Origin of the sequence: Streptomyces sp. NPDC094143, assembly GCF_040303825.1 — a bacterium.
GTDB lineage: Bacteria > Actinomycetota > Actinomycetes > Streptomycetales > Streptomycetaceae > Streptomyces.
Map to the genome: position 1 here is coordinate 1 of NZ_JBEOTZ010000008.1, position 112,738 is coordinate 112,738.

The window sequence follows — 112,738 nt, forward strand, 5'->3', positions numbered from 1 at the left end:
GATCGAGCGGACCATCTCCTGGCTGTCCGGCTACCGCCGACTCAGCCCTCGCTATGAACGCAATCCACGCAACTACCTGGCCTTTCTCGGCCTCGCCGCAGCCCTCTGCTGCTACAAGCGGTACGTCCGCCTCACCACATAGGACACCGTCTAAAGCCGTGGAGCCGACCGCCCCAGCCGCGACGTGCCCCTTCTCTGACATCAGGCGGCTGCTTGCTGTGCGCGCGGCACGGGCGCCGGCCGGGCTGGAGCGGGGCGGAGACAGGAGCGCAGGCCCGGCCGGGGGCCGGGCCGCGCGCGGTGAGCGGAGCGAGCCGCCTTGAAACCAGTAGAGAAAGTTGTAACTCAGTCTGCGCGGTGGGGCTTGAAGCTGTGTGCGCATGCTGGGAGTTCAGTGTCCTGCCGGTGTGCGAGGGGCAGGAAGAGCACTGGTCGGATCGTCCAGGTGATGCGGACGTCGGCATGGGTGATGGTCACCGTGCAGGGCTCGGAGCGCATCAGGGCTCTGCGGGTTTCGGCGCGCTCTTCGTACAGCCACGTCCAGGCTTCGTCCGACGCGTCGGAGTCGAGTGCCGGTGAGATGGTGCGGAGAGCGATGGCGACCCATCGGTCTGCTTGAGGCGCCGAGTATGCGTCGAACGATGCCAGGCGCGCCGGCCCTCCCGTGCCGGTGACTTGCTCGGTCCAGCATTCGCACCAGTAGCCGCGGGTGGGCCCGTTCATGGGGTCGCTCCTGCCGGGTAGGCCAGCAGTACGTAGCGGGTGCTCTCGTCGTAGAGGGTGAGTTGGTACCCCGTGCCGCCGGTCAGGTAGGCGAGGGCTCGTTCGTCTTCGGCCTCGTCCGTCAGCCAGTGCAGGCCCGGCTGTGCGTATGCGGCGTCGAGTTGGTCGGTGATGTGCTGCGTGCGTTCGCGTAACCAGCGCAGTGCCAGGCGTGGGCTTGTGGCGTCGTGTGATCCCAGGGGGATGGATCGGATTTCGTTCAACGGGTAGGCGGCGGCTCGGCATTGGTAGGGGAGGGGCCGGCTGCCTGTGCTCGGCGCTGTGGGAGGAGCGGATGTCAGCACGGGTGCCCTCCTGCCGGGCCGGCGTTGGTGAAGAGTTCCGCGGTGACCGTGTGGCCGCCGTGGCTGCCGTGGACGACGACCCGGTGAGCGAGTGCGCTGACCATGCCCAGGCCCCGGCCGTGCTCCGCGTCCTGGTCCTGGTGCTCGACCTTCGGTGCGGTGCCGGTGCCTCCGTCGTCCGTGACGGACAGGGCGATCACCTGCGGGGAGACCGCGAGGGCCAGGTGGAAGCTGCCAGATGTCCGGCCGCTGGCCGTGTGGAGGATCGCGTTCGCGCTCAGCCCGCTGACGATCAGCTCGGCGTCCTCCGCCAACGGCGATCCCCGCAGGATGTCGCGGGTCCAGCGGCGGGCCCTGCTGACCTCTTCCGGAAAACCTGGGCAACTGAGCCCCCAGACCCGGGCGCTACTCGTATACTCGTGCATACAAGTTCCTTCATGCTGGTAGGCCGCCATGTGCAGCGGGTTCGGACTAGACGAGTTTCACGCCGTCGTGGGCGCGGACGGCCGGCGGGGACGCCGCGTCGAGTGCATCGAGGACGCGGATCGCGTATGCCTCGTCGGCGAGTTCGACGACTTCTTCGCGGGTGGCCCAGCGCAGTGCGCGGGTCTCGTCCCCCGTAGTGGGGGTGCCGTCGGCCGCCTGGCAGCGGAAGACGAGGGAGACGATCAGGCCCGTCATGTTCTTGTAGACGCCGGTCAGGGTCGCGGGAAGCTCGATCTTGATGCCGGTTTCTTCGAGGACTTCGCGCTGAAGGGCTTCGGGGATGGTCTCCTCGCGTTCGAGGACTCCACCCGGCGGTTCCCAGTGGCCGTTGTCGCGGCGCTTGATCAGGAGGGCCCGGCCTTGGTCATCGACGATGACCCCGGCGACGCTCACGGAGCGCGGGCGTTCTGTGCTCACGTTCCTCGGCCCTCTCGGCTGGCTAGGCTCTCCACCGTAGCAACAAGACTCGCCCACTCGTCTAGATACCTAAAGGAGTACGCGTGACGTCTCTACCGAGCATTCTCGGCGGCCTCGACCCGACCAGTGATCGTGCCGTCTTCCGGCAGATCGCCGACCAGCTGCGCGAGGCCATCGACCGTGGGCGATTCAAGGAGGGAGAGAAGCTGCCCTCTGAAGCTGAGCTGGTCGAGCACTACGGGGTGTCCCGGATGACGGTCCGGAACTCCTTCTCGATCCTCCAGGGTGAGGGCCTGGTGCACGCCGAGCACGGCAAGGGCGTGTTCGTCCGGCCCCGGCCGCCGGTCCGGCGCCTCGCCTCCGACCGGTTCGCCAGGCGCCACCGTGAGCAGGGGAAGTCCGCGTTCATCGTGGAGGCCGACGCCGCCGGTAGTCACCCCACCGTGGACAGCCTGGAGGTGAAGGAGGAGAAGGCCGGCCAGGACATCTCCACCCGGCTCGGTTCCGTGCGGCGCGTGCTCGCCCGGCGTCGCCGGTACCTGCTCGACGGACGGCCGGTCGAGTTCGCCACGTCCTACCTCCCGCTCGACATCGCCCGCGGAACGCAGATCGCGGAGCCCAACCCGGGCCCCGGCGGCATCTACGCCCGGCTTGAGGAGTTGGGCCACCAGCTCGACCACTTCGAGGAGGAGATCCGGGCCCGGATGCCTTCGCCGTCCGAGGTGAAGACGCTGCAACTGGCCTCCGGTGTGCCCGTGATCCACCTCATCCGTACGGCCTTCGACACCGCGGGGCGGGCTGTGGAGGTCTGCGACACGGTGATGGCGGCCGACGCGTACGTCCTCTCCTACCAGCTCCCGGCGACCTGATCGGCGGTGCGCGAGGCCACTTCCCCGGACTCGTACACCTCCTCACGCATACTCGTATAGACGAGTGGGCAAGTTGTGTGGCAAGGTGGTCCCGTTCCCGGCGTCGTCGGGTTCGAAGGATGCATCTTGTCTAGACGAGTAGATGGGAAGAAGCCTTGCGCACCATCCGTGTGGAGACCTCGGCCGCGACGATCCTGCTGACCGAGGCGCCCGAGCCCAAGGTCCGCGACCGGCAGTCGGGCGAGATTGCGAAGGACGCCGTCAGCGGTGAGGCGCTGATGACCATCGGCGTCGTGTACATCGAGGAGGGGGAGTCGTCCCTGATCAAGGTGACCGTTCCGGAGAGCGGGGTGGCGGAAGGGCTCGCCCTCGGCGCCCCGGTCTCGCTGCCGGGCCTGGTCGCGCGGCCGTGGGAGAGCGTGTTCAACGGCCAGCAGCGGCACGGCATCGCCTTCCGGGCCGCCGCCGTCACCCCGGCCGCCTTCCCGGCCGCCATGGGGGCCACGGCCTGATGACCGATCTGACAACCCTTCTGGAGGTGGGTGGTCCCGTCGCCGCACTCGGCGGTGGGGCCGCCTACGCCCGGGCGCGACACCCCCGGCGTCTACTGGTCCACGGTCGGCTTACCGGTGTCCACGGTCCGGCTGCTCAGCTCCTACGGCTCCGTCATGGAGGCGTGCGGGCTGACCGTGGCCCCCTCCCGGCTGCGGGTCCTGGCGGTCAAGGCCACCACTCGCCGTGAGGTCCGGCCCGTACCGCCGCGCCGGGGGATCATCCGGCCGACCACGACGGGGCTGCGGGTCCGCCTGCGGCTCGCCCCGGGGCAGGAACCCGCCGACGTGGCCGCCTCCGCCGAACGACTGCGGCACGCCTGGGGCGTCCACGCCGTCTACGTGACCACGGTCAAACCGGGCGTGGTCGAACTACGGCTCGTCGGCTTCGACGTGCTGCGGCGGGTGCGCATGCCGCGCAAGCTCCGCCCGGACCTGCTCCGGGTGCCGGTCGCGCTGCGCGAGGACGCCACTCCGTTCGTACGCGACTACCGAACCGTTCCGCACCAACTCACCCTCGGCGCCACGCTGTCCGGCAAATCCATGTACCTGCGTCACCTCATAGCGGGTCTCGCCCGTCAGCCCGTCGCCCTGGTCGGCATCGACTGCAAGCGGGGCGTGGAACTGGCGCCCTTCACTCCGCGCCTGTCGGCGCTCGCCACCGACCCGGAGCAGGCCGCCGAACTGCTGCCCGTGCTCATCAAGGACATGGAGAACCGGTACGACCTGATCAAGGCCCGGCAGGGCATCGCGCCGAACACGCCGGACGAGGAGATCACCTCCGACATCTGGGGCCTGCCCGAGCAGGAACGCCCGGTACCCGTCGTGCTGTTCGTCGACGAGGTGGCCGAACTCTTCCTCGTCGCCACGAGGAAGGACGAGGAACGCCGGGACGAAATGGTCACCCAACTCATCCGGCTCGCCCAGCTCGGCCGGGCCGCCGGCATCTACCTGGAGGTCTGCGGACAGCGCTTCGGCGCCGAACTCGGCAAGGGCGCGACCATGCTGCGGGCCCAGTTGACCGGCCGCGTCTGCCACCGCGTCAACGACGAAGCCTCCGCCAAGATGGCACTCGGCGACATCGCCCCCGAGGCAGTCTCCGCCGCCTGTGCCATCGCCCCCGAACGGCCCGGCCTCGCCGTGGCCGGTGACACCTCCGGCGGCTGGTCCCGCATCCGCACGCCGTACCTCTCCCTCGGCGCCGCCGCCGAGACCTGCCGCGAGTCGGTCCACCTGGTCCCCGACCTGCCCGCGCTCAAGCCCTTCCGGCCCGACGCGCCCCTACAGCCTGCTGAGACACCGAGCCCGGTCGTGCGGCCTCGACCGGTGACCGACTGACCCGCGTCCCCGCTCATCCCCGGTCGGCGTGACCGCCTCACGCCATGTCCCTACCCCTCCCATGCCCGAATCCGGAAGGAGCCGCAGCATGCGTGCCTACCTGGCCCGTGTCGACGCGGTGCTCGTCCAAGCGGTCATCGCCGCCGCGTTGTCCTTCGCCCACCTGCACGACGTCGCCTCGGCGGCCGGACAGGACGGGTGGAAGGCGTGGGCCTATCCCGTCTCGGTCGACCTGCTGCTCGTCGCCGCCTGGCGCCGTCTGCGGTCCGGCGAGGCGAAAGCGGCCGGGTGGTGCTGGTTGCTGATCGCCCTCGCCGCGTCGCTGGGCGCGAACGTCGCCACCGCCGGGCTGCTCGACCTGGACCACGTGCCGGCCTGGCTCCGCATCCTCGTCGCGGGCTGGCCCGCGGTCGCCTTCCTCGGCGGAACCCTCCTCGTCCACTCGTCGCCGACCACGCACGACGAGACCAGTGACGCCGCGGGCCAGGAGGCGCCCGAGGTCATCCAGGACCAGGAGGACGCGCCCGATGCCGCGCCGGAACCTCCAGCGCCTCCGGCGGTCGAGTCGGCACCGACCCCGGTTCCGGCCCCGCCGCCGGTCGCCGTCCCGGCCGCCCTGGTCGAGCACGCCCGCAAAGTCGCCGCCGAGCACCACGCTCGCACCGGAACGGCCATCGACACCCCGACCCTGCGCACCCGCCTCGGCGTCCCGCCGCCCATGGCCGACGTCATCGCCGCCCACCTCTAAAAGCAGACCAGCGTGAGCGCCAACCGCCGCTTCCGCTCCGTCACCCGCACCGGCCCCGTCCAGGTCGGCACGCACTACGACGGCCGCGGCCGGGAGAAGCACACCGCTGCCTGCACGGCCCCGCGCTGCGGCTTCTCCGCCGACTACGACAGCCGTGCCGCCGCCGAACTGGCCGCCCGTACCCACCGCTGCCCCGTCCGCTGAAAGGACCCGCACACCGTGACCGTCAGCCTGCCGCTCGTCGTCCTCCTCGGCTTCTTCGCCTGGGGAGCGGTCAAGTTCCTCGGTGTCCGCACGTGGATCGTCGTCCTGATCGCCCTCTTCGGCTTCTGGCTCTCGGACACCTTCATGGCCCCCGCCATCGAGTCCGGCACGCGCTCCGGCGTGGACATCGTCAACGGCTCACATGACTAGACGAGTAGGTAAGGAGAGCTTCGCTGTGTTCCTGCCCAAGTACCCCGACAACCCGACACCGCCGCCCGCGCACACCCACACCGTGGCCGCCCAAGCGCCGGTGCGGCGGCCGGTCCCTCAGATATCCGTCAGTACCGGAGCGGTCGCGGCCGTCCTCGTCGGCGGCGTCGTGCTGACCGCGCTCCTGGCCGCCGTCGCCGTCACGGCCGTCTCCGTGGCCGTCGCCGCCGTGGTCCTGCGGTCGATGCTCCGCGACCAGCACCGCCGCTGACGCACCGCACCACCCCCGGGGCGGCCTCGATACCGCCAAGCATCCGCCGCCCCGGGGGCTCTCTCCCTCCAGCCGAACCAGAAGGAGAAAGCCATCATCACCCGCGCCACTCCGCCTCCGCTCCACGAACTCGGCGAACTGGCCGCACTCGGCACCATGCCCGCGCTCCTGCGCCAGCTCGCCGGACTCGGAGGCTGCACGCACCCGATCCGCCTCGACGGCCACCGCACCGAGTACGCCGTCGACACCCGCACCGGCGAGATCGGCACCGTCCTCCACCACCTCGACTCCGCCGGCCTCCCGGCCGGTCACCTCCTGGTCCGCTGCAACAACCGCCGCACGACCCGCTGTGCGGCCTGCGCCGAGGTGTACCGCCGCGACACCTTCCACCTGATCACCTCCGGCCTGCGCGGCGGCAAGGGCGTCCCCGAACGCGTCGCCGCCCACCCGCGCGTCTTCGCCACCTTCACCGCTCCCAGCTTCGGCCCCGTCCACAACCGCCCCACCAGCCCGGCCGGATCGGCCCGCCGCTGCCGCTGCGGCGCGCTCCACGACCAGGACGACCCCGCACTCGGCACCCCGCTCGACCCGGACACCTACGACTACGAAGCCGCCGTGCTCTGGAACGCGCACGCCGGTCCGCTGTGGCGACGCTTCTCCATCTACCTGCGCCGGGAGGTCGCCAAGCGCGCTGGACTCACCCAGCGGGCCTTCCGCGAGTACGCCCGGGTGTCCTTCGCCAAGGTCGCCGAGTACCAGAAGCGCGGCGCTGTCCACTTCCACGCCGTCATCCGCATCGACGGCCCCGAGGGCGGCGACACCCCGCCTCCCGCCTGGGCCACCGCCGAACTGCTCACCGATGCCATCCGCGCTGCCGCCACCGCCGCCCGCGTGGACGGCCCAGTCATCGACGGCCGGCCAGACACCTTCGCCTTCGGCCGCCAACTCGACGTCCGCACCATCCGCTCCGCCGACTTCGACGGCGGCCAGGAACTGACCGAACGGGCCGTCGCCGCGTACATCGCCAAGTACGCCACCAAGGGCGCCGAAACGGCGACGGGAGCCCTGGACCGGCCGCTGAGGTTCCTCGCCGAACTCGCCCAGCTCGACATCAGCGACCACGCCCGCAGACTCATCCGCACCGCCTGGACCCTCGGCACGCGTAAGGACCTCGAACACCTCCGCCTGCGGGCCTGGGCCCACATGCTCGGCTTCCGCGGCCACTTCTCCACCAAGTCCCGCCGCTACTCCACCACTCTCGGCGCCCTCCGCGACGCCCGCGCCGAATGGCGCCGCGCACAGGCCCTGGACGCGGCCGAGACCGACCCGAACACGACCCTCGTCCTGGCGCACTGGGTCTACGCCGGCACCGGCCTCACCGACGCCGAAGCCTGGCTCGCCGAAACCCTCGAACCCGCTCTCGGAACGGAAGGAGAGCCCACCCGTGGCTGAGCGTTATCTCTCCGTCGACCAAGTCGCCGAACTGCTCGGCACCACGGTCCGCTTTCCTCGACGGCTGATCGAGGAGCGACGCATCCGCTACGTCAAGGTCGGTCGGCACGTACGCATCCCGGAGAGTGCCCTTGCCGACTTCATCTCGTCTCACACGGTCGAGCCGATCAGGCGGCCCCGTGCTCGATACGGAAGGGCTGCCTGATGGCCAACAACAGGGGCAGGCGCCGCCGCTTCGGAGCGATCAGACGGCTGCCTTCCGGTCGGTACCAGGCGCGTTATCCCGGCCCGGACGGCGTGATGCGCCCAGCTCCCTTCACCTTCGAGACGACGGCCGACGCGGACGACTGGCTCGCCGAGAAGCAGACGGAGATCCGCCGGGGTGAGTGGAGGGACCCGGAGGCCGGCGCGGTGGGCTTCCGGGCCTACGCCGACAAGTGGGTGGAGGAGCGCGAGTTGGCTCCACTGACCCGGGATCTCTACCGCTACCTCCTCGACAAGCACCTGACCGCCTTCGCGGACCTCGACCTCGACGAAATCACCGCACCCCGCGTACGCGAGTGGCGTGCCGAACGGCTCCGGACCACGAACGCCAAGACGATGACTGCAAAGGCGTACCGCCTCCTGAAAGCCATCATGGAGACGGCCGTCGACGACGAGCTGATCCAGCGCAACCCGTGCCGGATCAAGGGTGCCGGTAAGGAGAAGGCGACTGAGCGGCGCATCGCCACTGTTGCCCAGGTCGATGCCCTCGCCAATGCGGTGGGGATGCGGTGGCGGCTGATGGTGTACCTCGGTGCCTACGGCCCGATGCGGCCGGAGGAACTGGCCGGCCTCCGCCGCCGGGACGTCGACGTCGACAACCTGCGCGTCCGGATCCGCCTCGCCGAGCCGGAGCGGATGAACGGCCGACGGGTCCAGGGCGACACCAAGTCGGAGGCCGGGACCCGGACTGTGATTCTTCCCGCGTTCCTCCGCCGGGAGCTCCGGTGGCATCTGGAGTCGTACGCCGAGCCGGGGCCGGACGGGTTGGTCTTCGTGGGGGAGAAGGGGGCTCCGTTCCGGCGCAGCACCTTCGGGCGGAAGTGGCGGCGGGCGCGGGAGGTCGTCGGTATGCCCGAGGGCTTCCGGTTCTACGACCTCCGGCACACCGGGCACACGCTCTCCACCCGTTCCGGTGCCACGCTGAAGGACACGATGGTGCGCGCCGGACAGTCGTCCGAGAAGGCCGCGCTGATCTACCAGCACTCCGACGAGGAGCGACAGGAAGAGGTCGCCGCCGGCCTCGACGCCACCGTCCGGAAGGCTCGGGAGGAGGCTGCCCGGAAGACGGCCGAGACACCTTCTGGCACGGATCTGGCACGCGGCCAGTGATCACCCCGGGCAGCAAAACGGCCCAGGTCTCTGACCTGGGCCTTCTTCATGGAGCGGGTGACGAGAATCGAACTCGCGCTCTCAGCTTGGGAAGCTGATGTTCTACCATTAAACTACACCCGCGTAAGACGCCGACCGGAGTCGGTGTCCGAATGCTCGCCCACTCTACAACATGCCAGGCCCCCGGTGTCCGCGCCGTGGGGCCTGATGGTCTTTCAGGGATGAGATGCGGCTGCGGGGGAACGGAGTTGGGGCGTACCGTGTGGGCGTCGACGAGGGGCCGGGCGGGAGCGGAGTGCCGCCTGGAGGGCCGTCCCTTTGATCCCGTACTGTGGCTTTTGTCGTCAGGCGAGCAGCAGCCGGACGCGGCTCTTGGGGAAGGGACTCTTGGACTTGATGGAGCGCACCGTCGTCCGTTGTGCCGATGGGCACGTGTTCACCACCGCTTCGTTCCCGATGCAGCAGGCCGAGCGGCTCGGCCCCGGGCGCCTGCTTCGGTGTCCGCGATGTGCGCGGCTCCGAAGCGTGGTTCCCGTCAGCCTTCAGAAGCAGTAGCGGGCACAGCGGGCAGCAGCACTCAGCAGCAGCGCAGGCGCGCGGTGGTGTCCGGTTGCGGACGCTCCGCGCGCCTTGCGTATCCTCGGGGCGTGCTTCTCTCAGACAAGGACATCCGGGCCGAGATCGACGCCGGACGGGTACGCATCGATCCGTATGACGACGCGATGGTGCAGCCGTCGAGCATCGACGTGCGTCTCGACCGCTACTTCCGGGTGTTCGAGAATCACCGGTACCCCCACATCGACCCCGCCATCGAGCAGGCCGACCTGACCCGGCTCGTGGAGCCGGAGGGGGACGAGCCGTTCATCCTGCATCCCGGGGAGTTCGTCCTCGCCAGCACGTACGAGGTCATCACGCTGCCCGACGACCTCGCCTCCCGGCTGGAGGGCAAGAGCTCGCTGGGGCGGCTGGGGCTGGTGACGCACTCCACGGCCGGGTTCATCGACCCGGGCTTCAGCGGGCATGTGACCCTTGAGCTGTCGAACCTCGCCACCCTGCCCATCAAGCTCTGGCCGGGGATGAAGATCGGGCAGCTGTGCATGTTCCGGCTCAGCTCGCCCGCCGACTTCCCGTACGGCAGCGAGCGGTACGGATCGCGGTACCAGGGCCAGCGGGGGCCGACCGCCTCCCGGTCCTTCCTCAACTTCCATCGGACCCAGGTGTGAGCGGCGCGGACAGGGGCGGCACGGACATGAGCGGTGTGCGGGAGAACCTGACCTACGAGCGGTTCGGCGTCGCCGTGCGCGAGCTCGCGCAGACGATCGCCGACGACGGCTACGAGCCCGACATCGTGCTCAGCATCGCCCGCGGCGGCGTCTTCGTGGCCGGCGGCCTCGCCTACGCCCTGGACTGCAAGAACATCCACCTGGTGAACGTCGAGTTCTACACCGGTGTGGGGACCACCCTCGAGATGCCCGTCATGCTCGCGCCCGTCCCCAACGTGATCGACTTCTCCGAGAAGAAGGTGCTGATCACCGACGACGTCGCCGACACCGGCAAGACGCTCAAGCTGGTGCGCGACTTCTGCCTCGACACCGTCGCGGAGGTGCGCAGCGCCGTCGTGTACGAGAAGTCGCACTCGCTCGTGAAGTGCGAGTACGTGTGGAAGCGGACCGACGAGTGGATCAACTTCCCGTGGAGTGTCGAACCGCCCGTGGTGCGGCGGGCCGGGCAGGTCCTCGACGCCTGAGAGCGGCAGAAAGAAGGGGCTCCCCTGCCGGGGAGCCCCTTCTTCGTGCGTGCGGTGGGTCAGACCGTGCCCAGCTTCACGATCGACAGCAGCGCGATCAGCTGGATCGCCGAGGCGCCCAGCGCCTTCGGCCAGGGCAGGTCGTGGGAGCGGCCGACCATCAGGGTCAGCAGCACGCCGCCCGCGACCCAGGTGGCCCAGCCCAGCAGCTGGACGAACATCGCGTCGCCGCCGGCGAACATCGCGAAGACCAGGCGGGGCGCGTCCGTGAGCGACATGATCAGCATGGACAGGCCGACCGTGGGCTGCCAGGCGCCGTCACCGCCGAGCTGGCGGGCCAGGGTGTGGGTGACCACGCCCAGGACGAACGCGCTCAGCACCATCGCGACGGCCGTCGTCAGGACGATCGGCACCGCGTTGGACAGTGTGGCGTTAATCGCATCCGCGCGGGCGCCGTCGAAGCCGAAGACGGCGAGCAGGCCGTAGAGGAACGTGACGATCAGGGCCGGGCCCCACATCGTGTAGTCCCGCATCTGGAGGAACGTCTGGTTCGGGGCGAGGACGATCCCCCTCAGCAGGGCCTTCCAGGGCAGGCGCGGGCCGATCGGACCGGGCGGCGGGGCGGCCGAGCCGGCGCGGTAGGTGTCGCCCTGGGTGTAGGGGTCCTCGCCCACCGAGAAGGCCTGGGTGTGGCCCGGGTTGTTCGCCGCGTACGGGTCGTGCGGGCCCTGGGGGCCGGGCGGGTACGCACCGTCGCCGAAGTACTCCGGCTCGCCCTGGCCACCGTAACCGCCGCCGGGGCCGGCGTTCGACTGCGGCCAGGTGGGGCCGCCGCCGTTGCCGTACGGCTGCTGCTGCGGGTACGGCTGCGGCGCCGGCGGGTAGCCGTAGGACGGCCCCTGCGGCGTCTGCTGCCCGTACGGAGGGTTTTGCGGTCGCGTCTGAGGAGCGCCGTTGTTCCGGCCGCGTCCGATCCTGAATCCAGCCACGTCTTCGAACGTACCTGGTCCCGGGCGGTGGCGTGCCGGGCCCGGGCATCCGGGCCCGGCTTTGCGGCCGAGCTGTGACATCCCTTAGGGGGCACGGCCTTTGGGTGTCCGTGAGTCGTCAGGGTTCGGCCGTACGGGTCCCGTCGGCACCTCGCCGGGGCGGCTGGAACATGTCCTGGCCAAGTCGCAGGTAGCCGGTGGCCGACACGCCGAGGGAGCCGGGGCCGAAGCTGACCGTGTTCTCCGGGTTCTTCGTGGTGAGGACCGTGACGTCGCCGGCGATGTCCGCGGTGCCGACGTCCTCGTGGATCGTGCCGACGGCCAGGTCGCCGTAGCCGTCGCCGCCGACGTCCTCGCCGACGCTGCCGACAACTAGGTCGCCGTACCCGTCGGCGTTCACGTCGCCGGAGGTGAGGGCCTTGCCGAAGCGGTCGCCCTCCTCGGCGGTGCCGGGGATGCCGGCGCTGTCCTGGGTGAGGACGGTGCGGCGGGCGGCGGCGAGGTCGCGGTAGCCGTCGCCGTTGAAGTCGTCGGCGTGCCTGGCCGGGGCGGCCGGCACCGGGGCCGCGAGGGTGAGCGGGGTGAGACCGGCGGTGAGCAGGGCGGCGGCGAGAGCGGCCGGGGTCTGCCTGCGCATGGAGGAACCTCCCGGTGGGTGCGGGGACGGCCCGCGAGGACGTCGTGCGAGGGCCGGCGATCAGGGGGTGAGAGCGGTGCCGTAGCCCGGCGTCCCCGCTGTGGAGACGCCTGTGGTGCCCGGGCCGAAGCTCGTCGCGCCGGACGTCGTCAGGCCGGTGGCCGTGGCGCGCAGGGACCACAGCGCGCCGTCGCCCGCGTTCTCGCCCGGCGCGGAGACCGCCAGGTCGGCGCGGCGGTCGCCGGTGGTGTCGGTGAGGGTGACGCGCTCGCCGAACCGGTCGCCGCTCTCCGAACCGCCGGGCACGCCCGCCGTGTTCTGGGTGTACGACACCGCGCCCTTGGTGCTCAGGCCGGACGCCGAGCCGTAGAGCACGGTCACGGCGCCGGCGGCGGCGTTCTCGCCCGCGGTGCCGATCGCCAGGTCGGCGTACCCGTCGCCGTTGACGTCGCCGAGCGCGACGCCGCTGCCGAAGCGGTCGCCCTTCTCGGCGGCGCCGGGCACCCCGGCGGTGTCCTGGGTGAGGACGAGCGGGGCGCGGCCCAAGTCGATGCCCGCGGGGCCGCCGTAGACGACGGAGACCCTGCCGCCGAGGGCGCCCCCGGGGTCGGCGGAGGCCTCCCGGTCGTTGCCGACGGCGATGTCGGCGTGGCCGTCGCCGTCGATGTCCCCGACGGCCGAGACGAACCCGCCGGGCAGGTCCTGCAGCCAGTCGTTGTAGTTGCCGATCGTCATGTCGGCCAGGGCGGTGGTGGCGGTGCCGTTGTGCGCGGCGCGGCCGTGCAGGACGGCGCGGGGGTGGCCGTCGCCGGTGATGTCGCCGGAGGAGAGGTGGGTGACGCCGGTGGTGGCCGACCACCAGTCGTTGCGGGAGCCCGAGGCGCCGTTCGGTGAACTCGTCCTGGTGACCGGGCCGTTGACGAGGGTGAGGGTGACCGGGCCGGTGGAGCCGACCGCCACGTCGGGGTCGCCGTCGCTGTCGAAGTCGCCGGCGGCGAGGGTCTGGCCGTAGCGGTCGTAGTCCCGGTCGAAGGGGCTGTGGAGGGAACGGGCGCCGCTCAGGCCGGTCGCCGAGCCCCACACCAGGGTGACGGTGCCGTTGTTGGTGTCGTACGCGTCCTCGCCGGGCACGCCGATCAGCAGGTCGGCGTAGCCGTCCCTGTCGAGGTCGGCGGAGGCCAGGGCGGAGCCGAAGGCGTCGTCGGCCTCGGCGGCACCGGGCAGGCCGGCCGTCTCCTGGGTGAGGAGCGTGCGCGTGGAGGTCTTCGGGCCGCTGGTGCTGCCGTAGACGACGGTGACCGCGCCCGCCCTCGCCTTGCCGGAGACGGTGGCGCCGGGTGCGCCGATCGCGAGGTCGGTGCGGCCGTCGCCGTTGAAGTCCCAGGGGGCGGCGGCGGTGGCGGCGTGGGCCGACACGGTCAGGGTGAGCGGGGTCAGGGCGGCCGCCGCGAGCAGGACGGCGGTGATACGGGTCCGCATCGGGGTGGGTGCCTCGCTGAGGAGTCGTCGACGGGTCACTGGGCGATGGCCCAGGCGAAGGCGGCGCCGCCCTCGAGGGAGACGTCACGGGCCGACAGGAACAGCGACCCGGAGGTGGTGAGGCCGGAGGCGGAGCCGCGCAGGACGGTGACCGCGCCGTAGCCGTTCTCGTAGCCGGCGCCGGTGACCAGGTCGGCCTTGCCGTTCCTGTCGAGGTCGACCAGGCGCACGGTCATGCCGAAGGCGTCCATGGTCTCGTTGCTGCCGGGGACGCCCGCGGTGTCCTGCGACCAGGACTTGGCGCCGGTGCCGGTGAGGCCCTTGGCCGAGCCGAACAGCAGGGTGACCGAGCCGGCGTCCTCCACCGAGCCGATGTCCTCGGACCAGGCGCCGACCGCGATGTCGGCGTAGCCGTCGCCGTTGACGTCCCCGGCGCCGAGCGCCGAGCCGAACAGGTCGCCGGTCTCGCCGGCGCCGGGCACGCCCGTGGTGTCCTGGTGGATCACGGTCGGCTTCTGCGCCGGGTCGGGGCCGGCCGGGCCGCCGTACCAGACGGTGATCTGGCCGCCCTTGTGGCCGCCGGGCTTCTCGGGCCGGGGGTCCTGGTAGTCGCCGAGGACGAGGTCGCCGTAGCCGTCGCCGTTGACGTCGGCGATGGTGCCCTGTTCGCCGTCGGCGTCCGGCAGGTCGGTGGCGGCGTACTTGGTGCCGGTCCAGCCGTGGTAGCCGATCTCGCCGCCCGGGTCACCGGTGACCAGGAACGGGTAGACGCGCTCGGCGTCCCCGTCCCGGTTCAGGTCGCCCGCGAACACCTCGTACGTGGAGCCGAACGTGCCGAGGCTGGTGTGGCTCGCGGGGCCGCTCGTGCGGGTGAAGGGGCCCTTGTAGAGGCGGGTGCGGGACTGGCCGGTGATCGTCACGTCGGTCGCGCCGTCCCCGTCGAAGTCGCCGGTGGCGACGCCGGAGGAGAAACCGCCCCACTCGGTGAGGTCGGACGGCTGGGGCAGGCCCCTGCCGCCGGACAGACCGGACTTGCCGCCCCAGATGACGGTCGCCGAGCCGACGCCGTCCCGGTCGCCGATGTCCTCGTACTGGGCGCCGACGACCAGGTCGGAGTAGCCGTCGCGGTCGAGGTCGCCGGCGGCGAGGCTGTAGCCGAAACGGTCGTCTTCCTCGGCGGCGCCCGGGACACCGGCGGAGTCCTGCGTGATGACGGTCCTGCGGGCCGCGGACACGCCGGACGACGAGCCGTACAGCACGACGACGGCGCCGGCGCCGTGCACCGAGCCGACGTCGGCGGCGAACGCGCCGATGGCGACGTCGCGGTAACCGTCGCCGTTGAAGTCGCCGGACAGGCCGGAGGGCGCGGCCGTGGCGGCGGGGGCGGTGGAGAGCAGGCCGGTGGTGAGGGCGACGGCCAGGAAGAGGGTGCGCTTGCGCAAGACGGGACTCCGGGTCGGGGGTGGGGCGGGAGGGCTCAGACGGCGGCGGGGGTGCCGGGGCCGGCCTGGGGCGTGGGTGCGGAGTCCCGGTGCGGTGCGCTGCTGCGCGGTGTCGCGTGCGGTGCGCCGCGCGGTCTGCCGTGCTGTCGGGGCGGCTGGTTCATACGGGGTCTCCTGCGGCGTGCGGGGTGCCTGGCGGGCATCCACGGTCGATGAGGTGCCGGGGTCGTCCCCGTTCGCCGGGAGTTGTCCGGGCGTTCATGGGCGGTCGGCGATCAGGAGACCTGTGTGAGGACGTAAGGGTTGTACGTGAGTTCGGTCGATTTCGGGGCGGGTTCCGGGGGTGTGGGGCAGCCAGGGTCACGGCCGGGGTTCCCGAGGGCCTTGGGGCCCGGCGGGCCGGTGCGCGGCGGTGGGAAACCCGAAGGACCGTTGTCATAACCCTGCGGTAGAAAAGGCGTTCGGCCGTACCCGACCTGGCGGGACGGCTTCCGACACGTTGCTGTGGGGGGATCTTGTTCACAACCCGGACGGCCTGGGCCGCCATCGGTACGGCCGCCGCGCTCCTGCTGACCGGTGTGCCGGCGGCGTACGCGGCGGAGGGGGCGGAGACCGCGGAGGGGCAGGCACCGGACGTCCGCTGGGCGGACAGCGTCTCGGACGACCTCGGCACCCTGGAGGTCGGCATCCGCTCCGACAGCGCCATCACGGGCATCACGGCCCACATCGTCTCCCCGGCCACCGGGCAGGAGGTCGCCGTCGTGGAGACCGACGCGTTCACCCTGGCCTCCGGTACGGCGGACGACGGCGTGTGGAACACGAAGCAGCCGCTGGACCTGCCCGACCTCGGCAGCTACGACGTCCGCGTCGAGGCCACGGACGCCGACGGCGACCGCACCGTCGACAACGCGGCGGGCTCGCTCGCCTATTACGTCGTGGCCGTCTTCGAGAACATGCGCACCGACCGCACGGAGGTCGACACCGGCCACCGCGAGGTGCGGGTCGACGGCGACCTGAAGGGACGCTGGCCCGGGACCCGCGAGCTGAAGCCGCTGGCCGACCACCGGGTGGACCTCGACGTGGACTACTGGACGGAGGACACCGTCCGCACCGACGCGGAGGGACACTTCTCCGGCACGGTCACCGTGAACGAGGCGGACCCGGTCCAGGCCGTGTACCGGCATGACGGCGCGCACCCCCACGTCCTCTACGGCGAGTCCTCGCCGATCCCGATCGGCGTCCGGCAGGTGGCCACACGCTGGACGATCGAGGCCCCGGCGGCGGCCCGGACGATCGACTTCGGCCAGGAGGTCACGATCACGGCGACACTGGAGCGCGAGACGCCCGAGGGCTGGGTGCCGTTCGAGGGGCAGAGCGGCGGGGTACTGTTCGAGCCGTCCTCCGGCGGGCAGTTCGCCAGTGTCGGCTACTTCACCACCGGGGCGGACGGCCGGATCAGCTTCACGCACACCCCGTGGGAGACCGGCACCTTCCGGGTGTCGTCCCGCAGCGACGACCCGTTCACCGCCCCGGCCTCCGAGAACAGCGCGGAGATCAGGGTCCTGCGCGCCTCGGTCTTCACATCGTTCTCGGCCGGCCGTGCGGAGGGGGGCGGGGTGCACGTCGAGGGCGCGGTGGACTTCCCCGACGGCTGGACGCCGGGCACCGTGCCGGTGCACATCGAGTACTCCCGGGACGGCAAGCGCTGGAAGGACCTGCGCACGGTGGAGGCCGTCTGGTCCGGTGAGGGACACGCCTTCTCGGCGGACCTGGCGGACGCGGGGCGCGGCTCCTACCGGGCGCGCTTCGCGGAGACGGCATCGTTCCGCGGTGTCACGTCCCAGGTGGTCCGGGTGGGGCGCTGAGGGGTGCGGCGGAGGCCGGCTAGCCGTCCATGAAGCCCAGGGCCGTGTCCGGCCGGCACTGCGGGCAGGCCTTGACGCCCTCGGCGAGGGCACGCCGGGCGTGATCACGGTCGACGCCCCGGCTGCGCTGCCCGGCGTTCCAGCAGCCGCCGGCGTGCACGTACACGGCCTCCTGCCCGGACAGCCCGCGCTCGATCAGCCAGTCGGGCGCGGGCGGCCGGGCCAGCAGCCCGCGCCGCCGCTCCGCCTGGCGGCGCTCCTCGTCCGCGATCCACCGGCGGGTGCGCGCCAGGTCGCGCTCCTGCACGCGCTCCAGAAAACGGAGCAGCGCGAGCCGCGACTCTGGATCGTTCATGCGTTCGATTCTAGTTTCCCGGCCGGACGGCGGGGTGGCGAGCCCCCTCCACGCTGTCCTGCCGTCGAACGGAACCGCGGGTGCGGTTGTTGCCCCGTCCGGGCCTCGGCATGATGGGGGCCGCCGGCCGCGTCGCGTGTCGACGGTCGCCCCGATCAGGACGGAGGCAGGACGAAAGCATGCCGGGAGAGATCTCGCCCACCGGGAAGCAGTACGGTCCCGGCTCCACGCCCGAACTGCGCGCCTCCCACGCCGACCGGGACCGGGTGGTGGACGTGCTGCGCATCGCGGCGGGGGACGGTCTGCTGACCGCGGACGAGCTGGACGAGCGCCTGGAGACGGCCCTGTCGGCGCGGACCCTGAAGGAACTCGCGTCCCTCACGGCCGACCTCCCACCCACCCTGGCGGCGGCTGGCGCGGAGACCGGGGACGTCGTCCGGATCGAGCAGGTCCACAGCGGCCCGGTCGTGCGTGCGGGGCGCTGGGTGGTGCCGCGGAGGCTGGAGCTCGCGGTGACGTACTGCAAGGTGACGCTCGACTTCACCGAAGCGGTGCTCCTGCACGACACGCTGCGGATCGACGTGGCGATGACGGGGAAGACGCTGACCCTGGTCACGAGGCCGGGCGTCGTGGTCGACACCGACGGCTTGCAACTGGTGCACAGCAGGATCAAGTACCGGCCGTCTCCGACGGGCTCCGATACGCCGGTCACGCTGCGCGTGGAGCTGGTCGGCCACAAGGAACACGGCCGCGTGGTGATCGGCCCCACCCGCCGGACCCTCGGCCAGTGGCTGCGGGGCGGGCCGGGGTCTGCTTCCGGGAGGGCTTGACCCGCGCCTGTGAACCGCTGGAGCCGGACGACTACATCATGCTCCGCGTCGCCGAGAGCAGGGGGCGGAGGACCGGCGAGGCGTGGTCCGGCCCGCTATCGCGTCGCCGGACCAACGGCCGCTCCGCGCTGTGGTGGCCGCACCACGCCGAAGCCCCCCGCCCGAGTCATCGGGCGGGGGGCTTCGAGATCGACGAAGCAGGCGTCGTGGACGGCTACTTCACCGGCTCCGGCTCCGGGGCGTTCTGCGAGTCCGCCGTGCCCGCCGGGGGCTCGTCGTCGCCGTCGGTGTCCTCGCTCTCCGCCGGGACCGGCGTCTTCACCGAGTCCAGCAGGAGCTGGGCGACGTCCACGACCGTGATGGACTCCTTCGCCTTGCCCTCGTTCTTCTTGCCGTTCACGGAGTCCGTGAGCATGACCAGGCAGAACGGGCAGGCCGTCGAGACGATGTCGGGGTTGACCGACAGGGCCTCGTCCACGCGCTCGTTGTTGATGCGCTTGCCGATGCGCTCTTCCATCCACATGCGCGCGCCACCCGCGCCGCAGCAGAAGCCCCGCTCCTTGTGGCGGTGCATCTCCTCGTTGCGGACGCCGGGGACGGCGGCGATGATCTCGCGCGGCGGCGTGTAGATCTTGTTGTGGCGGCCCAGGTAGCACGGGTCGTGGTACGTGATGATGCCCTCGACCGGCGTGACCGGGATCAGCTTGCCCTCGTCCACCAGGTGCTGCAGCAGCTGCGTGTGGTGGATGACCTCGTAGTCGCCGCCGAGCTGCGGGTACTCGTTGCCGAGCGTGTTCAGGCAGTGCGGGCAGGTGGCGACGATCTTCTTCGCGGACTTCGGCTTCGCCGACTCGGGCGTCACCTTGCCCTCGTCGTCCATCTCCTCGCCGAACGCCATGTTCAGCGCCATGACGTTCTCCATGCCGAGCTCCTGGAACAGGGGCTCGTTGCCCAGGCGGCGGGCGGAGTCACCGGTGCACTTCTCGTCGCCGCCCATGATCGCGAACTTCACGCCCGCGATGTGCAGCAGCTCTGCGAAGGCCTTCGTGGTCTTCTTCGCGCGGTCCTCCAGGGCGCCGGCGCAGCCGACCCAGTACAGGTACTCGACCTCGGACAGGTCCTCGATGTCCTTGCCGACGACCGGGACCTCGAAGTCGACCTCCTTGAGCCACTCCAGGCGCTGCTTCTTCGCCAGGCCCCAGGGGTTGCCCTTCTTCTCCAGGTTCTTGAGCATCGTGCCCGCCTCGGACGGGAACGCCGACTCGATCATCACCTGGTAGCGGCGCATGTCGACGATGTGGTCGACGTGCTCGATGTCCACCGGGCACTGCTCCACGCAGGCACCGCAGGTGGTGCAGGACCACAGGACGTCCGGGTCGATGACGCCGTTGTCCTCCAGCGTGCCGACCAGGGGGCGCTCGGCCTCCGCCAGCGCGGACGCCGGGACGTCCTCGAGGGCCTCGGCGGACGCCTTCTCCTCGCCCTCCATCGTCTTGCCGCCGCCGGCCAGCAGGTACGGCGCCTTGGCGTGCGCGTGGTCGCGCAGCGACATGATCAGCAGCTTCGGGGAGAGCGGCTTGCCGGTGTTCCACGCGGGGCACTGCGACTGGCAGCGGCCGCACTCGGTGCACGTGGAGAAGTCCAGCAGGCCCTTCCAGGAGAACTGCTCGACCTGGGAGACGCCGAAGACGTCGTCGTCGCCGGGGTCGGTGAAGTCGATCGGCTTGCCGCCCGAGGTCATCGGCTGCAGCGCGCCGAGCGCCGTCCCGCCGGCCGCCTCGCGCTTGAACCAGATGTTCGGGAACGCCAGGAAGCGGTGCCAGGCCACACCCATGTTGGTGTTCAGGCTGACCGTGATCATCCAGATCATGGTCGTGCCCAGCTTGATCATCGCGAAGAAGTAGACGAGGTTCTGCAGCGCCGCGACGCTCAGGCCCTTGAAGGCCAGGACCAGCGGGTACGAGGCGAAGTACGCGGCCTCGTAGTGGTCCACGTGGTGCAGCGCGCCCTCCAGGCCCCGCAGCACGTAGATGGCCAGGCCGATGGTGAGGATGACGTACTCGACGAAGTACGCCTGGCCCATCTTCGAGCCGGCGAAGCGGGACTTGCGGCCCGGGCGCGACGGCAGGTTCAGCAGGCGGATCACCATCAGCGTGGCGATGCCGAGGGTCGTCATGGCCGCGATGAACTCGATGTAGAGCTCGTACGGGAGGAAGCCGCCGAGCACCGGCAGCGTCCAGTCGGCCTGGAACAGCTGGCCGTACGCGGTGATGATCGTCGGCGGCAGCGTCAGGAAGCCGATCGCGACGAACCAGTGGGCGATACCGACGATGCCCCACCGGTTCATGCGCGTGTGGCCGAGGAACTCCTTCACCAACGTCACGCTGCGCTGGTAGGGGTTGTCGGTCCGGGTACCGGCGGGCACGGGCTGGCCCAGCCTGAAGTACCGGACGAACTGGCCGATCGCGCGTGCGAGCAGCGCGACGCCGACCACGGTCAGTACCAGCGACACGATGATCGCGGCGAGTTGCATGGGGGCTCCTCGGGCCTGCGAGGGTTTCGTCGGGGTGACCTGTCGCGATGGAGGGTTCCCCGAAATTACTAAGCGGTAACTTATGCAGTCCGTCTGAGACTACCCCTATCTTCCGCCGCACTGTAGCCGGGTGGGCAGTGATCTGAATCGCTGAGGGTCGCCTCAGAAGCGGCGCGGAATCCGGCCGCGATCTCGTCGTGTTATTCGTACCGAATTGTCATAGTGACGCCTAACTTATATCCGTGCTCTACGGGATCGCTGCCGCCGCCACCGCCCTCCTGCTCACCGCCCTGCTCGCGGCCGCCCTGCGGATCCCCGTCCTGCGGCTGCGGCTGGTCGAGCGGCGGCGGCAGCGGCAGGTGCCGTTGTCCGGCGGAGTGGCCGTCGTGGTGGTCACCGGGGCCGTGGTCTGCGTCAAGGAGTGGGGTGCGGCCGGCAGCGGGACCGGCGGGCTGCTCGTCGCCGGCGGCGCCGTCGCCCTGCTCGGGCTCGTCGACGACGTGTGGCGGCTGCGCCGGCGGGTGCTGGCCGCCGGTACGGCCGTGGCCGCCGCGTGCGTCGTGCCGTACGGGGAGACGGGTGTGGGGCCCGGGCTGCTCGCCGCCGTCTGGGCCGTCGGGGTGACCTTCGCCTTCCGGGGACTGGACCACGCCGACGGGCTCGCGGGGACGGCCGGGGTGGTCACCGCCTTCGGGGTGGCGGCCTGCGCGGCGGTGGACGTCATGGACGGGGTCGCCGGGCTGATGAGCGTGCTGGCAGCGGCGCTGACCGGGTTCCTGCTGCACAACTGGCACCCCGCGCGCGTGGGCCTGGGCAGCTGCGGGTCCATGTCGGCGGGGTTCGTGATCGCCCTCGGCCTGGTGCACGTCCGGGCCGGGTTCGGGCTCGGGGAGAGCGCGGGGGTGCTCTTCGCGCTGACGGCCCTGGCGAGCGCGGACGCCGTCCTGGTGCTGCTGGCGCGGCGGCTGGACGGGCGGCCCGTCGTCCGCAGCGGGCCCGGCCACCTCGGACACCGGCTGCGGCGGCTCGGGCTGACCGTGCCGGGCGTCACCCTGCTGCTGGGCTTCGCGGCGTTGTCCGGAGTGCTCGTCGGGGTACTCGCGCACGCCGAGCGGGTGGGCGGCGGCGCCCTGTGGTGGGTGGCGGGCGGGGCGCTGGTGGTGGTGTTGGCCCTCTCCCGTGTTCCTGTGTACGCCGGTCGACGCTCAGTATCGCCGCAGGTCGGAGCCTCGTTGCGCGTAAGGAACGGATAAGAGTTGAGCCCGCTCGACTCAGCTCTGTTGACCGGGTGGGTGCCGTCGTGCACACTTGAGTCCGTTCCACTCAAGTCAGCTGGAGGAATCAACCATGGCACGTGCGGTCGGCATCGACCTGGGCACGACTAACTCCGTCGTCAGCGTTCTGGAGGGCGGCGAGCCCACCGTTATCACCAACGCCGAGGGCGCCAGGACCACGCCGTCCGTCGTCGCCTTCGCGAAGAACGGTGAGGTGCTCGTCGGCGAGGTCGCCAAGCGCCAGGCGGTCACGAACGTGGACCGGACCATCCGCTCCGTCAAGCGCCACATGGGCACGGACTGGAAGATCGAGCTCGACGGGAAGCCCTTCAACCCGCAGCAGATCAGCGCCTTCGTGCTGCAGAAGCTGAAGCGGGACGCCGAGGCCTACCTGGGCGAGAAGGTGACCGACGCGGTCATCACCGTCCCGGCGTACTTCAACGACTCCGAGCGCCAGGCCACGAAGGAGGCCGGCGAGATCGCCGGTCTGAACGTGCTGCGCATCGTCAACGAGCCGACCGCCGCCGCGCTGGCATACGGCCTCGACAAGGACGACCAGACCATCCTGGTCTTCGACCTCGGTGGCGGTACGTTCGACGTCTCGCTGCTGGAGATCGGCGACGGCGTCGTCGAGGTGAAGGCCACCAACGGTGACAACCACCTCGGTGGTGACGACTGGGACCAGCGCATCGTCGACTACCTGGTCCAGCAGTTCCAGTCCGGCCACGGCGTGGACCTGGGCAAGGACAAGATGGCCCTGCAGCGTCTGCGCGAGGCCGCCGAGAAGGCGAAGATCGAGCTGTCCTCGTCCACCGAGACCTCGATCAACCTGCCCTACATCACCGCCTCCGCCGAGGGCCCCCTGCACCTCGACGAGAAGCTCACCCGCGCCCAGTTCCAGCAGCTGACCGCGGACCTGCTGGAGCGCTGCAAGACGCCGTTCCACAACGTCATCAAGGACGCCGGCATCTCCATCAGCGAGATCGACCACGTCGTCCTGGTCGGCGGCTCGACCCGCATGCCCGCCGTCGCCGAGCTCGTCAAGGAGCTGACCGGCGGCAAGGACGCCAACAAGGGCGTCAACCCGGACGAGGTCGTCGCCATCGGCGCCGCCCTGCAGGCCGGTGTCCTCAAGGGCGAGGTCAAGGACGTCCTGCTCCTCGACGTCACCCCGCTGTCCCTCGGCATCGAGACCAAGGGCGGCATCATGACCAAGCTCATCGAGCGGAACACGACGATCCCGACCAAGCGGTCCGAGATCTTCACCACCGCCGAGGACAACCAGCCGTCCGTGCAGATCCAGGTCTACCAGGGCGAGCGGGAGATCGCGGCGTACAACAAGAAGCTCGGGATGTTCGAGCTGACCGGTCTGCCCCCGGCGCCCCGCGGCGTCCCGCAGATCGAGGTGTCCTTCGACATCGACGCCAACGGCATCATGCACGTGACCGCCAAGGACCTGGGCACGGGCAAGGAGCAGAAGATGACCGTCACCGGCGGCTCCTCGCTGCCGAAGGACGAGGTCGACCGCATGCGCGAGGAGGCCGAGCGCTACGCGGAGGAGGACCACAAGCGCCGCGAGGCCGCCGAGACCCGCAACCAGGGCGAGCAGCTCGTCTACCAGACCGAGAAGTTCCTCAAGGACAACGAGGACAAGGTCCCCGGCGAGATCAAGACCGAGGTCGAGGAGGCCGTCGCCGAGCTGAAGGAGAAGCTCAAGGGCGAGGACACGGCCGAGATCCGCACCGCCACGGAGAAGGTCGCGGCCGTCTCCCAGAAGCTGGGTCAGGCCATGTACGCCGACGCCCAGGGTGCCCAGGCCGCCGGCGGTGCCTCCGCCGGAGCCGGCGCGGACGCCGGTGACGCCAAGGCCGACGACGACGTCGTCGACGCCGAGATCGTCGACGAGGACCGGAAGGACGGTGCCGCGTGACGGAGGAGACCCCGGGCTTCGACGAGCAGCAGCCCGACGTCCCTTCCGGCGCCACCTCCGACGACGCCGAGCCGAAGGCCGCCTCCTCCTCCCCGGAGGAGGAGGCGGCCCCGGCCGGGGACACGGGCCAGGACCCCGGTCTGGTGGCCCAGCTGGACCAGGTGCGCACCGCCCTCGGTGAGCGCACCGCGGACCTGCAGAGGCTCCAGGCCGAGTACCAGAACTACCGCCGCCGGGTCGAGCGCGACCGGATCGCGGTCAAGGAGATCGCCATCGCGAACCTCCTGACCGAGCTCCTGCCCGTGCTCGACGACATCGGCCGCGCACGCGAACACGGCGAACTGGTGGGCGGCTTCAAGTCCGTCGCCGAGTCGCTGGAGAGCACCGCGGCGAAGATGGGCCTGCAGCAGTTCGGCAAGGAGGGCGAGCCCTTCGACCCGACGATCCACGAAGCCCTGATGCACAGCTACGCGCCGGACGTCACCGAGACGACCTGCGTGGCGATTCTGCAGCCCGGGTACCGGATCGGCGAGCGCACCATCCGCCCCGCGCGGGTGGCGGTGGCCGAGCCCCAGCCGGGGGCACAGACGGTCAAGGCGGAGGAGTCCGCCGAAGCCGACGACAAGGAGAGCGGTGGCCCGGACGAGGGCTGACGTGGACGAAGGGAAGGAGGGGCGTCGAGGATGAGCACCAAGGACTTCATCGAGAAGGACTACTACAAGGTCCTCGGCGTCCCCAAGGACGCCACCGAGGCCGAGATCAAGAAGGCGTACCGGAAGCTCGCCCGCGAGTTCCACCCGGACGCCAACAAGGGAAACGTCAAGGCCGAGGAGCGCTTCAAGGAGATCTCCGAGGCCAACGACATCCTCGGTGACCCCAAGAAGCGCAAGGAGTACGACGAGGCGCGCGCCCTCTTCGGCAACGGCGGCTTCCGTCCGGGGCCCGGCGGCGCGGGCGGCTCCTTCAACTTCGACCTGGGCGACCTCTTCGGGGGCGGTCAGGGGGGCCAGGGCGCCGGCGGCTTCGGCGGCGGACTCGGTGACGTCTTCGGGGGCCTGTTCAACCGCGGCGGCGCCGGCCCGGGGACGCGTACGCAGCCCCGGCGCGGCCAGGACATCGAGTCCGAGGTGACGCTCAGCTTCACCGAGGCCATCGAGGGCGCGACCGTCCCGCTGCGGATGTCCTCGCAGTCGCCCTGCAAGGCCTGTTCGGGCACCGGCGACAAGAACGGCACGCCGCGCGTGTGCCCGACCTGCGTCGGCACCGGGCAGGTCGCCCGGGGCAGCGGCGGCGGCTTCTCCCTCACCGACCCCTGCCCGGACTGCAAGGGCCGCGGCCTGATCGCCGAGACCCCCTGCGACGTCTGCAAGGGCAGTGGCCGGGCCAAGTCCTCGCGGACCATGCAGGTGCGCATCCCGGCGGGCGTCAGCGACGGCCAGCGGATCCGGCTGCGCGGCAAGGGCGCGCCGGGCGAGCGCGGCGGCCCGGCGGGCGACCTGTACGTGGTCGTGCACGTCGACTCCCACCCGGTGTTCGGCCGCAAGGACGACAACCTCACCGTCACCGTCCCGGTCACCTTCACGGAGGCGGCCCTCGGCGGCGAGGTCCGGGTGCCGACGCTGGGCGGCCCGCCCGTCACGCTGAAGCTGCCCCCCGGCACGCCGAACGGCCGTACGATGCGCGCCCGGGGCAAGGGCGCGGTCCGCAAGGACGGCACCCGCGGCGACCTCCTGGTCACCGTCGAGGTGAGTGTCCCGAAGGACGTGACGGGGAAGGCTCGTGACGCACTCGAGGCGTATCGCGAGGCGACCGCGGGTGAGGATCCGCGGGCGGAGCTGTTCCAGGCCGCGAAGGGAGCATGAGTCAGATGGACGGTCGTCGACGCAACCCGTATGAACTGACCGAGGAGACCCCGGTCTACGTCATCTCGGTGGCGGCCCAGCTGTCCGGCCTGCACCCGCAGACCCTGCGCCAGTACGACCGTCTGGGCCTGGTGTCCCCGGACCGCACCGCCGGCCGGGGCCGCCGCTACTCGGCCCGCGACATCGAACTGCTCCGGCAGGTGCAGCAGTTGTCGCAGGACGAGGGCATCAACCTGGCCGGAATCAAGCGCATCATCGAACTGGAGAACCAGGTCGCGGCCCTCCAGTCCCGGGTGGCCGAGCTGGAGGACGCGCTCGACGGCGCCGCGGCGGCCATGCGCCAGCGCGAGGCGGCGGTGCACGCGTCGTACCGCCGGGACCTGGTGCCGTACCAGGAGGTCCAGCAGACCAGCGCGCTGGTGGTGTGGCGGCCGAAACGGCAGCAGCAGTCCGACTGACGCGGCAGCACCCGCGAAATCACGGGGAGGGACCGGGAGTTGACTCCCGGTCCCTTTCGCGTGCCTTGTGGCGTTTTCTCCGGCCTCCCGCCGATGCCCCTGTGGTGCAGGGCACTTGAAGATGATTCCGCAGAGTCTTCACAACTGCTGCGGAGCGTGGTGTTGCCATCTCGTTAAGTGGTTCCGCTTGACGCTGGGGGGCGCGTCCGCGTTGTCTTTTCAGACACATGGGCCGTAATGCTGTGCCCACGTCCGAATCACACGCGAAGTGAGCCCCGCATGCGTCGTCGTATCGCCATATCCGTGGCCGCCGCCACGATCTCCCTCCCGCTCGCCGGCTGCGGCGTGCTCAACGCGACCGGGAGCAGTGACGACGCGAGCCCGACCAAGGGCAACGACATCACCGTGGGCCTGCTGCTGCCGGAGAAGGCCAACACGCGCTACGAGAACTTCGACTACCCGATCATCAAGCGGAAGGTCGAGTCCCTCACCAACGACAAGGGCCGCGTCGAGTACGCCAACGCCGAGGCCAGCGCCGACAAGCAGGCCGCCCAGATGCAGCAGATGATCGACGACCGGGTCGACGTGATCCTGCTGGACGCGGTCGACTCGCACGCCATCGCGGACAGCGTGAAGAAGGCCAAGCAGGCCGGCATCCCGGTCATCGCCTACGACCGGCTGGCCGAGGGCCCGATCGAGGCGTACATCTCCTTCGACAACGAACTGGTCGGCGAGGTCCAGGGGCGCACCCTGCTGGAGGCCATCGGCGAGAACGCGAGCCTGTCCGACAAGATCGTCATGATGAACGGCTCGCCGACGGACCCCAACGCCAAGCAGTTCAAGGCCGGGGCGATGTCCGAACTCAACGGCAAGGTGACGATCGCGCAGTCCTTCGACACCAAGGACTGGAAGCCGGAGAACGCCCAGGCCAACATGGCCGGGGCGATCGCGAAGATCGGCAAGGACAACATCGCCGCCGTCTACTCGGCCAACGACGGCATGGCCGGCGGCATCGTCAAGGCCCTGCAGGCCGCGGGCGTGACCGACCTGCCGCCGATCACCGGCCAGGACGCGGAACTCGCGGCCGTGCAGCGGATCCTCGCCGGCGAGCAGTACATGAGCGTCTACAAGTCGTACCCGCAGGAGGCGGAGAGCGCCGCGGAGATGGCCGTCGCCAAGGTCCAGGGCCGCGACATCCAGTTCGCCGCCCTCACCCGCGACAAGGTCGACAGCCCCACCCACAAGGGCATCCCGGCCCAGCTCGTGCCGGTGGTCGCGCTGACCAAGAAGAACATCGCGGACACCGTCGTGGCCGACGACATCTACAAGGTGTCGGACATCTGCACGGCCAAGTACAAGGCGGCGTGCGAGGCGGCCGGCCTCAACTAGCCGGTTCCGGCGTCCGCGGGGCGCGGGGGCGTCCCGGGCGTCCCGGGCGTCCCGCCAGGGTGATCGCCCGGAGCAGCCACTCGGCGGGCCCGTGCCGGAAGCGCCGCAGCCACGCCGTGCTCAGGGCCAGCTGGAGCGCGTACACGGCGAGGGCGAGCAGCAGCACGGCGGCCGCTCCCAGGCGCCCGTACAGGGACAGGCCGTACGCCGTCGCCACCCACATGACGACCAGGGACTGCCCGAGGTAGTTCGTCAGCGCGAGGCGGCCCGCCGGGGCGAAGAGCCGCCGCACGCGGTCTCCCCGCGGGGAGTCCAGCAGGAGCAGCAGCAGGCACGCGTACGCGGCCGACAGGGCCGGCGCCGTCAGGGTGCCCACGCCGACGCCCAGGAGGTGCCAGCGGTCGTCCAGCGGCCCCTGGGCGGCGCAGGCGAAGAAGACCGCCCCCGGGACTCCGACGGCCAGTCCCGCGGCGGCGGTCCGCCGCAGCCGGGCGCGGCCCACCCCGCCGGGAGCGAGCAGGCGCCGCTTGCCCGCCGCCAGACCGAGGAAGAAGGCCGCGAGCACGCCCGGAGCCATGAGCAGCGCGGCGACGAGGGTGAGCGGCAGCCGGTCCAGGTTCTCCCGCACGACCGTGCCGGCGGTGCCGCGGTAGGCCGCCACGGCCTCGGCGATCGCCCCGTGCGGCACCGGCTCCTGCGCGTCCACCGCCGTGGTGAGCGCCCCCAGTGCGACGAGGAGGGCGCCGAACACGCCGTAGATCCAGGCGGCGGCCCTCACGGCCGTGGCCGGTGCGGTCCGCCGCGCCCACAACAGCACCAGGCCCAGCAGGCCGTAGGTCAGGAGGATGTCGCCGGTGTACAGCAGGACGGCGTGCGCCAGGCCGAGGAGCACCAGGCCCAGGGAACGGCGCAGGAAGCGCGCGGTGATGCTTGCGCCGTCCCGCTCGGCGGAGACGGCCTGCAGTGTGAAGCTGTAGCCGAACAGGAACGAGAACAGCAGGTAGAACTTGCTCGACGCCAGCGCCGTCACCAGCCAGACGGCCAGGTGGTCCACGGGCGCCGCGCCGGGGTCGCGGAACCCCTCCGCCTCCCAGGGGCTCATCATCTGCGCGCTGTTGACCACCAGGATGCCCAGCAGGGCGAAGCCCCGCAGCGTGTCGACGGCGGGCAGGCGCCGAAGGCCGGCCGCTTCCCCCGGGTCGTTCATCTCTCCCCCTCGCCGGGCGGACGGGCCCGTCCCGTGATCACAAAAGGTCGCACACCGGCCGCGGGCACGGCACCCCCCGCGTGCGGCGACCGCTCGGGTGGCAGCGAGCGGATTCACGGACCGACCGGCGCAAAAAGGAACTCGGGCCCGGGGGAGCCGTGTTGCGGAGCAGGTCCCGGCCGCGCATAGTTGCGCTGCGGAAGCTGCGGAAGACGGCGCGACCGGGGGTGGGATGGGCGATGGCCGGGCACGGGACGGAAGAGCATCCTCACGGTGCCGACCGACTGTGCGAGGCCGGGGATCGCGTGTATTCCCGGGCCGTACGGCGGGGCCGGGTCGCGCGCCGTGACGCGGAGCCGGTGCCCTGCCTGCTGGAGCTCGCCCTGCTGCACCCGGACCCGGACGACATGGACTGGCTGGTGCCGACCGCTCCGCAGGAGGTGATGACCCGGCTGCTGCGCGGGATGTACGACGAGGTCAGCGCGAGCCAGCGGCGGGTGGGCTCGGCCGTGGCCGCGTTCGAGTGGTACGCCGGGCTGGGCCGCCAGGTGCAGCCGGCCGCGGCGGCCGCGGAGGGCCCGGCGATCCGCGTCCTCGACGGACTCGCCCGGATCCAGGCCGCGATGGACGAGGCGACGCAGGCGTGCACGACCGAGGTGCTCACGGTGCAGCCGGGCGGCATCCGCCGCGAGGCGGAGCTGTCCGAGGGGCTGCACCGGGCGCTGGCGCTGCGGGGCCGCGGGGTGCGGATGCGGGATCTGTACACCCATGTCGCCCGGCACGGGCAGGGGTTGCTCACGTACCTGGAGCTGATGGGCGACGCGGTCGAGGCGCGCACGCTGGACGAGGTCATCGACCGGCTGATCCTGTTCGACCGGACGGTGGCGTTCATCCCCGCCAACGCCGACCGCACGATGGCGCTGGAGCTGCGCCATCCCGCGCTGATCGAGTACCTGGTCACGGTCTTCGAGCGACTGTGGCGCCTCGCGATCCCGTTGACGGCCCCGCTCCCCGACACGGGCATCGAGGGCATTTCCCACCGGGAGCAGTCGATCGCGGCGCTGCTCGCGGAGGGCCACCAGGACGCGGTGATCGCGGAGCGCCTGGGGATCAGCGTCCGTACCTGCCGGGCGCACATCGCGCGGCTGTCGGAGACGCTGGGGGCGGCGAGCCGTACGCAACTGGGCGTGCGCATCGCCCAGGCGGGCCTGGACGGACCCCCGCCCTCGGCGGCCGCCCGGCCGATCGGTGTTCCGGGTCGAGGATCGCGGACCGCCCGATGAGACACCCGAGTCGAGCCCGGCTGGGCTTCCCCCTGTTCAGTGGTCCTGCTGCAGGATCCCCGACTGGGCGATGAGATAGCCGAGCTGGGCCCGGCTGCCGCTGCCCAGGGCCGACGCCAGCTTGGCTATGTGGGCCCGGCAGGTGCGGACGTTCATGCCGAGGCGGCGGGCGATGGCCTCGTCCACGTGGCCCTCCACCAGGAGCTTGGCGATGGAGTGCTGGATCTGGGTGAGGCCGTCGGACGCCGCCTCGTAGGGCGCGCCGGTGCTCATGGGCACCGCACGGTCCCAGAGGTACTCGAAGACCTTGATGAGGTAGCGCACGAGCCCGGGGTGGCGCAGCTCCAGGGCGACCTGCTGGTCGTCGCGCGCGGGGATGAAGGCGACCGCCTCGTCGCAGATGATCAGGCGCTCGACCAGTTCGTCGATGGTGCGGTACTCCACCTTCCCCTCGGAGAGCCGGGCCACATAGGCCAGTTTCTCGGGGTTGTACCGTGCGGTGTGCTGGTACAGACTCCGGACCTTGACGCCGCGCTCGATCAGGGGCTTGTCCCGTTCGAGGCTTCGCAGCAGGCTGCGTTCGGAGACACGATCACTGGGCTGGACCGTCAGGAGCTCCGCCTGGCACTGCGCGGTGGCCAGGTTGAGCGCGGCGTTGATCCGTTCACCGCCCTCGAGCACCGTGATGGAGTCACTGGACGCCGTGTGGGTACCCATGGCCATGAACGGCTGGAAGGTCTCCGCCAGGTTCACGGCCTGGCGCCTGCGCTCGGCGATCTCGCTCTCCAGCGGGCCGAGTTGCCGGGACAGGGCGATGACCGGCGGCACCGGACGCAGCCAGTCGGGGTCGTCCGGATCGGGGTGGAGCAGGTCGAATTCCACCAGGCAGGGCGCCGACGCCACTTCCGCTCGTGCGATACGTCCGGTACGCAGAGCGGCGGCATACAGACGGCCGCCCTCCTCGCACCACTGGGTCATCGCATGGGGATGTGTCTCTCTTGTCGGATTCGTTGCCAAATCTCCACCCCCCAGGGTCCTGAACATGCAGGAACATGATGCATCGATTGTGTGGCCATGACGTGCCCGAATGAGCCATCGTCGTACTCGACGGGGGAAAAGGGGACCTTCAAGTGAGGACGAAGCCGACTATGCGTAACAAAATGCTTCGCTCGGTGCTTGTCGCCGCCTTCTCCGCCGTCGCAGCGCTCGTTGCACTGAGCGGCTTCTCCGATGAGGAGAGCGGAACTCGGGCGAACACGCAGTGGCCGGCGGTGGCGGTGAACGCGGCAGTCGCTGACAACACCCAGTGGCCGAACCCCGGGGTCGACCGGGCGGGGAGCCGACCGTGACCACTCCACCCGACGACCGCTCCTTCCGCCGTGAAATGGCCACCGCCTACCGCTCCGGCTGGCACTTCATCGACCTGGTCACCGCCATCCCCCACAGCGGTGACTCGCTGATGGTGACCGTGTTCGGTGAGCCGGTCGTCGTCACGCGGGACGAGGACGGAGACGTACGGGCGTACCGGTGTCTGCGGCGGCCTCGGGGGGCGCCGCAGCCAGTGCGATGTGCCGTGCGGTACGGAATGATCTTTGTGAACCTGGACCAGCGGGACCATCAGCAGGTGGAGGCCGACTCCCCTGTCCCGCGGACCATCTCTGCCACCCCCCGCAGTGCCTGACGCGATTCCCCCGTCGTAACAGATCGCTCAGGTGCTTCCCCCCGCAGCGGCGTCACCGTGACCTGAACACGGTGACGCCGCTGCAGTTTGTGGGGGCATTTCCCGGTATCGGCCCGTCCCGCGAGTGGCCGGAACCAGTCGATCACCGGTGTGGATGTTCACTCCGCTCGACCGCGTCCCAGTGCGCGCGTCAGCTCGATCTCGATGACCACGCGCGACGGATTCGGTGACGGGGTCCGTCCGTAGCGCTCCGCGTAGCGGCGCTCCGCCTCCGCCACCCGCTCCGGGTCCGCGCGGACGAACGCCCGGCCCTCCAGTGTCGCCCAGCGCCGGCCCTCCAGCTGGCAGACCGCGACCGCCGCCCCCTCGTCCCCGGCGGCCAGCACGTGCCGCACCTTCGCGCTGGTCCGGTTGGTGATCACCCGGGCGAGCCGGGCGGCGGGATCGTAGGTGACCCCGACGGGTACCACGTGCGGAGTGCCGTCCGGGCGGAGCGTCGTCAGGGTGCACAGGTGCCGTTCCCGCCAGAAGCCGAGATACGACGGGTCCGGGGCACCCGGATCGACGGAGTACTTGGTCGCCATGGCCCGGAACTTAACCCCCGCACCCTCCCCGGGATGTCCTTGAGTGCCGTAGACTCAACTTTGTGTAAGTCGTTCGGGTCAGTGCAAGGAGGAGAACGCGAACGTGGACGCCGAGCTGACCAACCGGAGCCGGGACGCGATCAACGCTGCCAGCAACCGGGCCGTGACCGAGGGCCACCCCGACCTCACGCCCGCCCACCTGCTCCTCGCACTGCTCCAGGGGCAGGACAACGAGAACATCACCGACCTGCTCGCCGCGGTCGACGCCGACCAGGCCGCCGTGCGCTCCGGCGCCGAGCGCGTGCTCGCCGGGCTGCCGAGCGTGACCGGGTCGACCGTCGCGCCACCCCAGCCCAACCGCGAGATGCTCGCCGTCGTCGCCGACGCGCAGTCCCGCGCCAAGGACCTGGGGGACGAGTACCTCTCCACCGAGCACCTGCTCATCGGTATCGCCGCCAAGGGCGGCGCGGCCGGCGAGGTGCTGTCCCGGCAGGGGGCCGACGCCAGGAAGCTCCAGGCCGCCTTCCAGAAGACCCGGGGCCAGCGCCGGGTGACCACGGCCGACCCCGAGGGCCAGTACAAGGCCCTGGAGAAGTTCGGGACCGACTTCACCGCCGCCGCGCGCGAGGGCAAGCTCGACCCGGTCATCGGCCGGGACCAGGAGATCCGCCGCGTGGTGCAGGTGCTGTCGCGCCGGACCAAGAACAACCCCGTGCTGATCGGTGAGCCCGGCGTCGGCAAGACCGCCGTCGTCGAGGGGCTCGCCCAGCGGATCGTCAAGGGCGACGTGCCCGAGTCGCTGAAGGACAAGCGGCTCGTCGCGCTCGACCTGGGCGCGATGGTCGCGGGCGCCAAGTACCGGGGCGAGTTCGAGGAGCGCCTGAAGACCGTCCTGGCCGAGATCAAGGACTCCGACGGGCAGATCATCACCTTCATCGACGAGCTGCACACCGTCGTCGGAGCCGGTGCCGGCGGCGACTCCGCCATGGACGCCGGCAACATGCTCAAGCCCATGCTGGCCCGCGGCGAGCTGCGCATGGTCGGCGCGACCACGCTGGACGAGTACCGCGAGCGGATCGAGAAGGACCCGGCGCTGGAGCGCCGCTTCCAGCAGGTCCTGGTGGCGGAACCGTCCGTCGAGGACTCCATCGCCATCCTGCGCGGGCTCAAGGGCCGCTACGAGGCCCACCACAAGGTGCAGATCGCCGACAGCGCGCTGGTCGCCGCCGCCACCCTCTCCGACCGGTACATCACCTCCCGCTTCCTGCCCGACAAGGCCATCGACCTCGTCGACGAGGCCGCTTCCCGGCTGCGCATGGAGATCGACTCCTCGCCCGTCGAGATCGACGAACTCCAGCGCGCCGTCGACCGGCTGAAGATGGAGGAGCTGGCGATCGGCAAGGAGACCGACGCCGCCTCCCGCGAGCGCCTGGAGAAGCTGCGCCGCGACCTCGCCGACAAGGAGGAGGAGCTGCGCGGCCTCACCGCCCGCTGGGAGAAGGAGAAGCAGTCCCTCAACCGCGTCGGTGAGCTGAAGGAACGCCTCGACGAACTGCGCGGCCAGGCCGAGCGCGCCCAGCGCGACGGCGACTTCGACACCGCCTCCAAGCTGCTCTACGGCGAGATCCCCGCGCTGGAACGCGACCTGGAGGCCGCCTCCGAGGCGGAGGAGGAGGTCGCCAGGGACACCATGGTCAAGGAGGAGGTCGGCGCCGACGACATCGCCGACGTCGTCGCCTCCTGGACCGGCATCCCCGCCGGGCGGCTGCTGGAGGGCGAGACGCAGAAGCTGCTGCGCATGGAGGACGAGCTGGGCAAGCGGCTCATCGGCCAGAGCGAGGCCGTGCGCGCGGTGTCCGACGCCGTACGCCGCTCCCGCGCCGGGATCGCCGACCCCGACCGCCCCACCGGGTCCTTCCTCTTCCTCGGCCCCACCGGCGTCGGCAAGACCGAACTCGCCAAGGCCCTCGCCGACTTCCTCTTCGACGACGAGCGGGCGATGGTCCGCGTCGACATGTCGGAGTACAGCGAGAAGCACAGCGTGGCCCGGCTGGTCGGCGCCCCGCCCGGATACGTGGGCTACGAGGAGGGCGGTCAGCTCACCGAGGCGGTGCGCAGGCGGCCGTACTCGGTCGTGTTGCTGGACGAGGTCGAGAAGGCCCACCCCGAGGTCTTCGACATCCTGCTCCAGGTGCTGGACGACGGGCGCCTCACCGACGGGCAGGGCCGCACGGTCGACTTCCGCAACACGATCCTGGTGCTCACGTCGAACCTGGGCAGTCAGTTCCTGGTCGACCCGATCACCAGCGAGGCGGAGAAGAAGGAACAGGTGCTGGAGGTGGTGCGCAGCTCCTTCAAGCCGGAGTTCCTCAACCGCCTGGACGACCTGGTCGTCTTCGCCGCGCTGACCAAGCCGGAGCTGGAGCGCATCGCCAGGCTCCAGATCGACCGCCTGGCCAAGCGCCTCGCCGAACGGCGTCTGACCCTCGACATCACGCCGGAGGCCCTGGCCTGGCTCGCCGAGGAGGGCCTGGACCCGGCCTACGGGGCCCGGCCGCTGCGGCGGCTCGTCCAGTCGGCCATCGGCGACCGCCTCGCCAAGGAGATCCTCTCCGGGGAGATCAAGGACGGCGACACGGTCCGCGTGGACCGCTTCGAGGAGGGTCTCCTGGTGGGCCCGGCCACGGGCAAGACGCTGTAGGGCGTCAGGGCGTCACATCGTGAACGCCGAGAAGCGCACCTGCGCCCTCCCGGCGTTCGAGTACTCCACCCGCACCTGGACGACGTGTGCCCCGGCGGTGCCCGGCAGGCCCTCCCCGTGGGTCACGTCGAGGCACAGCGCCCCGCAGGAGCCGCCCGTGCGCGGTGCCGGGGCGTCCGGGTATGTCGTGTGCAGCCAGCCGCGCACGTCCTCGCGGGGCATCAGCAGCACCGCCGTGTACGCGGTGTCGATGCCCCGCTGCACCGTGCAGCCCCGCACCTCGGCGCTCGCAGGGCGCCCGGCGCCGCCGAAGGCCAGGGCCTCGGCGCAGGGGACCGTGGCCGCCCGGCCGGCACGGTCGTCCCCGTTCTCGTCCGGCCGGGCCCACATGAAAAGGCCGATGACGAGGAACCCGAGTACGAGCACCGGCACTGCCAGGAACGGCAGGATCAACCCCCACCGGGTACGCCCTCGGTCCGTCGCCGCCATGGCCATCGCCCCTCCGTCCACCACTGGGGGAGACGGGCCGCGGCACCCGGAGGTTGCGGTTGACCGGATCCTGTCAGCCATCGGCTGACACGGTCAGCCGGGGCTTGCCACCCCCCTCCCCGCATGGGGGAGGATGGCGGAATCCGTACGAAGGGAAATTCACGGTGACCATCGACCCGTCCTCGATTCCGAACTTCGGGGGCCAGCCCGAGCCGCAGCCCCAAGGACCGGCGGGCCCCGTCGTCCCGGATCAGGACCTCGTGAAGCAGCTCCTCGACCAGATGGAGCTCAAGTACGTCGTCGACGACGAGGGAGACCTCGCGGCGCCGTGGGAGCAGTTCCGCACCTACTTCATGTTCCGTGGAGAGGGAGACCAGCAGGTCTTCTCCGTGCGGACGTTCTACGACCGGCCCCACGAGATCGAGGCCAAGCCGCAGATCCTCGAGTCCATCGACGACTGGAACCGCCGCACCCTGTGGCCCAAGGTCTACAGCCACACCCACGACGACGGCACGGTCCGCCTCATCGGCGAGGCCCAGATGCTGATCGGCATGGGCGTGAGCCTGGAGCACTTCGTCTCCTCGACGGTCAGCTGGGTGCGTGCCGCGATCGAGTTCGACAAGTGGCTCGTCGAGCAGCTCGGCCTGGAGCAGGAGATCAACGAGGCGGAGAAGCCCGAGGACGACGAGTAACCCCGCGCAAGCGGCCTCGCACGGCGCGTCGGCGCGCACGCACACGGTGCGCGCTGTACGCGCCGTCTGCCTTTTCGGGCCTTCCCCGGCCGCCTCGCGCTCAGCCGCCCGCGACGCCCTTGAGCCGCCGCACCGCCTCCTTAAAGCACCCCCGTGCGCTTGCACAACGCGAAGCGGACGAACGGGGCGCCCTGGTCGCGGTGGTCGTAGAGGACCGCGTTGGGGATGGCGACGACGCCCGCGCGTTCGGGCAGGGCACGGCAGAAGGCGGCCAGCAGGTCGTCGCGGAAGTCCGGGAAGTACGACTCGGGCAGCGCCGGGGCCGCCGTCACCCGGCCGACTCCACGTTCGCACACCTATTCCCGGGGCGCGCGGCGACCTGTGCGGACCGGGCGCACAGCCGCGGCGCCGGGCTCGGGACAGGGCGCTGTCCGCCGTATCCTGACCACACGGGAAGGAGCCGTCCATGAGCGTCGACGCGATCGTGCACACCGAGTTCCCCAAGGGATACACGGTCCTGTTCGGGGCCGACGCAAAGGTGATCATGACTCCGCAGAGCGAAGAGCACTCAAGCACCATCAGGTCGATGCAGATCGACTCCGCTCTCGCCCTCGGCCGTCACGCGAAGGTCACCTCCGACGTCTTCATCGACCTCCTCCGCGCGCACTGACTATGACGACTGCACTGCCAAGTACGGACGCTACGGCATCCCGATCTACCTGGTCGTCGACCCGTACGCCCAGGAAGTCGTTCTCCACACCCAGCGACCGGCACCGGTTACATCGCGGCACACACGCACAAGTACGGCACGGGCAAGCTTCCCATCCCCCTGGTTGACGGCCGCACCTTCACCCTCGATCTGGACGAACTCCCGCGCCCGGAGCCCGAGGCAGACGCCCGCTGACGAAGGACTCCCGGCGACCCGCGCTGTTTGACGCTGGTCAGCGAATGAACGCCTCGCGGAGCCGTTCCGTCGCGTCTGCCAGCACCTCGGTGCGCTTGCAGAACGCGAAGCGGACGAACGGGGCGCCCTGGTCGCGATGGTCGTAGAAGACCGCGTTGGGGATGGCGACGACGCCCGCGCGTTCGGGCAGGGCACGGCAGAAGGCGGTGCCGTCCGTCTCGCCGAGGGGGCGGATGTCGGTGGTGACGAAGTACGTGCCCGAGGGGCGGAACACCCGGAACCCGGCCTCCTCCAGGCCCGCCGCCAGCAGGTTCCGCTTGGCCAGCAGGTCGTCGCGGAAGTCCGTGAAGTACGACTCGGGCAGCGCCAGCGCCTCGGCGACCGCGTACTGGAACGGGCCCGCCGAGACGTACGTCAGGTACTGCTTCGCCGAGCGGACGGCCGTGACCAGCTCCGGAGCCGCCGTCACCCAGCCGACCTTCCAGCCCGTGAACGAGAACGTCTTGCCCGCGGACGAGATCGTCACCGTGCGCTCGCGCATCCCCGGGAACGCCGCCAGCGGCACGTGCTCGGCGTCGTCGAAGACCAGGTGCTCGTACACCTCGTCCGTCACCACCAGCAGGTCCCGCTCCACCGCCAGCTCGGCGATCGCGGCCAGCTCCGCGCGGGTGAGGACCGTGCCGGTCGGGTTGTGCGGGGTGTTGACCAGCAGCAGCCGGGTGCGGTCGGTGACGGCGGCCCGCAGCTCGTCGAGATCGAGCCGGAAACGGCCCTCCGCCACGTCCGCGCGCAGGGTCACCGGCACCCGGCGCCCGCCCGCCATCGCGACGCACGCCGCGTAGGAGTCGTAGTACGGCTCCAGGGCGACCACCTCGTCGCCGGGCTCCACCAGCGCCAGCAGGGCGGCGGCGATGGCCTCGGTGGCGCCCGCGGTGACCAGGACCTCGGTGTCCGGGTCGAAGGTCAGGCCGTAGCGGCGCTGCTGGTGGGCGGCGATCGCGGTGCGCAGCTCGGGCACGCCGGGGCCCGGCGGGTACTGGTTGCCGCGGCCGTCCCGCAGCGCCCGCACGGCCGCCTCCCTGACCTCCTCGGGGCCGTCGGTGTCGGGGAAGCCCTGCCCGAGGTTGATGGCCCCGGTGCTCAGGGCCAGGGCCGACATCTCGGCGAAGATCGTCGTCCCGAACTCGGCGAGCCGGCGGTTGAGGAGGGGGCGCGCGCTGGAGGTCATGCCGGTCATCCTGCGCCGAAGCTCTGGAGTTCCTCAACTCTGCTTTGGCGCGCGTGGCGGGAGGGCATCTCCCGGTCACGCAAGAGCGAGGCGCCCACGGGGGGCCGCTTCGGGGGAAACGGAAGGAGGGTGGCGCCATGATCGTCGGCATCATCCTGACGGTGATCGGAGTCCTCTTCGTGGGGGCGCTGGTGTCTCTCGCCCGCAGGGGCGGTTCACGCCGTCCGGCGCGGACGGCCGGCCGCGGGACGGCGGCGTATACCGGCTCGCGTCACGACAGCGGCAGCAGCGGCAGCTGGTGGGCCGGGGGAGACTCCGGCTCGTCCGGCGGCGACGGCCACCACGGGGGAAGCTCCTGCGGCGGCGGGTCGTCCTGCGGCGGGGGCGGTGGCGGTGGCTGCGGCGGAGGAGGCAGCTGACTGAGGTCGGCCGCCTGCCCGACGGGGAAGCCGCAACCACCGAGCGCGGGGTCCGCACCTGGGGCGGGCCCCGCGCTCTCGTGTCCGGGCTCCCCGGAAGGTGGAACCGCCGCACACCCGTCGGGCGATATCGGGTGGATCCCGGCACGTTCTCCTGCCTGTAGGACAAGACGGCCCGGACGGCGGTCCCCCGCGGCCGTGGCTGCGGCAACTGTGCGCGTCACCAGGCGACTTCGGGAGCCGGCCGCGCGCCCCGACGGCGGTCCGGTCCGGCTCCGGGCGCGAGCCACGGCGCACCGGCGCACGCCTCCCCGGCAGCGGCGCACGCCGTTGTTGAACAGTTGAGCTGTGGAGCCCTCTGAGGGATGGAAACCCTACGAACTTGGGTAAAAACGCTGTTGCGGCGCCACAGTTCATGATTCCCTCTAATCCACCAACGCAGCCTCTCGGACGTCTTGCGGACACCTTCCTGAAACCGGCCGACCGGGCTGACCCGGGCCGAATCACCCGGTGCGACCGGGGCGCAGCGGACCCACCTCCCTCTCCTTGTGTGCTTGCGGAGCCGATCCATGCTCACGACCCTGAACACCTCCTACACCGACACGCGCGCGGCCGATCTCGCCTGGGCCCTGGGGCGCGAGCCGCTTCCCGCACTGGCCACACTCGACCTCGAACTGACGGGGGCCAAACTGCAGTTGCGCCTCCTCGGCGCGTCGCACCAGGTCCTGCTGGAGGAGAAGGGGGGCATCTGCTCGGAGACGGTGGCGTGCATCCCGGGCAGCAGCACTCCGCTCCCGCTCGGCGTCGCCAAGCGGGTGGGTGACTGGGAGTACGAGTTCGCGGCCCGGGTCGAGGTCCTCTCGCCGGGCTCCTTCGAGGGCCGCGCCCAGGAGTTGCTGGCCCTCGTCTCCGACCATCCGCACGGACTCGCCGGTGTCTTCCCCGGCAGCCCGCACGCCTTCACGGCCCTGCTCGCCCAGCACCATGAAGGGCAGGTGCACTGGCGGACCTGGCACGCGTACCCGCAGGACGGGCAGTTGGTGGCGACCCGGACGAGGGTGGGCGTGCGCCTCCCGGCGACGGTCCCGGTCGGCTGAACCGGCCCCGGTGAGCGGCCGCGGTGCCGAATCCGATCTCGTACCGGCATCGGTCCTCTGTAGACAAGCACCACACGTGTGGGTGACGAACCGCGGTCGAGACGTGACGTAACGTCGCAGCGTGATCGAGCCGCACGCGCCCGCCCCGCCCGGTTCCCCGCCGCACTGGAGCGCCCGGGGCGGCCCTGGTGGCCCGGCGCGGCTGCCCGTCCGGCCGGGCATCGGACGGTTCCTGGTCCTCGCGGGCGTGTTCGTCTGCGCGGCCTGCGGACTCGTGTACGAGCTGGAACTGGTGGCGCTCGCCACCTACTTGATGGGCGACTCGGTCACCCAGGCGTCCGTCGTGCTGTCCGTCATGGTCTTCGCGATGGGCCTGGGCTCCCTCGCCGCGAAACGGCTGCGCCCACGCGCGGCGGCCGGCTTCGGCGCCGTCGAGGCCACTCTCGCCCTGGTCGGCGGGTGCAGCGCGATGGCCCTGTACGCCGTCTTCGCCTGGACCGGCGACTGGGGCGGGGTGTGGGCCAGCGGGCCGCGCTGCCTCCTGGTCGCCTTCTCCCTCGCCACCGGGCTGCTCATCGGGGCCGAGGTCCCGCTGCTGATGGAGCTGATCCAGCGCATCCGCCGCCAGGACGCCGGCGGCGCCGTGGCCGACCTGTTCGCCGCGGACTACGTGGGCGCGCTGGTCGGCGGGCTCGCCTTTCCCTTCCTGCTGCTGCCGTTCTTCGGGCAGTTGACGGGCGCGCTGCTCACCGGCGCGGTCAACGCGGTCGTCGGCGGCGCGCTGGTGCTCGGGCTGTTCCGCCGGGACCTCAGCCGGCGGGCGCGGTGGCTGCTGGTGCTGGGCAACGCGTTCGTGCTGGCGGTCCTCGCCTCGGCCACCGTGCTCGTCGACGACTTCGAACGGGCCGCGCGGCACGCCCTGTACGGCGGGGACGTGCGCGTGGCGCTGCGGAGCGGAGTGCAGGAGGTCGTCCTCAAGGGGGGCACGGGAGGCCGGCCCCTGGACCTGTTCCTGGACGGGCGGCTGCGGGTCAGCGAGCGGGACGAACGGCGCTATCACGAGACCCTGGTCCACCCCGCCATGGCCGGGCCGCACGCACGCGTGCTGATCCTCGGCGGCGGGGACGGGCTGGCGGCCCGCGAGGTGCTGCGCCATCCCGGGGTGGACCGCGTCGACGTCGTGGAAGTCGACGCGGAGGTCGTCCGGCTGGCCCGCACCGACCCGGGCCTGTCCGCGCTGAACCAGCACGCGTTCGGCGACCCGCGCGTGCGCGTGACGACCGGCGACGCCTTCGGCCGGCTGCGCGGCGCGCCCCCGGCGGCGTACGACGTGGTCGTCTCGGATCTGCCCGACCCGGGCATCACGGCGAGCGCGAAGCTGTACTCGCAGGAGTTCTACGGCCTCGCGCGGCGCGTGCTGGCCCCGGGCGGCCGCATCGTGGTGCACGCCGGACCGGTGCGGTCCAGCCCGCGCGTGTACTGGACGGTGGAGTCGACCCTGCGAGCGGCCGGCCTCGCGACCGCCCCCTACCGGGCGGGCGGGTACGCCGGGTTCGCGGTCGGGCCCGACCACACGCCCGCCGACCGCTCCCACGCGCCCCGGGACTGGGGTTTCGTCCTGGCCGCCGGCACGCGGCCGCGGCCGCGGCTCGATCCGGACGGGCCGCGCCCCCTCGTCCTCACCGACGCGTCCCTCGCGGCGGGCGAACGGGCGGCGCGCGTCACGCGGATCTCGGGGCTGCCGGTGTCGACGCTGGTGCATCCGCGGTACTGAGGCGGGCCGGCGGGGCGAGGGCCGGGGCCGGAGAGGGGTGCCGGGGCCGGAGAGTACGCCCGGTGGGGCGGATCGGGGGCGAATTCATCGGGCGCGGGTGCGATGCGGCCCCGGCTGGGTAGAGTCCGTCGACATGGAGCACGAGGTGTTCGTTCCGGTTCCCACCGAGCGGCTCAGGGAGGTGCTGGACGACCCCGCGCGGGTCGCCCGGGCGGTGCCCGGGCTCCAGCAGGACGCCGGCGCCGAGCCCGTCGCGGGGCGGCTGAAGATCCGGGTCGGCAGCCACTCCGTCACCTACCGGGGTGCCGTACGGGTGTCCCGGCGGGGCGCCGACGCGTACGGCCTGGAAGGGTCGGCGGAGGAGTCGCGCGGCAGCGGCTCGGTCACGCTCGCGCTGCGGATCGCGCTGCGGGAGGCGGAGGACGGCTGCACCGTGCTCTTCCACGGGACGGCCACGGCCGACGGCCGGATCAGGGACCTCCCCGGGGACGCGGTGGAGGGCGCCGTCATCCGGCTGCTCAACCGTTTCGCGGAACACCTCGCGGAGACGTCCCCGGAGCCGGCGGCACCGGCTGCCCCGCAGGACGACGAGGGAGCCCGGGCACGGAGGGCCGGTGACGGGGGGAAGGGCGGGGCTGAGGAGGGTGACGCCGCCGGGGGCGAGCAGGCAGCCACGGCCGGTGGAAGCGCCGGGGGCGAGCAGGCGGCCACGGCCGGTGGAAGTGTTGGGGGCGAGCAGGCAGCCACGGCCGGTCGAAGTGCCGGGAGTGACGAGGCGGCCACTGCCGGTGGAAGTGCCGGGGGCGACGAGGCGGCCACGGCCGGTGGAAAGGGCGGAGCCTCCGGCCTCGGGGCCGACGAGACCTCCGGCCCCGGGCCCGATGACACCCCCGCCCCCGGACCCGATGAGACCCCCGGCCCCGGGCCCGACGACACTCCCGGCCCTGGGCCCGACGACACTCCCGCCCCCGGACCCGACGACGAAACCTCCGGCCACGCAGCCGGCGGCGACGCTCCCGGCCCGGGCCCCGGGCGGGTCGGCAGCTCCTCCGGCTCCGAGTCCGACCTCTCCGGCGATGCCTCCGGCTCCGGGTCGCCCGGTGACGCCTCCGGCTCCGGTCCCGGGCGGGTCGGCGGCTCCTCCGGCTCCGAGTCCGACCTCTCCGGCGATGCCTCCGGCTCCGGGTCGCCCGGTGACGCCTCCGGCTCCGGTCCGGCCGGGGACGCTGCCGAGTCCGGTCTGACGGAAGGGGCCCGCCCCGGATTCGGGGCGGGGGGTCCGTCCTCCCCGCTCGGTCCCCTGGACGAGGACGGTGAGGACGACGAGGACGTCGCCGAGGCGGCGCACGCGCGGCGGACCATGATCGGGCGCAGCGCCGAAGAGGTCGACCACGCCCCGCCCCGCGGCCGCTACGCCCCCGTGCCCGCACCCCAGACCGTCGCACCCCCGGCCCCGCTGCGCTGGGCGGCACCCGCCGCCGCCCTCGCCCTGGCCTCGGCGATCGTCGCGGTCCGGGCCCTGCGCCGACGCCGCTGAGCCCGCACGCCGCGGCCGTCGAAGGAGCCGAGGACCGTGGGCCCTCTTGATCACCCCAGTAGGGTCGTCCCGTGAGTGACGAAGACATCACGCTGACCGCGGGTGACGCGGAGGTGACCGTGCAGCCGGGCAACGGCGGCCGGGTCGGAGGGCTGCGGATCGGCGGCGTGGAGCTGCTGCGGCAGGGCGAGCGGTTCGGCTGCTTCCCCATGGTGCCGTGGTGCGGACGGATCAGGGACGGCCGGTTCCTGGACGGCGCCGTCGTACGGCAGATGCCGCTGAACGCCCCGCCCCACGCCATCCACGGCACCGTCCGCGACCACGCCTGGCGCACCGCCCGCACGACCACCGACGAGGCCGTCCTCACCTACGAGCTCGTCGACCCCTGGCCGTACCCGGGCCGTGTCACCCAGGTCGTCGCCCTCGGCGCGGACAGCCTGACGCTGACCATGTCCGTGGAGACGTACGAGTCGTCCTTCCCGGCGCAGATCGGCTGGCACCCCTGGTTCAACCGGAACCTCGGCGGCGAGGACGTCACCCTCGCCTTCGACCCCGCCTGGCAGGAGGAGCGCGGCGACGACCACCTGCCCACCGGCAACCGCCTCGACCCCGGGCCCGGCCCCTGGGACGACTGCTTCGGCATGCCCGGCGGCGTCGACGTGACCCTCACCTGGCCCGGGCAGCTGGAGCTGAGGGTGACCAGCCGCGAGGAGTGGGTGGTCGTCTACGACGAGCAGGCCGAGGCCGTGTGCGTGGAGCCGCAGACCGGCCCGCCCAACGGCCTCAACACCATGCCGCGCCTGGTCACGCCCCTGGAGCCGCTGGAGGCCACCACCACCTGGAGCTGGCGCCGCCTCTAAGCTGGGCGCCATGACGGACACGCGCGGCGCGCTGCTGCAGCAGATCAAGGACAAGGCCGTGGTGCACGGCAAGGTGACCCTGTCGTCGGGCCTGGAGGCCGACTACTACGTCGACCTGAGGCGCATCACCCTCGACGGGGAGGCCGCCCCGCTGGTCGGGCAGGTGCTCCTCGACCTGACCGCGAAGCTGGAGTTCGACGCCGTCGGCGGCCTCACCATGGGCGCCGACCCGGTCGCCGCCGCGATGCTGCACGCGGCCGCCGCCCGCGGCAGGCGCCTGGACGCCTTCGTCGTGCGCAAGGCCGCCAAGGCGCACGGGCTGCAGCGGCGCGTCGAGGGCCCGGACATCGCGGGCCGCCGTGTGCTGGTCGTCGAGGACACCTCCACCACCGGCGGCTCCCCGCTCACCGCCGTCGAGGCCGTGCGCGAGGCCGGGGCCGAGGTCGTCGCCGTCGCGACCATCGTCGACCGGGCGACCGGTGCCGCCGAGAAGATCCAGGAGGGCGCCGGGGTGCCGTACCTGTTCGCCTTCTCCAAGGACGAGCTGGGTCTCGACTGACCAGGGCGTGGACAGCGATCTGGACCTTCCGGCCGAGTCTGGAAAGATGGGGCCGACGATGACGTCGCACCCCAAGGTCTAGGTCAGGGCCGTAGACAGCAGTACGTCAACCCGCAGATACAAGGAGCGGACGCATGCCCATCGCAACTCCCGAGGTCTACAACGAGATGCTGGACCGGGCGAAGGCAGGAAAGTTCGCCTACCCGGCCATCAACGTGACCTCCACCCAGACCCTGCACGCGGCCCTGCGCGGTTTCGCTGAGGCGGAGAGCGACGGCATCGTCCAGATCTCCACGGGTGGCGCCGAGTTCCTGGGCGGCCAGTACAGCAAGGACATGGTGACCGGCGCGGTCGCCCTGGCCGAGTTCGCGCACATCGTCGCCGAGAAGTACCCGGTGAACATCGCGCTGCACACGGACCACTGCCCCAAGGACAAGCTCGACGGGTACGTACGTCCGCTGCTGGCGCTGTCGAAGAAGCGCGTGGACGCCGGTCTGAGCCCGCTGTTCCAGTCGCACATGTGGGACGGCTCCGCCGAGACCCTCGCCGACAACCTCTCCATCGCGCAGGAACTGCTGGAGCAGGCCCGCGCCGCGAAGATCATCCTCGAGGTGGAGATCACCCCGACCGGTGGCGAGGAGGACGGTGTCTCCCACGAGATCAACGACTCCCTCTACACCACGGTCGACGACGCGATCCGCACCGCCGAGGCCCTCGGTCTGGGCGAGAAGGGCCGCTACCTGCTCGCCGCGTCCTTCGGCAACGTGCACGGCGTGTACAAGCCGGGCAACGTGGTGCTCCGCCCCGAGCTGCTGAAGGAGCTGAACGAGGGCGTCGCCGCCAAGTTCGGCAAGGGCTCCCCGTTCGACTTCGTCTTCCACGGCGGCTCCGGCTCCACGGAGGAGGAGATCCGCACGGCGCTGGAGAACGGCGTCGTGAAGATGAACATCGACACGGACACGCAGTACGCCTTCACGCGCCCGGTCGCGGACCACATGTTCCGCAACTACGACGGTGTCCTGAAGGTCGACGGCGAGGTCGGCAACAAGAAGACCTACGACCCGCGCACCTGGGGCAAGCTCGCCGAGGCCTCCATGGCCGCGCGCGTCGTCGAGGCCTGCGGCCACCTGCGCTCGACCGGCACGAAGATCAAGTAAGTCCCGGTTCCCCTGCGCGTCGAGCCCGGCACCTGCCCAGGTGCCGGGCTCTTCCGTATGCTCCCCGCATGTCCGATGTCCGGCTGGCCTCACCGCGGGGCAGGTGGATCCTGCTCACCACCGTCCTCGGCTCCTCCATGGCGCTGCTGGACTCGACCGTCGTCAACGTCGCCCTGCCGCGCATCGGCCGCGACCTCGACGCGGACCTGGCCGTCCTGCAGTGGACGGTCAACGCGTACATGGTCACGCTGGCCGGGCTGATCCTGCTGGGCGGGGCGCTGGGGGACCGGTTCGGGCGGCGGAAGGTGTTCGTCGTCGGGGTGGTGTGGTTCGCGGTGGCGTCCCTGCTGTGCGGGCTGGCGCCGAACGCGCAGGTGCTGATCGCCGCGCGGGCCCTGCAGGGGGTGGGCGGTGCGCTGCTGACGCCCGGGTCGCTGGCGCTGATCCAGGCGTCCTTCCACCCCGACGACCGGGGGCGGGCCGTGGGCCTGTGGTCCGGCTTCGGCGGGATCGGGGCGGCGGTCGGGCCGTTCGTCGGCGGCTGGCTGGTGGACGGGCCGGGGTGGCGGTGGGTGTTCCTGCTGAACGTGCCGCTGGCGGCGTTGTGCGTGCCGGTCGCGCTGCGGCACGTGCCCGAGTCCGGGGACGGCAGGGCGCACGGGCGGTTCGACGTGCTCGGGGCGGTCCTCGGGGCGCTGGCGCTCGCGCTGGTGACGTACGCGCTGATCGAGGCCGGCCAGGGCGGTGCCGCAGCGGTGGTCTCGGCGGTGGCCGGGGTGGCGGCGGCCGTCGCGTTCGTGGTCGTCGAGCGGCGGCGGGCCGAGCCGATGATGCCGCCGGACATCTTCGCCTCCCGGCAGTTCACGGCCGTCAACCTCGTCACGCTGTGCGTGTACGCGGCCCTCGGCGGGTTCTTCTTCCTCGCCGCGCTGCAGTTGCAGGTGGTCGTGGGCTACTCGGCCCTCGCGGCCGGTACGGCGCTGCTGCCCACGACCGTGCTGATGCTGCTGCTGTCGGCGCGCTCCGGGGAACTGGCCGACCGGGTCGGGCCGCGGCTGCCGCTGACGGTGGGACCGCTGCTGTGCGCGGCGGGGATGCTGCTGATGCTGCGGGTCGGGCCCGGCGCGTCCTACCCGGGCGATGTGCTGCCGGCGCTTGTGGTGCTGGGGCTGGGCATGGTGACCCTGGTGGCGCCACTGACGGCGACCGTGCTCGGGTCCGTCGAGGTGGCCCGGGCCGGGCTGGCCAGCGGGATCAACAACGCGGCGGCCCGGGCGGCGGGGCTGGTGGCCGTGGCGGCGCTGCCGTTGCTGGTGGGGATGGGGGAGGAGGCGTACCGGGAGCCCGCGGCCTTCGACGCGGCGTTCGGCCGGGCCATGGTGTGGTGCGCGGGGGCGCTGGTCGTGGGGGCGGTGGTGGCGGCCGCGGTGGTGCGCAGGCCGCCGCCGGGCTGCAAGCGGCCGGAGTGCCTGCGGCACGGGGGTGTGACGGCACCGCCGCTGGAGGGGGAGCCGCTCCGCAAGCGGCTGCCCTGAGACGTCCTGCGGTGGACGGCTCCCCCTGCGGTGCCGGGTTACGCCGTCCTGCGGTGGACCGCTCCCCCTGCGGTGCCGGGTTACGCCGGTCCTTAGGCAGGCGGCGCCCTCCCCCCCCCCGCGGCGCAGGGTGGCGCCGTCCTGCGGAGGGCGGCGGCTCCCGGTGGCGCAGGTCGCGCCGTCCTGAGGCGGGCGGCGGCTCGGTGGTGCCGGGTCGTGTTGTCCCGAGGCGGGCAGTGCTCGCCTGTGCAGGGTCGCCCCGTGCTGTGGCGGGCGGCCCCATGCGGCGCCGGGTCGCGCGTCCCGAGGTGGACGACCCTCCGCGGCGCCGGGTCGCGCCCGTCCTGAGGTGGACGACCCTCTGCGGTGCCGGGATGCGCCGTCCTGCTGCGGACGGCTCCCCCTGGTGGCGCAGGGTGGCGCCGTCCGGAGCCGGGCGGTATCCGGCTCCCCCGGGGGGCGCAGGGTGGCGCCGTCCTGAGGTGGGCGGTGCCCCCGCGGTGCCGGGTCGCGTACCCGCCCGGCCCTCTGCACCCCGGGGGTCGCGATGGCGCAGACTTGGGGCATGTCCATTCACGAGAACCTTCTCGGGGGCCCGCCCCCGACCCACCTCCCCGACGACCCCGGGCCCCGGGAGATGCTCGCCTCGGGCGCGGCGCCCGCCGAGGTCGCCGCCGCGCATCCCACCTCCTCGCTCGCCTGGGCGCAGCTCGCCGACGAGGCGTTCGAGCGCGGCGCGGCCGTGGAGTCGTACGCGTACGCCCGTACGGGCTACCACCGCGGTCTGGACGCGCTGCGCCGCAACGGCTGGAAGGGCCACGGCCCGGTGCCGTGGGAGCACGAACCGAACCGCGGCTTCCTGCGCGCCCTGCACGCCCTCGCCCGCGCCGCGCAGGCGATCGGCGAGCAGGAGGAGTACGAGCGCTGCTCCCAGTTCCTGAAGGACTCCTCGCCCACGGCGGCGCAGGTCCTCGGCTGACGGCCGTCCGCGCACGTGAGGCCCGTCCCGTCCGGAGGGCGGGCCTTGCGGTCGGGGCGGTGAGCCCGCAGGATGCGGATGGGGACCGGGGCCCCCGTGCCGGCATCGGCAGGGGCGGACCGCTACCCGGAGTTATCTGCAGGAGACAGCGATGTCCCACGAGGCTCACGAGCCCGAGACCCCGCATCTCGACTTCCACGGCACGACGCCGTACGAGGACTACGTCAAGGCGGACGTGCTCACGCACCTCCAGCACACCCTCTCCGACGACCCCGGAGAGATGGTCTTCCTGGTGACGACCCAGGTGATGGAGCTGTGGTTCACCGTCATCGTCCACGAGTGGGAGACGGCGGCCCGCGCGCTGCGGGGCGACGACGTCCCCACCGCCATCGCCGCGCTGAAGAGGTCCGTACGGGAGCTGGAGGCGCTCAACGCCTCCTGGAAGCCGCTCGGCCAGCTCACGCCGGCCCAGTTCAACTCGTACCGCGGCGCCCTCGGCGAGGGCTCCGGCTTCCAGTCGGCGATGTACCGTCGGATGGAGTTCCTGCTCGGCGACAAGTCCGCGTCGATGCTCGTCCCGCACCGCGGCTCCCCGCGCGTGCACGCCGAGCTGGAGAAGGCGCTGCACGAGCCGAGCCTGTACGACGAGGTCGTGCGGCTGCTCGCGCGGCGCGGGTACGACATCCCCGAGTCGGTGCTGCGGCGCGACGTCGCCCGGCGCTACGAGCCCTCGCCGGAGGTGGAGGCCGCCTGGACGGCCGTCTACTCGGGTGACGAGCAGCACGAGATCGCCCGCCTCGGCGAGGCGCTGAGCGATGTCGCCGAGCTGGTGTGGCGCTGGCGCAACGACCACCTCGTCGCCACCCGCCGCGCGATGGGAGCCAAGACCGGCACGGGCGGCTCCGCCGGGGTGGCCTGGCTGGAGAAGCGCGCCCGGAAGAACGTGTTCCCCGAGCTGTGGACGGCGCGGTCGTATGTCTGAGCTGAGCGTGCGCGCGGAGAAGCTGGACGCCGCCGACGAACTGGCCGCCAAGCGGGCGGAGTTCGTCACCGACGACATCGTCTACCTCGACGGCAACTCCCTCGGCGCGCTGCCGGCCGTCGTCCCCGGGCGGGTCGAGGACGTCGTCCGCCGTCAGTGGGGCGAACTGCGCATCCGGTCCTGGGAGGAGAGCGGCTGGTGGACCGCGCCCGAGCGGATCGGCGACCGGATCGCCCCGCTGGTCGGGGCCGCGTCCGGGCAGGTCGTGGTCGGGGACTCCACCAGCGTCAACGTCTTCAAGGCACTGGTGGGCGCGGTGCGCATGGCCGGGGAGGGGCGCGACGAGATCCTCGTCGACGCCACGACCTTCCCGACCGACGGGTACATCGCCGAGTCCGCCGCCCGGATGACCGGCCGCACGCTGCGGCCCGTGGCCCCGGCGGACGTGCCGGGCGCGCTGGGCCCCCGCACCGCAGCCGTCCTGCTCAACCACGTGGACTACCGCACCGGCCGGCTGCACGACCTGCCGGGCCTGACGGACGCGGTGCACGCGGCGGGGGCGTACGCCGTCTGGGACCTGTGCCACAGCGCGGGCGCGCTGCCGGTGGGGCTGGACGAGCACGGGGTGGACCTGGCGGTCGGCTGCACCTACAAGTACCTGAACGGCGGACCGGGTTCGCCCGCGTACCTGTACGTTCGGCGGGAACTGCAGGACCGCTTCGACTCGCCGCTGCCCGGGTGGAACTCCCACGCCGAGCCGTTCGGGATGCGCCCCGGCTACGAACCGGCCCCCGGTGCCCTGCGCGGCCGGGTCGGCACACCCGACATCCTCTCCATGCTCGCCCTGGAGGCGGCGCTCGAGGTGTGGGACGGGGTGTCGGTGGCGGCCGTGCGGGCCAAGTCCCTCGCGCTGACGGACTTCTTCCTGGAGTGCGTCGCGCAGTACGTGCCCGAGGGGCGGGTCGAGTGCCTGACGCCGGTGGCGCACGCGGAGCGCGGCAGCCAGGTCGCGCTGCGCTGCGACGACGCCGGCGAGGTGATGAAGCGGCTCATCGAGCAGGGCGTCGTCGGGGACTTCCGGGCGCCGGACGTGCTCCGCTTCGGATTCACGCCGCTGTACGTGGGCTTCGCCGACGTGGAGCGGGCCGCGCGGGTGCTGGCCGCGACGCTGGTCTGAGCGGCGGCGGGCCGGGACGCCCCCGGGCGGTCCCGGCCCGCCACCACCGCCGCGACGAGGGAACCTGCGGGTCTCACCCAGCGTGACATCCCCGTGTCCCCGCATGTCACGGGCCTGGTACCGTCCCGGCCAACGGCTGCACCCCCAACTGGTCCGCCGCGCACGCCACATCGCTGAGAGGTTGGAGCATGACGGACGACGTCGCAGCAGCACGGGCCGCTGCCGAGGAGAAGTCCGTCTTCTCCCACGCGCCCGTCGACCCCGACGCCACCGCGGCCTACGGCGACCACCCCGACCAGGTGATCGACTTCTACGCGCCCCGCGCACAGGGCGGCCCGGGCGGTCCCGCCCCGGTGGTGGCCGTGCTGCACGGCGGTGCCTGGCGGGCACCGTACGACCGGCGCCACGTCAGTCCCTTCGCCGGTTTCCTGGCCCGGCGCGGATTCGCCGTGGCCAACGTCGAGTACCGGCGCGGTGACGACGGCGCCTCCCTCGCGGGGCGCTGGCCGCACACGTTCGACGACGTCGCGGCCGCGCTGGACGCCCTCCCGGCGCTCGTGGGGGAGTTGCTGCCCCAGGCGGACCCCCGCCGCACGGTCCTCACCGGTCACTCGGCGGGCGGGCACCTCGCGCTGTGGGGTGCGGCCCGGCACGTCCTGCCGGCCGGCTCGCCCTGGCGCGGCGGTGGCTCGGCGACCCTGCGCGGCGTGGTCGCCCTGGCCCCGATCGCGGACTTCGCAATCGCCGACAAGCTGGACGTGTGCGGCGGTGCGGTACGCCAACTGCTGGGCGGCGACGAGCACTTCGCAGAGCGGCAGCCGCACGCGGACCCGGCGCTGCTGCTGCCGACCGGCATCGCCACCACGCTCGTCCAGGGGCGCGCGGACCGCGAGGTGCCGCAGATCGTCGCCGAGTCGTACGCGGACGCGGCGGCGAAGGCCGGCGAGATGGTCGGGGTGACGCTGCTGGAGGACGTCGGGCACTTCGCGCTCATCGACCCGACGGCGGACGCGTGCGCGGTGGTGGCGGAGGAGATCGCCCAACTGGCCTGGTGAGCGGGTCTGCCGCGGCCCGTGGTGGCCGGGCCCCGGTCATACCCCTAGTACCTGAGAGCTACGCGGGAGATGAGCTCCGCGGTGGGACGCGGACGACGAGTACCGCTCCGTAACTTCCCTTCCACGCAGACCCGATCTCCGGGTGCGGTGGAGGGGGAGAACCGTGGGGTTCGCAGCGAGGGACCACGGCGACGCCGGGGTGGCTCGGCCACGGGCCGGGCGCGAGGGCGGAGTGCCGTGGTCGCGTACCGGGCTTGACGGTGGTGGGTCAGGGGCGCGCGCCGGGCTTGACGGTGGTGGGTCAAGGGCGCGCGCCGGGCTTGACGGTGGTGGGTCAGGGGCGCGCGCCGGGCTTGGAACCGTGCTGCCACGGTCGGGTGTCAGGCCTGACGGTGGGGTGGGCCTGTCCGATGCCGTCGGTGACGCCGGGGTGGGGCACTCAGCTGCCGGGCGTGAGCCCGGCGTGGGCTGCCCGTCGGGAGCCGGGCGTGGTGACGGGGTGCGCTGGTCGCCGGTCAGGCGGTGGTGGCGGGCCGCGCTCGCCGGTCTCGTCATGGGCGCCGTGGTGCTCCCGCTGTCCGCCGCCGTGCGACCGGAGGTCCCCGCCCCCGCCCCCGCCGCCCTGGCCCCGCTCGACGCGTCGACACTCGACGAGGCGTACGCGGCCAACCGGGGCAACGCCGCCGAGGCGGCCCGCACGGCCGCCGCCCACCACGACCGGGACCGGGCCGCCGCGGACCGCCGACTGGCCTCAGCCGACCGGCAGTTGCTCGCTTTCGACGGCCGCGGCTCCGGCCGCGTGACGGAGGTCCTGGGCGACCTCGCCCGGGCCGACCACGTCGCCGTCCTGGTCCCCGGCTCCGACACGAGCATCGACACCTACGGCCGGTTCCACACGGCGGCCACCGCCCTGCACGGACAGCTCGCGCGGCACGCCCCGGCGGGCACGCGCACCGCGGTCGTGGCCTGGCTGGGCTACGAGACGCCGGGCACGGTCAGCACGACGGTCACCACGACCGGCAGAGCGGACCAGGCCGCCCCCCACCTGCGGGAGCTCGTGGCCGGACTGCGGGCCGTCACCGGCCGCGGAACGCGCCTGTCGCTGCTGTGCCACTCCTACGGCTCGGTCGTCTGCGCACGGGCCGCCGCCGGGCTCGCCGTCGACGACATCGCGCTCGTCGGCAGCCCCGGAACCGGCGCCGGCTCCGCCGCCGCCCTGCACACCCGGGCCCGCGTCTGGGCGGCCCGCGGCGGCGGCGACTGGGTGGAGAACGTCCCGCACCTCAGCGCGGACCTGTTCGGCACCACCGTCGGCTTCGGCACCGACCCCGTCTCCCCGGCCTTCGGCGCCCGCGTCTTCGCGGCCGGCGACGGCGGCCACAGCGACTACTTCAGACCCGGCTCGACCTCCCTGACCAACCTGGCCCGGATCGTCCTGGGCGAGACCAAGGCGGTGACCCATGACTGACCTCGGCGTACGAGGCATCCGCGACGGACTGCGGCGCGGCGCGCAACAGGCCGGCGCGGCCACCCCGCCCGGCCGCGACCGGGCGGTGGACGCCCTGCGGGCCGCCGCCGTCCTCGGGGTCGTCCTCGGGCACTGGCTGGTCACGGCCCTGGTCGCCGACAGCGGCACCCTGCGCACGGCCAGCCCCCTGCAGCACATGCCCTGGCTCGCGCCCATCTCCTGGCTGTTCCAGACACTCGCCGTGTTCTTCCTGGTCGGAGGCCATGTCGCCACCCGGAGCCACGCCTCGGCCCGCGCCCGGGGCGTCCCGTACCACAGCTGGCTGACGGGCCGTCTGACCCGGCTGGGCCGACCGGTCCTGGCCGTTCTCGGCCTGTGGACGGTCGCCGCGTCGGCGCTGCTGCTGTCGGGCGCGGAGTCCGGGACGGTCCGCACGCTGGTGAAACTGGCCCTGTCGCCGCTGTGGTTCCTCGTGGTGTTCGCCGTCCTGACGGCGGCGACCCCGCTGCTGGCCCGGCTCAACCCGCTGTGGCCGCTGGCCGTCGTCCTCCACGTGGACCTGCTGCGCTTCGGCCTCGGCGGCCCCGCCTGGCCGGGCTGGGTGAACGTGGTCGCCGGCTGGCTCGTGCCGTACACCCTGGGCGCCGCCTGGACCCGGGGCGAACTGGAGCGCCCGCGCGCGGGCTGGATCCTGCTCGGGGCGGGGGCGGCGGCGACCGTGGGCCTCGTCGCGTGGGCGGGCTACCCGGCGTCGATGGTGGGCGTCCCGGGCGAGGGCGTGTCCAACCTGGACCCGCCGACGCTGGCCGCCGTCACCTTCGGCCTGGCCCAGTGCGGGCTCGCCCTGCTGCTGCGTGAGCCGCTCCGGCGGGCGATGCGCCGGCCCGTGACCTGGGCGGCGGTGGCGCTCGTCAACGCCTCGGCGATGACCGTCTTCCTCTGGCACCAGACGGCCCTGATGGCCACGACCGCCACCGGCCTCCTCGCGGGCCGGCTCCCGGGGCTGCACACCCCGCCCGACGGTCTCGGCTGGGTCGGCGCCCGGCTGCTGTGGCTGCCCGTGTTCACCGTGGCCCTGGCCGTCTGCTGGGGCGCCTTCCGTTCCTTCGAGCGGGGCCGAGGCCGCCGGTCGCGGGTGGTGCGCGCGCACCACCCGTCCGACCGGGGGACGGCGGCGAAGGCGCGTCATGTCTAGGCTGGGCCGGGTGAGGGACACGGGGGTGGGCCGCGCGCTGCGAGCGCGCGTCACGAGATGGCTGCGCGTGCTGCGCGAGGACCTGTGGACCCTCCGGGTGGATCCGCTGCCGCCCTCGACCTGGCTGCGCTGGCTGCCGCACGGCGTGGTGTGCCTGGCGGCCTTCGGCGTGACGGTCGGCGGCACCGGCGACATGACCGACAACGGCCACCTGAGCACCGGCCTGGCCCTGCTGATCGCCGGCGGGCAGGGCGGCGCGATGGTCCTGGGGCTGTGGCGGCCGGTGCCCGCGTGGTGGCTGTCCCTGAGCGCCTTCCTCGTGGGCGCCGTGGCGGCGCGCGGCCGGCTCGGCTTCGACCCGGACACCTACACCTGGCCCTGGACCGCGGCCGGCATCATCGCCGAGATGTTCGTGCTGCTGCTGCTCGCCCTGCGGGTGCCCACCCGCGCGGCGACGGCGGCCCTGACCGTGACCGCGCTGTTCACCTACGTCCTGGAGGGCCTGCCGGGCGCCGGGCGCTACGACACCACCGGCGTGCTCGCCCTCTGCCTGTTCACCGTGGTCGTGATAGTCGGTACCGCGCTGCGCGGCCGCCGCGAGGCCCGGGCCCAGCTCGTCGAGCAGACCACGCTCACCGCCGAGGAGCGCACCCGCCGCACCCTGCTGGAGGAGCGCAGCCGCATCGCCCGGGAGCTGCACGACGTGGTGGCCCACCACATGTCGGTCATCTCCATCCAGGCACAGGTCGCCCCCCACCTCGTGCAGAACCCGCCCGACGAGCTCAAGGAGAACCTCGCCGGCATCCGGCAGAACGCGCTGGAGGCGCTGACCGAGCTGCGCCGCGTCCTGGGCGTGCTGCGCTCGGAGCACCCCGGGCCGGGCGAGTCCGCCGACCCGGGCGACACGACCGGCGCGCACACCCCGCAGCCCACGCTCGACCGGCTCGACGCGCTGGTGGAGAACACCCGGGCCGCCGGCCGCGAGGTCCTCACCGAGATCAACGGCGAGCGGCGTCCCCTGCCGCCCGGGGTGGAGCTGTCGGCGTACCGGATCGTGCAGGAGGCACTGAGCAACGCCCTGCGGCACGCGCCCGGCGCGCGCATCACCGTCCGGCTCACCTACGAGCCGGACGGCCTGGAAGTGGAGATCGTCAACGGCCGCCCGACCGCGCCCCCGCCGCCGTCGACCGGGGCGGGGCACGGGCTGCTCGGGATGCGGGAGCGTGTGGCGATGCTCGGCGGCACCATGACGGCCCACCCGTGGCACTGGGACGGCTTCAAGGTCACCGCCTTCCTCCCGGACACCCCGCCCGCCGACGCCCCGGGCACCGACCGCACCACCGGCCGCATCACGGACCGCACCACCGGCCGCATCACGGACCGCACCAGTGGCCGCACCACCGGCCGCATCACCGACCGCGAGGGAAGGACCCCATGACGAGCGGCACCGGCGACCCCATCCGGGTCCTCATCGTCGACGACCAGGGCATGGTCCGGCAGGGCTTCACCGTGCTGCTCGGCACCCAGCCCGACATAGAGGTCGTCGGCGAGGCCCGGGACGGCGAGGAGGCCGTCGCCAAGGCCGCCGAGACCGCCCCGGACGTCGTCCTGATGGACATCCGCATGCCCGGCGTCGGCGGCATCGAGGCCACCGAGCGCATCACCGCCGCGCACCCGCACATCCGCGTGCTGGTGCTGACCACCTTCGACCTCGACGAGTACGTGTACGACGCGCTGCGCGCCGGGGCCTCGGGGTTCCTGCTGAAGGACGCCTCCTCGGAGCAGCTGGCCGAGGCGGTCCGGGTGGTGGCGGCCGGGGACGCCCTGCTCGCCCCGGGCATCACGCGCAAGCTCATCGCCGAGTTCTCCCGGCTGGACGGCAGGCCCCGCGCCCCGCTGAAGGAGCGCGTCGGCGACCTCACCGAGCGGGAGACGGAGGTGCTCGCCCTGATCGCGCAGGGTCTGTCCAACGCGGAGATCGCCCGGCACCTGTTCGTGGCGGAGCAGACGGTGAAGACACACGTGGGCCGGATCCTGGTGAAGCTGGGCCTGCGGGACCGGACGCAGGCGGCGGTGTTCGCGTACGAGTCGGGACTGGTGCGGCCGTCGGGATACTGACGTGCCGCCACCCCGTGGTACCTCCCCGTAGTACCTGAGAGGGACGCCCGGGAACCCCTCTCACTGGGGACGACCGCGACCCGGTGCGGCGCCTACCGTTCTGTACGTGACCGAGACGACTCACCTGCAGACCACACCGCCGGGGGGCGGGGCCAAGCCGCGCAGCCCGGAGTTCCGGCTGGCCGCGGACGCCCTGCGCGGACTGCGGCAGGACCTGATACACGACGCGTTCGCCTACCGCCTGCTGCCGCGCATGCGCGTCGACGGCCCCGTGACCAGGCGGCTGCCCGGGCGCCTGCGGGAGTACGCGGCCTGGACACCGCACGCGGTGATCTGCACTACGGCGCTGCTCACCCTGGCCATCGCCACGGTCGACCGGGGAGTGGCCCTGGCGCTCGGGCTGCTCGCCGCGGTCCCCGTCCTGCTGACCATGGTCCGGCCGATCGGGGCGTTCTGGCTCTCCCTGGCGGCCACCCCGCTCGCCCTTCCGTTCGGCGACCCGTGGGGCGACTGGCCGTGGCTGCCCGGCAGCTTCGCCTGCCACCTGACGGTGCTGACCATCGTGGCGATCCGCACCAGGCCGCGCACGGCCGCGTGGATGTGGGTGCTGACCGCGCTCTACGGCATCCTCGCCGAGACGCTCTTCGGCTCGGCGGGCCGCTACGGCACCAACACCGGCCCCATGCTGGTCGTCTCCGCGTTCGTCCTGCTCGCGGTCACCGTCTGGCACGTCCGGCGCGACGCCGTGCAGGAGGTCACCGCCCAGCAGACGGTCACCGCGCACGAGCGGTCCCGGCGGACGCTGCTGGAGGAGCGCACGACGATCGCCCGCGAGCTGCACGACGTGGTCGCGCACCACATGTCGGTGGTCGCCATCCAGGCGGAGGCCGCGCCCTACCGGGTGGAGAACCCGCCGCCGGAGCTGGAGAAGGCGTTCGCCACGATCCGGGAGAACGCGGTTGCGGCGCTGACCGAGCTGCGCCGCGTCCTGGGCGTCGTCCGCGCCGAGGACTACGAGGCCCCGGACGCACCGCAGCCCACCCTCGCCGACCTGGAGGGCCTGCTGGCCAATGTGCGCGATGCCGGGCTGAGCGTGGAGAAGGTCGTGACCGGGGCGGTGCGGGAGCTGCCGCAGGGCGTGGAGCTGTCGGCGTACCGGATCGTGCAGGAGGCGCTGAGCAACACCCTGCGGCACGCCCCGGGCGCGACCGCCCGGGTGGAGATCGGGTACGTGCTCGGCGGCCTGGGCCTGCGCATAGTCAACGGCCCGCCGCCGAACCCGGGCCTGATCAAACGCTCCCCCGGCGCCGGCCACGGCATCACCGGCATGCGGGAGCGCGTGGCGATGCTGAACGGCGGGATGACGGCGGGCGGCACGGACGACGGAGGCTACGAGGTGACGGTGTTCCTGCCGGTCGCCCTGCCGGACGAGGGTGCCGCATGACCATCCGCGTACTGATCGCGGACGACCAGATGATGGTGCGCGAGGGCTTCTCGGTCCTGCTGAACGCGATGCCGGACATCGAGGTCGTCGGCGAGGCGGTGAACGGCCGGGAGGCTGTCGCCAAGGTCCGCGAGCTCGCCCCGGACGTCGTGCTCATGGACATCCGCATGCCCGAGCTGAACGGCATCGAGGCGACCCGCGAGATCGTCGCCGCCGACGGCGCGGCGAAGGTGCTGGTGCTCACGACGTTCGACCTGGACGAGTACGTGTACCAGGCGCTGCGCGCGGGCGCCTCCGGCTTCCTCCTCAAAGACGCCTCGGCCCGCCAGCTCGCGGACGGGGTGCGGGTGGTGGCGTCCGGGGAGGCGTTGCTGGCGCCCTCGGTGACCAGGCGCCTGATCACCGAGTTCTCCAAGCTCTCCGAGAAGCCGCGCCTGCTGCCCTCCGCGCAGGCGGCCTACGGCGATCTCACCGAGCGGGAGACGGAGGTGCTCGTCCTGATCGCGCAGGGGCTGTCGAACTCGGAGATCGCGGAGCGGCTGGTGGTGGCCGAGTCGACGATCAAGACGCACGTCAGCCGGATCCTGGTGAAGCTGGGCCTCAGGGACCGCACGCAGGCGGCGGTGTTCGCCTACGAGGCCCGTCTGGTGACACCGGGCTGACGGGACGGCGCCGCCCCTGGTCACCGGGGGGTGTGCCGGGCTAGCGTCCGTCCATGGCAGCTGTTTCCGACCTCGGGTTCGACCCGTGGGACCCGGCGTTCCTCGCCGACCCGTACGCCGTCTACGCCGAGCTGCGTGCCCGGGGCCGTGTGCACCGGTTCGAGCCCACGGACCAGTGGCTGGTCCCGCACCACGCGGACGTCTCGGCGCTGCTGCGCGACCGGCGCCTGGGCCGGACGTACCAGCACCGCTTCACGCACGAGGAGTTCGGCCGCACCCCGCCCCCGCCGGAGCACGAGCCGTTCCACACGCTCAACGACCACGGGATGCTCGACCTGGAGCCGCCGGACCACACACGGATCCGCCGCCTGGTGTCGAAGGCGTTCACCCCGCGCACGGTGGAGCGGCTGAAGCCGTACGTGCGGGGACTGGCCGACGAGCTCGCCGCCGCCCTGGTCGAGAAGGGCGGCGGGGACCTGCTGAAGGACGTCGCCGAGCCCCTCCCGGTCGCGGTGATCGCCGAGATGCTCGGCATCCCCGAGTCCGACCGGGCTCCGCTGCGCCCCTGGTCGGCGGACATCTGCGGGATGTACGAGCTGGCTCCGTCCCAGGAGACGGCGGCGCGGGCGGTCCGGGCGTCGGCCGAGTTCTCCGACTACCTGCGCGGGCTGATCGCGGCCCGTCGCAAGGAGCCGGGCGAGGACCTCGTCTCGGGACTGATCGCGGCCCACGACGAGGGCGACCGGCTCACCGAGCAGGAGATGATCTCCACCTGCGTCCTCCTCCTCAACGCCGGTCACGAGGCGACGGTGAACGCCACGGTCAACGGCTGGTACGCCCTCTTCCGCAACCCGGCGCAGCTGGAGCTGCTGCGCGCCGACCACTCGCTCGTCCCCTCCGCGATCGAGGAGCTGATGCGCTACGACACGCCGCTGCAGTTGTTCGAACGCTGGGTGCTGGACGAGATCGAGATCGCCGGCACGACGATCCCGCGCGGCGCGGAGATCGCCATGCTCTTCGGCTCGGCCAACCACGACCCGGAGGTCTTCGCCGACCCGGGCCGCCTCGACCTGACCCGCGCCGACAACCCGCACATCTCCTTCAGCGCCGGCATCCACTACTGCATCGGCGCGCCCCTGGCCCGGATCGAGCTGGCCGCGTCGATGGAGGCGCTGCTGGAGAAGGCCCCGACCCTGCGGCTCGCCGCCGAGCCGGAGAGAAAACCGAACTTCGTGATCAGGGGCCTGGAAGGACTCAGCGTGGAGGTGGGCTGAGCGGGGCGACGTGCTGAGCGGGCCGACGCGCTGAGCGGCGGTCGGCCGGCCCGCCCCTCACGTCGACAGATCCCTTCTGCGCAGCCCGGTCAGTCCCGCGGCCACCAGGGCCACCGCCAGCGCCGTCAGCACCACCAGGGGACCCCACCGCAGCTCCCCGCCCGGCAGCTTCGGCAGGTGACCGAACGGCGAGACGTCCAGCACCGCCTGCGGCACGTCCAGCGCGGGACCCACCCAGCCGATCAGCAGCACCGCTCCGGCGATGCCCCAGGCCGCCATCGCCGCCCGGGGCAGCACGCCGTGCAGCAGGACCGCCACCCCGCCGATCACCCACACCGCCGGGAGCTGCGCCAGGCACGCCACCAGGATCGCCCCGACCTGCTTCCCGTAGCCGACGGCGAAGCCCAGGCCGGCCAGGAGCATGATCAGGGCGGCTCCGCCGAAGGCGATGACCAGGTGCCCGGCGGCCCAGCGCAGGCGGCTCACGGCGTTCGCCAGCACCGGCTCCGCCCGGGCCGAGGTCTCCTCGCCGTGCAGGCGGAGGACGGCGGCGACGATGTACAGGGCCGCGACCAGCCCGAGCATGCCGACCATCGAGGCGAGGAACGCGTCCGTCAGCCCGGAGTGGCCGCCCATTCGCTCGAAGACGCGGCGGGCGCCGGCGTTGTCGCCGACCAGGTCGGCCGCGCCCTCGGTCATGCCGCCGTAGACGACGCCGGCGAGGAGGAAACCGATGCCCCAGCCGAGCACGGCGCCCCGCTGCAGCCGCCAGGCCAGCGCGCCAGCGCTGCCCAGCCGCCCCGTGGCCGGGCCGGGCCGGGTCGGCAGGAAGCTCATGCCGAGGTCGCGACGGCCGGCCAGGACGTACGCCACCGTCCCCTGGAGCAGCACGGCCGCGGCCGGCAGGGCCAGCACCCACCAGCGTTCGCCGGCGTAGGGGCGCAGGTTCTCCAGCCAGCCCAGCGGCGACAGCCAGGTGAGCACCGAGGAGCCGTCGTCGGTCGCCGAGTCGCCCGCCGCGCGCAGCACGAACGCGGCGCCCAGCACCGCGGCCGTCAGGCCCCGGGCCAGCCGCGCGCTCTCGGTCAGCTGCGCGACGATCGCCGCCGTCGTGGCGAAGACCATGCCGACGCCCGCGATGCCGGCGCCCAGAGCCAGCGCGCCGGCCACGCCCTGTCCGGCCAGACCGGCCGTCAGCAGCAGCGCCAGGGTCCCGTTCGCGACCGCCGCCGCCAGCAGCGCGGCGGTCAGGGCGGCCCGGCGGCCCACCATCCCGGACGCCACCAGCTCCTGCCGGCCGCTCTCCTCCTCGTCCCGGGTGTGCCGTACGACGACGAGCAGGCTCAGGACGGCGGCGAGGGCGCCGGCGTAGACGCCGGTCCGCCAGGCCGTCAGGGCGCCCAGGGAGTCGCCGAAGACCGGGCCGACCATCGCGCGCAGCGAGGAGTTGGTCTCCATCTGGCGGATCAGGCCGGCGCGTTCGGCCGGGGTGCCGTAGAGGCCCTCCAGGGTGCCCGGCATGGAGAGGACCATGACCGCGTTCACCGCGATCCACACGGGGATCAGCAGCCGGTCGCGGCGCAGCGCGAACCGCAGCAGCGTGCCCGTCCCGGCCAGGGGGCCGGTGCCGCCGGACCGTACCGCCAGGGCCGTCATCGGGCGGCCGCCTCGTCCTGGTAGTGGCGCAGGAACAGCTCCTCCAGGGTGGGCGGCGTCGACGTCAGCGACCGCACTCCCGACGCGGTCAGCGACCGCAGGACGCCGTCCAGCCGGTCGGTGTCCACCTGGAGCCGGACGTGGCGCCCCCGCACGTCGAGGTCGTGCACGCCGGGCAGGCCGGCCAGCCCGTCCGGCGGGCCGGCGAGCTCGGCGGCGACGCTGGTGCGGGTCAGATGGCGCAGGTCGGCCAGGGACCCGCTCTCGACCGTACGGCCCTTGCGGACGATGCTCACCCGGTCGCACAGCTCCTCCACCTCGCTGAGGATGTGGGAGGAGAGCAGGACGGTGCGGCCCCGCTCGCGCTCCTCGGTGACGCACCGCCGGAACACCTCCTCCATCAGCGGGTCGAGGCCCGAGGTCGGCTCGTCCAGGATCAGCAGATCCACGTCCGAGGCGAACGCGGCGACCAGGGCGACCTTCTGCCGGTTGCCCTTGGAGTAGGTGCGGCCCTTCTTGGTGGGGTCGAGCTCGAACCGCTCGGTCAGCTCCGCCCGGCGGCGGGGATCCAGGCCCCCGCGCAGCCGGCCGTAGAGGTCGATGACCTCGCCGCCGGAGAGGTTGCGCCACAGCGTCACGTCACCGGGGACGTAGGCGATGCGGCGGTGCACCTCCACCGCGTCCGCCCACGGGTCGCGGCCCAGCACCCGTGCCGCACCGGAGTCGGCGCGCAGCAGGCCGAGCAGGACGCGGATGGTGGTGGACTTCCCGGCGCCGTTGGGGCCGAGGAAGCCGTGGACCTCGCCGGAGGCGACCTCCAGGTCGAGCCCGTCGAGCGCGTGCGTCCGTCCGAAGGACTTGTGCAGTCCGGAGACGGTGATGGCCTTCGTCATGCTTCAGAAACTACGGTCCCTTCAGAAACTTGTGAAGTTAAAGAAGCGTATGAATCCCGGATAGGATGAGCCGCATGACGGAATCAGCCGGAGGCGGCCGGGACGCCAAGGCCGTGTCGAGGTTCGTCGAGTCCTTCGCGGCGCAGCTCGTCGAAGCCGGGATGGCGCGGATGCCCGCCCGGGTCTTCGCCGCGCTCCTCGCCTCCGACGAGGGCGTGATGACCGCCGCGGAACTGGGGGAGCAGCTGCGCATCAGCCCCGCGGCGGTGTCCGGGGCGGTGCGCTACCTGGCCCAGCAGCACATGGTCTCGCGCGAACGGGAGCCGGGTTCCCGCCGGGAGCGCTACCGGGTGCACGGCGACCAGTGGTACGAGGCCCTGACCAACCGGGAAGCCGTCATCAAGCGCTGGGAGGGCGCCCTGCGCGAGGGCGTCAGCAGCCTCGGCGCGGACACCCCGGCCGGCCGCCGGATGGCGGAGACGCTGGCGTTCTTCGAGTTCGTCGAGGTGGAGATCGTCGAGATGATGGAGCGCTGGCGCGCCCACCGGGAGAAGACGTTCGGACGGGGCTGAGACCCGGCAGGAGCTGGCAGGACCCGGCCTCACGGGCCCTCAGGCCCCCGCCGGCAAGGTCAGCCCCCACGCCCCCTCCCTCACCACCCACGTGCGGGTCCGCACCGGCCCCGAGACCATCGCGTCCGCCCGGTAGCGGAAGTGCGCCCCCGACACGGTCACCGTCCGGCCCCGCGCGAGCAGCGGCGAGGCCTCCGCTCCCACCGACACGGGTCTGACCTCCACCGACGCGGTCCCGGCGGCGCCCGGTGACACCGACACCGCCTCCACCGGCTGGTTCAGGTCGACGAGGGTCCGGCCGTCCACCTCGACCCGCAGCCGGGACGGTCCGGGCTCGGGCGCGGCGGCGGGCCGGGACGGGCGGGCGGCCGGCACCAGCGTGCGCACCAGGGACTGGCAGGTGCGCAGCCAGGGGCGGCCCGCCTCGGCGGCCTCGGACTCCGCCTCCTGCGGCGCGGCCGTCACCGGCGGTATGCGCAGCGCGCCGAGCACCACCCCGTCGCTGTCGTCCACCAGCAGGTCCATCCGGCGCTCCACCCCGTCCAGCACGGCCCGGGCCGCCGCCACCGTCCCCGTCGGCACCCCCAGCGACCGGGCCAGGGACAGCGCGCCGCCGACGGGCACCACCGACAGTGCGCATCCGGCCAGCTCCCGATGCCGGTGCAGCAGCGCCACCGTGCGGACCAGGGCCCGGTCGTCGCCCACCACCACCGGGCGCCGCGAGCCCCGGCGGCGCAGCGCCCGCGCGAACTCCTCGGGGCCGTCCGGCAGGCACAGCTTCATCGCCGCACCCGCTCCGAGCACGTCTTTCGCGATCCGTACGGACTCGCCGTCCCACCGACGGGCGACCGGGTCGACCACCACCAGCAGCTGCTCGGACCTCGCGGAAGTCGCCACCTCGGCCATGCCTCGCTTCCTCGGGTAGCATCTTTGTGCAAGAGCCCCTTGCGCTATTGCGCCAGGGGCTTCGTCTATTCCGGGGCATCCGGTCCGACGGTTGGCGGCCAACGGCGGTCGCGGTGCACGCGGCTGCAGACGCTCCGCGTTCGCCCTCGACCATGGACATGCCCCGCCCGGAAGGGGTGTACGCGCGTGCCCGCACTTGTGCTGCTCGGTGCTCAGTGGGGTGACGAAGGCAAGGGAAAGGCGACGGACCTGCTAGGCGGATCCGTCGACTACGTGGTGCGTTACCAGGGTGGTAACAACGCAGGCCACACGGTGGTCGTGGGCGACCAGAAGTACGCCCTGCACCTGCTCCCTTCCGGAATCCTGTCCCCCGGCTGCACGCCGGTCATCGGTAACGGCGTCGTCGTCGACCCGTCGGTCCTGCTCTCCGAGCTGAGCGGGCTGAACGAGCGTGGCGTCGACACGTCCAAGCTCCTCATCAGCGGAAACGCGCACATCATCACGCCGTACAACGTGACGGTGGACAAGGTGACCGAGCGCTTCCTCGGCAAGCGGAAGATCGGCACCACCGGGCGCGGCATCGGCCCGACCTACGCCGACAAGATCAACCGCGTCGGCATCCGCGTGCAGGACCTCTACGACGAGTCGATCCTCACCCAGAAGGTCGAGGCGGCCCTCGACGTCAAGAACCAGATCCTCACCAAGCTGTACAACCGGCGCGCGATCGCCGTGGACCAGGTGGTCGAGGAGCTGCTGGGCTACGCCGACAAGCTCGCCCCGTACGTCGCCGACACCGTCCTGGTCCTCAACCAGGCGCTGGAGGAGGACAAGGTCGTCCTGTTCGAGGGCGGCCAGGGCACGCTGCTCGACATCGACCACGGCACGTACCCCTTCGTCACCTCGTCCAACCCGACCGCGGGCGGCGCCTGCACGGGCGCGGGCGTGGGCCCGACGAAGATCAGCCGGGTCATCGGCATCCTCAAGGCGTACACGACCCGGGTCGGGGCCGGCCCGTTCCCGACGGAGCTGTTCGACGAGGACGGCGAGGCGCTGCGGCGCATCGGCGGCGAGCGCGGTGTCACCACCGGCCGGGACCGCCGCTGCGGCTGGTTCGACGCGGTCATCGCCCGCTACGCGACCCGCGTGAACGGTCTGACCGACTTCTTCCTCACCAAGCTCGACGTGCTCACCGGCTGGGAGCAGATCCCGGTCTGCGTCGCGTACGAGATCGACGGCAGGCGCGTCGAGGAGCTGCCCTACTCCCAGACCGACTTCCACCACGCCAAGCCGGTCTACGAGATGCTCCCGGGCTGGAACGAGGACATCTCCAAGGCGAAGACCTTCGCCGACCTGCCGAAGAACGCCCAGGCGTACGTCAAGGCGCTGGAGGAGATGTCCGGCGCCCCGATCTCCGCGATCGGCGTCGGCCCGGGCCGCGACGAGACGATCGAGATCAACTCCTTCATCTGACGCGTCCTCACGTCCGCCGGCCGCTCCCCGTCCCCGGGGGGCGGCCGGCGCCGTCTCGCCGGGAGAGTTGCCGGGAACGGGCATAGGCTGAGAACCACACCCCGCGTGTCGACGCAGAAGAAGGTGAGTGCGATGCGCGTACTGCTCAAGGCCCGCATGGACACGGAGAGGGCCAACGAGGCCATCCGCAACGGCACCATGGGCAAGCTGCTCCAGGAGTCGCTGGAGCAGATCAAGCCGGAAGCGGCCTACTTCACCTCCGACCAGGGCAAGCGGACCGCCTACCTGGTCTTCGACATGCAGGACAGCTCGCAGATGCCGGTGCTCAGCGAGCCCTTCTTCCTCCACCTGGGCGCGGAGATCACCTACACGCCGGTGATGAACGTCGAGGACGTGCAGAAGGGCCTGGCCCAGCTGGGCCGCTGAACCACCGGCTCAGCTGAAGACGATCATCGAGCCCTGGGCCAGGCTGCGGGTCACGGCGGCGTGCAGGCCGAGCCAGACGTGCCGTTCCCGGGCGAAGGGGCTCGGATCGTACGGGGCCGGAACGGCGGGTTCCTCCAGCTCCGTCGGGGCGAGCGGCGGCTGGGGGGCCGCCGGCGGGTTGGCCGGGTCGATGCCGATCACGGGGGCGACCACCTCCAGTTCCCGCAGCAGGGCGTGCGAGGAGCCCAGCGGGCCGCCGCCGGCGAGCAGCTCGTCGTCGGCGAGCGGGCTGGGGAAGTCGACGGGGACGTACGCGCCCGCGTGGTCGTAGTGCCAGACCAGGTGGGACTGCTGGGCCGTCGACTCGAACATCTCCAGCAACTGCTCGTAGTCGCCGCCCAGTTCGTCCACCGGCGTCACCGGCAGCCCGCACACCTGGAGCAGGTAGGCGCGGCGCAGGAAGTGCAGCGCGTCGTAGTCGAAGCCCGCGACCGGGGCGACGTCGCCCGACAGCCCCGGCATGTACTGGTACACCGGCACCGGCGGCAGCCCGGCCTCGGCGAGCACCTTGTTGTATTGCGCGAGTTCCTCGGCGAAGGGGTTGTCCGGCGTGTGGCACAACACGTCGACGAGCGGTACCAGCCACAGATCACAGGCCAAAGAAGGCTCCTCGCTCAGCGCGGTGGTCGGGTAGCACGGTGGTCGGGTAGCACGGTGGTCAGGGAAGAGTAGCGGTGCGGCGCGGTCGCGGCTCCTGCCGTGCATGTCCCATACCCACACGAACGGATGCGACGCGGCTCAACCGGAGGCAAGACGCTCGATCAGGGCGAGCGAGTGGGTGTCGTAGCCGGCGATGATCGCCCGGGCGGTGTCGGTGTCGCGGGCACCCAGGGCGTCGACCAGTTCGGTGTGGCCCGCCCATAGCTCGCCCCGCAGGTCGCCGAGCCGGCGCAGGTACTGCACCGCGCACACCCAGGTCCGCACGCGCAGCCGGTGCAGGAAGTCGGCGAGGTAGGGGTTGCCGAAGACCGCGGCGAGCTCGCGCCAGAAGCGCAGGTCGTAGCCGATGAGCACGGTCAGGTCCCCGGCCGCGGCGGCCCGCTGGGCCTCCTCGCCGCGCCGCCGGACCCCGGCGAGGGTCGCCGCCACACGGGGATCGTCGGTCCGTATGGCGGCGCGCTGCCCGGTGAGCAGGGCGTGGAACATCCCCTCGATGACCAGGTCGCGGGCCTCGATCATGCCGCGGAAGTCCTCGACCGAGTACTCGTGGACCCGGAAGCCGCGGTGCTGGTCCGCCTCCAGCAGCCCCTGGGCGGAGAGGTCGACCAGCGCCTCCCGCACCGGCGTCGCGGAGACGCCGTACTGCTCGGCGATCTCCTTGACCGTGAACTCCTGCCCCGGCTGGAGCCGCCCGGCCAGCACCTCGTCACGAAGGGCGTCGGCGATCTGCTGGCGCAGGGTGCTGCGCATCACGGCGCCGGTGCCGGTGCTGCCGGGCATGGTCAGGGCGTCTCCCTCGTCGCGTTCGGGTGGCGTGCGCGTATATGTCTACGAGCACGCCACCTTACGCGTTCGAACGAGACCCGAGAATGTCGGTTACTGACGGGTTTACAGCTGCTTACGCCGTGTACTCGTCGGCCACCGACAGTGCCGAGTCGAGCACGGCCAGGCCTTCCTTCAGTTCCGCCTCGGTGACGGTGCAGGGCGGCACCACGTGCGTCCGGTTCATGTTCACGAACGGCCACAGCCCGCCCGCCTTCGCGGCGGCGGCGAAGGCGGCCATCGGCGCGTTCGCCTCCCCGGCCGCGTTGTACGGCACCAGCGGCTCGCGCGTCTCGCGGTCGCGCACCAGCTCCAGCGCCCAGAACATGCCCACGCCGCGCACCTCGCCGACGCTCGGGTGCCGCTCGGCGAGCGCCCGCAGCTCCGGTTCGACGACGGACGCCCCCAGGCGGGCCGCGTTCTCGACCACGCCCTCCTCCGCCATGACACCGATCGTCGCGACGGCGGCGGCGCACGCCAGCGGGTGACCCGAGTACGTCAGACCGCCCGGGTAGGGCCGCTTCCCGAACGTCTCCGCGATCGCGCCGGAGATCGCCACCCCGCCCAGCGGCACATAGCCGCTGTTCACGCCCTTGGCGAAGGTCAGCAGGTCGGGTGTGACGCCGAACAGGTCCGCGGCGAACCACTCACCGGTCCGCCCGAACCCGGCCATGACCTCGTCCAGGACGAAGACGATCCCGTGCTGGTCGCACAGCTCGCGCACCCCGGCCAGATAGCCGGGCGGCGGGACCATGATCCCGGCCGTGCCCGGGATGGTCTCCAGGATGATCGCCGCGATCGTCGAGGGACCCTCGAAGGCGATCGTCGTCTCCAGGTGCTCCAGCGCCCGGGCGCACTCCTGCTCCTCGGTCTCGGCGTAGAAGCGGGAGCGGTAGAGGTAGGGAGCCCAGAAGTGCACGACCCCGGCCGTGCCGCTGTCGGAGGCCCAGCGGCGCGGGTCGCCGGTGACGTTCACGGCCTGCTGGGTGCCGCCGTGGTAGGAGCGGTACGCCGAGAGCACCTTCGGCCGGCCGGTGTGCAGCCGGGCCATCCGGATCGCGTGCTCGACGGCGTCGGCGCCGCCGTTGGTGAAGAAGATCTTGTCCAGGTCGCCCGGGGTCCGCTCGGCGATCAGCCGGGCCGCCTCCGACCGCGCCTCGACGGCGAAGGCGGGCGCGAAGGTCGCCAGCCGTCCCGCCTGCTCCTGGATCGCGGCGACGACCCTCGGGTGCTGGTAGCCGATGTTCGTGTAGACGAGCCCGCTGGAGAAGTCGAGGTAGCGCTTGCCGTCGTAGTCCCAGAAGTACGACCCCTCGGCACCGGCGACGGCGAGCGGGTCGATGAGCTCCTGGGCGGACCAGGAGTGGAACACGTGGGCACGGTCGGCGGCCTTCACGGCGGCGCCGGCTTCGGGGTTCGGCTGAGGGGTCATGCGGGCGAGCGTAGGCGCGCAGGAGCGGGCGGTGGTATCGGCGGCCTGTCTGGCGTGCGCCGCATTCCGCGACACGTTGTCCATGCGGGCCCCGATCAATTGACAGGGTGCTGTCGAGATGTCAACATACTGTCATATGGCACAGGCTCCGAGGAGGAACCATGAACGCCACCGCAGGCCGCAAGCCCGTCCATCTCGCCGTCTACGACACCTTCGCCGACTGGGAGACCGGCCACACCACGGCCCACCTCGCCCGCGCCGGCCACGAGATCCGCACGGTCGGCCCGTCCACCGCCCCGGTCACCAGCATCGGCGGCCTGCGCATCCAGCCCGGCCTGGCCCTGGAGGACGTACGGCCCGAGGACAGCTCCCTGCTGATCCTCCCGGGCGCCGACCTCTGGGACACATCAGGCGACCTGGCCCCCTTCGCCCGCACGGCCCGCGCCTTCCTGGCGGCGGGCGTCCCGGTCGCCGCGATCTGCGGGGCCACCGCCGGACTGGCCCGGGAAGGCCTGCTCGACGACCGGACTCACACCAGCGCGGTCTCCTTCTACCTGGCCGCGACCGGCTACGCGGGCGGCGAGCGCTACGTCGAGGCCGACGCCGTCACCGACCGGGGCCTGGTCACCGCCGGCCCGACCGAGCCCGTCGCCTTCGCCCGGGAGGTCCTGCGGCTGCTCGGGGTGTACGAGGGTGAGGTGCTGGACGCCTGGTACCGGCTCTTCCACGACTCCGACGCGACGGCGTACGCGGTGCTGGAGAAGGCCGGGGCGCTGTGAGCCGGGAGCGTCAGGAGCTGCTCAGCCGCAGCGCCCTCGGGGTGTTCCGGCTCAACGGCCAGTTCCTCGCCGTCGCGGAGGAACTGGCCCGGCCGGCCGGGCTCACCGCCGCCTGGTGGCAGGTGCTCGGCGCGGTCCTGGGCGAGCCGCTGCCCGTCTCGGGCATCGCCCGCGCCATGGGCATCACCCGGCAGAGCGTGCAGCGCGTCGCCGACCTGCTGGTGGAGCGGGGGCTCGCGGAGTACCGGCCGAACCCGGCGCACCGCCGGGCCAAGCTCCTCGCCCCGACCGGGGAGGGCCGCGCGGCCGTCGCCCGCATCGACCCCGGGCACGCGGCCTTCGCCGACCGGCTGGCCGAGGCGTTCGGGGAGGCGGAACTGGCGGAGGCGGTGCGGATGCTGGAGCGGCTGTCGCAGGTGCTCGACGGGGCGGGGCCGCCTGTTACGGAACCGTAGACGTCTCCCAGGTCGCCCGGCCCCCGCCCCGCACTATTCTCGATCCGTTGCTCGCGTGTGGGGGAAGGCGGCTGAGCGATGGAGACGTTGGGACCGGGGGATCCGCAGCACATCGGTGCGTACCGGTTGCTGGCGCGGCTCGGTGCGGGAGGCATGGGACACGTGTACCTGGCCCGCTCGGAGCGGGGCCGCACCGTCGCCGTGAAGCTGGTCCGCGAGGAACTGGCCGCGCAGGAGGAGTTCCGCGAGCGGTTCCGGCAGGAGGTGCGGGCCGCGCGGCAGGTCGGCGGGTACTGGACGGCGCCGGTGCTGGACGCGGACACCGAGGCCGCCGTGCCGTGGGTCGCCACCGGGTACGTCGCCGGGCCGAGCCTGCAGCAGGTCGTCGGGCACGACCACGGGGCCCTGCCGGAGCGGACCGTGCGCATCCTCGCGGCCGGGCTCGCGCACGCGCTCCAGGACATCCACGCGGCCGGCATCGTCCACCGCGACCTCAAGCCGTCCAACGTGCTCGTCACCATCGACGGCCCGCGCGTCATCGACTTCGGCATCGCGCGTGCCCTGGAGACGGTGACCGACGGCGGGCTCACGCGCACCGGCGCGCTCGTCGGATCGCCGGGCTTCATGGCGCCCGAGCAGGTGCGGGGCGACCGCATCACCCCGGCGTGCGACGTCTTCTGCCTCGGCTCGGTCCTCGCCTACGCCGCCACCGGCAAGCTGCCGTTCGGCACCGCCAACAGCGGCGTGCACGCCCTGATGTTCCGCATCGCCCAGGAGGAACCGGACCTGGAGGGCGTGCCGGAGGGCATCGCCGACCTGGTCCGCGACTGCCTGCGCAAGGACCCGGCCGCCCGGCCGTCCCTCGACCACGTCCTGCGGCGCACGGGCGCGGACGACACCGTCGCCGACGGCCGCGCCCTCGACCCGTGGCTCCCGAGCGCACTGGTGGCCCAACTGGGGCGGCACGCGGTGCGGTTGCTGGACGCGGAGAACCCGGAGGGCGAACCGGCACCGGGCCCCGGGCCGGGATCCCGGGCCGGGGCGGACGCGGCGGGCGGCGCCGGTGGGGAAAGCGGGTCGCCTGCACCCGGCTCTCAGGGCCCGGATCCCGCGGACCGACCCGGCCCGGGTCCGGCGGGCCGACCCGGCTCCGGTCCGGCGGACCAATACGCCTCGGGTCCGGCGGGCCTACCTGCCTCCGGTCCGGCGGACCAATCTGCCTCCGGTCCGGCGGGCCTACCTGCCTACGGTCCGGCGGGCCTACCTGCCTACGGTCCGGCGGACCAATCTGCCTACGGTCCGGCGGACCAACCTGCCTCGGGTCCGGCGGGTCCTTCCGGTCCTGCGAGGCCCTCGGGTCCGGCGGGCTCTTCCGGCTCCGCCGGTGCCGGTGGTGTCGGCGGTGCCGCTTCCGCCGGTGCCGTCGGGCCGTCCGGCCCCGGCTCCGCCCCCGCCGGGCGCCCCGCACACCCCGGTCACGGCCCCGAGCACGCCCCGACCGGCGGCCCCGGCGCCACCCCGGAACACGCCCACGTAGCCGACGCGTCCGGTCCCGGCCCCGTGCCGCCGGTGCCCGGTCCGCCTCCGCCGGGTGCGCCGGGCTCGGGGACGCCGGGTGTCCCGGGCTCGGGGGCGCCGCTGAATCACCTGCCCACCATGGTCGCGGGCCAGGGCCGGCCCACCCCCGCACCCCCCGGCCCGGGCATCCCGCCGCATGCCCGGACGCCTCCGCCCCCGTACCCGGCCTACGGCTACCCGCAGCAGCACCCCCAGCCCGGCTCCCCGGGCGGTGCCGCACCGGCGTACCCCGGCTACGGCGGACTCGGTTCCACCCCGCCCTACGGGCCGCCGCCCTACGGCCCGACCCCGCCGTACGGTCCCGGGCAGGAGCCGCCCCGGCGCGACGGCCGGTCCACCGCGCTGCTCGTCGTGATCGCCCTGGTCGTGGCGCTGGCGGCGGGCGGGACGGTGTACGCCCTGATGCAGGGCGGCGGCGGGGACGGGACCGGCGACCACGCGCAGCCCTCCCCGACGCACAGCACCGGCGCGCCCCCGACCACCCAGGGCCCGTCGCCGACGGCCTCCCCCTCCCCGGCGGACGGCACGATCCCGACGGCGTACCTCGGCACCTGGACCACCACCATCGACAACGCCGACGGACAGCACACCCGCCGGCTCACCCTCCAGCAGGGCGAGCCGGGCGACACGGTCCTGTCCCTCGTGGCGGACGGCCCGACCAAGGGCGGCGGCACCTACCACTGCGTGTTCGAGGGCGAACTGACCGCCGCGCCCGGCGCCGACGGCCCGCTGAGGATCGGCCCGTCCACCGTGACCGTCGGCCAGCCGCGCACCGCCTGCACCCCGGGCGCGGCCACCGAGATCACCGTCCTGCCGGACGGCACGCTCCAGCGCACCAACACGAGCAGCGGCGAACGGCTGACGTACACGAGGCAGTGACGAACTCTCCTGCTGCGGCGCATGCCTGAGGGGTCGGCGCCCCCGGCCCCGGGAGGACGACGGAACTGGTGCGGACCGGGGTCCCGACTCCGGCCTCGCGGGCTACGAGGTGGTCTGGCGGGAGACGACGTCGCCGGAGTGGACCCACGTGATCCCGGTGGGCGACGTGACGGCCCACGGGGTGGACCTGTCGAAGACAACGTGTTCTTCGGCGCGCGGGCGGCCGGCAGGCCGGGCCTGCGCAGCCCGGTCGCGTTCCCCGACCCGGCGTGACGCCGGGCCGCTCCGGCCGCCTGCGCCGCTCCGGCCGTCCGAGCCGCTCAGGCCGCTCCGGGCTGCTCCGGCTGCCTGCGCCGCTCCGGCCGTCCGAGCCGCTCAGGCCGCTCCGGGCTGCCTGCGCCGCCCCGGCCGCCTAGGCCGTCCAGGCCGTCCGGGCCACTCCGGCCGTCCGGGCCGCCTGGGCTGCCCCGGCCGTCCAGGTAGTCCGGGTCGTCCAGGCTGCCTGCGCCGCTCCGGCTGCCTGCGCCGCTCCGGCCGTCCGGGCTACCTGGGCCGCTCCGGCCGTCCAGGTCGTCTGGGCCGCTCCGGCCGTCCGGGCCGCTCCGGCCCCATCCGGGCTGTCTGGGCCGCCTGGGCCGTCCCGGTCGTCTGCGCCGCTCCGGCCGTCCGGGCTGACCGGGCTGCCCGGGTCCTCACCTCGGCTCCGGCGGGCGCTGGCGGGGCATGTTCGGACGGGGCCCGCCGTGCGGCGGCACGGGGAACCTGCCGTTCACGCCTCCCGCCTCCGCCGACCGGCCCCCGCCCGGGAACACCACCGCCTGCACGCCCACCGGCGCGCCCCCGCCCCGGAACTCCCCCATCCAGTCGGCCGTCTCCACGCGCACCAGCTCGGTGACGTCCTCGGAGAACCTCCGCAGCACCCCCAGGCACCGCTCGGCCGCATCCCCGGCCGTGCCCTCCGTCGGCCCCAGCACCTCGCGCACGCTCTCGGCCGCCCAGTCGAACTGCAGCGCCTGCAACCGCCGCTGCACGGCCTGCGCGGTCGCCACGTCCCGCATCCACCCGGACGTCAGCCCGAAGTACCGGTCGACGGCCACGCACGCCACGCCCAGCAGCAGCGCCAGACACCCCCAGGGCGCGATCCCGCCCACCACCCCGGTCAGGTCCAGCAGCGGCAGGGCGACCCCGGTCACCGCCCCCACCGCGGCCCCGCAGCGCAGGCTCCGCGCGCACCGCCGCTTCCACACCCGGTCCGCCAGGTACCAGGCCGCCGTGCACAGCGCCCCGCGCTCCACCCACCGGTACAGCTCGTCCAGCCGGGCCGCCGGCTCGCCCCAGTCCCCGAGCGGAAGGGGCCGCCCGGTCAGATCGCCCGGCCGCGGCCGGGCCGCCTGCTCGCCACGCCCGTCCTGAGGCGGCCCCTCGGGCTGCATCTCCGGCTGACCCACCCGGCACTCCCTACTGAGCACGAACGACCACGCACGGTGCGCTCACCGATCACGCTGCGCGACCCACCGACGCGACCCACCGACACGACGACCCGACCCACGTGACACACCCGACACGCATGACACGTGAGGTCCGCGTCCGGAACGCGCCGGACCCTTCCTACCCCCCTGTGGGTGGCGAAGGCGTGGCTTTCGCCGCTTTTCCGCCCGGAAGTATTCCTTGATCGGTTATGGGGCGCGAGGGGGACTCACTCGAAAGAGTGCCGGGGCGACGGCAGGCGCGACCACGTAGGCTCGTGCCGAACGGGAAAACCCGTACCGAGCAAGGAGCTGATCGTGATCCCCGGTGGTGGCCAGCCCAACATGCAGCAGCTGCTTCAGCAGGCCCAGAAGATGCAGCAGGACCTGGCGCGGGCGCAGGAGGAACTGGCGCAGACGGAGGTCGACGGGCAGGCGGGCGGCGGCCTGGTGAAGGCCACCGTCACCGGCGCCGGCGAGCTGCGGGCCCTGAAGATCGACCCGAAGGCGGTGGACCCGGAGGACACCGAGACCCTCGCCGACCTCGTCGTGGCGGCCGTGCAGGCGGCCAACGAGAACGCGCAGGCGCTCCAGCAGCAGAAGCTGGGCCCGCTCGCGCAGGGCCTGGGCGGCGGCGGCATCCCCGGCCTGCCGTTCTGACCCCGCGTACCGCCTTCCTCGGACAGGCGGCTGACAACTACGGTACGTACGGGAGGTCGCGTACCGGCCTCGAAGATCCCAGAAGGGCAGTCCGTTGTACGAAGGCGTGGTCCAGGACCTGATCGACGAGCTGGGGCGGCTGCCCGGCGTCGGTCCCAAGAGCGCCCAGCGGATCGCCTTCCACATCCTCCAGGCGGAGCCGACGGACGTACGGCGTCTCGCGCAGGCCCTGATGGAGGTCAAGGCGAAGGTCCGCTTCTGCGCGACCTGCGGCAACGTCGCGCAGGAGGAGCTGTGCAACATCTGCCGCGACACCCGCCGCGACCGGGCCGTCATCTGCGTGGTCGAGGAGCCCAAGGACGTCGTGGCGATCGAGCGCACGCGCGAGTTCCGGGGCCGGTACCACGTCCTGGGCGGCGCGATCAGCCCGATCGACGGGGTGGGCCCGGACGACCTGCGCATCAGGGAGCTCCTGGCCCGTCTCGCCGACGGCACCGTCACCGAGCTCATCCTCGCCACGGACCCGAACCTGGAGGGCGAGGCGACGGCGACGTACCTCGCCCGCATGATCAAACCGATGGGCCTGAAGGTCACCCGCCTGGCCAGCGGCCTCCCGGTGGGCGGCGACCTGGAATACGCGGACGAGGTCACGCTCGGCCGCGCCTTCGAGGGGAGACGACTCCTAGATGTCTGACGCCACGCTGCACGCGACCGACCAGAATCCGGACGACTTCGCGGTCCAGATCGCGGACCAGATCGAGAGCTTCCTGGTCGCCGTCACGGAGGTCGCCAAGGGCGACGAGCCGGAATCGGCCGTGCCCTTCCTCCTCCTGGAGGTCTCCCAGCTCCTCCTGGCCGGCGGCCGGCTCGGCGCGCACGAGGACATCGTGCCCGACGAGCGCTACGAGCCCGACACGGGCCCGGACGCGGACGTCGACGAGCTGCGCGAGAACCTGGCCCGCCTGCTGGACCCCGTCGACGTCTACTCCGAGGTCTTCGACCCGTACGAGCCCCGCAAGGCCCCCGTGCCGGCCCGGATCTCCGACGACCTCACGGACGTCATCACGGACCTGCGCCACGGCATGGCCCACTACCGCGCCGGGCGCACCACCGAGGCCCTGTGGTGGTGGCAGTTCTCGTACTTCTCCAACTGGGGCTCCACCGCCTCGGCCACCCTGCGGGCCCTGCAGTCGGTCCTCGCCCACGTCCGCCTCGACCAGCCCCTCGCCGAACTCGACGGGCTGGACACGGACCAGGGCATGGGCGACGACACGCTGGAGATCGAGGCGGGCCGGGTCATGGCGGAGGAGATCGCGGGCCCCCTGGGGCTGCGCCCGGCCAAGTGACCGGTCAGAGCGGAACGGCCGTGCCGGTGACGGCGATTCCGGTGTCCGTGCCCTCCGGCACCGACACCGTGATCACGCTCGGCCGTCCCATGTCGGCGCCCTGATGGATCGTCAGCGTGACCGGAGGCGTGACGAGTCCGAGTTCCCTGAGGTAGCCGCCGAACGCGGCCGCCGCCGCGCCCGTCGCCGGGTCCTCGACGACACCGCCGGGCGGGAACGGGTTGCGGGCGTGGAAGACCGTGGGTGACTCCCGCCGGACCAGGTCGATCGTGGTCCAGCCGGCGCGGGCCATGAGGGCGGTCAGCGCGGGCATGTCGTACTCCAGGCCGGCCAGCCGCTCCCGGCTCGCGGCGGCGATGACCGGGTGCCAGGCCCCGCCGTAGGCCACGCGCGGCGGCAGGTCCGGGTCCAGGTCCGCCGCCGACCAGCCCAGGATCCCCAGGAGTTCGGCCAGGTCCGCCTCGCCGATCGGCGCCGTGCGCGGCGCGACGCTCACCAGGGTCGCCACGAGCGTGCCGTCCGCCGCCCGCTCGGTCGTGACGGGGACCAGGCCCGCCGCCGTGCGCAGCAGCAGGCGCCCGGTGCCGTGCCGCTGAGCGTGGGCCACGGCCGTCGCGACCGTGGCGTGGCCGCAGAAGGGCACCTCGGCCAGCGGGCTGAAGTACCTGACGGCCAGGGAGCCGTCGCAGGCCGGGGTGACGAACGCCGTTTCCGAGTAGCCCACTTCGGCGGCCGCCGCCAGCATCGCCGCCTCGTCGGCACCGCTCGCGTCGAGCACCACCCCCGCGGGATTGCCGCCCCCGGGATCCGTGCTGAACGCCACGTAGCGCAGTATCTCCATGGCGCCGAAGGTAACGCGCGCACGGTGTCCCCGCGGCCGGGTTTTCCCGCGCCCCGTCCGCCGGCGCGATGACGGCCCCAGGGCGACGGGACGTGCGACGGCGTTGACGTGGACGGGATCGGGCTGTGCGCGGCCGGGGCACTCGGGCCGGTCGTGGGGGCGGTGCTGGACGTCGAGGCGGCCGACCCCTGAGCCGGTGTGGCCGGCGGCGCCGCCGCGCTGATCGGCCTGGCGCTGGTGCTGTACGGAAGGGCCGCGGGGCAGCGCGTCCGGCGGTACGCCGGTCACGCGGGCGGCCCGCGGTCGGTCGCCGCGGGCGGCACCATCGGCACGGTCCCCGACGGGCGGCGGCCCGGCGCCCCCGTCACCCGCGCCCCCGCCGCCGGGAGCCCCGGCGTCCCCCGGCCCGTCCGGCCCGCCGGCGCCCCGGACCGTGACCGCCTCCGGCGAGCGCTCGATCGCCGCGGGCGGTGACATCGGCTCCGCCTCGACGGGCGACACCCCGGGCACCGGCGCCACCGGAGCCTCACCCCGAGTGAGCTGGACGCCCGCGGTGCCGGTGTCGTCGACTGCGTCGTCACCAGGCGGGGTGCGGGCCGCCTGTGACGCCGGGCACTTTCTCGCGTGGCCCGTGGCCAGATGGGCATGAGCCCCCCTGGACGGGCGGCGGATCTCACCATGCGATATCGCGGAGGGGATTTTCGGACGCTCGTTAGACTGAGCCGACCGCGGTACGAATGCGTATGAGCGGATAGAGACGGATTGAGCGAGGAGCGCACGTGGGCCTTGTCGTGCAGAAGTACGGAGGCTCCTCCGTAGCCGATGCCGAGGGCATCAAGCGCGTCGCCAAGCGGATCGTGGAAGCGAAGCAGAACGGCAACCAGGTGGTTGCCGTCGTTTCCGCGATGGGCGACACGACGGACGAGCTGATCGATCTCGCCGAGCAGGTTTCCCCGATGCCTGCCGGGCGCGAGCTCGACATGCTGCTGACCGCCGGAGAGCGGATCTCCATGGCCCTGCTGGCCATGGCGATCAAGAACCTGGGGCACGAGGCCCAGTCGTTCACCGGCAGCCAGGCAGGTGTCATCACCGACTCGGTCCACAACAAAGCCCGGATCATCGACGTCACGCCGGGGCGCATCAAGACCTCGGTGGACGAGGGCAACATCGCGATCGTCGCCGGTTTCCAGGGCGTCAGCCAGGACACCAAGGACATCACCACCCTCGGCCGCGGCGGCTCCGACACCACGGCGGTGGCCCTCGCGGCCGCGCTCGACGCGGACGTGTGCGAGATCTACACCGACGTCGACGGCGTGTTCACCGCCGACCCGCGCGTGGTGAAGAAGGCCCGGAAGATCGACTGGATCTCCTTCGAGGACATGCTCGAACTGGCGGCGTCCGGGTCCAAGGTGCTGCTCCACCGCTGCGTGGAGTACGCCCGCCGCTACAACATCCCGATCCACGTCCGGTCCAGTTTCAGCGGACTGCAGGGCACGTGGGTCAGCAGCGAGCCGATCGAGCAAGGGGACAAGCAGGTGGAGCAGGCTCTCATCTCCGGTGTCGCGCACGACACCTCCGAGGCCAAGGTCACGGTCGTCGGCGTGCCGGACAAGCCGGGCGAGGCGGCCTCGATCTTCCGCACGATCGCCGACGCCGAGATCAACATCGACATGGTCGTGCAGAACGTGTCCGCCGCCTCCACGGGCCTGACGGACATCTCCTTCACGCTGCCGAAGACCGAGGGCCGCAAGGCCATCGACGCGCTGGAGAAGAACAAGGCCGGGATCGGCTTCGACTCCCTGCGCTACGACGACCAGATCGGCAAGATCTCCCTCGTCGGCGCCGGCATGAAGACCAACCCGGGCGTCACGGCCGACTTCTTCACGGCCCTGTCCGACGCGGGCGTCAACATCGAGCTGATCTCGACCTCCGAGATCCGCATCTCGGTCGTCACCCGCGCCGACGACGTCCCCGAGGCCGTCCGCGCCGTGCACTCGGCGTTCGGGCTCGACTCCGACAGCGACGAGGCCGTCGTCTACGGGGGCACCGGCCGCTGATGGCCGGACCCGGGCAGACCGGCCGATCGGGCCGGCCCACGCTCGCCGTGGTGGGAGCGACCGGAGCCGTCGGCACGGTCCTGCTCCAGATCCTCTCCCAGCGGGCGGACATCTGGGGCGAGATCCGACTCGTCGCCTCCCCGCGCTCGGCCGGCCGCAAGCTGACCGTGCGCGGGGAGCAGACCGAGGTCCTGGCGCTCACCGAGGAGGTCTTCGACGGCGTCGACGTCGCCCTGTTCGACGTCCCCGACGAGGTCGCCGGGCGGTGGGCGCCCCTGGCCGCCGCCAAGGGCGCGGTGGTGGTCGACAACTCGGGCACGTTCCGGATGGACCCGGACGTGCCCCTCGTCGTGCCCGAGGTCAACCCGCACGCCGTACGCATGCGCCCGCGCGGCATCGTCGCCAACCCCAGCTGCACGACGCTCTCCATGATCGTGGCCCTGGGCGCGCTGCACGCCGAGTTCGGGCTGCGCGAGCTGGTCGCCTCCTCGTACCAGGCCGTCAGCGGCGCCGGGCGCGCCGGCGTGGCGACCCTGCGGCAGCAGCTGTCCCTGGTCGCCGGCACCGAGCTGGGCACCAGCCCCGGTGACGTACGGCGGGCCGTCGGCGACCGCACCGGGCCGTTCCCGGAGCCGGTCGCGCTGAACGTCGTGCCGTGGGCCGGTGAGCCCCGGGACGACGGCTGGTCCTCGGAGGAGCTGAAGGTGCGCGGCGAGACCCGCAAGATCCTCGGGCTGCCCGAGCTGCCGGTGGCCGTCACCTGTGTGCGCGTCCCGGTGGTCACCACGCACTCCCTGACCGTGCACGCCCGCTTCGAGGGCGAGGTCACCGTCGACAAGGCCCGCGAGATCCTCGCCACGGCGCCGGGGGTGGTGCTGTTCGACAACCCGGCGGCCGGGGAGTTCCCGACCCCCGCCGACGTCGTCGGCACCGACCCCACCTGGGTCGGGCGGGTGCGCCGGGCGCTGGACGACCCCACGGCGCTCGAACTCTTCGTGTGCGGGGACAACCTGCGCAAGGGTTCCGCGCTCAACACCGCGCAGATCGCCGAGCTGGTGGCGGCCGAACCGTCCTGACGGACGGGGCCCGGGTGCGCGGGGACCCTCGCCGCGCAAAACCCCGGGCCGATGTCAGAGGCGGTTTGTAGGATCTGTGGACGACATGTGAGCCGGTCGATGATCCGGACCACTTGTCCCGGGCCCGTAGGCAACAGAGGATTTACCTCCCCGCCCTCCGCAACCGCGCGGAGGGCGGGGAGCGTCTTTGCGGTCGCCTCTTCGGCCGTGGGAGCGCTTCATCAGGCGTGGGGACGCCTGGAACCGGACGTGGGGACGTCCGTTCACATCTGGACATAGGGGAAGAGCGGGACGCATGAGGGCATTTGACGCACCATCGGTTGTGCTGCCTGACGCGGGTAGACCGTCGGCGGCGACGGTCGGCGTGAAAGAGATGCCCGGCACGTACAACCCTCACGGGGGTCAGCGTGTCCAACAGGCGTGGCAGAGGTACTCGACTTCAGCGCGGCACGCGGCACGGTCCTTCGACCGGCCCGTCCGGCGGCTCTCCGACCCCGCATGCCCGGTACGCCCGGTGGCATGCCGGTGATCGCCCCCGTGCCCGCAGCGCGGCCGGCCCGCATCCCGAACCAGCGTGACGGCGCCGAGGACGGTGTCGCGGCCGGTACGACCGTCGACCACCTCACCGAGACCTACCGGGCGCACTACCGCTCGCTGCTGGGTCTCGCCGCGCTCCTCCTCGACGACACCGCCTCCTGCGAGGACGTCGTCCAGGAGGCCTTCATCCGTGTCCACTCCGCCCGCAAGCGGGTCCGCGACCCCGAGAAGACACTGGCCTACCTGCGCCAGACGGTCGTCAACCTCTCGCGCTCGGCGCTGCGGCGCCGCATCCTCGGCCTGAAGCTGCTGTCGAAGCCCATGCCCGACATGGCCAGCGCCGAGGAAGGCGCCTACGACCAGCTGGAGCGCGACTCGCTCATCAAGGCGATGAAGGGCCTGCAGCGCCGCCAGCGCGAGGTGCTCGTGCTGCGCTACTTCGCGGACATGACCGAGGCGCAGGTCGCCGAGACGCTCGGCATATCCCTGGGCTCGGTCAAGGCGTACGGCTCGCGCGGGATCGCGGCGCTCAGGCTGGCCATGGAGGCGCCGGCATGAACGAACCGGACGGCGCGCGCCGTGACGGGCGCGACCGGCACGAGCCCTTCGAGTGGCACGAGCCGACAAGGCTGCACGGGCAAGATCCGAAGCAATCGCACGCTGGGAACGGAACTGTGAACCACGGCCCCGACGACCAGGGCCCCCAGGGGCTCGACTCGGACGAGCTGGACCTGCGCACGATGCTGCACCAGGCGGTGCAGGAGGTGGAGCCGCGCGACGGCACGCTGGAGTACCTGCGCAAGGCGGTGCCCCAACGACGCACCCGCAAGCGGCAGGCCGTCGTGGGCGCGGCCGCCGCCGCGCTCTTCATCGGCACCGCCATCCCCGCCCTCGTCCACGTCTCCAACGCCACCGGCCCCGACGCCAACCCCTCCGCCATCGGCCACGCCTCCGAGACCCAGGGCGGCGCGAGCCAGGGCAAGGGCCCCGACGGCGGTGAGAGCACCGCGGGCGGCTCCTCGGGCAAGACCGAGGGCAAGGAGAAGGACGACAAGAAGGAGAAGGAGAAGGGCGAGGGCGGCTCCGGCACGGGCACCGGCTCGTCCCAGGGCACCGGCCCCTCCTCCACCACCGCCGTCGGCATCCCCGCCTGCACCGCGGCCCAGCTCGGCCCGGCGTCCGGGAGCAGCAACGCCCCCGACTCCACCGGCGCCGTCTCCGGCTCCTTCCGCGTCACCAACGTCTCCGGCGCGGCCTGTACGGTCACCGCCCTCGGCTCGGTGAGCGCGCTGCCGCAGGGCGCGGCCGACATCAGCAAGGTCGGCTCGGCCCGGCACATGGCCGGGGACGCGGCGGCCGGCCTGCTGCCCGACCCGTCCCTCGAGGCCGCCGAGCTGGTGCTCCAGCCGGGCCTCGGCTACGACGTGAAGTTCGCCTGGGTGCCCTCGGAGACCTGCCCGTCGGACGGCGGCAGCGTCGGCGGCCCCGACCCCACCCCCGACCCGACCCCCACGGAGGACCCGGCGACCACGGCCGGCACGTCCACGGGCGGCGACACGGGCACGGCCCCGCAACTGGCCAGGGAGGACGGCACGGTCGACGGCAGCGTCGCCGTCACCTACACGCCCGGCACGGGCTCCGGCGCGACCTCGGTCGTGGTCCCGAACGCGTGCGCGGGGACGGTGTACTGGACGGGGATGCTGGCGTAGCCGCGGGCAGTCGCACTCGTGCCGCTGCGGCGGCACGGGCGGGCCCGGGGGTTCCCCGCCGGGAGCGATGGCGAGAGCCGGGGAAGGCGCCCCGCTGAGGCCGGGCCGGGGACCCACCCGGCCCTGTCGGCAACGCTCGTGATCAATACGCCTGGCGGCGCCGCCGGTTCACCTCGCCCCGGCGTCCGCGGTGGCCGGCTCCTCGTCCGGCACCAGCCCCAGCGCCGCGTCCCGCGCGAACTCCACCTCGCGCCGCAGCAGCCGGAACCACATGAAGATCACGAACCCCACGAAGGCGAACCACTCGGCGGTGTAACCGAGGTTCTGGAACGCCTTCAGATCAAGACCCGTGTCCGGCGGCGCCGCGGCCGGCACGGCCTTCATCCCCGAGTCGCCCTCCGTCAGCGTGACCCACGCGTCGTACACGTCGTACGGCACCAGGTTCACCAGCGACGCCGCACTGATCGCCCCGGTCTGCCCGGCCGGCAGGCCACCCTGCGCACTGACCCCGTTGTCCCCGGGTGTCTCCGACGCCTGCAGCGCCCCGGTCACCGTGACCTCACCCCGCGGCGCGGCCGGTGCCTTCGCCGCTTCGGCGGTCCCGGGCAGCCAGCCGCGCACCACCGGCAGCGCCTCACCCGAGTCGGTGCGCAGCAGCGTGAGCACGTAGAAGCCCTGCCTGCCGTCGAGCTCCCGCCCCGGCACCAGCAACTGCTTGCCGTAGCGCCCGCTCGCGGTGACCGGCCTGCCGGACGTCGCCTTGGTCACCGGCAGCATCTCCGCCAGCGGCCGCGGCGCCTCGCGCGCGGCCTCGGAGACCTGTTCGGTCGCGGTGCGATGGTCCTGCACGCGGTCCTCGAACCGGCCCAGCTGCCAGGACCCCATGAAGATGCAGAAGGGGATCGACAGCAGTACGAAGATGTTGATCCCCCACCATCGGGGCGTCAGCAGAAACCGGTACACACCCCCACGGTACGGGGCTGCCGGCCCGCCCGGGCCCGCGGGGTGGGCAACGGCCGGAGGGGGACCGGTGGAGGTTGTCCACAGGCTGGGGACCTGGCCAGCGGGATACCGGCCTGGGCGGGCAGTATGGGGCCATGACTGAGAGCAACGGGCCCGGCGCACGGGATGAACGGGACCAGCACGAACACGTGGTACAGGCGGGACAGCAGGAGCGGATGCCCGACTGGGAGAAGCGCTTCCGGGCGCCCCGGGTGTCCCTGCCCGACTGGGCGCAGGACGCGCCGGACCGCTCCCTGTTCGTGTCGAACGCGACGGGGACGTACGAGCTGTACGCGTGGGACCGGTCGACGGGCGAGCAGCGCCAGGTGACGGACCGGCCCAACGGCACGACGGACGGGGTGCTGTCGCCGGACGGCGCGTGGATCTGGTGGTTCGACGACAAGGACGGCGACGAGTACGGCGTGTGGCGCCGCCAGCCCTTCGAGGGCGGCCCGGACGAGCCGGCCGCCGAGGGCCTTCAGGCCTCGTACCCGGCGGGCCTCGCCCTCTGCCGCGACGGCCGCACGGCGGTCGTCGGCCGCTCCACGGACGAGGACGGCACGACGATCCACCTGGTCCGCACCGGCCAGGCCCCGGTGGAGATCTACCGCCACCGCGAGTCGGCCGGCGTCGGCGACCTCTCCCACGACGGTTCGCTCATCGCCATCGAGCACACCGAGCACGGCGACGCCATGCACTCGGCCCTGCGCGTGCTGCGCCCCGACGGCACGGCGGTGGCCGATCTCGACGACACCGAGGGCGGCACCCGGGAACTGGGCCTGGAGGTCCTCGGCTTCGCTCCCGTCGACGGCGACACGCGCCTGCTCATCGGCCACCAGCGCCGCGGCCGCTGGGAGCCCCTCGTCTGGGACGTGGCCACCGGCGAGCAGACGGACCTGGCGCTGGAGCTGCCCGGCGACGTCAGCGCCGAGTGGTACCCGGACGGCAGCGCTCTGCTCATCGTGCACGGCTTCGAGGCCCGCAGCGAGCTGTTCCGCTACGACCTGGCGAGCCGTGCCCTGACGGAGATCCCGACCCCGCCCGGCACGGTCTCCGGCGCCACGGCCCGGCCCTGCGGCAGCGTGGAGTACCTGTGGTCCTCGGCGGCCGAGCCGTCGGCGGTGCGCTCCACGGCGGGCGGTGTCGTCCTCGACCCGCCCGGCCTGAAGTCGCCCGGCTCGGTGCCGGTGGAGGACGTGTGGGTGGAGGGGCCGGGCGGCCGCATCCACGCCCTCGTCCAGAAGCCGCGGGGCGCCACCGGCCCGCTCCCCACGGTCTTCGACATCCACGGCGGCCCGACCTGGCACGACAGCGACTCCTTCGCGGCGGGCCCGGCGGCCTGGGTCGATCACGGCTATGCGGTGATCCGTGTCAACTACCGCGGCTCCACGGGCTACGGCCGGGCCTGGACGGACGCCCTGAAGCACCGCGTGGGCCTCATCGAACTGGAGGACATCGCCGCGGTCCGCGAGTGGGCCGTCACCTCGGGCCTGGCCGACCCCGAGCGGCTCGTCCTGACCGGCGGTTCCTGGGGCGGCTACCTCACCCTCCTCGGCCTCGGCGTCCAGCCCGGCGCGTGGGCCCTCGGCATCGCGGCGGTGCCCGTCGCGGACTACGTCACGGCGTACCACGACGAGATGGAGGCGCTGAAGGCGATGGACCGCACGCTCCTCGGCGGCACACCGGAGGAGGTGCCCGACCGCTTCGAGGCGTCGTCCCCGATCACGTACGTCGACCAGGTCAAGGCGCCCGTCTACATCTCGGCCGGTGTCAACGACCCCCGCTGCCCGATCCGCCAGATCGAGAACTACGTCAAGCGCCTGGAGGCGCGGGGCGCGGTCCACGAGGTGTACCGGTACGACGCCGGGCACGGGTCGCTGGTCGTGGACGAGCGGATCAAGCAGGTACGGCTGGAGCTGGAGTTCGCGGAGCGGCATCTGAAGGGGGTTCCGGGCGCCCGGTAGCTCGGGTCGGGCCGGGGGCGGTACCCCGCAGCGCCGGGTTGCGCCGACGCCCAGCCCCACCGGCAACGCCGGGCACCTTGTGACGCCGGGCCATGACAGGTCACCGCTCGGCGTTCACGCCCCCGCCCGCTCCCGCCGCCTCCGCCCCAGCAACTCCGCCAGCCCCCGCCGCGTCGCCGCCAGCACCACCCGGTCCCCGGCCCCGAGCACATACGTAGGAGGCAGATCCCACACCAGACCCGATGCCGCCGCCCGTTCCTCACCCGGCGTCGAGGGCGCCGTGTTGAGCGCCAGCACCCGCCACGCCCCGGCGCGGAACGCCTCGCCCACCGTCCGCCCCTCCAGCTGCGGATGCCCGCCCACCTCGATCTCCGCGAACAGCAGCACCCGCCGCTCCACCGGGATCGCCCCGAGGATCTGGCGCCCCATCATCGCCCCGGCGAACGCGGGCGCGGCCAGGTGCGACACGCTCCGGCTCCGGGTGAGGGCCGACGGATGCGCGGCCCGGAGCGTGCGGTACACGGCGGTCGCGAAGTCGTCGTCGTACAGCCGCAGCACCACCCGCAGATCGGGCCGCACGGACCGGGCGTACAGCGACGCCTCCAGGTTCGTGGTGTCCGCGCTGGTGAGCGCCAGCAACGCGGACGCCCGGTGGATCTTCGCCGCCTCCAGGACCCCCTCCTGCGTGACGTCCCCGAGCACCACGGGCACCCGCAGCCGCCGTGCCGTGGCGAGCCCCCGCGCCTCCGGGTCGGACTCCACGCACACCACGGGAATGTGCAGTTCCCGCAGCCGCGTCAGCACCCGCGTCCCGATCTTCCCGAGGCCCAGCAGCACCACATGCCCGCCGAGTCCCCGCGGCGGCTTGCGCAGCGCCGACGCGCTGCGGAACGTCCCCAGCGCCTCCAGCACCGCGGCCAGCAGCACCGGCAGCAGCAGCAACCCGATCAGTCCGGAGAGCAGTTGGAGGATCTGGCGCCCCGTCGAAGCGTGGTACGCGGGATCGTTGATGCCGAACAGATCGAGCAGCGTCACATACGTCGCGTACAACGGATGCTGCCCGGTCACGACCATCAGCGCGACGGCGAGCGCGAGCACACACCCCACCAGTCCGGCCAGCGACCACCGCAGCCTGCGTGAGAACAGCGAGGCGAACGGCGGCACACCACCCCGCCCCGACGGCAGGGACGGCCCGGAGTACGACACCTGCTCCAGCACCACGGTCCCGCGGCCGGTCGCCGACGCCACCGCCGCCTCGTCCGGCAGCAGCCGCGGCCCCTGCTCCCCGCTGCCCTCGGAACCGTCCGCCCCGGCCGGGTCGTTGCTCGTCGCGGACAGCAGCGCCAGCGTGCACAGCCCCGGGTCGGCCACCTCGCCCGGCAGCGGCGGCTGCCGCTCCACCGCCCGCAGCACCAGGCCTTCCGTCTGGACGACCTTGCTGGTGCCGACGAGGGCGGTGGCGGCCAGCGCGGGCGCGGCCGTGTCCGCGTCGGACAGCACGGTCGTCGACGCGTCGAGTCCGGCGTGCCCCGGCCCCGTTCCGGAGGCCACGGCGGACGCCTGGTCCAGCAGCTCCTCGATGTGCTGGCCCAACCTCCGGTTGTACAGGCGCAGTACGAGACGCAGGCGGGGGTTGAGCCGGCGGGCGGTGAGCGCGGCGCGGATGTTGGTCTCGTCGTCGTCGTACACGAGCGCCAGCGCGGCCGCCCGGTCGGCGCCCGCCTCGCCGAGCACGGCCTCGGTGATCTCGGCGGCCTCCACGACCTGTTCGCCCGGCGCGGGTTCGGCGCCGCCCGTGCCCGTGCCCGTGCGGCCGGCGGCCGCGTTCACGAACCGGTCGAGCAGCGCGGCCGACGCGGCCCGGGCCCGCCCGACCACCGGCTGCCGCACCCGGCGCCCGGAGGGCGGCACGACGAGCGTGACCTGTTCGCCGTAGACCCCGCGCAGTTCGGCGGCCAGCCGGTGCGCGAGTCCGTCGTCACCGCACACGATCATGTGCGTGGCCGGAACACCTGGCTGACCCTGGTTCGGAACGCTCCCCACGGGGAGAAGACTGCCGCACCGGGAGGGCTGGTTCCAGAAGAAGGGGACCGTGCGGTGTGAACGGCGGGACCACCCCGCCCGTACACAAGGGGAGGGGAGGGACATGCCCTCGCGCACCACCGGAGGTACCGGGCCCGTGGCCACCACGAAGACCGCCCCGACCGACCCCGCGGACACGACCGCGGACAGCGACACGGACACGGACGCGGAGCCCGCCCGGGGCGGGGACAGGAACGGGGACGAGGCCAGGCACCTCGACTCCCCGCTCCTGCTGACCCTCCTGCTGCTCACGGCGGTGATGTTCCAGGACCCGATCCGCGGCGCCCTGTCCGCACCGGTGATGCAGAGCTGGATGACCGTGTTCGTCGCGGTGCTGGTCCAGGCCCTGCCCTTCCTGGTGCTCGGCGTGCTGCTCTCGGCGGCGATCGCGGTGTTCGTGCCGCCGTCGTTCTTCGCGCGGGCCCTGCCCAAGCGCCCGGCCCTGGCGGTTCCGGTCGCGGGTGCGGCGGGCGCGGTCCTGCCGGGCTGCGAGTGCGCCTCGGTCCCGGTGGCCGGGGCGCTGGTCCGCCGGGGCGTCACCCCGGCCGCGGCCCTGGCGTTCCTCCTCTCGGCACCCGCCATCAACCCCATCGTCCTGACGGCGACGGCCGTGGCGTTCCCCGGCAACCCCGGGATGGTCCTGGCCCGCCTCGTCGCGAGCCTGCTGGTGGCCTGCGCGATGGGCTGGCTCTGGCACCGGCTCGGCCGCACGGACTCGCTGCGGCTTGCGGCCCGGACCCCGTACGACGGTCAGGGCGGAGGCGCGGCCTTCTGGGGCGCGGTCCGCCACGACGTCACGCACGCGGGCGGCTTCCTCGTCATCGGCGCGATGGCGGCGGCGACCCTCAAGGCGGTCGTGCCGGCCGACTGGCTGGCCCTGGCCGCCGGCCACCCCGTCCTGTCGGTCCTGGCCCTCGCCGCCCTGGCCGTGCTCCTGTCGATCTGCTCGGAGGCGGACGCGTTCGTCGCGGCGTCCCTCACCCAGTTCTCCCTGACGGCCCGTCTGACGTTCCTGGTCGTCGGCCCGATGGTCGACCTCAAGCTCTTCGCGATGCAGGCGGGCACCTTCGGCCGCGCCTTCGCCCTGCGCTTCGCCCCCGCGACCCTCGCCCTGGCCGTCCTCGTGTCGGCCCTGACCGGAACGGTCCTGCTGTGAACCGCCTCGCCCAGTCGGCCCTGCTGTTCCTGCTCGGCGCCACCCTCCTGCACGCCGGCACCACCGATCTGTACCTGCGCTACGTCAAGGAGGGGCTGCGTCCCCTGGTCCTGCTGGCGGGCGTGGTCCTGATCGCGACGGCGGCCGCGACCCTCCACTACGACCGCCGCACCCCCGCCCGGGCACACCACCACCGCGAGCCACGCGTCTCCTGGCTCCTCACCCTCCCGGTCCTCGCCCTGATCCTGGTCGCCCCGCCGGCCCTCGGCTCCTACAGCGCGTCCCACACCGGCACGGCCCTGACGAAACCCTTCGGCTTCCCGGCGCTCCCCGCCGGCGACGGCCCCCTCCGCCTCGCCGTCGCCGACTACGCGAGCCGCGCGGTCTACGACAAGGGCCGCTCCCTGAAGGGCCGCGACCTGAAGATCACCGGTTTCGTCACCCTGGACCGGACGGGCACCGCCTACCTGGTCCGCATGGGCCTCAACTGCTGCGCGGCGGACGCCCAGCCGGTCAAGATCGCCCTGACCGGCGCCGTCCCCCCGGTCCTGCGCCCCGACACCTGGCTGGAGATCACCGGCCGTCACACCCCCCGCCGCACCGTCGACCCGGTCAACCAGGGCCCCGTCCCGTACGTCGAGGTCGTCTCCTCCCGCCCGGTCCCGCCACCCCGCGACCCCTACGACGAGACGTGGAACAGCTGACGCCGGCGTAGTAGAAATGCCCCTCCCGGGTACCCGGGAAAGCCGCCGATCAGTGAGGGGGACGAATGACCACACTCGAACACGAGCGCACGGCGGAACTCGGCCCCGGGCCCCTGATCCAGGCCCGGGAGCGACTGGCGAAGGCCGACAGCAGAGCGGGACTGACCCTGGCGACGCTGGGCGCGGCCCTGACGGTCCTGCTCGGCGCGATCACCGTGGGTGCCATCGTGCCCGGCCAGTACGCGGTGATTCCCCAGCTCCTGGTCTGGTCCGGCTGCGCGGCCTGCGCCCCGGCACTGGTCCTGCTCGGCCTGGCGTCCCGGCCGCGCCCCGGCTCCGCCGCCGAGACCCACCTGGAGTTCCTGCACCGCGCGATCTCGCTCAAGTACCGCCGCATACGCCTGGCGATGACCTGGGGCGCCGCCTTCCTGACCCTGACCCTCGCGGGAACGCTGACCGGGGTGCTGCTGCCCTGAAGGGCCCGGCGGCATCCCCCTGACGGACCCGGTGAACGAGGCCGTGGTCACCGCCCGGGAGTGAGCGGCGGGTTCGCGTCGGGGCCGAGTGCGCCGACCTGGCGCTGGAAGGCGGCGGCGTAGTCCTCGAAGGCGATCGGGGCGCGCAGCAGTTCCGGGGAGAGCCGGAACGCGTCGATCAGGCGCCCCGCGTGCGGACGGAGCAGCTCGCAGCAACGGTCCACCGCGGCGGGCATCCCCTCGACCTGCTCCGCGGTCAGCAGGCCCTTGGCCAGGTACCAGCCCGCGTCGCGCTGGATCTCGACGAGTCCGTACAGCGACGCCAGCACACGCAGGGCCGTCCGGTCCTGCGCGTCGGCGAGCGAGGGCACCGCAGCGCAGAACTGCTCGAGCGCGATGCGGACTCCACGTGTCCGTGCCATGTCGAGGGCGGTGTTCACCACGCCGTTCCAGGCGTCGAAGTACGTGCCTTCCGACTCCGCCATCGATGCCCGCGCCGCCCGGCACAGGTACTGCTCCCGGTAGCGCAGCAAGTCCACCTGGACGTCCGGGCCGTCGCCACCGGCCGCCCCGGCGTCTTCGACCCGGCCCACGGGTCCGGCCGGCGGAACCGGAGACCGGTCCGGGTCGGCTCGGGCGATCAGCTGGCCGGCCGTCGTCGCCAGCAGCACCTGGTTGTCGCCCTCGGCGGTGACCAGGCCGTGCAGCAGCGAGCCGTAATCGGCGATCCGGTTGACCCGGAACATGCCCTGGGCTCCGCAGCGTTCCCGGCAGATCCCGGCGACGTCGCTCATCTCCCACGTGGCGAGGGCCTTCGTGATCGAGATCAGGTGGTTCAGGTCGTCCGGGGTGTCGCCGGAGTGGGCCAGGAACTCCCGCTTGGCGTGGTTCAGGAGCAGATTCATGGCGTACACCCTGGCCAGGGCGGGAAACAGGTCCCGCTGATGGCTCCGGTGTTCCAGCACGGGCACTTCGCCCCGGCCGGGGCCGTTGGTCATCCTTCTCTCCGCATAGCGCAGGGCCGTGTAGACGCTCGCCTTTCCGGCGCCCACCGCGGCGCTCGCCACGCAGAGGCGGCCCGGCTGGATGCGGCTCATCGTCCGCAGGAACCGCCGGCGCAGGTTCCCACCGCCGGGCTGGAACGCACCGTCGGACGAGAACCCTCCGAGCTCGCCGTGCAGGAGGTTGCGTCGCGGGACGGTGACATGGTCGAACCAGGTCAGCGCGTGGTCGATGCCCTGGACCGGCTGTTCGGGGCAGGGTGTGACGCGCACGCCCTCGCTGAGCTTCTCCCCGTCACTGATCCGGACGATGAAGGGGTGGACCCCGTGGTTCTTCCCGCCTGCCTTGAGCCGGGCCAGCACCACCGCGAGCTTCGGAATGTCCTCGAAGCCGCCGAAGGACATGAACTTCTGCGCGCCGGCGTCCGGGGTGTTGAGCAGGAACGCCTCTGCTTCCGCGTCGTAGACCGCCTCGGTGCGCAGCGCGGCCACGTTGTTGCCGTACCCGAACTCCGTGGCCATGTAGGGGCCGAAGGAGTCGAGCCGGTCCAGTTCCTCGACGTGGTCCTTGATGTCGTCCCGGCCCGCACCGAGGTCGAGGACCGTGCCGAGGCAGAGGTTGTGGTGGACGAGGAGCACGGAGAAGACCGCGGGGTCCAGCAGCGACGACCACTCCGCCAGGGCGAACAGCCGCCGCGGCCGGCGCAGCATGCTCAGCGGTCGCTCCAGCGCGGCGTGCAGCACTCTGGAGCGTTCGTAGGTCAGCTTCCCGGACTCCCTCGGGGTCAGGCCCTCGTGGGGGTCGAACGCCGGGTCGAAGAGGACCGCTCGGATGTCGTGATGAGTCTCCTCGTACTCTCCGTCGAAGAGAAGGCCGGGAAGGTCGGTGACGAGGATGCCGTCGTCGCCGTGCCGGGGCGTGGCCGGTGTGTTCCCCATGAATACCTCCGTCACGTCGGGCATCGGTCGTCGTCGGCGCGGGTCAGGACGTGAAGACGAGCGTGGCGTTCTGGCCACCGAAGCCGAAGGAGTTGCTCAGGGCCGCGCGGACGGGGCCGGGGTGGGCGGCGCCACGGACGAGGTCGACCTCGATCCGCGGGTCCGGGTCGGTCAGGCCCGCCGTCGGGGGGATCAGTCCGTCGCGGACGGCGAGTGCGCAGTAGGCGGCCTCGATCGCCCCGGCGGCGCCCAGCGGGTGGCCGGTCACGCCCTTCGTGGAGCTCACCCGCACCCCGTTTCCGAGCATGCGGCTGATGACGCCCGACTCCGTCACGTCGTTGAGCGGTGTCGACGTCCCGTGGGCGTTGACGTAGTCCACGTCCTCGCCGGTCAGGCCGGCGTCGTCGAGCGCTGCCCGCATCGCCAGCTCGGCGCCCCGTCCCTGCGGGTGCGGCGAGGTGACGTGGTGCGCGTCCGAGGAGGCGCCGTAGCCGGTCAGCCGGGCCAGCGGCCGGGCGCCGCGTGCGGCCGCGTGCTCCTCGGACTCCAGCACCAGCACCCCGGCGCCCTCACCGAGCACGAAGCCGTCCCGGCCCGCGTCGAAGGGCCGGGACGCGGTCGCCGGGTCGTCCAGGCGCCGGGACAGCGCGCGCATCCGGGCGAAGGAGGAGACGTACAGCGGTGTGATGGGGGCTTCGGCCCCGCCGGCCACGACCACGTCCGCGACACCCTGCCGCAGGAGTTCGCGGCCGATGCCGATCGCGCTGGCGCCGGCCGCGCACGCCGTGACCGGGGCGAGGCAGGGACCGTGGGCCGCGATGTCGATCGCCACCTGGCCGGCCGCCATGTTGACGAGCCCCATCGGCAGGGTCAGCGGGGACACCGCGGTGGGACCGTCCTCCAGCAGGGCCCGGTGCTGTGCCTCCAAGGTGGCCGTGCCCCCCGCCCCGGAGCCGATGAGCACGGCGACTCTGGCGCTGTCCGCCCAGTCGCCCGGGGCCAGTCCCGCCTGCTCCAGCGCCTCGCGCGCGGCCACGACGGCGAACTGCGTGAAGCGGTCCCATTTCCAGAAGTCGCGGAGCCCGAAGTCCTGCGGAGAGAAACCGGGCACGCGACACGCCATCGTCACGGGCAGGCCGTCCAGTTCCGGCAGATGGGCTGCGGTGGGTTCGCCCGCGAGCACCTTCTCCCAGTTCGCCTTCAGCCCTGTCCCTGCGGAGGTGACGAGCCCCGCTCCCGTGACGAGCGCCGCGAAGCCGCTCATCGGGCGTCGGCGCCCTTGCTCTCCAGCAGGGTCACGATGTCTCCGACCGACGACAGTTCCGCCATCTCGTCGTCGCTGAGGTCCACTCCCAGCTCCTTGCTCAGGGCGGTGCCCAGCTCGATCTGGGAGAGCGAGTCGAGGCCCAGATCGTCGAAGGTCGCCTCGGTGACGACGAGGTCCCGGTCCATGCCGAAGCGGGTGACCATGACCTCGGCGACGGAGTCGTGCATGGTGTTCATTTCTTCTCCCGTGATCTGTGTGGTGGTCGGCCGGGCAGCCGGCCGGTCGGTCACCCCGGCCGGTGCCGGTGGACCGTGTGGGCGGGTGGAGTGCGCAGCCGGCGTCAGTGGACGCTCTCGACGGACAGGTCCGGCCACTCCAGTACCGTCGAACCCCAGGAGAGCCCGGCGCCGAAGGCGGACAGCAGAATCCGTGCGCCGGGCTTCAGGGCGCCGTCGGCCGCGAGGTGGTTGAGCAGGAGCGGGATGGAGGCGGCGAGCGTGTTGCCCACGCGGTCGATGTTGACGGCCGTCCGCTCCTCGGGCATCGAGAGTTCCTCGGCCACGGCCCGCACGATGCGGACGTTGGCCTGGTGGCCGACGAACCAGTCCACGTCGGCCACGGTCCAGCCGGCCTTGTCGAGGGCGGCCCGGGCCGAGCGGCTCATACGCTCGACGGCCTGTTGGTAGAGGGGGCGGCCGGCCATCCGCAGATACCAGTCCGCCTCGGGAACCACGTCGTGGGCCGGCCCGCCGTCCGCGGACCGCTGCCGTGAGCCGCCCGCCGGGATCGCCAGCAGATCCGCCCGTGCGCCGTCGCTTCCCAGGTCGAAGGGGCCGAGCGCGCCCGTCTCGCCGGGTTCGCCGCGGCGCAGGACCACGGCTCCGGCCCCGTCGCCGAAGATGGGTGCCGTCGTACGGTCGGCCGGGTTCACCAGAGTGGTGAACGCCTCCGCGCCGATGAACAGGACCGTGTCGGCCGCTTCCGATGCGATCAGTCCCGCGGCCGTGGCGAGTCCGTAGACGAAGCCACTGCACGCGGAGGTCAGATCGAAGGCGGCCACCGGGCCCAGGCCGAGCCGGTCGGCCACCTCGGGGGCCACCGCCGGGCAGAGCCGGTCCGGTGAGGTGGTCGCCACCACGACCGCGTCGACAGTCGTGTGCCCCGCGGACTTGAGCGCCCTGGCCCCCGCCTCGACCGCCAGGTCTCCGGTCGACAGGCCGCCGTCGACCACGTGTCTGCGTTTGATTCCGGTTCTGGTGGTGATCCACTCGTCGGTGGTGTCCAGCGTCGCCGAAAGGTCCTCGTTGGTGACCACCTTCGGCGGGAGGTATCCCCCGAGGCCCATGAGCACCGCTGCCATCGCCATCCCTCCCCGTGAAATCGGCATTGCTCACTGCGGCACGCGCACAATTCCTTCGACGAGCCGACAGGTCTCGCGAGAAGGGAACGGGCGACGGGCGGTGTGCATATCCCCTTTGCGGGCGGTGTCGAGCACAGCGGCTCCGCGCTTTTTGTGTGCACACCATGAATCGGGCGCGTCTTGTGTCGGACCGCCCCGTGGTACGCCCTCGGTCCATGACCGAGTAACCGACGTCAATCACTGTGCTTTGCCGCTATGGGCCTGTCAAGCTCCATAGGCTCCCGTGCAGTTGCCGCCGACCAGGGAGCGCATTACCGGGATAATCGCGGCATGACGGTGTACGACACGCAGGGATCGGACGGCCGAGGCGACTTGGTGAGAGGCGTCGGCGCACTGTTTCCGGCGTCCGTGGTCCACGTCGAGCTTTTCCACGATGTCCAGGAAGACCTTTTCCCCGAGGAAAGCCATGTCATCGCGTCGGCGGTCGGCAAACGCCGGCGGGAGTTCATCACCGCCCGGAGCTGTGCGCGGGAAGCCCTGCGTCGCCTCGGCCACCCGGCGGTTCCCGTTCCGCGGGGCCCGTCGGGCGCCCCGCTCTGGCCGACAGGCGTCGTCGGCAGCATCACGCACTGCCCGGGGTACCGGGCGGCGGCGGTGGCCGAGTCGACGCGCATGGCGTCACTCGGACTCGACGCGGAGCCCAACCTTCCGCTTCCCGACGGCGCGATCCTGCCCCTGATCTCGTCCCCGTCCGAACGCCACCGGCTGTCCGAGCTGTCCGCGCTACGGCCCGAAGTGTGGTGGGAACGCCTGCTGTTCAGTGCCAAGGAGAGCGTCTACAAGGCGTGGAACCCCCTGGTCGGCAGGCACCTCGGCTTCGCCGACGCCGAGGTCGCCTTCTGCGGCGACGGCACCTTCGGCACCCGGATCACGGCCTTCGGGGCCGGAACTGCCGGGTGCTTCGACGGCACCTGGCAGCTCCGCGACGGGATCCTGCGGACGGCCGTCGTGGTGACGTGCGGGGGAGACGGGGCATGCCACGGGCACGAGCCCTCGACAAGCTCTCCGTAAAGCTTCACATTCAGCCATCTTCCGTCGCCCCGACACGCCGTCCCGCCGGGCCACGGCGGCTTCCGGCCATGGATGCTTTCCAGTCAAGGGGGAGGAGGCGGCGAATCCCCTGTGGCTGGTGTTGATTGCCAGCCCTTGACCTGATCGCGGTACGGCAAAGAATGAGTGTGGCCAGAGTTACAAGAAAATCAGGGGGAAAACAGCATGGATGACGTGGCGTCATGTCATACGGCTCTGCTCGATAGAGTGGTCCAGATACCCGAAACGATCCCCATCGCCTCGCTGAACATCGAGGACTCACCGCGACGAGCCGGACTTGATCTCGGCCATGTACGGCTGCTGGCCTCATCGGATACCACACTTCCGCCGATCGTTGTGCAGCGTGGAACGCTGCGCGTCGTCGACGGCGTGCACCGGGTCAAAGCGGCACAGCACCACGGACACGAAACGATCCTCGCGCGATTCTTCGACGGCACGGACGAAGATGCCTTCATCCTCGGGGTCGCGCTCAACGCCTCACACGGCCTGCCGCTGTCCCTGGCGGACCGCACCGCCGCGGCCGGCCGCATCCTCGGTACCCATCCGACGTGGTCGGACCGCCGGATAGCCCGGGCCACGGGGTTGTCCGCCACCACGGTCGGAGCCCTCCGGAAGCGGTCGACCGTCCAGAGTGGACACTTGGACAGGCGAACGGGGAGCGACGGGCGGGCGAGGCCCCTGAGCAGCGACTCGGGGCGGCGCGAGGCCGGCCGGTTACTCGCCGAGCAGCCGGAACTGTCGCTGCGGGAAGTCGCGCGGCTCGCCGGCGTGGCCCCCTCGACCGTGCGGGACGTACGGGAGCGGCTCCGGGCCGGCGAGGAAGTGGTGCCGCAGCAGCGCAGACCCGAGCAGGCGGTGAAGTCCGCCCCGAAGAGCGGCCCTGCCAAGGAAGGTCCGCCGCTGGGCGCCGACGCCCCCTGGAAGTTCGACCGGGAGGCGACGCTGGAGAGCCTGCGCAACGACCCGTCGATCCGGTTCAACGAATCCGGCAGGGCCCTGCTGCGCCTGCTCAACCACAGTTCCGTGGAACAGGCCGCCCTGGAGCGGATCGTGCACCACGTGCCTCCGCACTGGGCCGGCACCGTGGCCGAGCTGCTCCGGGCCAACGCCCACGCCTACGCGGGGATCGCCGCCGCCCTGGAGCGGCGCGGTGGAGTCCAGGACGCCTCCTAATTCCGTGTTCGCGCGTCGCCGGATTCCGGTGCTCGCGTAAAGGCAGCCGCTTTCCGCTCGGTTCTCCGTTGACACTTCATTTGGCCCCGATCTAAGTTTGTTTCAGAGCCGCAGGGAGACCGAAAAGAAGCGGCTGAGGGAATCGGGGGAGAATGGACGGCAGCGCGAGTACGTCGATGGAATTCGTTCCGGTCGTCACCGGGGACGAAGAAGCATTGCTTGACGAAGTGCTCGCTGTTCCTTTCTCCTACGTTTCCACGGAGGGGCCGGTCTGGCGCACGGCGGCCATGCGCCGGCGGATCATCGAGGACGAGCGGAAATCCCACGTCCTCGTCCGCCGGGATTCGCGGGTCATCGGCGCCGTGAGCTGGTCGGCAGGCCAGACTCCGGGGTACTTCCGCCTGATCCTCACCTCGTGCTCCGATGAGGCCTGGACGCCGGAAGCCACGGACGGGGCCATTCGCGCGGCGCTGTCCATGCTGCTGCGGGCCGCCGAGGTGAAGCGGGTCGAGCTGCTCGTCGCCACCTACAACGAGGCCCTGCTCGAATATCTCACCCAGTATTCCGGATTCATCGTCGAGGGAATGCTCAGGGATCGCTTCTTCATCGACGGCGAGTTCTGGGCCGGGATAGTCTGCAGAGCCGATGTCGCACAATTCGTCGAACGCGGGGAACGGCTGACGGAAAGCCGTGCACAACTTCTCTCCTCGCTGCGCAAGAAGACGCTGGAAGATCTCACGGCCGCCCACGACGGCACGTCGTGGAGTGCGTGACCCCGGATCTCGCGTCCACCCCAGACCATCGCCCTTCTGGGTGGTGTATCCCATAGGAACCGAAACCCGGAAAGGGGGAAATGTCATGGATCTCACCAACGTGATCGACCTGCAGGGCACCGAGATCGTCGCCGAGGGCGTCGAGCTGCCCGCCAGCGGCGCGAGCGAGGGCTGCTGACGCCCGGACGAGTGGGCCGGCCGCTGCGTGCAATCCCGCGCAGCGGTCGGCCCGCCGTCCTCACCGCACCGAACCGTTCCCGACCCGTCCGACCCTGGAGGAGGCCGCGTGCCCAGATGGCAACTCACCCCGACCAGTCCGCTCAGCGTCGGCATGGCCCTGCCGGACCGGGTCGTCACGAACGAAGAGCTCTGCGAGACGCTGAACACCTCACCGGACTGGATCGAGCGGAAGACCGGCATCCGCGAGCGGCGGTACCTCTCCGACGGCGAGACCATCACCGATCTGGCCGAGGAGAGCGCGCGCAAGGCGGTCCGGCAGGCCGGCCTGAACATGCGGGACATCGACGTCCTGGTCGTCACCTGCAGCAGCCCGGAATGGGTGATGCCCTCCCTCGGAGTCCTGCTCGCCGACCGTCTCGGCATCGAGACCCCGCGCATCGTCGACATCACGCAGCACGCCTGCGCGTCCGTCGTCTACGCCGTCTACACCGCGTCCTGCCTGCTCCAGGAACCGGATGTGCAGAACGCCCTCGTCGTGTGCGCCGAGGGCCCTTCACGCGCCACCGACCCGGCGGATCGCGTGGTACGCGTCTTCTTCGGAGACGCCGCCGGTGCCACGGTGCTGACCAAGACGCCCGGATCCGACGGCCTCCTCAGCTACGACCTGGGCAACTCTCCCTCCAGCCAAGTCGCCCTGGCCGGTACCGCGCTGTTGAACCGGCAGGATCCCGCGGACGACTCGGCGGTCACGCCCTACCTCACCATGGACGGTCCCACCGTGTGGCAGGAGGCGACCACCAGGGTTCCCAAGTCGCTCGCGGCAGCGCTCGACGCGGCCGAGGTCGAGATCGAGGACGTCGCCGGGTTCGCCCTGCACCAGGCCAATCTGCGGCTCATCGAGCACATCGCCGGCTCCGTCGGAGTGGACATGGCCAAGGTCGCCGTCACGGTCGACACCCTCGGCAACACGGGTGGCGCATCCCCGCTGACCGCGCTGTGGCGCCTCGCCGAGAACGGCCGGGCCACGGCGGGAGACGTCATCGCGGTGGGAGCCATCGGAGCCGGATTCATGTGGGGCTCGCTCTGCTTCCGGCTGCCTTACGACATACGAGTGGAAGCGTGAGAATCATGGACGAACTCCGCAAGATATTCCTCACCCTCTTCGGTGAGCGCTCGGGCGGCGAGGTCCCCGGGGACGACACCGTGGTCTTCGGCCGCGACAGCGCGTACGGCCTGGAGTCGATGGACACCCTCCGGTTCGCCTCCGCTCTCCTGCCGGTCTTCGGCGACAAGGTCTACGACCTCAAGGTCGAGGACGTGAGCTCGCTGCGCAGCGTCCACGACCAGCTGAACGCCGCCTAGGAGCACTCGTGAAGGGGCTCCTGTGCGAACTGGTCCCGTTCTCGCCGGACTCCCTGGAGACAGTGGCGAAGTGGCTGACCGCCACCGAGTGCGAAACCCTGCTGCGGGGCACCTCGAGTCACCTGGTGCGCCGTTCCCAGTACCAGGGGCTGGAAGGCGAAGGCCGCCGCGGCGCCCTGATCACCGACCGGCAGGGCACGCTCATCGGGGTGGCCCACTTCTGGCGGCTGGGCGAGGGCGTCTACGAAGTAGGCGGCGCCACGGGCGATGAGCGGCTGTGGCGTACGGGCATCGGCATCGAGGCGGCCATGCTCCTCGTCGACTACCTCTTCGAGGTACTGAACTGCCGCCGCGTCGAGTTCACCACCGGACTTCACAACGACAGCACCCTCCATCTGGCGCTGACGGACGGACTGTCGCTGGAGGCGGTCTGCGAGGACTACTTCCAGACACCGGACGGGACGCTTCCCGCCGTGAAGTCCTCCCTGACCCGCGAGGAGTACCGCCGTCCCTATCCGCACTACCAGCCGCGCGTGGGACGACGTGTCGACAGGGACCGCGTAAGGGCGCTCGCCGACGGCCTGATGCGGCACGCGCCAGCCGATCCCGGAACTCCCGAGGGGGAACAACGATGAGTGCAGAACAGACGAAGGAGTACCGCAACGTCCTGGTGATCGGCGGTACGAGCGGCCTCGGCCAGGAGGTGGCGCGCCAGTTCGCGCCGCTGGCGCAGAAGGTCTTCATCACGTACCACGGCCGGCAGGACGAGGCGGAGAAGGCCGCCGCGGCCGTACAGGAGGCAGGCGGCACCGCGGAGATACGGCAGCTGTCCCTGCCCACGGCGGACACCGGCGGCGCGCGCATCCGCGAACTGCTCCTCGAAGTCAGCCCCTGTGACGTCGTGGTGAACTGCGCCGTGACGAACGAGGCTGCCGTGGCCACCATCTCGAACGCCGAGGCCTTCAAGTCCGTCATCGACGCCAACGTCTTCGGCACGTACCAGATCAACGCGATCAGCGCGCAGACCCTGGCCGCCACGGGCGGCGGCAGCGTCGTGAACGTCTCCTCGATCCTCACCCGGCGCTACATCACCGGAGCGATCGGCTACATCACCAGCAAGGCCGCCATCGAGATGATGACGCGCGGCTTCGCCCGCGAATGGGGACGGCTCGGCGTACGTTTCAACACGGTCTCCCCGGGGCCGATCCGCGACACCAAGCTGCTGAACTCCGTACCGCGCGACGTGGTCGAGGAGGTCATGGGCCCCGACTTCGAGGAGCGGCTCATGCCGCCGGAGAAGGTCGCCGCGGTCATCCGCCGGATCACCGGCCCCGACTTCGCCGCCGTGAACGGTGAGGTCGTCACCGTCGACGAGGGGGCCTCGCTGTGACCGCCACGGGCGTGTACATCTTCCCCTCGCAGGTGTACCTGGACGCCGACGTGCGGCAGCGCTGCCTGGACTCCCGGCCCATGCAGCTCGCGCTCGACCTGGCCAGTGACACCCTGTCGATCGACTTCCGGGGCGTGCTCCGCGACGGTGACGAGGACCAGCTCAACGATCCCCGGTTCCGCCGCCCGCTCATCAATCTGATGGGCGTCGTCGGCTACCAGCAGGACGTCCGCCGCCGCGACGTGCAGCCGGTGTGCGTGACCGGGATGAGCCTCGGTTTCATCAGCGCCGCCGCCGCCGTCGGCTGGGTGTCGCTGGAGGACATGGTGCGCATGTCCCACACCATGGCCGCCATCGAGATCGACGTCTTCGAGGGCACCGACTACGTCAGCGTCTTCTTCTACAACGGCGACCACGAAGCCGTGTTCCGGGAACTGCGCGCCCACGGCGTCGACCACCTGCTGCACCTGTCCGGGCACGTCTCCAGCAACCAGTTCCTGGCCGCCTGCCGCACCTCGGACCTGGACGCCATGAAGCCGGCGCTGATGAAGGCGGGCGCCCTGTACAAGCCGATCCCCTTCAGCTACCCCGGGCACTGCGACCTGATGGACGGCGTCCGCAAGACGTTCGCGGACGAGTGGCACTTCAACGACCCGTGCCGCAACCTCGACATCCCGCTGATCAGCCACGACGCCCGGCCCTACACCAGCGGCGCGGCGATCACGCGGCTGGCCGTCGAGCAGTACACCACGATCCTCAACTGGAGCGGCATCCTGCGCTACATCGAGGGCCTGGGGCTGGACACCCACATCGTCCTCGAACCCTCGGCCTTCGTCGTGAAGTCGATGCAACTGGACCCGGAGTGCGGCATCGAACCGGAAACCGGCGGTGTCGCCCGTGTCGAGTGACCGCGCGCTCATCTTCCCCGGCCTGGTGCCGCTCACCCGGGACGAGCTGACCGCCGTCCTCGACGAGGACGACGCCCTGCTCGAACTGGCCGGTGAGGTCTGCGGGTTCGACCCCGCCCGCCTCGACGTGACGCACGGCCACGCCGGTCTGTCCTCGACCGTGCACGAGGCCCTCCTCGCCGTGGCGCTGCTGCGGCGCACCTCCGCCGAGGAATCCCGGTGGACCGCGTTCGGAGGCATGAGCGCCGGCTGCATCCCCAGCCTGCTCGCCGCCGGGGTGATCACCGAGGAGACCTGCTTCCGCCTGATCCGGGACATCAACAACACCCAGATCGCGCGGAAGGAAGCACGCCCCAACGGCATCACCCTCGCGCTGCTGCCTTCGTCGGAGGGGGACGCGGAACGGCTCCTGGAGGTGCTGGCGACGGCGGACGACGCGCCGTGGCTCTCGGTCGACCTCGGAGGCGGTCTGATCGCCCTCAGCTTCCGCGGCAGCGAGACCGAAGCCCTCACGCGCCGCCTCGGCACGCTGGGTACGGCCGTGCTCGACCGTATCGACCGGGCCGAGCACTGCCCGTGGGCGCTGCCGGAGAGGGACGAGTTCAGGGCCCTCCTCGCCGACGCCGACTTCCGGCCGGCCACGGCCGCCGTCGTCTCGCCGCTCACCGGCGAACGGGTGGACGACACCCCCGAGGCGTACCGGCACATGCTCACCGAGCAGTGGTTCGACACGGCGAGCCTGCCGCGGCTCGTCGACGGACTGTGCGCCGTGGACCCCGTCGCCGCCGTGGACCTCGTCGGCCCCGCGAAATCGGTCTATGTCTCCCGCGTCCGGGCGCTGACGGCGGGCAGGGCCGACCACCGACTTCTGACCATCGCAGGATGAGAAGGAACAGCCAATGACCAAGAGCAGCGGAACCATGCCCGTGGTGAACGCGTGGAACGAGTGGGACACCCTTCAGGAGGTCGTGGTCGGCTCCGCCACGGGAGCGTGCTTCGAACCCACGGAACCCGGCAACCGCCCGGCGGTCCGTGGCCCGGCCGACGTGCCCTTCCCCACCGGCCCCAAGTCCGACGAGGCCGTGGCGCGGGCCAACGAGCAGCTCGACGGCTTGGCGGCGCTGCTCGCCGCGCACGGCGTGACGGTCCGGCGCCCGGCGCCGTACGACTTCTCCCAGCCCCTGCGGACCCCCGGCTTCGAGGTCGAGAACCAGTACTGCGCGGTGTGCCCGCGCGACGTGATGATCACGCTGGGCAACGAGATCCTCGAGGCCACCATGTCGCGCCGGGCCCGCTACTTCGAGTACGAGCCCTACCGCAAGCTGGTGTACGAGTACTGGGAGTCGGACCAGCGGGTCGCCTGGACCGTGGCGCCCAAGCCCACGATGGCCGACGCCATGTACCGCCAGGAGTTCTGGGAGTGGCCGGTCGAGGAACGCCACGCCCGCATGCACGAGTCCGAGTTCTGCGTCACCCAGGACGAGGTCGTCTTCGACGCCGCCGACATGAGCCGCCTCGGACGGGACATCCTCGTCCAGGAGTCCATGACCACCAACCGGGCCGGCATCAGCTGGCTGCGGCGGACGCTGGAGCCCAAGGGGTTCCGGGTGCACCCCGTGCACTTCCCGCTGGACTACTTCCCGTCCCACATCGACTGCACCTTCGTCCCGCTGCGCCCCGGGCTGGTCCTGACCAACCCCGACCGGCCCATCCGCGAGGCCGAGCGGCGGATGTTCACCGACGACGGCTGGCAGCTGGTGGACGCGCCGGAGCCGGTGCTCACCAACGACGACATGCCGCTGTACTGCCAGTCCTCCAAGTGGCTCTCCATGAACGTCCTCAGCATCTCCCCGGAGAAGGTGATCTGCGAGGAGCAGGAGAAGCCGCTCCAGGACCTGCTGGACTCGTTCGGCTTCGAGGTGTTCACCGTCCCCTTCCGCGACGTCTTCGAGTGCGGCGGCTCCCTGCACTGCGCCACCTGGGACATCCGCAGGGACGGCACCCGCGAGGACTATTTCCCCTCCCTGTCGTCCCGCGCGGCGGCCTGATGCCGAACCGCGCCTCGGAACACCCGTCGGTCACCGTCCACGAGCTGGTCCGGCGGCACGGTGACGGCCCGGGGGCCGGCACCGCCGCGATGGTGCACGGCACCCGGCAGGTGAGCTACGGCGAACTGGACGCCATGACGCTTCGGGTGGCCCGGGCCCTGCACCGGGCGGGCGTCCGGCGGGGCGACTTCGTCGGCATCAGGCTGGCCCGGTCGCCCCAGGCCGTGGCGGCCATGCTCGGCGTCATGCGCGCGGGTGCCGCCTACGTCCCGATCGACCTCGCCGACCCCGTGGAACGGGTCCGGCACGTGACCGGCACGGCCGCCGTGGCCCTGGTGATCACCGACGGCGAGCCGCTGCCCGGCGGTCTGCCGGTGCCGGTGCTCGCGCTGGACGGGGACTGCCGGCCGGCCGGCGACGACCCGCAGGGACGTGCCGCGCCGGACAGCCCCGCGCTCACCGGCGAGGACATCGCCTACGCGCTGTTCACCTCCGGCTCGACCGGGGCCCCCAAGGGCGCCCTGATGACGCACGGCGCCCTGGTGAACCTGCTGAGCTGGCACGACCGGGCGCGACCGGGGAGCTGCCGCATGCGCACCGCCCAGGTGTGCGCGCTCAGTTTCGACTTCTCGTTCCACGAGATCTTCTCCACCCTCTGCTTCGGCGGCACCCTGGTGTTCGCGGACGACGAGGTGCGGCGCAATCCGTTCGCGCTGGTGGCCCACCTGAGCGGGCAGCGCGTCGAGCGGCTGTTCCTCCCGGTCCCCCTGCTCGAACAGGTCGCCCAGGCCGTCTTTGAGGAGAAGGGCGAACTCCCGCCGCTGCGCGAGGTCGTCACCACCGGCCAGCAACTGCGGACGACCCCGCACATCCGGGACCTGTTCCGCCGCACCGGAGCCCGGCTGCACAACCACTACGGCGCCACGGAGTTCCAGGACGCCACCGCCCACACCCTCGACGGCGACCCCGGCACCTGGCCCGCCGTCGTCCCCGTCGGCCGCCCGATCGACGGCGTACGGGTCCGGATCCTCGACGAGAACCTCGCCGAGGTGCCCGCGGGTGACGAGGGCGAACTCTGCGTCCTGGGCGCCGGGGTGTCCCCGGGCTACGTGGGCCGGCCCGACCTGACGGCACTCAGGTTCCTGGACGACCCCGCCGGCGGCGGCAGGCTCTACCGGACCGGTGACCTGGCCCGCGTCGGGCGGGACGGCGTGATCGAGCTGCGCGGCAGGATCGACACCCAGACCAAGGTGCACGGGGTGCGGATCGAGGTGGAGGAGATCGAGACCCTCCTCCTGGAGCACCCCGGTGTGCAGGACGCCGCGGTGCTCGCCCACGAGATCGACGGCCACACCCGGCTCGTCGCCCATGTCGTCCCCGCCCCGGCACTGGACCCCGGTGCGGCGCCGCGCCTGCTCGACGCCTTCCTCCGGCCGAAGCTCCCGCGGCTGATGCTGCCCGAGGCGTACCGCCTGCTGCCCGCGATGCCACTGACCGCCAGCGGCAAGACCGACCGGGCCCGGCTGGATCCCCCCGAGACCTTCGAACGGCTCGCCGCGCAGGAGGCCGTCACTCCCCGCAGCAGCACCGAGCAGGTGCTGGAGGAGGTGTGGCGCGAGGTGCTGCGGCTGGCGGAGATCTCCGTCGACGACCGGTTCCTCGACATCGGCGGCAGCTCCCTGCTCCTGGTCCGGGTACGGCGTGAGCTGGTGCGCCGGCTCGGTCGCGACGTGCCGATGGCCGACCTGCTCCAGTACCCGACGATCCGGGCGTACGCCGCCCACCTCGACGGGTCCGGCCGGTCCGGCACCGCCACCGGCGGCGACGAGGCGGGCGGGCACCGACGGGCCGGGGCGCGGCGGCGCGACGGTGAGGACGGCTCGCAGGACATCGCCATCGTCGGCATGGCGGGCCGTTTCCCCGGGGCGCCGGACGTGGAGACGTTCTGGCACAACCTCCTGCACGCGGTCGAATCCGTCGGCCCGCTGCCCGGCGGCGGCGCGGGACAGCGGGACGACGGCATCGCCGGACACCCGGACTTCGTCCCGGCCGGCGCGGTCCTGCCCGGCATCGACCTGTTCGACGCCGAGTTCTTCCAGCTGAGCCGCAAGGAAGCGGAGCTGCTCGACCCGCAGCAGCGTCTGTTCCTCGAATGCGCATGGGAGGCGATGGAGACCGCCGGATACCCGCCCGGCGACGCGGTGACGGGCCGGGTCGGTGTCTTCGCGGGCGCGGGCATGAGCACGTACCTCCTCAACAACCTCGCGCCGCGTTTCGGCTACGGGCGGGGGAAGGCACTCACCGAATCCGACCTGGAGCAGTTCCAGCTGAAGCTCGGCAACGACGGCAACTACCTCGCCACCCGGGTGTCGTACGCACTGAACCTGCGCGGCCCGAGTGTGGGCGTGCAGTCGGCCTGCTCGACCTCCCTGGTCGCGGTCCATCTGGCCTGCCGCAGCCTGCTCGACGACGACAGCGACATGGCGCTGGCCGGAGGCGTGCACGTCGTGGTGCCCCAGGACGCCGGGTACCTCCATGAAGAGGGCATGATCATGTCCGCCGACGGCCGCACCCGCGCCTTCGACGCCGAGGCCACCGGCACGCTGTTCGGCAACGGCTGCGGCATCGTCGTCCTCAAACGGCTGGCCCGGGCCCGGGCCGACGGCGACCGGGTGATCGCCGTCATCAAGGGCTCGGCCGTCAACAACGACGGCAGCGAGAAGTTCAGCTTCACCGCCCCCAGCGTCGACGGGCAGGCCGAGGTGGTCGGCACCGCGCTCTCGCGGGCCGGGGTCGCCCCCTCGGACGTCGGCTACATCGAGGCCCACGGCACGGGTACAGCCCTGGGCGACCCCATCGAACTCGCGGCTCTCGGGCGGGTGTTCGGAGACGGCGCGGGTCGCGCCACCACCTCCGTCGGTTCGGTCAAGACCAACATCGGGCACCTGGACGAAGCCGCCGGTGTGGCCGGACTCATCAAGGCCGCCCTGTGCGTGCACCACGGCGTGCTCGTGCCCAGCCTGCACTTCCGCGAGCCCAATCCCGAGATCGACTTCGCCCGTTCCCCGTTCCGGGTGAGCACCGCGACCACCGCCTGGGACACCGGCGGCGCCCCGCGCACCGCGGGTGTCACCTCGCTCGGTGTGGGCGGCACCAACGCCCACGTCATCGTCCAGCAGGCACCGGACACCGAGGCCGCCGCGGACCGCGGCGCCGGCCGGCCGGACGCGCGGCTGCTGGTCCTGAGCGCACGCGGCGAACAGGCGCTCACCGAGCTGGCCCACCGGTACGCCGACCATCTGGACACGGTCCCCGAGGAGTACTCCCTCGCCGATGCCTCCTACACGGCGGCCATCGGCCGTCGGCACTTCCCGTACCGCCGTGCCGTGGTCGCCGGATCCCCCGCCGAGGCCGCGGCACGGTTGAGGGAGGCGCCCGGCGGGGTGACGGCTCCGCCGGGCCGCCTCGCCTTCCTCTTCCCCGGTCAAGGCCCTCAGTACGCGGGCATGGGACGGGACCTGTACGACCGGGAGCCGGTGTTCCGGGCAGCCCTGGACCGGTGCGACGAGCTGCTTCGGGACCGGCTCGAACGGCCCCTGCTGTCGGTCGTGTTCGCGGCGGAGGACGAGCCGTCCGAGATCGGCGAGACGCGCTACGCCCAACCCGCCCTGTTCGCCTTCGAGTACGCGCTGGCGAAGCTGTGGCTCTCCTGGGGGGTCCGGCCCGACGTCCTGCTCGGGCACAGCCACGGCGAATACGCCGCCGCCTGCCTCGCCGGCGTCTTCTCCCTGGAGGACGCCCTGACCCTGGTGCACGCACGCGGGCGGCTGATGCAGGCCCTGCCGGAGTCCGGCGCCATGGTCGCCGTCGCCGCGGGGGAGGCCACCGTCGCCGGGCTGCTGGGCCCCCACAGCTCCGTCGCCGTCGTCAACGGTCCCCGGTCCACGGTGATCTCCGGCCGGGCCGACGAGATCGCCGACGCCTGCGCCGCACTGGCCGGTCTGGGAGTGCGCCACCGCCGCCTGGACATCTCCATCGCCTCGCACTCACCGCTGATGCGGCCGATGCTGGAGGAGTTCGAGACGGTCGCCCGCTCCGTGCGGTACCGCGAGCCGCGGATCGAGATCGTCTCCACCGTCACCGGCGAGCCCATCGGCGGGGAGATCGCCGACTGGCGCTACTGGGTCGGCCAGATCACCGAGCCGGTGCGCTTCCACGACGCGGCGACGGCCCTGCGTGCGGCCGGCGTGCGCAGGCTGCTGGAGATCTCCCCCAAACCGACCCTGCTCCAGCTCGTCGAGGACCTCTTCGACGAGGGGACGGCCGTCCTGATCCCCAGCCTGCGGGCCGGCGGCGGCCACGACCAGCTGCTCGGCGCCCTCGGCGCGCTGTACGAGGCGGGGCTGGACCCGGACTGGGGCGCGGTGTTCGGCGGCCATGACCTGCGCCGTGTCGCCCTGCCCACGTACGCCTGGCAGCGCCGGCGCCACTGGGTCGACGCTCCCGGGCCGGCCGGGAACCCGGCGGGAGACCCCGGGCCGGGCACCGCGGCCTTCCTCGGGTCCCGGCTCGACCTCGCGGGCAGCGGCGACGTGCGGTTCACCTCCACGGTCGGGGTGCCCGCGCTGCCGTGGCTCGGTGACCACCGCGTGTTCGGGTCCGTCGTCATGCCCGGTGTCGCCTACCAGGAACTCGCCTGCGCCGCGGCGGGCGAGGTGTTCGGGCCGGCACCCGCGCGGGTGCGCGACTTCCACATCCACCGGGCCATGGTGTTCCCCGACGACAGCACCCTGCGGCGGATGCAGATCGTCCTGGCGCCCGACGAGGACGGCACGTACTCCTTCGAGGTCCACTCCAGCCCTGTGCCGGCCGGCTCCGGAGCCGGGCTGCCGCCGGCGGACTGGACGCTGCACGCCTCGGGACAGCTCACGCCCGCGGGCCCGGACGGCACGGCGCCCCTGTCGCCGCCCGGCACTCTCGACGCGCTGCGGAAGTCCTTCGCGGACCATCCGCTGCCGCCCGAGGAGATCTACCAGCGGGAACGGGAGCGGGAGATCGACCTCGGCCCGCTGTTCCAGGTGACCGACGGGCTGTGGCACAACGGCTCCGAGGCGCTGTCCCACATCGTCCTCGGTCCGGTGACGCGCGCCGGGTCGGCCCGTCACCGGGTCCACCCCGTGCTGCTGGAGGCGTGCTTCCTCGCCCTGACCGTCACCTACCCCGAGAAGCTGGGCCGGCGGACGTACGTGCCGCTCGGCGTGGACCGCATCCGGATCGAGGGCCGTACCGCCGGGGACGAGGCGTGGTGCCACGCCCGGCTGCGGCCCACCGGCCAGGAGGACCCGGAGACCCTGCGCGCCGACATCGACCTGTGGGCCCCGGACGGAACGCTCCTGCTCGCCCTGGAAGGGGTGCTGCTCAAGCGCGCGGCCCGCGAGACGATGATCCCGGCAGCCCGCGAAGCCTGGCGGGACTGGCTGTACGAGACACGCTGGACCCCCACCGGCCTGCCCGCCCCGGCACCGGCCGCCGGGCGCTGGCTCGTCGTGTCGGACGGCCCGCTGGGCGCCGCACTCGGCGACTTCGCCCGTCTGCACGGTGTGCACTGCGACGTCGTCGCCGACGACAGGGCGTGGACCGCGGACAGCGGCAGCGCCGAGGACGCCGGGGACTACGACCTGGTGGTCCTGTGCCCGTCCGAGGCGGTGTCCGAGGACGCCGCCGCGGACGGACTGTCCGCGGGCACCGGGCTGCTGCGCCTCGCGCAGAAGGTGGCCTCACGGGCCGACGGCGCACCGCGGCTGTGCCTGGTCACGCGGGGTGCGCGCCCCGTGGGCGGCCGGGGTGTCGGCGCTCCCGCCGGGGCGGCGGCGTGGGGCCTGGGCAGGGTGGTGGCGGCCGAGCACCCCGAGGTGCGCCTCCTGCTGGTGGACCTCGACCCCGGCACCCCGCCGGACGGCGCGGCCGCCCTGCTGTACGCCGAACTCGCCCAGGCGTGCGCGTCGCAGGAGCAGCCGGAGCACTACCGCGTCGGCTACGACGGCCACCGCAGGCACGTCGAGGCACTGGCCCGCGCCGCCGTCGGGCCGGAGGGCGGCCCCGGTCTGCGTCCCGATGCGGCCTACCTGATCACCGGCGGCCTCGGCGGACTGGGTCTGGCGGTGGCCCGGATGCTGAGCGAGGCCGGAGCCCGCCATCTCGTCCTCCTGGGCCGCACACCGCCGGCCGGGGCGGCCCTGCGGGAGGTCGAGGCGCTGCGTGCCGCGGGCTGCGCCGTCCGCGTGCGCACGGCGGACGTCGCCGACCGGGAGCAGCTGGCCCGGGCCCTGGCAGGTCCCGCCGATGACCCGGACCAGCCGCCGCTGGCAGGTGTGCTGCACCTGGCCGGGGCGCTCGACGACGGCGTGCTGCTGCTGCAGTCGCCGGAGCGGCTCCGGCGCGTCATGGCCCCCAAGGCCCAGGGCGCGTGGCACCTGCACACCCTCACCCTCGGTCGGGAACTGGACTTCTTCGTGCTGTTCTCCTCCGTCTCGGGGCTGCTGGGCACGCCGGGACAGGCGACGTACGCCGCGGCCAACGCCTTCCTGGACGGACTGGCCTCCTACCGCCGTGGACAGGGACTGCCCGCTCTGTCCGTCCAGTGGGGCTCGTGGGCGGACACCGGGATGAGCGCCCGGGCCGGGGTGAACGCGAAACTGGAGGCCAGGGGAGAGGGGGTCGTCCCGGTCGCGGACGGTCTCGCCGCCCTGAGGGAACTGCTCACCGCGCGGCCCGAGGGGGCGGCCGTCGCCGTGCTGCCCGCGGACTGGCAACGCTTCGCGGACCGCGACACCCCCGCCCTGCGGGGTCTCCTGGCCGCCATGCCCGGTGCCGGGCGGCGGCGGGCGCACAGCGGCGGTCTCCGCCGGACGCTGGACGCGGCGTCCGGCACCGCACGCAGGGAACTGCTGCTGTCCCACATCCGGGAGCAGGTGGGCCGGGTGCTCGGCGAGAGCGCGGGGCCGGCGGCGGACGGCCAGGACGTCTTCGCCCGGGGGCTGGACTCGCTGACGGCCATCGAACTGAGACGGAACCTGCAACGCGGCCTGGAGTGCCGGCTGGGCCAGTCGGCCCTGTACGACCACCCGACGGTCGAGGCGCTCGCCGACCACCTGGGGGAACTCATGGCAGACGGGAGCGATGCGCGATGACGAAGCTGGTGTGCCTGCATCACGCCGGGGGAAGCGCCTCGGTCTTCCGCCCGTGGCAGGCGTACGCGCCGCCCGGCATCGAAGTCGTCCCGATCGCCCTTCCGGCGAACCGGACCGAGGGTGGCGGAACGCCGCACCGGGAAATCGGCGCACTCGTGCCCGTCCTCGCGGACAAGGTCCGAAAAGAGGTGGGCGGCGATGATTTCGTCCTCTTCGGGAAGAGCATGGGGGGACTCCTCGCCTATCTGCTCACCCGCCATTTCGACGAGTGCGGCGACCCGGCGCCGAAGGCCTTGGCCGTCGCCAGTTTCGGCGCACCACACGTTCCCTGGCGAAATTTCACCGAAGGCTTCCAGGACGAGCAGGAACTCGTGCGATATCTGCACCGCATCGGCAGTATTCCGGACTGGGCCGTCGAGCATCCCGAATGGGTCGCGCCCTACCTCGGCCGGCTCCGGGAGGACGCCCGGATGTGCGCCGAGTACCGCTTCCGGCCGCAGGACGGCCCGCTGACCCTGCCGGTCCGGGTCTTCGTCGGCGACCTGGATCCGCTGGTCCCCGTCGAGGCCGCGCACAGCTGGTCGGAACTCGGAAACGATGTCGAGGTCCGGATCCTGTCCGGCGGCCATTTCCTGGTCTCCACGGACATCGGTCTGCTCCGACAGTCGGTTTTCGGCCTGGCGGTCGGAAGTCGGCCACCTGCTTGTGGTGTCGAACACGCCATGTGACGTACGGTGGAACCGAGTTGAGTGTATTGCGTGCGCCGACATACCCAGGGAGTCGATAGGTATGAAGCGAGTTTTCGGACTGGCGGCAATTGTTGCGGGTGCAGTGCTCGCCGTTTTCTTTCCGGATCTCGAATTCGCATGGTTCGAAGGCCGTCCCCTCGGCCTGATCCTCATCGTCCTGGGCGGAATCGAACTGTGGGAGAGCACGCGCCGCCGGAAACCCAAGGGGATCGTCGAGGAGCTGCGCGAGGACCTCGGTATCGGATCCTCGCGGAACCGCGGCGGGGACCGCGAGCGCGACCAGGACCGGGAAGGCAGGCGGGAGTTCGACCGGGAGGCGGAGCGTGAAGCACCCAAGCACCGTGACCATCCGGACGTCTGACCCCGCCCGAGGGGAAGAGGAGCACACGCAGCGATGCCGGAGTTCGACAAGAGCGAAGCAGCCCGGTCGAGGCGGGCGAACCTGTTCGTCGTGGCCACAGGCACCCTGTCCACGGCCCACCTGCCCTTCTGGCTCAACTGGTTGTCGTCCAACCGGCCCCACTACGAGGTGACGGTCGGGGTCACCGACTCGGCGCGGCAGTTCGTGAGCACCTCGGCGCTGGCCGCGCTCACCGGTTCACCGGTGGTCCGCAACACCTGGGACACCGAGGGAGAACTGACACCGGTCCACACCCGGTTGGCGGCCGAGTACGACGGCATCATCGTGTTCCCGGCCTCCGTCGCCTTCACCTCGGCACTCGCCGCGGCCTCCGGTGACTCCCCGTTCCATCTCGCCGCCCTGGGCACGGCGGCACCGGTGGTCCTCGCGCCCACCTTCCCGCCCGGGGTCCTCGACAATCCGCTCGTCACCGACGTGCTCCGCCGGCTCGACGACGTCCCGAACTACCACATCGTCAGACCGCAGAAGGGCACGAGCCGCTCCACCGGCGCCGAGACGGACGTGACCGCCCCCCTGTGGGACGTGATCGGCGTGTTCGAGGCCGAGGCCGGCCACCCGGACCGCGGCGCCGGCACACCGGAGACCGCAAGCGCCTGACACCCACCGGTGCACAGGCCGCTCAGACAGCAACGCTCACCAAGAGGCCGGTCACATGGACTACTTCTACTACACCTTCGCCGACCCGGACGCGTACGAGGACATCCGGCACTGGAAGGCCGACAGCCAGGACCCGCGGTTCGCGCGGATACGCCGCGGCCTGACCGCCGTCCCCTACACCGACGGGTGGCGCTACGCCCAGCACGGGATCTGGACCGTCTGCCGCCCGGGCAGCGACCCCGTGCGCGGCCAGGGCTGGAAGATCCATGTCGCGGTGACCCCCGAGACCTTCGCGCCCCTCCTCGAACTCGTCTCCGCCTACTGCTTCGAACGCGGCGTGCCGTTCAAGTTCCTCGCGCGCCACGAGTACGCGTGGCTGGTCAACGCCAAGTACGCCCCGCGCCCGGTCAGCGGCAAGGGCATCGTGCTCTACCCGGCCGACGAGCAGCAGTCGGTCGCCCTCGCGACGGAGCTGGCCGGTCTGCTCGAAACGTGGCAGGGTCCGCGCGTTCTGTCCGACCTGCGGATCGACGACGGCGTCGTCCACGTCCGGTACGGGGCCTACACACGCCGGTACTGCCGCAACGCCGAAGGCAAGGTCACCTTCGCGCTGGAGGACCCGGAAGGACGGCTCGTACCGGACCGCCGTTCCGTCCCCTTCCGCGCGCCCTCGTTCGTGACCGTGCCCGAGGCGTTCGCCCCGCGGCCCCCCGAAGCCGCGGCCGGCCCGGTGCCGCCCTACCGGATCGACAAGACGCTGCACTTCTC

Annotated in this window: 105 protein-coding genes, 1 tRNA gene and 3 pseudogenes (1 of these 109 cut by a window edge); 77 read left to right on the plus strand and 32 right to left on the minus strand. The window is 72.4% G+C overall.

Annotated elements, in window-relative coordinates:
* Window positions 1-142 (plus strand): annotated as a pseudogene (locus ABTZ58_RS12800) (IS5/IS1182 family transposase); the annotation flags it as partial.
* Window positions 143-345: 203 nt separating this feature from the next.
* Here ABTZ58_RS12800 and ABTZ58_RS12805 read toward each other — a convergent pair.
* From ABTZ58_RS12805 to ABTZ58_RS12820, 4 genes are all read right to left on the minus strand, one after another.
* On the minus strand, window positions 346-723 hold the full coding sequence (locus ABTZ58_RS12805) for a hypothetical protein (protein ID WP_351354437.1): 378 nt from the start codon (window positions 721-723) through the stop codon (window positions 346-348).
* Window positions 720-986 carry a hypothetical protein gene (locus ABTZ58_RS12810; protein WP_351354440.1) on the minus strand — a complete coding sequence of 89 codons (267 nt, stop codon included), beginning with the start codon at window positions 984-986 and terminating at the stop codon, window positions 720-722. Before ABTZ58_RS12810 ends, ABTZ58_RS12805 begins: the two co-directional genes overlap by 4 nt.
* Window positions 987-1,060: 74 nt before the next feature.
* Complete coding sequence (locus ABTZ58_RS12815) at window positions 1,061-1,492, minus strand: ATP-binding protein (protein ID WP_351354443.1); 432 nt, start codon at window positions 1,490-1,492, stop codon at window positions 1,061-1,063.
* Window positions 1,493-1,538: 46 nt separating this feature from the next.
* Window positions 1,539-1,946, minus strand: a complete 408-nt coding sequence (locus tag ABTZ58_RS12820) for an NUDIX hydrolase (RefSeq protein WP_351355017.1) — start codon at window positions 1,944-1,946, stop codon at window positions 1,539-1,541.
* Window positions 1,947-2,053: 107 nt separating this feature from the next.
* Between ABTZ58_RS12820 and ABTZ58_RS12825 the strand changes: the two genes are divergently transcribed.
* From ABTZ58_RS12825 to ABTZ58_RS12870, 10 genes and pseudogenes are all read left to right on the plus strand, one after another.
* Entirely contained in the window at window positions 2,054-2,839 is a 786-nt protein-coding gene (locus ABTZ58_RS12825) for a GntR family transcriptional regulator (protein ID WP_351354446.1), read from the plus strand.
* Between the two features lie 155 nt (window positions 2,840-2,994).
* Window positions 2,995-3,351, plus strand: a complete 357-nt coding sequence (locus ABTZ58_RS12830; protein ID WP_142194055.1) for an SCO3933 family regulatory protein — start codon at window positions 2,995-2,997, stop codon at window positions 3,349-3,351.
* A pseudogene (locus ABTZ58_RS12835) lies at window positions 3,351-4,728 on the plus strand (FtsK/SpoIIIE domain-containing protein). Before ABTZ58_RS12830 ends, ABTZ58_RS12835 begins: the two are co-directional and overlap by 1 nt.
* Before the next feature lie 88 nt (window positions 4,729-4,816).
* Window positions 4,817-5,476: a DUF2637 domain-containing protein gene (locus ABTZ58_RS12840; RefSeq protein ID WP_351354449.1), complete on the plus strand. Its 660-nt coding sequence runs from the start codon at window positions 4,817-4,819 to the stop codon at window positions 5,474-5,476.
* A 12-nt stretch (window positions 5,477-5,488) separates the two neighbouring features.
* Window positions 5,489-5,680, plus strand: a complete 192-nt coding sequence (locus ABTZ58_RS12845; protein WP_351354452.1) for a mobile element transfer protein — start codon at window positions 5,489-5,491, stop codon at window positions 5,678-5,680.
* 15 nt (window positions 5,681-5,695) lie between these two features.
* The gene (locus ABTZ58_RS12850) at window positions 5,696-5,890 is read left to right on the plus strand and encodes a hypothetical protein (RefSeq protein WP_055690856.1); all 195 of its coding nucleotides are present in this window, start codon (window positions 5,696-5,698) and stop codon (window positions 5,888-5,890) included.
* A gap of 25 nt (window positions 5,891-5,915) precedes the next feature.
* A complete protein-coding gene (locus ABTZ58_RS12855) occupies window positions 5,916-6,161 on the plus strand; it encodes a SpdD protein (RefSeq protein WP_351354457.1) in 246 nt (81 codons plus the stop codon).
* A 156-nt stretch (window positions 6,162-6,317) separates the two neighbouring features.
* Complete coding sequence (locus ABTZ58_RS12860; RefSeq protein ID WP_351354460.1) at window positions 6,318-7,613, plus strand: replication initiator; 1,296 nt, start codon at window positions 6,318-6,320, stop codon at window positions 7,611-7,613.
* Window positions 7,606-7,818, plus strand: coding sequence for an excisionase family DNA-binding protein (locus tag ABTZ58_RS12865; protein WP_193512408.1), 213 nt, complete (start codon window positions 7,606-7,608; stop codon window positions 7,816-7,818). The genes ABTZ58_RS12860 and ABTZ58_RS12865 overlap by 8 nt, the downstream gene beginning before the upstream one ends.
* A complete protein-coding gene (locus ABTZ58_RS12870) occupies window positions 7,818-8,987 on the plus strand; it encodes a tyrosine-type recombinase/integrase (protein WP_351354465.1) in 1,170 nt (389 codons plus the stop codon). The genes ABTZ58_RS12865 and ABTZ58_RS12870 overlap by 1 nt, the downstream gene beginning before the upstream one ends.
* Window positions 8,988-9,036: 49 nt before the next feature.
* On the opposite strand, the gene ABTZ58_RS12875 is transcribed toward ABTZ58_RS12870, so the two are convergent.
* Window positions 9,037-9,110 (minus strand) — tRNA-Gly (locus ABTZ58_RS12875).
* 524 nt (window positions 9,111-9,634) lie between these two features.
* On the opposite strand from ABTZ58_RS12875, the gene dcd reads away from it, so the two are divergent.
* Window positions 9,635-10,210 (plus strand): dCTP deaminase, encoded by a 576-nt coding sequence (gene dcd / locus ABTZ58_RS12880; RefSeq protein WP_309097764.1) that lies wholly within the window; start codon window positions 9,635-9,637, stop codon window positions 10,208-10,210.
* A 26-nt stretch (window positions 10,211-10,236) separates the two neighbouring features.
* Window positions 10,237-10,734, plus strand: coding sequence for a phosphoribosyltransferase (locus ABTZ58_RS12885; protein WP_309097765.1), 498 nt, complete (start codon window positions 10,237-10,239; stop codon window positions 10,732-10,734).
* A 59-nt stretch (window positions 10,735-10,793) separates the two neighbouring features.
* Here the strand turns inward: ABTZ58_RS12885 and ABTZ58_RS12890 are convergent, their stop codons facing one another.
* From ABTZ58_RS12890 to ABTZ58_RS12905, 4 genes are read right to left on the minus strand one after another with little or no spacing between them, the layout of a single operon-like run.
* Complete coding sequence (locus ABTZ58_RS12890) at window positions 10,794-11,804, minus strand: Yip1 family protein (RefSeq protein ID WP_351354470.1); 1,011 nt, start codon at window positions 11,802-11,804, stop codon at window positions 10,794-10,796.
* A gap of 37 nt (window positions 11,805-11,841) precedes the next feature.
* Window positions 11,842-12,360 carry an FG-GAP repeat protein gene (locus ABTZ58_RS12895; protein ID WP_351354473.1) on the minus strand — a complete coding sequence of 173 codons (519 nt, stop codon included), beginning with the start codon at window positions 12,358-12,360 and terminating at the stop codon, window positions 11,842-11,844.
* Window positions 12,361-12,420: 60 nt separating this feature from the next.
* Window positions 12,421-13,878 carry an FG-GAP-like repeat-containing protein gene (locus tag ABTZ58_RS12900; protein ID WP_351354476.1) on the minus strand — a complete coding sequence of 486 codons (1,458 nt, stop codon included), beginning with the start codon at window positions 13,876-13,878 and terminating at the stop codon, window positions 12,421-12,423.
* Window positions 13,875-15,281 carry an FG-GAP-like repeat-containing protein gene (locus ABTZ58_RS12905; protein WP_351354479.1) on the minus strand — a complete coding sequence of 469 codons (1,407 nt, stop codon included), beginning with the start codon at window positions 15,279-15,281 and terminating at the stop codon, window positions 13,875-13,877. The genes ABTZ58_RS12900 and ABTZ58_RS12905 overlap by 4 nt, the downstream gene beginning before the upstream one ends.
* Before the next feature lie 515 nt (window positions 15,282-15,796).
* Here ABTZ58_RS12905 and ABTZ58_RS12910 point away from each other — a divergent pair.
* Window positions 15,797-17,146: a hypothetical protein gene (locus tag ABTZ58_RS12910; RefSeq protein WP_351354482.1), complete on the plus strand. Its 1,350-nt coding sequence runs from the start codon at window positions 15,797-15,799 to the stop codon at window positions 17,144-17,146.
* Window positions 17,147-17,165: 19 nt separating this feature from the next.
* Here ABTZ58_RS12910 and ABTZ58_RS12915 read toward each other — a convergent pair whose 3' ends face one another.
* Entirely contained in the window at window positions 17,166-17,501 is a 336-nt protein-coding gene (locus ABTZ58_RS12915) for a DUF6233 domain-containing protein (RefSeq protein ID WP_351354485.1), read from the minus strand.
* A 179-nt stretch (window positions 17,502-17,680) separates the two neighbouring features.
* Between ABTZ58_RS12915 and ABTZ58_RS12920 the strand changes: the two genes are divergently transcribed.
* Window positions 17,681-18,331 carry a DUF1707 SHOCT-like domain-containing protein gene (locus ABTZ58_RS12920; protein WP_351354488.1) on the plus strand — a complete coding sequence of 217 codons (651 nt, stop codon included), beginning with the start codon at window positions 17,681-17,683 and terminating at the stop codon, window positions 18,329-18,331.
* Window positions 18,332-18,545: 214 nt separating this feature from the next.
* Here ABTZ58_RS12920 and ABTZ58_RS12925 read toward each other — a convergent pair whose 3' ends face one another.
* Window positions 18,546-20,864, minus strand: coding sequence for a heterodisulfide reductase-related iron-sulfur binding cluster (locus ABTZ58_RS12925; protein WP_351354491.1), 2,319 nt, complete (start codon window positions 20,862-20,864; stop codon window positions 18,546-18,548).
* Window positions 20,865-21,106: 242 nt separating this feature from the next.
* On the opposite strand from ABTZ58_RS12925, the gene ABTZ58_RS12930 reads away from it, so the two are divergent.
* From ABTZ58_RS12930 to ABTZ58_RS12955, 6 genes are all read left to right on the plus strand, one after another.
* On the plus strand, window positions 21,107-22,117 hold the full coding sequence (locus ABTZ58_RS12930) for an MraY family glycosyltransferase (RefSeq protein ID WP_351354494.1): 1,011 nt from the start codon (window positions 21,107-21,109) through the stop codon (window positions 22,115-22,117).
* Between the two features lie 94 nt (window positions 22,118-22,211).
* Window positions 22,212-24,068 (plus strand): molecular chaperone DnaK, encoded by a 1,857-nt coding sequence (dnaK, locus tag ABTZ58_RS12935; protein ID WP_351354497.1) that lies wholly within the window; start codon window positions 22,212-22,214, stop codon window positions 24,066-24,068.
* Window positions 24,065-24,721 (plus strand): nucleotide exchange factor GrpE, encoded by a 657-nt coding sequence (gene grpE, locus ABTZ58_RS12940; protein ID WP_351354500.1) that lies wholly within the window; start codon window positions 24,065-24,067, stop codon window positions 24,719-24,721. The genes dnaK and grpE overlap by 4 nt, the downstream gene beginning before the upstream one ends.
* 30 nt (window positions 24,722-24,751) lie before the next feature.
* A complete protein-coding gene (gene dnaJ, locus ABTZ58_RS12945) occupies window positions 24,752-25,930 on the plus strand; it encodes a molecular chaperone DnaJ (protein ID WP_351354503.1) in 1,179 nt (392 codons plus the stop codon).
* Between the two features lie 5 nt (window positions 25,931-25,935).
* Complete coding sequence (locus tag ABTZ58_RS12950; protein WP_351354506.1) at window positions 25,936-26,388, plus strand: heat shock protein transcriptional repressor HspR; 453 nt, start codon at window positions 25,936-25,938, stop codon at window positions 26,386-26,388.
* A 279-nt stretch (window positions 26,389-26,667) separates the two neighbouring features.
* Entirely contained in the window at window positions 26,668-27,777 is a 1,110-nt protein-coding gene (locus ABTZ58_RS12955; RefSeq protein ID WP_351354509.1) for a sugar ABC transporter substrate-binding protein, read from the plus strand.
* Here ABTZ58_RS12955 and ABTZ58_RS12960 read toward each other — a convergent pair.
* Window positions 27,770-28,984, minus strand: coding sequence for a DUF418 domain-containing protein (locus ABTZ58_RS12960; protein WP_351354512.1), 1,215 nt, complete (start codon window positions 28,982-28,984; stop codon window positions 27,770-27,772). The genes ABTZ58_RS12955 and ABTZ58_RS12960 overlap by 8 nt on opposite strands.
* Before the next feature lie 239 nt (window positions 28,985-29,223).
* Here ABTZ58_RS12960 and ABTZ58_RS12965 point away from each other — a divergent pair, with 239 nt between their 5' ends.
* Window positions 29,224-30,267 (plus strand): helix-turn-helix transcriptional regulator, encoded by a 1,044-nt coding sequence (locus ABTZ58_RS12965; RefSeq protein WP_351354514.1) that lies wholly within the window; start codon window positions 29,224-29,226, stop codon window positions 30,265-30,267.
* Window positions 30,268-30,303: 36 nt separating this feature from the next.
* Here ABTZ58_RS12965 and ABTZ58_RS12970 read toward each other — a convergent pair whose 3' ends face one another.
* Window positions 30,304-31,245 carry a helix-turn-helix transcriptional regulator gene (locus ABTZ58_RS12970; RefSeq protein WP_351354517.1) on the minus strand — a complete coding sequence of 314 codons (942 nt, stop codon included), beginning with the start codon at window positions 31,243-31,245 and terminating at the stop codon, window positions 30,304-30,306.
* A gap of 367 nt (window positions 31,246-31,612) precedes the next feature.
* On the opposite strand from ABTZ58_RS12970, the gene ABTZ58_RS12975 reads away from it, so the two are divergent.
* Window positions 31,613-31,948: a Rieske (2Fe-2S) protein gene (locus ABTZ58_RS12975; RefSeq protein ID WP_094054633.1), complete on the plus strand. Its 336-nt coding sequence runs from the start codon at window positions 31,613-31,615 to the stop codon at window positions 31,946-31,948.
* Between the two features lie 158 nt (window positions 31,949-32,106).
* Here ABTZ58_RS12975 and ABTZ58_RS12980 read toward each other — a convergent pair whose 3' ends face one another.
* Window positions 32,107-32,532, minus strand: a complete 426-nt coding sequence (locus tag ABTZ58_RS12980; protein ID WP_351354520.1) for a pyridoxamine 5'-phosphate oxidase family protein — start codon at window positions 32,530-32,532, stop codon at window positions 32,107-32,109.
* A gap of 103 nt (window positions 32,533-32,635) precedes the next feature.
* Between ABTZ58_RS12980 and clpB the strand changes: the two genes are divergently transcribed.
* A complete protein-coding gene (gene clpB, locus ABTZ58_RS12985; RefSeq protein WP_351354523.1) occupies window positions 32,636-35,233 on the plus strand; it encodes an ATP-dependent chaperone ClpB in 2,598 nt (865 codons plus the stop codon).
* A 12-nt stretch (window positions 35,234-35,245) separates the two neighbouring features.
* Here clpB and ABTZ58_RS12990 read toward each other — a convergent pair whose 3' ends face one another.
* Window positions 35,246-35,722, minus strand: coding sequence for a hypothetical protein (locus tag ABTZ58_RS12990; protein WP_351354526.1), 477 nt, complete (start codon window positions 35,720-35,722; stop codon window positions 35,246-35,248).
* A 164-nt stretch (window positions 35,723-35,886) separates the two neighbouring features.
* Between ABTZ58_RS12990 and ABTZ58_RS12995 the strand changes: the two genes are divergently transcribed.
* Window positions 35,887-36,414, plus strand: a complete 528-nt coding sequence (locus tag ABTZ58_RS12995) for a YbjN domain-containing protein (protein WP_037765125.1) — start codon at window positions 35,887-35,889, stop codon at window positions 36,412-36,414.
* A gap of 100 nt (window positions 36,415-36,514) precedes the next feature.
* Here ABTZ58_RS12995 and ABTZ58_RS13000 read toward each other — a convergent pair.
* Window positions 36,515-36,746: pseudogene (locus tag ABTZ58_RS13000) on the minus strand (aminotransferase); the annotation flags it as partial.
* Window positions 36,747-36,880: 134 nt separating this feature from the next.
* On the opposite strand from ABTZ58_RS13000, the gene ABTZ58_RS13005 reads away from it, so the two are divergent.
* Window positions 36,881-37,084, plus strand: a complete 204-nt coding sequence (locus ABTZ58_RS13005) for a hypothetical protein (RefSeq protein ID WP_351354529.1) — start codon at window positions 36,881-36,883, stop codon at window positions 37,082-37,084.
* A 271-nt stretch (window positions 37,085-37,355) separates the two neighbouring features.
* On the opposite strand, the gene ABTZ58_RS13010 is transcribed toward ABTZ58_RS13005, so the two are convergent.
* The gene (locus ABTZ58_RS13010) at window positions 37,356-38,555 is read right to left on the minus strand and encodes a pyridoxal phosphate-dependent aminotransferase (protein WP_351354532.1); all 1,200 of its coding nucleotides are present in this window, start codon (window positions 38,553-38,555) and stop codon (window positions 37,356-37,358) included.
* Between the two features lie 979 nt (window positions 38,556-39,534).
* Between ABTZ58_RS13010 and ABTZ58_RS13015 the strand changes: the two genes are divergently transcribed.
* From ABTZ58_RS13015 to ABTZ58_RS13100, 18 genes are all read left to right on the plus strand, one after another.
* A complete protein-coding gene (locus ABTZ58_RS13015) occupies window positions 39,535-40,062 on the plus strand; it encodes a DUF2617 family protein (protein WP_351354535.1) in 528 nt (175 codons plus the stop codon).
* Window positions 40,063-40,183: 121 nt separating this feature from the next.
* The gene (locus ABTZ58_RS13020; protein WP_351354538.1) at window positions 40,184-41,836 is read left to right on the plus strand and encodes a polyamine aminopropyltransferase; all 1,653 of its coding nucleotides are present in this window, start codon (window positions 40,184-40,186) and stop codon (window positions 41,834-41,836) included.
* Between the two features lie 133 nt (window positions 41,837-41,969).
* Window positions 41,970-43,373, plus strand: coding sequence for an SRPBCC domain-containing protein (locus ABTZ58_RS13025; RefSeq protein ID WP_351354541.1), 1,404 nt, complete (start codon window positions 41,970-41,972; stop codon window positions 43,371-43,373).
* Between the two features lie 71 nt (window positions 43,374-43,444).
* Complete coding sequence (locus ABTZ58_RS13030; RefSeq protein ID WP_351354544.1) at window positions 43,445-44,233, plus strand: aldose epimerase family protein; 789 nt, start codon at window positions 43,445-43,447, stop codon at window positions 44,231-44,233.
* Between the two features lie 10 nt (window positions 44,234-44,243).
* Window positions 44,244-44,792: an orotate phosphoribosyltransferase gene (pyrE, locus tag ABTZ58_RS13035; RefSeq protein WP_351354547.1), complete on the plus strand. Its 549-nt coding sequence runs from the start codon at window positions 44,244-44,246 to the stop codon at window positions 44,790-44,792.
* 134 nt (window positions 44,793-44,926) lie between these two features.
* Complete coding sequence (gene fbaA / locus ABTZ58_RS13040) at window positions 44,927-45,949, plus strand: class II fructose-bisphosphate aldolase (protein WP_309096337.1); 1,023 nt, start codon at window positions 44,927-44,929, stop codon at window positions 45,947-45,949.
* 68 nt (window positions 45,950-46,017) lie between these two features.
* Window positions 46,018-47,484: an MFS transporter gene (locus tag ABTZ58_RS13045; protein WP_351354550.1), complete on the plus strand. Its 1,467-nt coding sequence runs from the start codon at window positions 46,018-46,020 to the stop codon at window positions 47,482-47,484.
* 565 nt (window positions 47,485-48,049) lie between these two features.
* Entirely contained in the window at window positions 48,050-48,463 is a 414-nt protein-coding gene (locus tag ABTZ58_RS13050; protein WP_309097382.1) for a DUF3151 domain-containing protein, read from the plus strand.
* A gap of 151 nt (window positions 48,464-48,614) precedes the next feature.
* Entirely contained in the window at window positions 48,615-49,445 is an 831-nt protein-coding gene (locus ABTZ58_RS13055) for a tryptophan 2,3-dioxygenase family protein (protein WP_309097383.1), read from the plus strand.
* Window positions 49,438-50,622 (plus strand): kynureninase, encoded by a 1,185-nt coding sequence (kynU, locus tag ABTZ58_RS13060; RefSeq protein WP_351354555.1) that lies wholly within the window; start codon window positions 49,438-49,440, stop codon window positions 50,620-50,622. The genes ABTZ58_RS13055 and kynU overlap by 8 nt, the downstream gene beginning before the upstream one ends.
* A gap of 188 nt (window positions 50,623-50,810) precedes the next feature.
* On the plus strand, window positions 50,811-51,677 hold the full coding sequence (locus tag ABTZ58_RS13065; protein WP_351354558.1) for an alpha/beta hydrolase: 867 nt from the start codon (window positions 50,811-50,813) through the stop codon (window positions 51,675-51,677).
* 553 nt (window positions 51,678-52,230) lie between these two features.
* Entirely contained in the window at window positions 52,231-53,145 is a 915-nt protein-coding gene (locus ABTZ58_RS13070; RefSeq protein ID WP_351355020.1) for an alpha/beta hydrolase, read from the plus strand.
* Complete coding sequence (locus ABTZ58_RS13075; protein ID WP_351354561.1) at window positions 53,138-54,340, plus strand: acyltransferase family protein; 1,203 nt, start codon at window positions 53,138-53,140, stop codon at window positions 54,338-54,340. The genes ABTZ58_RS13070 and ABTZ58_RS13075 overlap by 8 nt, the downstream gene beginning before the upstream one ends.
* On the plus strand, window positions 54,333-55,778 hold the full coding sequence (locus ABTZ58_RS13080; protein ID WP_351354564.1) for a sensor histidine kinase: 1,446 nt from the start codon (window positions 54,333-54,335) through the stop codon (window positions 55,776-55,778). Before ABTZ58_RS13075 ends, ABTZ58_RS13080 begins: the two co-directional genes overlap by 8 nt.
* Entirely contained in the window at window positions 55,775-56,458 is a 684-nt protein-coding gene (locus ABTZ58_RS13085) for a response regulator (RefSeq protein ID WP_309097388.1), read from the plus strand. Before ABTZ58_RS13080 ends, ABTZ58_RS13085 begins: the two co-directional genes overlap by 4 nt.
* Window positions 56,459-56,564: 106 nt before the next feature.
* Window positions 56,565-57,902 (plus strand): sensor histidine kinase, encoded by a 1,338-nt coding sequence (locus ABTZ58_RS13090; RefSeq protein ID WP_351354568.1) that lies wholly within the window; start codon window positions 56,565-56,567, stop codon window positions 57,900-57,902.
* Complete coding sequence (locus ABTZ58_RS13095; protein ID WP_351354571.1) at window positions 57,899-58,564, plus strand: response regulator; 666 nt, start codon at window positions 57,899-57,901, stop codon at window positions 58,562-58,564. Before ABTZ58_RS13090 ends, ABTZ58_RS13095 begins: the two co-directional genes overlap by 4 nt.
* A gap of 53 nt (window positions 58,565-58,617) precedes the next feature.
* Complete coding sequence (locus ABTZ58_RS13100) at window positions 58,618-59,838, plus strand: cytochrome P450 (protein ID WP_351354574.1); 1,221 nt, start codon at window positions 58,618-58,620, stop codon at window positions 59,836-59,838.
* A 57-nt stretch (window positions 59,839-59,895) separates the two neighbouring features.
* Here the strand turns inward: ABTZ58_RS13100 and ABTZ58_RS13105 are convergent, their stop codons facing one another.
* Both ABTZ58_RS13105 and ABTZ58_RS13110 read right to left on the minus strand, forming a co-directional pair.
* Window positions 59,896-61,494 (minus strand): ABC transporter permease, encoded by a 1,599-nt coding sequence (locus ABTZ58_RS13105; protein ID WP_351354577.1) that lies wholly within the window; start codon window positions 61,492-61,494, stop codon window positions 59,896-59,898.
* The gene (locus ABTZ58_RS13110) at window positions 61,491-62,387 is read right to left on the minus strand and encodes an ABC transporter ATP-binding protein (RefSeq protein ID WP_351354580.1); all 897 of its coding nucleotides are present in this window, start codon (window positions 62,385-62,387) and stop codon (window positions 61,491-61,493) included. Before ABTZ58_RS13110 ends, ABTZ58_RS13105 begins: the two co-directional genes overlap by 4 nt.
* Before the next feature lie 74 nt (window positions 62,388-62,461).
* Here ABTZ58_RS13110 and ABTZ58_RS13115 point away from each other — a divergent pair, with 74 nt between their 5' ends.
* The gene (locus ABTZ58_RS13115; protein ID WP_351354583.1) at window positions 62,462-62,959 is read left to right on the plus strand and encodes a GbsR/MarR family transcriptional regulator; all 498 of its coding nucleotides are present in this window, start codon (window positions 62,462-62,464) and stop codon (window positions 62,957-62,959) included.
* 39 nt (window positions 62,960-62,998) lie between these two features.
* Here the strand turns inward: ABTZ58_RS13115 and ABTZ58_RS13120 are convergent, their stop codons facing one another.
* Window positions 62,999-63,865, minus strand: coding sequence for a diacylglycerol kinase (locus tag ABTZ58_RS13120; protein ID WP_351354586.1), 867 nt, complete (start codon window positions 63,863-63,865; stop codon window positions 62,999-63,001).
* A 186-nt stretch (window positions 63,866-64,051) separates the two neighbouring features.
* Between ABTZ58_RS13120 and ABTZ58_RS13125 the strand changes: the two genes are divergently transcribed.
* Together ABTZ58_RS13125 and ABTZ58_RS13130 are read left to right on the plus strand one after the other, a co-directional pair.
* Complete coding sequence (locus ABTZ58_RS13125) at window positions 64,052-65,335, plus strand: adenylosuccinate synthase (protein ID WP_351354589.1); 1,284 nt, start codon at window positions 64,052-64,054, stop codon at window positions 65,333-65,335.
* A 132-nt stretch (window positions 65,336-65,467) separates the two neighbouring features.
* Window positions 65,468-65,761: an alkaline phosphatase family protein gene (locus ABTZ58_RS13130; protein ID WP_309097990.1), complete on the plus strand. Its 294-nt coding sequence runs from the start codon at window positions 65,468-65,470 to the stop codon at window positions 65,759-65,761.
* 9 nt (window positions 65,762-65,770) lie between these two features.
* Here ABTZ58_RS13130 and ABTZ58_RS13135 read toward each other — a convergent pair whose 3' ends face one another.
* From ABTZ58_RS13135 to ABTZ58_RS13145, 3 genes are all read right to left on the minus strand, one after another.
* A complete protein-coding gene (locus tag ABTZ58_RS13135; RefSeq protein WP_309097989.1) occupies window positions 65,771-66,421 on the minus strand; it encodes a putative DNA-mimic protein in 651 nt (216 codons plus the stop codon).
* Window positions 66,422-66,559: 138 nt separating this feature from the next.
* Entirely contained in the window at window positions 66,560-67,261 is a 702-nt protein-coding gene (locus tag ABTZ58_RS13140) for a GntR family transcriptional regulator (protein WP_351354592.1), read from the minus strand.
* A 118-nt stretch (window positions 67,262-67,379) separates the two neighbouring features.
* Window positions 67,380-68,735 (minus strand): aspartate aminotransferase family protein, encoded by a 1,356-nt coding sequence (locus tag ABTZ58_RS13145; protein ID WP_351354595.1) that lies wholly within the window; start codon window positions 68,733-68,735, stop codon window positions 67,380-67,382.
* Between the two features lie 161 nt (window positions 68,736-68,896).
* Between ABTZ58_RS13145 and ABTZ58_RS13150 the strand changes: the two genes are divergently transcribed.
* The 3 genes from ABTZ58_RS13150 to ABTZ58_RS13160 all read left to right on the plus strand — a co-directional run bounded on the left by ABTZ58_RS13150 (window position 68,897) and on the right by ABTZ58_RS13160 (window position 72,426).
* A complete protein-coding gene (locus ABTZ58_RS13150) occupies window positions 68,897-69,514 on the plus strand; it encodes a type 1 glutamine amidotransferase family protein (RefSeq protein ID WP_351354598.1) in 618 nt (205 codons plus the stop codon).
* On the plus strand, window positions 69,511-69,969 hold the full coding sequence (locus tag ABTZ58_RS13155; protein WP_351354601.1) for a MarR family winged helix-turn-helix transcriptional regulator: 459 nt from the start codon (window positions 69,511-69,513) through the stop codon (window positions 69,967-69,969). The genes ABTZ58_RS13150 and ABTZ58_RS13155 overlap by 4 nt, the downstream gene beginning before the upstream one ends.
* Before the next feature lie 78 nt (window positions 69,970-70,047).
* Window positions 70,048-72,426 (plus strand): serine/threonine-protein kinase, encoded by a 2,379-nt coding sequence (locus tag ABTZ58_RS13160; protein ID WP_351354604.1) that lies wholly within the window; start codon window positions 70,048-70,050, stop codon window positions 72,424-72,426.
* Between the two features lie 692 nt (window positions 72,427-73,118).
* Here the strand turns inward: ABTZ58_RS13160 and ABTZ58_RS13165 are convergent.
* The gene (locus ABTZ58_RS13165) at window positions 73,119-73,874 is read right to left on the minus strand and encodes an SLATT domain-containing protein (RefSeq protein ID WP_351354607.1); all 756 of its coding nucleotides are present in this window, start codon (window positions 73,872-73,874) and stop codon (window positions 73,119-73,121) included.
* 336 nt (window positions 73,875-74,210) lie between these two features.
* On the opposite strand from ABTZ58_RS13165, the gene ABTZ58_RS13170 reads away from it, so the two are divergent.
* From ABTZ58_RS13170 to ABTZ58_RS13180, 3 genes are all read left to right on the plus strand, one after another.
* Window positions 74,211-74,552 carry a YbaB/EbfC family nucleoid-associated protein gene (locus tag ABTZ58_RS13170; protein ID WP_309095136.1) on the plus strand — a complete coding sequence of 114 codons (342 nt, stop codon included), beginning with the start codon at window positions 74,211-74,213 and terminating at the stop codon, window positions 74,550-74,552.
* A gap of 94 nt (window positions 74,553-74,646) precedes the next feature.
* Window positions 74,647-75,246 (plus strand): recombination mediator RecR, encoded by a 600-nt coding sequence (gene recR / locus ABTZ58_RS13175; protein ID WP_248510666.1) that lies wholly within the window; start codon window positions 74,647-74,649, stop codon window positions 75,244-75,246.
* The gene (locus ABTZ58_RS13180) at window positions 75,239-75,898 is read left to right on the plus strand and encodes a DUF5063 domain-containing protein (protein ID WP_351354611.1); all 660 of its coding nucleotides are present in this window, start codon (window positions 75,239-75,241) and stop codon (window positions 75,896-75,898) included. The genes recR and ABTZ58_RS13180 overlap by 8 nt, the downstream gene beginning before the upstream one ends.
* 4 nt (window positions 75,899-75,902) lie before the next feature.
* Here the strand turns inward: ABTZ58_RS13180 and ABTZ58_RS13185 are convergent, their stop codons facing one another.
* Complete coding sequence (locus ABTZ58_RS13185; protein ID WP_351354614.1) at window positions 75,903-76,739, minus strand: PhzF family phenazine biosynthesis protein; 837 nt, start codon at window positions 76,737-76,739, stop codon at window positions 75,903-75,905.
* A gap of 198 nt (window positions 76,740-76,937) precedes the next feature.
* Here ABTZ58_RS13185 and ABTZ58_RS13190 point away from each other — a divergent pair, with 198 nt between their 5' ends.
* The 5 genes from ABTZ58_RS13190 (at window position 76,938) to ABTZ58_RS13210 (ending at window position 82,118) form a co-directional block, all read left to right on the plus strand.
* A complete protein-coding gene (locus tag ABTZ58_RS13190; protein ID WP_351354617.1) occupies window positions 76,938-77,213 on the plus strand; it encodes a hypothetical protein in 276 nt (91 codons plus the stop codon).
* A 305-nt stretch (window positions 77,214-77,518) separates the two neighbouring features.
* Window positions 77,519-78,796 carry an aspartate kinase gene (locus ABTZ58_RS13195; protein ID WP_309095133.1) on the plus strand — a complete coding sequence of 426 codons (1,278 nt, stop codon included), beginning with the start codon at window positions 77,519-77,521 and terminating at the stop codon, window positions 78,794-78,796.
* A complete protein-coding gene (locus tag ABTZ58_RS13200) occupies window positions 78,796-79,872 on the plus strand; it encodes an aspartate-semialdehyde dehydrogenase (RefSeq protein ID WP_351354620.1) in 1,077 nt (358 codons plus the stop codon). Before ABTZ58_RS13195 ends, ABTZ58_RS13200 begins: the two co-directional genes overlap by 1 nt.
* Before the next feature lie 519 nt (window positions 79,873-80,391).
* Window positions 80,392-80,967 (plus strand): SigE family RNA polymerase sigma factor, encoded by a 576-nt coding sequence (locus ABTZ58_RS13205; protein WP_010032008.1) that lies wholly within the window; start codon window positions 80,392-80,394, stop codon window positions 80,965-80,967.
* Window positions 80,968-81,083: 116 nt separating this feature from the next.
* Window positions 81,084-82,118 carry a hypothetical protein gene (locus ABTZ58_RS13210; protein WP_351354624.1) on the plus strand — a complete coding sequence of 345 codons (1,035 nt, stop codon included), beginning with the start codon at window positions 81,084-81,086 and terminating at the stop codon, window positions 82,116-82,118.
* A gap of 168 nt (window positions 82,119-82,286) precedes the next feature.
* Here ABTZ58_RS13210 and ABTZ58_RS13215 read toward each other — a convergent pair whose 3' ends face one another.
* Entirely contained in the window at window positions 82,287-83,081 is a 795-nt protein-coding gene (locus ABTZ58_RS13215; RefSeq protein WP_351354626.1) for an SURF1 family protein, read from the minus strand.
* A gap of 134 nt (window positions 83,082-83,215) precedes the next feature.
* Here ABTZ58_RS13215 and ABTZ58_RS13220 point away from each other — a divergent pair, with 134 nt between their 5' ends.
* The gene (locus ABTZ58_RS13220) at window positions 83,216-85,084 is read left to right on the plus strand and encodes a S9 family peptidase (protein WP_351354629.1); all 1,869 of its coding nucleotides are present in this window, start codon (window positions 83,216-83,218) and stop codon (window positions 85,082-85,084) included.
* A 114-nt stretch (window positions 85,085-85,198) separates the two neighbouring features.
* Here ABTZ58_RS13220 and ABTZ58_RS13225 read toward each other — a convergent pair whose 3' ends face one another.
* Entirely contained in the window at window positions 85,199-87,079 is a 1,881-nt protein-coding gene (locus ABTZ58_RS13225) for a potassium channel family protein (protein WP_351354632.1), read from the minus strand.
* 184 nt (window positions 87,080-87,263) lie between these two features.
* On the opposite strand from ABTZ58_RS13225, the gene ABTZ58_RS13230 reads away from it, so the two are divergent.
* The 3 genes from ABTZ58_RS13230 to ABTZ58_RS13240 all read left to right on the plus strand — a co-directional run bounded on the left by ABTZ58_RS13230 (window position 87,264) and on the right by ABTZ58_RS13240 (window position 89,502).
* The gene (locus ABTZ58_RS13230) at window positions 87,264-88,322 is read left to right on the plus strand and encodes a permease (protein WP_351354635.1); all 1,059 of its coding nucleotides are present in this window, start codon (window positions 87,264-87,266) and stop codon (window positions 88,320-88,322) included.
* Window positions 88,319-89,026, plus strand: a complete 708-nt coding sequence (locus ABTZ58_RS13235; protein ID WP_351354638.1) for a TIGR03943 family putative permease subunit — start codon at window positions 88,319-88,321, stop codon at window positions 89,024-89,026. Before ABTZ58_RS13230 ends, ABTZ58_RS13235 begins: the two co-directional genes overlap by 4 nt.
* Window positions 89,027-89,091: 65 nt before the next feature.
* Entirely contained in the window at window positions 89,092-89,502 is a 411-nt protein-coding gene (locus tag ABTZ58_RS13240; RefSeq protein ID WP_351354641.1) for a Pycsar system effector family protein, read from the plus strand.
* 47 nt (window positions 89,503-89,549) lie between these two features.
* On the opposite strand, the gene ABTZ58_RS13245 is transcribed toward ABTZ58_RS13240, so the two are convergent.
* The 5 genes from ABTZ58_RS13245 to ABTZ58_RS13265 form a co-directional block, all read right to left on the minus strand.
* The gene (locus ABTZ58_RS13245; RefSeq protein ID WP_351354644.1) at window positions 89,550-91,442 is read right to left on the minus strand and encodes an acyl-CoA dehydrogenase family protein; all 1,893 of its coding nucleotides are present in this window, start codon (window positions 91,440-91,442) and stop codon (window positions 89,550-89,552) included.
* Between the two features lie 43 nt (window positions 91,443-91,485).
* The gene (locus ABTZ58_RS13250; RefSeq protein ID WP_351354647.1) at window positions 91,486-92,706 is read right to left on the minus strand and encodes a beta-ketoacyl-[acyl-carrier-protein] synthase family protein; all 1,221 of its coding nucleotides are present in this window, start codon (window positions 92,704-92,706) and stop codon (window positions 91,486-91,488) included.
* The gene (locus ABTZ58_RS13255; protein WP_351354650.1) at window positions 92,703-92,945 is read right to left on the minus strand and encodes an acyl carrier protein; all 243 of its coding nucleotides are present in this window, start codon (window positions 92,943-92,945) and stop codon (window positions 92,703-92,705) included. Before ABTZ58_RS13255 ends, ABTZ58_RS13250 begins: the two co-directional genes overlap by 4 nt.
* Window positions 92,946-93,049: 104 nt before the next feature.
* Window positions 93,050-94,075: a beta-ketoacyl-ACP synthase III gene (locus tag ABTZ58_RS13260; protein ID WP_351354653.1), complete on the minus strand. Its 1,026-nt coding sequence runs from the start codon at window positions 94,073-94,075 to the stop codon at window positions 93,050-93,052.
* Between the two features lie 258 nt (window positions 94,076-94,333).
* Entirely contained in the window at window positions 94,334-94,624 is a 291-nt protein-coding gene (locus ABTZ58_RS13265) for a hypothetical protein (RefSeq protein ID WP_351355057.1), read from the minus strand.
* Between ABTZ58_RS13265 and ABTZ58_RS13270 the strand changes: the two genes are divergently transcribed.
* The 15 genes from ABTZ58_RS13270 to lanKC form a co-directional block, all read left to right on the plus strand.
* The gene (locus tag ABTZ58_RS13270; RefSeq protein WP_351355023.1) at window positions 94,577-95,140 is read left to right on the plus strand and encodes a 4'-phosphopantetheinyl transferase family protein; all 564 of its coding nucleotides are present in this window, start codon (window positions 94,577-94,579) and stop codon (window positions 95,138-95,140) included. The two genes, ABTZ58_RS13265 and ABTZ58_RS13270, sit on opposite strands and share 48 nt — an antisense overlap.
* Window positions 95,141-95,515: 375 nt before the next feature.
* Window positions 95,516-96,352, plus strand: coding sequence for a ParB/RepB/Spo0J family partition protein (locus tag ABTZ58_RS13275; RefSeq protein WP_502996060.1), 837 nt, complete (start codon window positions 95,516-95,518; stop codon window positions 96,350-96,352).
* Window positions 96,353-96,504: 152 nt separating this feature from the next.
* Window positions 96,505-97,125 (plus strand): GNAT family N-acetyltransferase, encoded by a 621-nt coding sequence (locus ABTZ58_RS13280; protein ID WP_351354659.1) that lies wholly within the window; start codon window positions 96,505-96,507, stop codon window positions 97,123-97,125.
* A gap of 286 nt (window positions 97,126-97,411) precedes the next feature.
* Window positions 97,412-98,428, plus strand: coding sequence for a 3-oxoacyl-ACP synthase III family protein (locus ABTZ58_RS13285; RefSeq protein ID WP_351354662.1), 1,017 nt, complete (start codon window positions 97,412-97,414; stop codon window positions 98,426-98,428).
* A gap of 5 nt (window positions 98,429-98,433) precedes the next feature.
* Entirely contained in the window at window positions 98,434-98,667 is a 234-nt protein-coding gene (locus ABTZ58_RS13290; RefSeq protein WP_351354665.1) for a hypothetical protein, read from the plus strand.
* Between the two features lie 8 nt (window positions 98,668-98,675).
* Window positions 98,676-99,302: a GNAT family N-acetyltransferase gene (locus tag ABTZ58_RS13295; RefSeq protein WP_351354668.1), complete on the plus strand. Its 627-nt coding sequence runs from the start codon at window positions 98,676-98,678 to the stop codon at window positions 99,300-99,302.
* Complete coding sequence (locus tag ABTZ58_RS13300) at window positions 99,299-100,057, plus strand: SDR family NAD(P)-dependent oxidoreductase (protein WP_351354671.1); 759 nt, start codon at window positions 99,299-99,301, stop codon at window positions 100,055-100,057. The genes ABTZ58_RS13295 and ABTZ58_RS13300 overlap by 4 nt, the downstream gene beginning before the upstream one ends.
* Window positions 100,054-100,965: an ACP S-malonyltransferase gene (locus ABTZ58_RS13305; protein WP_351354674.1), complete on the plus strand. Its 912-nt coding sequence runs from the start codon at window positions 100,054-100,056 to the stop codon at window positions 100,963-100,965. The genes ABTZ58_RS13300 and ABTZ58_RS13305 overlap by 4 nt, the downstream gene beginning before the upstream one ends.
* A complete protein-coding gene (locus ABTZ58_RS13310; protein ID WP_351354677.1) occupies window positions 100,955-101,851 on the plus strand; it encodes a hypothetical protein in 897 nt (298 codons plus the stop codon). The genes ABTZ58_RS13305 and ABTZ58_RS13310 overlap by 11 nt, the downstream gene beginning before the upstream one ends.
* 13 nt (window positions 101,852-101,864) lie before the next feature.
* Window positions 101,865-103,013 (plus strand): glycine amidinotransferase, encoded by a 1,149-nt coding sequence (locus tag ABTZ58_RS13315; protein ID WP_351354680.1) that lies wholly within the window; start codon window positions 101,865-101,867, stop codon window positions 103,011-103,013.
* Window positions 103,013-110,203, plus strand: a complete 7,191-nt coding sequence (locus tag ABTZ58_RS13320) for a type I polyketide synthase (RefSeq protein ID WP_351354683.1) — start codon at window positions 103,013-103,015, stop codon at window positions 110,201-110,203. Before ABTZ58_RS13315 ends, ABTZ58_RS13320 begins: the two co-directional genes overlap by 1 nt.
* Window positions 110,200-110,931 (plus strand): thioesterase II family protein, encoded by a 732-nt coding sequence (locus ABTZ58_RS13325; RefSeq protein WP_351354686.1) that lies wholly within the window; start codon window positions 110,200-110,202, stop codon window positions 110,929-110,931. The genes ABTZ58_RS13320 and ABTZ58_RS13325 overlap by 4 nt, the downstream gene beginning before the upstream one ends.
* A 61-nt stretch (window positions 110,932-110,992) precedes the next feature.
* Window positions 110,993-111,313: a hypothetical protein gene (locus tag ABTZ58_RS13330; protein WP_351354689.1), complete on the plus strand. Its 321-nt coding sequence runs from the start codon at window positions 110,993-110,995 to the stop codon at window positions 111,311-111,313.
* A 33-nt stretch (window positions 111,314-111,346) separates the two neighbouring features.
* A complete protein-coding gene (locus ABTZ58_RS13335) occupies window positions 111,347-111,970 on the plus strand; it encodes a flavoprotein (RefSeq protein ID WP_351354692.1) in 624 nt (207 codons plus the stop codon).
* 55 nt (window positions 111,971-112,025) lie between these two features.
* Window positions 112,026-112,738, plus strand: partial view of a class III lanthionine synthetase LanKC gene (gene lanKC / locus ABTZ58_RS13340; RefSeq protein WP_351354695.1) — the 5' end (the start) only. Its footprint extends 1,888 nt past the window's final position; the window shows 713 of its 2,601 coding nt (coding positions 1-713); it begins with the start codon at window positions 112,026-112,028; its stop codon lies beyond the right edge, outside the window.

What these genes read in the sequence shown, in the direction of transcription:
- ABTZ58_RS12895 (WP_351354473.1), bottom strand. Translation starts at nt 12,360, where the DNA reads ATGCGCAGGCAGACCCCGGCCGCTCTCGCCGCCGCCCTGCTCACCGCC.
- ABTZ58_RS12955 (WP_351354509.1), top strand. Translation starts at nt 26,668, where the DNA reads ATGCGTCGTCGTATCGCCATATCCGTGGCCGCCGCCACGATCTCCCTC.
- ABTZ58_RS13245 (WP_351354644.1), bottom strand. Translation starts at nt 91,442, where the DNA reads ATGGGGAACACACCGGCCACGCCCCGGCACGGCGACGACGGCATCCTC.
- ABTZ58_RS13140 (WP_351354592.1), bottom strand. Translation starts at nt 67,261, where the DNA reads ATGCCCGGCAGCACCGGCACCGGCGCCGTGATGCGCAGCACCCTGCGC.
- ABTZ58_RS12805 (WP_351354437.1), bottom strand. Translation starts at nt 723, where the DNA reads ATGAACGGGCCCACCCGCGGCTACTGGTGCGAATGCTGGACCGAGCAA.
- ABTZ58_RS13045 (WP_351354550.1), top strand. Translation starts at nt 46,018, where the DNA reads ATGTCCGATGTCCGGCTGGCCTCACCGCGGGGCAGGTGGATCCTGCTC.
- ABTZ58_RS13095 (WP_351354571.1), top strand. Translation starts at nt 57,899, where the DNA reads ATGACCATCCGCGTACTGATCGCGGACGACCAGATGATGGTGCGCGAG.
- ABTZ58_RS13130 (WP_309097990.1), top strand. Translation starts at nt 65,468, where the DNA reads ATGCGCGTACTGCTCAAGGCCCGCATGGACACGGAGAGGGCCAACGAG.
- ABTZ58_RS12950 (WP_351354506.1), top strand. Translation starts at nt 25,936, where the DNA reads ATGGACGGTCGTCGACGCAACCCGTATGAACTGACCGAGGAGACCCCG.
- ABTZ58_RS13315 (WP_351354680.1), top strand. Translation starts at nt 101,865, where the DNA reads ATGACCAAGAGCAGCGGAACCATGCCCGTGGTGAACGCGTGGAACGAG.
- ABTZ58_RS13160 (WP_351354604.1), top strand. Translation starts at nt 70,048, where the DNA reads ATGGAGACGTTGGGACCGGGGGATCCGCAGCACATCGGTGCGTACCGG.
- dnaJ (WP_351354503.1), top strand. Translation starts at nt 24,752, where the DNA reads ATGAGCACCAAGGACTTCATCGAGAAGGACTACTACAAGGTCCTCGGC.
- ABTZ58_RS13105 (WP_351354577.1), bottom strand. Translation starts at nt 61,494, where the DNA reads ATGACGGCCCTGGCGGTACGGTCCGGCGGCACCGGCCCCCTGGCCGGG.
- ABTZ58_RS13145 (WP_351354595.1), bottom strand. Translation starts at nt 68,735, where the DNA reads ATGACCCCTCAGCCGAACCCCGAAGCCGGCGCCGCCGTGAAGGCCGCC.
- ABTZ58_RS13255 (WP_351354650.1), bottom strand. Translation starts at nt 92,945, where the DNA reads ATGAACACCATGCACGACTCCGTCGCCGAGGTCATGGTCACCCGCTTC.
- ABTZ58_RS13260 (WP_351354653.1), bottom strand. Translation starts at nt 94,075, where the DNA reads ATGGCGATGGCAGCGGTGCTCATGGGCCTCGGGGGATACCTCCCGCCG.
- ABTZ58_RS13085 (WP_309097388.1), top strand. Translation starts at nt 55,775, where the DNA reads ATGACGAGCGGCACCGGCGACCCCATCCGGGTCCTCATCGTCGACGAC.
- ABTZ58_RS12915 (WP_351354485.1), bottom strand. Translation starts at nt 17,501, where the DNA reads ATGAACGATCCAGAGTCGCGGCTCGCGCTGCTCCGTTTTCTGGAGCGC.
- ABTZ58_RS13280 (WP_351354659.1), top strand. Translation starts at nt 96,505, where the DNA reads ATGGACGGCAGCGCGAGTACGTCGATGGAATTCGTTCCGGTCGTCACC.
- ABTZ58_RS13150 (WP_351354598.1), top strand. Translation starts at nt 68,897, where the DNA reads ATGAACGCCACCGCAGGCCGCAAGCCCGTCCATCTCGCCGTCTACGAC.
- ABTZ58_RS13335 (WP_351354692.1), top strand. Translation starts at nt 111,347, where the DNA reads ATGCCGGAGTTCGACAAGAGCGAAGCAGCCCGGTCGAGGCGGGCGAAC.
- ABTZ58_RS13330 (WP_351354689.1), top strand. Translation starts at nt 110,993, where the DNA reads ATGAAGCGAGTTTTCGGACTGGCGGCAATTGTTGCGGGTGCAGTGCTC.
- ABTZ58_RS13240 (WP_351354641.1), top strand. Translation starts at nt 89,092, where the DNA reads ATGACCACACTCGAACACGAGCGCACGGCGGAACTCGGCCCCGGGCCC.
- ABTZ58_RS13055 (WP_309097383.1), top strand. Translation starts at nt 48,615, where the DNA reads ATGTCCCACGAGGCTCACGAGCCCGAGACCCCGCATCTCGACTTCCAC.
- ABTZ58_RS12815 (WP_351354443.1), bottom strand. Translation starts at nt 1,492, where the DNA reads ATGCACGAGTATACGAGTAGCGCCCGGGTCTGGGGGCTCAGTTGCCCA.
- ABTZ58_RS12840 (WP_351354449.1), top strand. Translation starts at nt 4,817, where the DNA reads ATGCGTGCCTACCTGGCCCGTGTCGACGCGGTGCTCGTCCAAGCGGTC.
- ABTZ58_RS13290 (WP_351354665.1), top strand. Translation starts at nt 98,434, where the DNA reads ATGGACGAACTCCGCAAGATATTCCTCACCCTCTTCGGTGAGCGCTCG.
- kynU (WP_351354555.1), top strand. Translation starts at nt 49,438, where the DNA reads ATGTCTGAGCTGAGCGTGCGCGCGGAGAAGCTGGACGCCGCCGACGAA.
- ABTZ58_RS12920 (WP_351354488.1), top strand. Translation starts at nt 17,681, where the DNA reads ATGCCGGGAGAGATCTCGCCCACCGGGAAGCAGTACGGTCCCGGCTCC.
- ABTZ58_RS13075 (WP_351354561.1), top strand. Translation starts at nt 53,138, where the DNA reads ATGACTGACCTCGGCGTACGAGGCATCCGCGACGGACTGCGGCGCGGC.
- ABTZ58_RS13115 (WP_351354583.1), top strand. Translation starts at nt 62,462, where the DNA reads ATGACGGAATCAGCCGGAGGCGGCCGGGACGCCAAGGCCGTGTCGAGG.
- ABTZ58_RS13015 (WP_351354535.1), top strand. Translation starts at nt 39,535, where the DNA reads ATGCTCACGACCCTGAACACCTCCTACACCGACACGCGCGCGGCCGAT.
- ABTZ58_RS13200 (WP_351354620.1), top strand. Translation starts at nt 78,796, where the DNA reads ATGGCCGGACCCGGGCAGACCGGCCGATCGGGCCGGCCCACGCTCGCC.
- ABTZ58_RS12990 (WP_351354526.1), bottom strand. Translation starts at nt 35,722, where the DNA reads ATGGCGGCGACGGACCGAGGGCGTACCCGGTGGGGGTTGATCCTGCCG.
- ABTZ58_RS13205 (WP_010032008.1), top strand. Translation starts at nt 80,392, where the DNA reads ATGCCGGTGATCGCCCCCGTGCCCGCAGCGCGGCCGGCCCGCATCCCG.
- pyrE (WP_351354547.1), top strand. Translation starts at nt 44,244, where the DNA reads ATGACGGACACGCGCGGCGCGCTGCTGCAGCAGATCAAGGACAAGGCC.
- ABTZ58_RS13010 (WP_351354532.1), bottom strand. Translation starts at nt 38,555, where the DNA reads ATGACCGGCATGACCTCCAGCGCGCGCCCCCTCCTCAACCGCCGGCTC.
- ABTZ58_RS13025 (WP_351354541.1), top strand. Translation starts at nt 41,970, where the DNA reads ATGGAGCACGAGGTGTTCGTTCCGGTTCCCACCGAGCGGCTCAGGGAG.
- ABTZ58_RS12960 (WP_351354512.1), bottom strand. Translation starts at nt 28,984, where the DNA reads ATGAACGACCCGGGGGAAGCGGCCGGCCTTCGGCGCCTGCCCGCCGTC.
- ABTZ58_RS13325 (WP_351354686.1), top strand. Translation starts at nt 110,200, where the DNA reads ATGACGAAGCTGGTGTGCCTGCATCACGCCGGGGGAAGCGCCTCGGTC.
- ABTZ58_RS13110 (WP_351354580.1), bottom strand. Translation starts at nt 62,387, where the DNA reads ATGACGAAGGCCATCACCGTCTCCGGACTGCACAAGTCCTTCGGACGG.
- ABTZ58_RS13050 (WP_309097382.1), top strand. Translation starts at nt 48,050, where the DNA reads ATGTCCATTCACGAGAACCTTCTCGGGGGCCCGCCCCCGACCCACCTC.
- ABTZ58_RS12970 (WP_351354517.1), bottom strand. Translation starts at nt 31,245, where the DNA reads ATGACCCAGTGGTGCGAGGAGGGCGGCCGTCTGTATGCCGCCGCTCTG.
- ABTZ58_RS13080 (WP_351354564.1), top strand. Translation starts at nt 54,333, where the DNA reads ATGTCTAGGCTGGGCCGGGTGAGGGACACGGGGGTGGGCCGCGCGCTG.
- ABTZ58_RS12980 (WP_351354520.1), bottom strand. Translation starts at nt 32,532, where the DNA reads ATGGCGACCAAGTACTCCGTCGATCCGGGTGCCCCGGACCCGTCGTAT.
- ABTZ58_RS13180 (WP_351354611.1), top strand. Translation starts at nt 75,239, where the DNA reads ATGTCTGACGCCACGCTGCACGCGACCGACCAGAATCCGGACGACTTC.
- ABTZ58_RS12965 (WP_351354514.1), top strand. Translation starts at nt 29,224, where the DNA reads ATGGCCGGGCACGGGACGGAAGAGCATCCTCACGGTGCCGACCGACTG.
- ABTZ58_RS12885 (WP_309097765.1), top strand. Translation starts at nt 10,237, where the DNA reads ATGAGCGGTGTGCGGGAGAACCTGACCTACGAGCGGTTCGGCGTCGCC.
- ABTZ58_RS12870 (WP_351354465.1), top strand. Translation starts at nt 7,818, where the DNA reads ATGGCCAACAACAGGGGCAGGCGCCGCCGCTTCGGAGCGATCAGACGG.
- ABTZ58_RS13300 (WP_351354671.1), top strand. Translation starts at nt 99,299, where the DNA reads ATGAGTGCAGAACAGACGAAGGAGTACCGCAACGTCCTGGTGATCGGC.
- ABTZ58_RS12860 (WP_351354460.1), top strand. Translation starts at nt 6,318, where the DNA reads ATGCCCGCGCTCCTGCGCCAGCTCGCCGGACTCGGAGGCTGCACGCAC.
- ABTZ58_RS13065 (WP_351354558.1), top strand. Translation starts at nt 50,811, where the DNA reads ATGACGGACGACGTCGCAGCAGCACGGGCCGCTGCCGAGGAGAAGTCC.
- dnaK (WP_351354497.1), top strand. Translation starts at nt 22,212, where the DNA reads ATGGCACGTGCGGTCGGCATCGACCTGGGCACGACTAACTCCGTCGTC.
- ABTZ58_RS13320 (WP_351354683.1), top strand. Translation starts at nt 103,013, where the DNA reads ATGCCGAACCGCGCCTCGGAACACCCGTCGGTCACCGTCCACGAGCTG.
- ABTZ58_RS13225 (WP_351354632.1), bottom strand. Translation starts at nt 87,079, where the DNA reads ATGATCGTGTGCGGTGACGACGGACTCGCGCACCGGCTGGCCGCCGAA.
- ABTZ58_RS13120 (WP_351354586.1), bottom strand. Translation starts at nt 63,865, where the DNA reads ATGGCCGAGGTGGCGACTTCCGCGAGGTCCGAGCAGCTGCTGGTGGTG.
- ABTZ58_RS12925 (WP_351354491.1), bottom strand. Translation starts at nt 20,864, where the DNA reads ATGCAACTCGCCGCGATCATCGTGTCGCTGGTACTGACCGTGGTCGGC.
- ABTZ58_RS13250 (WP_351354647.1), bottom strand. Translation starts at nt 92,706, where the DNA reads ATGAGCGGCTTCGCGGCGCTCGTCACGGGAGCGGGGCTCGTCACCTCC.
- ABTZ58_RS13070 (WP_351355020.1), top strand. Translation starts at nt 52,231, where the DNA reads ATGGGCGCCGTGGTGCTCCCGCTGTCCGCCGCCGTGCGACCGGAGGTC.
- ABTZ58_RS13100 (WP_351354574.1), top strand. Translation starts at nt 58,618, where the DNA reads ATGGCAGCTGTTTCCGACCTCGGGTTCGACCCGTGGGACCCGGCGTTC.
- ABTZ58_RS13005 (WP_351354529.1), top strand. Translation starts at nt 36,881, where the DNA reads ATGAGCGTCGACGCGATCGTGCACACCGAGTTCCCCAAGGGATACACG.
- ABTZ58_RS12890 (WP_351354470.1), bottom strand. Translation starts at nt 11,804, where the DNA reads ATGTCACAGCTCGGCCGCAAAGCCGGGCCCGGATGCCCGGGCCCGGCA.
- ABTZ58_RS13220 (WP_351354629.1), top strand. Translation starts at nt 83,216, where the DNA reads ATGACTGAGAGCAACGGGCCCGGCGCACGGGATGAACGGGACCAGCAC.
- ABTZ58_RS13185 (WP_351354614.1), bottom strand. Translation starts at nt 76,739, where the DNA reads ATGGAGATACTGCGCTACGTGGCGTTCAGCACGGATCCCGGGGGCGGC.
- fbaA (WP_309096337.1), top strand. Translation starts at nt 44,927, where the DNA reads ATGCCCATCGCAACTCCCGAGGTCTACAACGAGATGCTGGACCGGGCG.